Raw genomic sequence first — 107689 nt, forward strand, 5'->3', positions numbered from 1 at the left:
TCTTCCGTTTTCATTTGTGCATATTGTGTTTAAAGTTAAAAAATCGAATCCGTTATGACTCGATTTTAACTTACACACTTTATGAAACAGTGTCATAATTAATTTGTAGTGCCTCTTGATAAATTTCGTCATAGGATGTAAACCCATCGGCTCTTTTCTGTTTGAGATGTACGAAAGAATCTCTTAGTTTCTTTAACTTCCGTATGGTCATCGCCCGCGATGAGTGCAGTTCACAGAAATTTCGACCATCAATTTGTGGAATTATTTTGGAAAATTTATCTTCAAAAGAAACCCATCGTTCAACATCTTGCTTTGACATCTGTTTTCCTTTAAATGCTATTTTTTTATAATCCGGCAGCATTTGGTTCATGAAAGCTTCCAGCGCAAGACAGGAAAATACAACTCCAATAGAAGCCACTTTAAAAACATAGCTAAACGGTACCGCCAGATCATAGTCGTTATTTGTTCGCTTCTTTTGTAAAACTTCATTTAACTGATTTCGTGCAGTATCAATTTGTTTTACCAGATCGTATGCTATTGAAAAATAACAGGAGACAGGGTTGGGCTCTAATAAAATAAATTTCTTTTTATTGTATTTAAGTTTATTAACGCCGAAAACCTCATTATCCGTGACGTACATAAACTGAAACGTTGGGTCATCAAACGCTTCTTCAAAAGACGGTTCGGGATCAATTGGTGCAATTCCTCTTAAATTAATCCTATTATCACCATGAGGATTGTGTCCAACACTTTTATAGCTGATTTTTGTGCCCATATGGGAATATTTTATTCTTCGGATCTAAATAAATCAACGGCATTGACCTCTGTCTTCTTAAGAAACTCTTCTTTCTTTTGATAAATACGAATTAACATTTGATGGAGCTCTAATTGCTCTTCGGAAACCATGGTTGATAATGTTCTTATTAGTTCCTCTGCATAACGTTTGATTTTCCATATATAGTATGGCAGCAGAGTGTTGTTAAAATGAGCATTATGAACAATTAGATTCCTAAATCTATATATCATCGTAATATCTTCTTTGATGGTGTTTATTTGTGAACGAAGAGCTTCCAATCTATATTTGGCGTCGTGATAAAACGAATGAATCTCTTCAATTTGATTTTTGTAGAACTGATTAGGTTCATACTCTTGAATTTTTTTTACATTTTTTACGAATTTTTTTAGGTAAATCGGTTGACCTATAGAAACACATAGATCCGCCTCTTTAAGTAGAGCTGTTGGGATTCCCAGTCGATTAAATATTGGACTTTCGGGTTTGCCTAATATCCTGTAATGACTATGTAAATCCCAGCCATATTTATACAGAAAAACGAATATGTAGTTGGATGAAATAATTTCCTGAATTAGATTAACCTTGGGCATGTTTTTTTCCAAGATATCTTTTGTAACATCGATTTGAGTGTTAAATAAAGTTTCTAACGATATCCAGTAATTTAGAAGTTTGTCTTCATCTTTTGATGTGTTTTCTGCTTTGCTGAACCAGTGTATGGCATTTAGTATTTGAGATACTGCTTTATTAGCGAAACTTGATTTTTCAAAAAGAAATAGATATTTATTAAGCTCTGTAGTATGGCTTTTTATTTTTTCTAATTCTATGGAATGATAAATTTTTTCGTCATAATCGTCTTTTCTTCTTGCATGAGAGGTATACAAAAGTTCCCCATCTTTTTCTATTATAAACTTTGAACTATCAACTTCTATTGGTGTTTTTGTATTGTAAAAATATGTAAGTAAATCAATCTTGCTGTTTATTGCGGTTAATGCTAATTTCAATGAAGATTTTGGAAGAAGATATTGTGCTTCCGTCACGACCTGCAATAAATTAGGATATTTCGTTTGATCCTCATTATAACGATGAAGGTTTTCGTGAATCGCTTCTTCATCATCGATTATGAATCGCTTTTTATTTAATGAGTATAATGTTATGTCATCGAATTCCCATATCCCATTTCCTGTAATGCCGTGAATGGCAAAAATGTATCGAACTGTTTCCTTTTTTTTGTAGTAATAGTTAGAAAGATATTTAATTCTGCTTATAATACTAAGTTTATCGATTTCCTCTTTTATTGCTTTGGCGTATTTGTTCCAGTTTGTTTTTCCGTTTTTATAATTAAAGGATTTCTTATCCTGCGAGTGGGGAAACTTCGTATGTAAAAACGTGCTGTTCTCTTCATTTTCGTATTGATATGTGTCAAATAAATTGTTTGGGAATCTCTCTATATCCTTAAGGTCGTAGCCTTTTTTAATAAATTCAACAATTATGTTATTTGTAAGATTGCTTATCGAAGAAATAAAGCTTTTGTCAATTGGATCGGGGCTATCAAGAAGGGAAATCAGTTGTTTCAGCGCTGTATCGAAATATAATCCCTTTGAGAACTTTTCAAAAATAAGCTTTGATTGTTCTGATATGTAACTGATCCTATCTGTTGGCAGTATTGTAATCAAGATATTAAACTCAGTGGAAAAAGAATCCTTAATTACCTTGTCTTCTTTATAATACTCTCCAAGTTTGTTTCGGAAATACTTCTTGTTTTCGGATTTGTCAAATCCGTTGTCTTCTATTTCGATAATAATATCTTCTATTAGGCTATGTGGGCTGTATAGGGTTAGACCATAAGATTTATCCAGAAAGTTGCTAATTAAATCTTCCCAATGGTCAATCCAAAAGTTTACGCGTGGGCCAAAGTTGTTCCTCATATATTCTTACTTCAGTTTTGGGTATCTTTTGGCAAAATCAAGTTTCAATTGCTTCTGGCTTTCCGTATATATATTGTGACGATTTACTAAGTTGGCAACTGGGTGTAACATTTCATTTCTTCCCTGTCACCAGCATCTCACACACTTCCACCCCTAATACTTCCGCAATTTTAAACAGGGTTTCAACCGTTGGCTGGTTATCATTCGTGCACCATTTGGATACAGTAGTTCTACTTACGCCTAATTGTTCTGCCAGCCAAATATTTGACTTTTCATTTTCCAGCAAGACTATTTTAATCCGATTATAACGTTTCTTTTGTGTTACCATGGGCAGTATTTACATTACTAACAAAGTAGCCACCTACTTTTCCGTACTTACCAATAGCTCACGTACATCCACTTTCAATATTGCGGCAATATCAAACAAAGTTTCGAGCGTAGGCTGCTGATCATTCGTGCACCATTTAGAAATAGTACTTTTATTCTTACCTAATTGTTCGGCAAGCCATAAATTAGTTTTGTCCTTATCGGCCAGCACGCCTTTAATCCGATTGAGTATTCGCTTTTCTGCCATATTAGTAGTGGATTTCACCATTTAATTGGCAATATAGGAAACCTAAACCGATGGATTTTCATGCCAGGAAGCTGAAATAAGGAACTAAAAAATATTTTTACAGAAATAAATTTCTGTTTTTCGGAAATTTATCTTATCTTGGTATTGAAAATAAAAAATTGAATTATGATACACAATCTCATTTTTGACAGCAGATAATCGTTATCTCAAACATAAATTATAAAGCGCATTTGCTTTTATTCTCGTACTGAAAACTACGACCTTTCAAAAAATCCGGGATTAAGGTAAATCGCTCATGCTTCTCTTTATTGTATATTTAAAGATTAAAGCGTGGGCGTTCTTATTCGGATTTGGGGTGTCGTAGCCCTTCAGTACGGTAAGGACTAACCCACGCTTCTTTTTTGGGTGTGGCGGTCCGGCTTAAAAATTTTCCAGTTGCTAAAACCCATCGCTATGCACGCCGTTACTACACCAACGCAAAACACCAACCCCTTTAATGAAGAGCAATGGCTGCCCGTGCTCTTTTTACTGGCAGATACCCAAACCTGGCTGCAACAATTGCAGGGGGCGCATCTGCGCCAGCTACCCGTAAAAAACCAAAAAAAGCTGCTGCGCAAAAGCTGGTACCTCAGCGCAAAGGCCCTGGCCCATATATTAGAGCGCCATTACCACAAGGTAGCCCGCCACCCGCTCGCCGGCAAATTTACCATACCCATACCCGCCATCGTGTCCGCCATAAAAGATGCGGCGCAGCAAACGCCACAGCAGTCCCCGCCCGGCGGCCATTGCCAACGCGTATATGATACCGGGGCCACCATCGGGTATAACAGCCGAGGCCAGCCGGTTAGTACAATAACCGTAATAACGGATGCCGCGGGGGAGATCATTACCGCCTTCCCCGGCGCGCCAGACCTGTGAGGGCTGCACGCGGCTACAACAGCAAAGGCCGGCGTTGGCCCGCCGGGCCCCCTAAGAGCAGCCAGCTTGCGCTGGCGATAATAGTACTTCAGAGATTTCTCCTCCCGATCGTTCGGGACGCTGCGCTCCGGTCGAAATGACGAAAAACCTTCACCCCAAAACAAAAATTTATGAAAAACAAAAATGCTAAAGACCCGTTTGAAACCCTTGGCTGGAACCACATTATGGTTACAGATCCCTACCAGGTTTTTGCCATCAGCTTTGATTTTGCAGACATTGGCGCCTTTCGCAAAACCATACGGCAGGTGCTGCTATCTGCGGCCGGCAATAAAGTGCACAAAAAAAGCGAGCCGACCCATGTGCTTTGCATGTTCCGGGCCATACGCTCTGTAATGCTGGCGGCGCACCGGCTATACCGGCAGGGCAATACCTGTGTGCTGCAAATAGAGCCGGGGCAGTTTGCTCAAAAGCGGCTGTATGCCCGGCCGGATGGCCGCTGGGCAGCGTGGGCGTACCTGCCCAAAAACCTGTCCACAAAAGAGTACCGGGATCCTTACCGGGTATTTCGCCACTTTTTTAAATACCAAACCCTTGCACAGTGGCAGCAAAGCATGGCGCAAATGCTGGATTATGCGCTGGCCAGCAATACCGGCCATGAGGACCTTAACCTGCTAAAGCTGTATTTACACCTGACCCGGCTAATGGAAGCGGCCCACCTTATTGATGTGCGGGAGGTTACCCATGTGGGAGGCCTTTTAAAGCCTGCTGCGATTGCCCAGAGGCGCTGAAACACTGAGGGCTTTGGACTTCTTTTCTGAATTAAAAGCAGGGGCCATTGCTGTAGCATGATTCCAAACGTTCGGAACTGCGTTTCAGTGGCAATGACACAGAATTTCAGGGGTACAGGAAACATAGGGCACCACACATCGCCCCGCTAAAGATTTCATTATTGTTATAACCTTTAAAAATTAAAACCGATGCAAAAGATCAAAACTGCCGATCCTTTTCATACAGAAAGTTGGTGCCTGGAAGCCACCACCAATCCCTACCGGGCATTTTTTCTTTGTTTTGAACATGCCGGGGATATTGATGCCCTGCGCAAAATACTGCTGCATGTATTGCTCTTTATTGAGCAGTTTGAACCCCAAAAAGAAATACCCGTGTACCGCGTTTGCTGTGCTTTTATGGCCTTTCACTCTGTTATAGCGGCGGCCCATTACCTGTACCGGCAGGGCCAGCCGAAGCCGGCGGGCAAACAACACGCGCCGCAGCACCACAAGGCAGAGGAGGAGCGGCAACCCGGCCGGGAGGAGCCCACAAGTTTTGCCTCCTACTTTATATCTGCCAGGGAACGTGCTAATCCTTATGAAGTATTGAAAACATTTTTTGGGTATCAAACCCGGGAGGAGTGGACCATCGGGCTGCACCTGGCGCTGTATCATTGTTTAATGGACCGCGCCATTGGTTTGGAAATGGACCTGTTTTCCCATTGGTTTTACTTCAGCAAACTGCTGGAAGCCGCCTGGCTAATGGCGGAGCAACAGTGACGTTGCCCGTAATTTGCGTGCTCCATTTTTGTGTGATTGCAATGCCTGCTTATTGTAAATAGGGTCTGTTGTTTAACCCCGATGTCCAGGCTTTTTCTTCCACTTTTCTCCCGGTCAATCGCATGTGCGTCAGGTTAAGAACAGATCATGTTGCCATGAAATGTAGTACGGGTAAGCCTTTCGCGCCAAAACGATCGCATTTTTAATGGCAAACAGGCGCAGCGCGCCGTTGACCCTTATAACGATGAACCTCCAAAACCTCCCGTAGCCGCAGCGCGGCGGTAATTTCCTGTGCACTGCTTGTACAAACCGCAATGATTACCGGTGCGCTGCACCTTTATCGCTCGTATGGTCGTTTACTAACAGGATCAGCGCTGCGCTGCAGCTCCCGGGGCAAAAATTAACCTGACGCGCATGCGATCAATCGGGAATGAAAAGTGGAGCAACCGACCGAAGGGAGCTCATAAGGTCCATTAAAAAAATAATAGATCAGCGAATAAAAATCTTGTCCGCCCCAAGGCGAATTCCGCCCAACAGGAATTGAATAGGCCCAGGTATTTTCGGTTGGCGGAATCGATAAAACCGGCGTTGCAGGCTTAGTTATGATGGCCTTTCACACCACCTTGCATTGATGCTGATAGAAGCTACAAAAAAGTTTAGTGCAGGGATTTACCCATAACTATTATTGCCCCATCAGCCTTATACCCCCGCACACATACTCCAGCAGGTCAACGGGCCTTACATCAATGGCCAGTGCAATCAGGTACAGTTCATCGGCTCTTAAATGGCTTCGCTCATTCAATGTAAGCTCATTCATTCTTGCCTTTGAAAGACCGGTTTTGCGCGCCACTTCCGATTTGTTAACGGATTTCTGGGCTAAATAAAGTCCAAGTTTAGTCATTGATTATTAGGTTTTTCTATACACTTATGAAGACTAAGCGAAAAGAAAGATAAAAAAAATATACTTTTATTTGGAGAATTATAGGTTTGTTTGTACTTTAGTATTGATTTTCTATACAAGTGTTTATAAAAATTGATTCTTCCATGCGGTACAATAGCTCTTAATTAAGCGTTTCATTATCGTAATTAATAGTTAACCCCAAAAAACAAGACACATGAAAAACAAAAACAACAAAGACCCGTTTAAGACTACCTGCTGGTACGGCCAGCCCATTCATGATCCCTACCAGGTATTTGCTGGTTGTTTCAGCAATTCGTCTGTTTCTTTTTACCGGGATATGATCCGGGAGACACTGCTGCATGCAACAAAAGCAGCCATCTACAAAAGAACAGACCCGGCAGCGGTGTACCTGTGCTTTAAAACCATACGCTCTGTAATGCTGGCTGCCTACCGTATAAAAAACAGAACAGGAGTGCTGCTGGATGAAACCCTGATGCACGGCCCGCTATACTGTAATGAACCGGAAGATGAGGGGTATTGCTGGGCCAGCTTTCCCCGGGTCTTGTCGGAAGAAGCGTACAGGAATCCCTACCATGCCCTGCTCCATTTTTTTGAATTTCAATCGCCCCGGCAATGGAAGGCCAGCCTGCAAACCATACCGGGTCGTGCGTGTACCTTTTTTGTGGATCCAGCTGAACTGGATGTGCTGGATCTTTACCTGCACCTGGTACAGCTCATGGAGGCGGCACACCTGATCAATGTGCGGGAGGTAACCCATGTAGGCGGCCAGCTTAAGCCGGGTATGTATTTACAAAACGAGTTTTAAATCAATAAAAAATAAACTTATGAAAAACTATATCAACCAGCTGAACGGTAAAGAACAGAATGCGGTGCATTGTATTAAAAAACTGATTGCTACCCAACTGGATCCTCTTCTTATTTATTGTTTTGGTTATAAAACCTCGGTAAGTACCCGGCGAAGCGCTTTTGTGAAAAAGCAGTTTGCAGAAGAGCGGCATTTTACCTGCGATCTGCTCATCATTACACCCAGTGCTGTAACGGTGGATGAAGAAAGGCGCGCCGCCATACAGGAAATGGTGGCACATTTTGGAACGGTAAACATGGTTATTCATCCGCTGGGTTTTGTATTACGACAGCTTGATGAGGGCAATTTGTTTTTTAGCTGGGTACATAAAAACGGTATGCTGCTGTACGACCGTAACAACAGCCTGCAATTACTGCCGCCGCCTGTGGGCGCAGAGTATTTGTCGCAGGCAGCGGCGTTTTATACCGCTGATCCTGAAATGGCCGGCTATCTTGAGGTAAAACTACAGCGGCTGGTAAAACGGCCAGCCCAACAGGAGAAGCCTTCCTTTCCCCGGCCGGTAGAAATACGGCTTACATTGGATCCGCAGCAGGGCTGGCAACCTGCTGTAACAAAAGCCGCTGTTGCTAACCAACCCACGCCCAATAATTAGGGTCTGCTGAATAGCTCATGGTCAATCAAATTCGGCAGTGCTTGATAACAGAAAAGGGGAAAATCGATATGATCTTTTTTATTTATAGCAGTCCTGAATATAACTGGCAACGGCTGTAATGGCCGGGATGTACCGGCGTATCAACAAAAAAGGGGCCCTTATGCAGCCCCTTTTGTTTTATCAGTAACCGGCTCCTGGTTATTATTCAAGAACGCGGATCTCTGTTCTCCTGTTTTGCTGGTGTTGCTCTTCTGTGCAGGAAATACCGTCTGCACAATAGTTGACCAGCTTGGTTTCACCATAGCCCTTTGCCCGGAGGCGGTTGCCCTGGATGCCCTTGCTGACAAGGTATTTTACGGCAGCTTCCGCCCGTTTTTGCGAAAGCTTCAGGTTATAACTATCGCTGCCCCTGCTGTCGGTATGAGAAGAAAGCTCTATGCGGATGGTGGCGTTTTCTTTCAGCGCCTTTACCAGGTTGTCCAGCACCAAAGCGGCATCCGGCCGGATATCGGCCTTGTTAAAATCGTAAAAGATGTCCTTTAATACAATAGAGGCGCCTTGTTTGAACTCCATTACATCCAGCTCCAGGTCTACATACATTACTTTATTCCTGTTGAGCCCCTTTGTGGTGATCTTTTCCTTGTTGGAAAAATACCCTTTATGTTGTGCTGATATTGTATAGTCGGTATTGGGATCCAGCAGGTAAACAAAGGCTGCATTTGTATCGGATGTTTTTTGCTGCACGGAGGCCTTGTTTTCGTTGGTGAGCATTGTTTGTATAAAGGGCAGCAGGTTTTTTGTTTGCTTGTTGATGGTTTTCCCTTCCAGGGTAAACCGGGCATCATTGTGCTGCAGCTCTTTAATAATGGTGGTGTTCCTTGTTCTGAAATCGGCATCGGTAATAATGGCCTCTGTGGTGCTTACTCCGTTTTTTTCACCAATGACCCGGTACCGGCCGGCCCGTACATTAGCATAGGCGGGTATTAGGCCGTTGGCATCCGTAACCGCGGTAAATGCTTCGCGACTGCCTTCATTGATTATTTTTACCGCTACATCTTTAAGCGGTTGCCCGGTGGGCTGGTCGGTTACTTTTATAATGATGTTTTTGCGTACGATCACGGGCGGTGCCGGTACTACTGCCGGTGGGGGAAGTGTGGGCGCTGCTGTGGGTTGCGATCTGCCCAGCCATATTCTAACTCCCAGACTGGCACTGATAAAACGCAGTGGTTTTGGGCCGGTGATGTCTTTGCTATAGCTGGTTTTGTCGCTAAAGGCTACCGGCGTGGCATTGCCGTTCATAAGCACGGTGCCGGTAGCATTGCCATCAAAGGCCTGGACACTCTTTGTTGCGGGGGAGGGTATATGCCAGTAGTCGGCGCCTGCATTGATGGAAACCCTGGGCGATACAAAGTAGTTGATGCCCGCACCACCCCGGGCAATAAACTGCACGGTGGATTTTTCTTTTACCTTATCCGGGTCGTTGGCGCCGCTGGCGGTATAATCGTCATAAAAAGCCTTGCTCATGGCATATTGGGTGTAGTTGCCATCAATCGATACATTGGCCTTGCCCACAGTTACGGGTGGGTTAGTGGGCGTATTATAGTTGTAAGTAAAGGTATTGGCTGAGGCCCCGTTACCTTTTACATAGTAGTAGCCAAAACGCTGCAGGGCAGCCCCGGCCTGTGCGTACACATTTACCTGCAACCTTCTTTTTCCCAGCCATATATTGGGGCCCGTAAGGGCATAAAAGTTCCGGTAGTTTTTGCTGAGTGTAAGCGTTCTTGTAGTAGCCGGCATCTGGTAATACTGACCATCGGCTTCTCCGGCATCCAATGCATTTTTAAAAACGGCCTTATTGCTTAAGCCATTTAAAATGTCTGCGGCAGCCGGGTTAAATTCCATGGAGGCTTTATTGCGCTGTACATTGAGTGTGCCCAGGGCCAGCTCCCAGCTAAAGGCCTTTTGACGCCATCCGCCATTCAGTTCTGCAAAGTATCCGCTGTTGAAGTAGTAAAGCGGGTTTTCTGCAAGTGTTTGGTTTTTGAATATATAACCGCCGCGGGCGCCCAGGTACCAGGATGGCTGTGCATCAGGATAACGTTCGGTATTGTTTTGTTGCGCGTACGCATACTGCAGGCATTGCAATAGCAACAGCAGCAGTATAAGGTTTCTTTTTCTCATATATAGGGTATTGATTTATTGCGCGCAAAAATACAAAATGCAACAATACGAATGCCCCGGCGAACTCTGCGTTTAAAATCTAACCGCGAGGTGCGCAAGGAATCCGCAAAGCCCGCAATGGGGGCTTGATAGAATGTCCTGGCGTTCGTTGCGAAAAGCCTTCGCGAACTTTGCGTTTAAAATCTAACCGCGAGGTGCGCAAGGAATCCGCAAAGCCCGCAATGGGGGCTTGATAAATGTCCTGGCGTTTGTTGCGAAAAGCCTTCGCGAACTTTGCGTTTAAAATCTAACCGCGAGGTGCGTAAGGAATCTGCAAAGCCCGCAATGGGGGCTTTATAGAATATCCTGGCGTTTGTTGCGAAAAGCCTTCGCGAACTTTGCGTTTAAAACCTAACCGCGAGGTGCGCAAGGAATCTGCAAAGCCCGCAATGGGGGCTTGATAGAATGTCCTGGCGTTTGTTGCGAAAAGCCTTCGCGAACTTTGCGTTTAAAATCTAACCGCGAGGTGCGTAAGGAATCCGCAAAGCCCGCAATGGAGGCTTGATAGAATATCCTGGCGTTCGTTGCGAAAAGCCTTCGCGAACTTTGCGTTTAAAACCTAACCGCGAGGTGCGCAAGGAATCCGCAAAGCCCGCAATGGGGGCTTGATAGAATATCCTGGCGTTTGTTGCGAAAAGCCTTCGCGAACTTTGCGTTTAAAATCTAACCGCGAGGTGCGCAAGGAATCTGCAAAGCTCGCAATGGGGGCTTGATAGAATGTCCTGGCGTTCGTTGCGAAAAGCCTTCGCGAACTTTGCGTTTAAAATCTAACCGCGAGGTGCGCAAGGAATCCGCAAAGCCCGCAATGGGGGCTTGATAAATGTCCTGGCGTTCGTTATGTTTAAAGCCGGTTGCCTTATAAAAAAAAAGGGAGAGAACAAGAATGTTCCACTCCGTATTATACATGAGAAATGTCTGAGTTGAAAAGAGCGATATTAGATATCTCCTCTTTTGTACTTTGCTGTTTGCGTAACGCTTCCGTTATTATCAGCAGCTACGTTGTAAAGATTCCGGGCGTCACGTACCACAATATGATAATTGGTTCCTTCTGCACTGGTTACTTCTGTAACACCGTATATTTCTTTACCATCGTATTTCTTTTTTATCTTATACAGGATATTAGAAGGAAGGTTGTTTTCCTTATAGTACCTGATCGTGCGGATCAGTACCCCGTTATTGTCGATCACAGCGCGTGTGGATATGGATCCGGCACGGAAACTGGCCTCGTTGTAATCAGCAGTTGTATTCCATTGTACATTCTGTGCATTGGTAAAGATAGCATTAAATGTTTTTAATGCTTTCGCATTTACATTGGGATTTGCTGCAACAGCAGTCATCGCGTTTAAACCCAGGGACAGAGCGGCGGTCAGAATAAAGAGTTTCATTTTAAAAGGTTTTATGCCTTAGCGGCGGTTTTAAATTTTTTATTGGTTTGTTAAATCAAAAGTAGTATCGGGTTGCACTATCTGTCAAGTGGTTTGGGGTCAACTACCCAAGAAACGGGGTGAACGGTTGATTTCTCCGGGTAAAACTTCTCATTTTCACTGACAGTAACTCCTCCTTTAACTTTTTGATCCCTTACAGGATCATTGAAACGCGTTTGTATATATAAGTCGCACCAACTGCTTATATGTTACAGCCTTCACATGAAAAAAATGTTAAGCCTTTCATAATTAGGCTCATGGCTCATTTACGAACGTTCCGTAGTTTTGGTTGGGTGCACCGGATGGTTTCAGTGCCGGCAATACCTACCTTTGTGCCGCAAAACAGATGAATATGAAGCTGAACACAAAAATCATTCACGCAGGAGTGGCCCCCGATCCTTCAACAGGGGCAATAATGACGCCTATTTACCAGACATCCACCTTTGTACAATCAGGACCCAATCAGCACCAGGGTTATGATTATTCAAGGGCGGGGAATCCTACACGAACCGCCCTGGAACAGTCGCTGGCTGCATTGGAAAATGCCCGGCATGGCCTGGCATTCAGCAGTGGTGTGGCGGCTACAGAAACGGTGATCAAGTTATTAAAACCGGGTGATGAGGTTATTGCCGCCAATGATATGTATGGGGGCACTTACCGTTTGTTCTCAAAGATCTGGGAAGACTATGGGATCCGGTTTATTTATACAGATACCACCAATACGGACAATATTGCCCGTGCGGTAACGGATCACACAAAACTGATCTGGATCGAAACGCCCACCAATCCCCTGATGAATATCACCGATATTGCGGCAGTTGCAATTATTGCAAAAGAGGCCGGGGCGCTGCTTTGTGTAGACAATACCTTTGCATCGCCTTATTTACAAAACCCAATGGACCTTGGAGCCGATATCGTAATGCACTCTGCTACCAAATACCTGGGGGGGCATAGCGATGTGGTAATGGGGGCCCTCATGTTTAACAGTGATGAACTGCGCGAACGTCTGTTCTTTATTCAGAAGAGCAGCGGTGCAGTACCCGGCCCTATGGATTGCTTTTTGGTACTGCGCGGTATTAAAACCCTGCATGTACGCCTGCAGCGCCATTGCGAGAACGGCAGAAAGGTGGCGGAGTTCCTGGCAGCGAGTGAAAAAGTTAAGAAAGTATACTGGTGTGGTTTTGAAGATCAGCCGGGATACGCTGTTGCAAAAAAGCAAATGCGCGACTTTGGCGGAATGATGAGTTTTGAACTGAAGGACGACTCAACGGAGGCGGCTACTAAAGTGCTGACTGCTACAAAAATATTTGCACTGGCAGAAAGCCTGGGCGGAGTGGAGTCACTGATCAACCATCCGGCTTCGATGACACATGCTTCCATTCCGCGGGAAGAACGCATTAAGAACGGGTTAAGCGATTCGCTGATCCGGCTGAGTGTAGGTATTGAGGACGCAGACGACCTGGTAGAAGATCTGAAGCAGGCGATCGGTTAAACGATGCGTCTGTCTCATAAATGTAAAATATCAAATGAAGAATGTAAAATGAAAAAGGAGTATTCGCTTATGAAAAAAAACTTGTCGGTTTTAACGAGGCTCACTTCTGCATTTTTTATTGGGTGTTTGATATTTTACATTTTACCGGATCTTTATTAAAGAACGTTTTTTTATAACGATTGAATTCATCTTTTTATCGCCCCGATTTATTGGGGGGCAATAAAATGAACAGCCCCTGAATCCCGCTTATTAATTTTTTGATCACCGTTCAAAAAATGTGCATTCTCTCCTGTAAACCAACTATCTTGCAGGTAATTGGTCAATTAAAGGATCATTTTATGAACAGGGAATTACCGGAAGCAGAACAAACAGCACTATCGCAAACCATTCTCCAGATCAACAACGGCTACCTCGATTGGGAAAAAGTACAGCACATGACCCTGAAACCGGAAACACTTTCCAATGCGGTTATATGGGCGGCTGCCCGGCAGGCCCGCGGGCAGGGCTTTACACGAAACCTGGTCATTTTTGATCAATCATTTACCTGGTCTGTTTCCAATGATATGGAAGCGGCTTTACACGACCTGGATGTGCACCTGGCAGGAGGACAGAATATTGCCGCCGTACTGGATCAAAAAAATGACCACCGCTACCTGGTAAATGCTGCGCTTGATGAAGCGATGGCTTCTGCACAATTGGCCGGCTACCCGGCTACCCGTAAGATGGTCCGGGAGCTGCTGCTGAAAAAGAAAACGACCGCTAATGAAACCGAACAGGCGGTTGTTAATCTTTATAAATGCCTGCAAAAAGTAAAAGAGTGGGACCAGGAGCCTTTTTCAGAAGTCAGGCTGCTGGAGCTGCACCAGCTGCTGACAAAAGATACGATCAAATTAAAAGGGATCGGTCGCTACCGTACCAATAATAAGTACGATGCTTCGGGTATTGAGCCTGCAGCGTCCTACAGGGCCGTAGATGCAAAAGCCATCCGGCCCTGGATGCAGTGGCTGGAGACTTTTATCAACGAAGACAAAACCCCCTTCTTTATTCACCCGGTAGTAAAAGCCTGTATCATTGCTTACCTTGTTACCTATATCCGTCCGTTCAGGGATGGTAATGGACGCATGGCCCGGCTGCTGATGTATGGGTACCTGCTGCGTAAAGGTTACTGGGCTACAAAGTATACTGCGGTTTCTAACGTCATCATTAAATTAAAGGCGCAATATCAAAAATCGTTTTTACAGGTAACGGCTAATGCCGATGCCGGTTATTTTATTCATTTTATGATCCAGGCCCTGCGCATGGCCGATCGCTCATTAAAGGAAAGCCTGCAACGCACCAATAAAGAAAAGGAAAGCAACCCGTTTGTTGCAATCGAAGGGCTGAACCCGAGGCAGGCCGCTGCACTTCAATGGATAAAGGAAGAACCGGAAAAGATCATAACCATACGCGAGCTGCGGTCCGGCTTTGGCGTATCAAAGGAAACCGCGCGAACGGATCTTACCGCATTAACCGAGGATGGGTGGCTGAAATTTTATCATCTCAATAAGAAGACCTATGCCTTTGTAAAAGGCGATGGTTTTGACGGGTTGCTGCAGGAAAAATTAAAATAGTAACTTCGTAAAAATGCCAGCAGTATGGGAACGGTACAAATGCATCCGGAGGTTATTACAGATATCAGCCAGTTAGATCCTGATAAAAAGTATTCCTATGCTGATTATCTGAAGTGGCAGTTTGATGAATATGTGGAACTGATAAAAGGAAAGATCTTTCAAAAAATGTCACCCGCACCGGTTCGCGAGCATCAGCAGATTGTTATGTCGGTCAGCCGGGAAATTAGTTTGTTTCTAAAAAATAAGTCCTGCGATGTGTACCCGGCGCCCTTTGATGTGCGCTTACCATCCTCAGGTATAACAAAGGATGAAAAAACCTACACAGTGGTGCAGCCGGATATCAGCGTGATTTGTGATCCTTCAAAACTGGATGATCGTGGATGTGTGGGAGCCCCGGATCTGATTGTGGAAGTGGTATCCCGCGGTACTGCTATACGCGACTGGAACTTTAAGTACAATCTTTACCAGGAAACTGGTGTAAAGGAATATTGGATCATTGAACCTGTGGACCGATCCGTTACTATATTTATTTTAAATGAAGAAAATAAATATGTGCAAGTGGCTGTATATGCAGCGGAGGCCACCATTCCGGTATCGGTACTGCCCGGCTTTTCCATAAAATGGGACGATATCTTTATGCGGAGCAAAGACGAAGTATAACAACCAATGATTGAAAAATCACTAAGCACATTTCTTAATAAAAAAGTGGATGCTTACGAACGGCCGGATTTTATTGCCGATGACCCGATCTCTATCCCCCACCTTTTCTCCACTCCGCAGGATATCGAGATCGCAGGCTTCTTTGCTGCGATACTGGCCTGGGGCAACCGGAAGAGCATCATCAATTCCTGTAAGCGTTTGCTGCAGCTGATGGACCAGGCGCCTTATGATTTTGTGATGCATTTTGAGGAAGCTGACCTGAAGCCTTTTATGCATTTTGTGCACCGCACATTTAATGCAACGGACCTTTTTCATTTCCTCGATTTCCTGCAGCATCATTATAAGATCCAAAAACAGGGATCGCTGCAAACCGCGTTCAGCCGGCATTTACAGCCCGCAGATACCACGGTGGAGCCCGCGCTTATTGGTTTTCGCCGGTCTTTTTTTGATGCAAAGATCTTTCCGCATTACCCGGCACGCACACAAAAACATATTGCTACTCCCGAACGTAAATCGGCCTGCAAACGGCTGAACATGTACCTGCGCTGGATGGTACGCAGCAGCAAAAGAGGGGTGGATTTTGGTTTGTGGCAGGACATCCGGCCCTCGCAGCTGATCTGCCCGCTGGATTTGCATGTGGCCCGTGTAGCCCGGCATTTTAACCTGCTGCAACGACCCAACAATGACTGGCAGGCGGCCCTGGAGCTTTCAGAACACCTGCGGCAGCTGGATCCCCGGGATCCGGTAAAATATGATTTTGCCCTGTTTGGCCTCGGTGTTATTGAAAAGTTCTGATTGATCCGCATCAACATCCTTGTAAAAAGAACGTTAAAGAGAAAAAAGCGTTGTGTAACCGAAAAACATCCCACATCATTAAGGCAGTTATACTTCGTCCGGGATGAATTAATAAGTTTTTATCCCTTGCTCAGTATAAACAACCTTATTCATTGAATGATTCATTTAAAATTTAAACACATGAAATGACCATAAAAATTTTCGAGCAAGTTTATGATCGGAGCGATGAAAATTTTTATGCAAAATTCCATGTGACCATTAAAAACAACAAAAAAGAAACACATGAAAAAGTTATTCGCAATCGCATTATTATCATTGGTGGCTTCAGGAACCGTAAGCGCGCAGTCTGTTGACCTCAGGAGGAAGATCAATGTAAGCGGCACTGCAGAAACCGAGATCACGCCCGACATCATTTATGTAAGTATTTCGCTGAAGGAATATTTTGAGAACGGGAACAGCAAAAAACGTGTAGACATTTCCAAATTAGAAAACCAGTTGTTTGCCGCTGTGCAAAAAGCCGGTTTTACAAAAGAGCACTTAACCATCAGCAACCTGAACAGCTGGGCCAATACCACCGGAAAAAAGAAGAACCCGGACTTCCTGGCCAGCCGTCAGTATCTTTTAAAAGTAAGTGATCTGAACAAGCTGGATCAGATCCTGGGCGGTGTGGATTCCAAAGGGGTCCAAAGCACCGGCATCCAGAGTTATGATTACTCAAAAATGGAAGAGCTGAAAAAAGAGCTGAAGATAAAAGCGCTGAAAGCCGCAAAGGAGAAAGCCACCTATATGGTAGAGGCCCTGGGCGGCACACTGGGAAATGTACTGGAAATACAGGATGGTGGCGACAGCCCTATGCAACCTGTAATGTACCGTAATTATGCTATGAAGGCTGAAGCTGCTGATATGGCCGGCGGCGATGCTGACCTGGATTTTAAAAAGATCAAATTAAGCTTTACCGTAAATACCGTATTTGAAATTAAATAGGATTTATACTGCGTCCCTGCTCAATATAAAAACACGATAGATAAAGGGACTGTCTCAAAAGTCGCTTTACAGCATGATGTCGTTCTGAAGAATAGATCCCGGGCTTGACCCGGGATCTATTCTTGTTTCAGCATCTATTGACGAACAATCATCATTAGATGCCGAAACAATCCCGATCGCATGCGCGTCAGGTTAAGAACAGATCCTGTTGCCATGAAATGTAGTACGGGTAAGCCTTTCACGCCAAAAAGATCGCATCTTTTAATGGTAAACAGGCGCAGCGCGCCATTGACCCTTATAACGATGAGCGTCCAAAACCTCCCGTAGCCGCAGGGCGGCGGTAATTTCCTGTGCACGGCTTGTACAAACCGCAATGATTACCGGTGCGCTGCACCTTTATTACCTGTATTGTCGTTTACTAACAGGATCAGCGCTGCGCTGCAGCTCCCAGGGCAAAAATTAACTTCACGCGCATGCGATCGCCATCGGGACGGCATGACAAAACAGCGACTTTTGATACAGCCTTTTTATAGATTTAAAATAACCAATGTAGAATCAGCAGGCAGGCAGCTATCGAATGTAAAAGTAGTGAGTTCGTTGCGATATCCTGATCTTTCCTTAGTCAATAGGGAATCAATGCCGTTTCCTTTAGCACATCAACGTCTAATGAATATTGCTCACTCCCGATAGCGATCGCATGGGCGTCAGGTTAAGAAAGACGATTTTAATATAAAACGCCCCGGCAACCGGCAGTTTATATTATACCGGATTAAATAAAGAAATGGGTAAAGGCGCCGAGCGCCGATAGTATCTGTAGCTTGAAGCAACACAACGGATATTCCCAGCCGCAGCGCGGCGGTAATCTCGTGCGGGGGGTGTTATTACCGGTGCGCTGCACCTTTTACGCTGCTTATCCCCGTTTACTAATGGTGTCTGCGCTGCCCTGAAGCTTTCCTGTTAGCAAAATTAGCTTGACGCCCATGCGATAGCGATCGGGACTCAGATTCTCACAGATTGAAAGATATTAAAATATAAAACGGATCCACTAACAGTTGGCCCCAGCTATAACCTCTGTGCTTCAGTGCCTCAGTGGCCACAAAAAACGCTGGAACCGGGTTGTTAGATGGAATTTTCACAGAATAGCTGCAGACTCCAAAACTTCGGGGAGGCTTATCGCCAACTTTCCCAGTGACATACCTTAAGGAAACGGTATTGAATGGTCCATTGGATATAAAACAGGGTTCAACCTGCCGGCTGGCCTGGAACCTTAAGCCCGGCCGAACGGCATTCGGCCGGCCGGGCTTTAAACGTTGAACATTACCATAACGACCATCCGCCACCCACTTTCTTTTTGGCGCCGGCGGGGCGCAGGTTGTAGGTAAATGTGGCCAGGAAGTACTGCCCCAGGATATTGCTGTAGGTGGTACGTACGGTATTCTGGTAGGGAGTAATATCGGTATTGCGGGTCTGGTTCAGCAGGTCGTTACCATACAGCCGCAGTACCGCGCGTTCATCTTTAAAGAACGTAAAGTTGACCCCGGCATTCCACATAAACATTCTCCGGTATTGCGGATCGGCAAAAGCATTGTTGTTCAGGTAGCGCAGTTCGGTATCAAAAATCACATGTTTTATATACCGGAAAACAAGCTCGGTACCCAATGTCTGGTCAAAACTCCGGGCGGGCGTAAACCGGGGGTTGGTGTTTTTTACGCTCATATAAGAGAAGGAGTAGGCCGGTCTTACTTCCAGCTTATCGTCCCAGTTAAAACCCAGGTTGCTCCATACATTACTGTTCAGCCACTTTTGATTGCCGGGGGCTTCGTTGTAAAAGAATTTACTTTCCCGATACTCCGTCCAGGTGCCAACGTTCCAGGAAAAAGTAAAACTGTTCTTATATTTAATGTCCTGGTTAAGCCCGAAATTGGCGGCAACACGTTTGCTTCCGTCTGCATTTACAGGCTGTATGGTTTGGATGCCGCTTTCATCTACCGTTATACTTTGCACCACATCATTATTGGCAATATAGGCCTCGCCCCAGCTCCATACATTGAGGTTGTTTTTGGGATTGAAGGTATTCAGGTTGGCAGAAACCTGGTTCATGATCGCTGGCAGGAGCCCCGTATTTCCCAGGTTAATGACATAGGGGTTGGTATTATTGCGGACCGGGATCAGGTACCGGTACTCCGGCAGCTGCACATCCCGCGAGAAGTTGACGGTTAGTTTTTTATAAGTGATCTCCAGTTGCGGCAATACATTGCTTTGTTTCTGGATCAAGGGATCGGGGATATAGGATACCTTGTTTTCAAACTGCTGGTACTGGTAGCGGACGCCGGGGGTAATGGCAAGCCCTTTGTGTTTAAATTCGAGCCCTGTACTGGCCTGGTATTTATTACTGTTGCGTAAGAACAGGCTGCTTAGGTCATTATTCTGCTGATCATACCGGGCTCCGTCCTTGTCAAAGGTGGCCACATCATTTTTCAGGTTTTCATACTCATATCGTGTTCCTGCTCTCAGAAACCATTTTTTACCCAGGGGCTCCCGGTAGTTGATACCCGCATAAGCAAACCATGTCGGAATCTGTTCTGTCCGCAACTGGTTGGTAAGACTGTCAAACTCCCTGGGATACCTATAACGGATCAACGCATCTGTATAGCTATCCGTTTTTTTCCGGTTCCATACAATGCCCTGTGCAAAGGAGATGCGGCGGCCGGTCTTGTTTTTAGACAGCCGGGTCAGCGAAAAGTTCTCCCTCAGGATATTATTGCGGGTATCCCCGTTGATACCTACATTCCCATTGTTCAGGTCTCCTAAAATATTGCTGATGCCGCTTTGGTTGTTCTGGCTTCGGTTGTTTTCGCCGCCAATAATATAATTGGCTGTTGCGGTGATCGTGGTGAGGGTATCTGGTTTTAAGTTCATTCCAACACCAAACGTGTGTGTATTGCCCCGGAGGACCGTATTATAAAGCGACTTGTTGGTAATAACGGTATCTCCGTTAAAGATCCGGGTGTTGTTATCCGTTTCTACATCGGTATGTACCTGCCCAAAGTAGTATTGCGCAAAAAACGATTTTTTCTTATTGGGCGAATGGTTCAGGTTAAAGCCCAAACCATTACTGGTAGTAACTCCGCCCAGGCGCGACATGCCACCGAAATTGATCCCGTTAATGGAGATATTGGAGCCAAAATTACTGTTGTTGCTGCTGTTATTACCGCCGCCTGAAACGTTGCGGTTACGGCCTAAACCACCTGTTTGCATAAGGTCGCTCCATCCAAAACCCGGCCGGTTCAGGTTATTACTATATCCCAGCAAACTTACCTGTAAGGTATCGCGGAAGATATTGGCAATGGCCCCACCTTCAAACCGGCTCCCGTTCATACCACCGCCGCCACCTGCATAGGCTTTGCCAAACAGACCTTTTTTGACGCCTTTTTTAAAGGTAAGATTGATGACCTTTCCCACATTGTTCAGGTTGTCGTCCCCGTTTTCCAGCAACTCGTCCTTATCATCGGTTACCTGTATTTTATCAATTACATTGGAGGGCAGGTTGCGCGATGCCATTTTAGGATCACTGCCAAAAAAGTTCTTTCCGTCTACCAGGATCCGGTTTACCCGTTTCCCGTTTACCATAATATTCCCCTGCTTATCTACCTGTACCCCAGGCAGTTTCTTCAGCAGATCTTCTACCAGGGCATTGGGCAGGGTTTTAAAGGCATTGGCGTTAAATTCAACCGTATCTTTCCTTATTACCATGGGCGGGCGTTCAGCTACTACCAGTACTTCGTCCAGGTCCTTTGCATCGGGTGATAAGGTTATCGTTCCCAGGTTAAGAGCGGGCTCTGTGCCCGATAGCCGGAACTCTTTGCGGTACACGCCATAACCGGTAAAAGACACAATGACCCGGTAGGGTAATGCTGCCGCAAGCCCGGGAATGCGAAAGGCTCCGTCCTCTCCGCTTAGCCGGTAGGTAACCACTGTGGTATCGGATGCTTTGAATACAGTAACTGTTGCCATATACAGTGCCTTGCCTGTAGTGGAATCAACAAGCTTTCCTGTAATGACGCCCTGCGCATGTACACTCAGGGCACCAAAAAATAAAAGGATCAATAGAGCGGCCCGGCTGTAAAACGACAGTGGCCTGGAAATGGTTTGCATATCTACTACACGCAATACCCGGAAAAATGTTACAGAAAACCGCGGTGCATTTTTTAAAAATCATTGAAAGGCTGGCGGCTGATCGCTAACAGCTGTTCAGCATTTACCCAAACAACCGCTCCATACTTTGGGGAATGGTCTTACTATAATCCATCTGTATGGGCTTGTATTCGTTCTGCCATTTTTCAAATTGCTGTTCAAAGTCTTCCCCGATCCTGGAGAGCGTCATTACGCCCATTTCCTTTAAGGCTGCGGCATTGCAACATTGCTCATATTGCCCGCGGATGGGGATGGCCATTATTTTTTTGCCCAGGTGCAGGGCTTCTGAAGGCGTTTCAAAGCCTCCGCCGGTAATGATCTCCCGGCAATGGATCAGGCTGGTGTTAAACAGTTGCCGGTCTACCGGTATCAACCGGATATTGCCGGTATCCGTTACCGTACGGACCTGCCTGCTGAAGATCTCGAACCGGTGGTCCCTAAATTTTGAAAAGAGCTGCTTCAGTTCCTGGTCGCAGTAAGATGGAAGGTATACGGTGATGTGCCCCTGGTCCACCGGTGTTGTTTCCCGTATCTCTTTTTTGATAACGGGCGTAAGAATAAAATCGTCATAGGACTTAAAATGCAGGCCCAGGTAACGTTCGCCGCGGGCATAGTTCTTCAGCATCCATTCGCCCGATCGGCTTACCGCTTCCGGGCGGGGCACTTTATGGCTCTGGAAGCTGGCCTGGTGCCCAAAGTTTACAGATGGGATCTTCTTTGACCGGCAGGCGGCCGCGGTGATGTATTCATAGTCATTGATCACAAAATCATAGTCCGCTACCGGCAGCGCGCGGATCTCCTTCTTTAAAGCCAGTGGATTTACATGCCGGGCTATTTTCCAGTAATCGAGGCCTCCGTTACAGGTGTAATAGAGGCTCAGCCCCTTGCTCCGGTATTTAACAGGTGCATCCAGCCGGAGGTTGCTGTTATTGCCGCTCAGGAAAATATCAACACTGCCATATTGTTTTAAATAGGGCAGCAGCTCCATAGCGCGGCTGATATGCCCGTTACCGGTAGCCTGAACGGCGTAAAAAATTTTCATTATTATTGGTATCGGATAATGCGTGTAAATAAAAAGCGATTTCATTGGTAAGCACAGTGGCGCTGGTTTTTTGCTTTACCGCGCGTTCTGTTTTCATCTCCTTTTCATTGTAGGTATACAGGCTCCATTGATTGTCGTAGTATTCCAGTGCGGTCATGTGCTCCATCCAGTCGCCGGAATTCAGGTAATGTACTGATCCCTTGGGCGTGCACATTTCCTTTTGCTGCGGTTGGTGAATGTGACCGCAAATGACGGCATCAAATTTTTTCTCAATAGCCAATTCGGCTATTTTGGTTTCAAAGGCGTCGACGTTCACGATCCGTTTATTGAACTGCTCCATGATCTTCCGGGAGAGCGAAAGCTTTTCCTTCCCAAAAAGATGAGAAACGGCATTCATCCATTTGTTAAATACCAGCAGGGTGGCATAGCCATTGCTGCCCAGCTTACCCCAGAATTTTGCCTGCCGGGTGGTAGTATGATCAAATACATCCCCGTGAAAGATCCAAACTTTTTTCCCGTTAATTTCGATCACTACTTTATCCGTCAGCAGAAAGTTTCCCAGTTCCAGATCGGAATAGCGGCGCATACACTCGTCATGGTTACCGGTGATATAAATAACGCGGGTGCCCGTTGAAAGTTTATTGAATATTTCCTTGATGGCGGAGATATGGTCGGCGGGGAAGTACCGTTTACTGAATTGCCATCCGTCGATAATATCTCCGTTCAGGATCAATACCCGCGGATCAATACTTTTCAGATAAGCAGTGAACTCCCGTGCCCGGCTTGCATAAGTGCCCAGATGCAGATCTGATACAACAGCTATTTCAACGCGGCGTTGGGACATTATAATTTCTGTTTATCAAATTTCCGTAGCCTGTGTAACAGAACTATTACCTTAATGTTATAATAATATTATCTATGTAAGATTGGCTGTGCCACGAATGAACGAATAAGCGCAGCTGCCGTTGCGTTAAAAAAAGGGTTATAGAAAATGTTATGCACCATTCGTGCATTCGTGGCCAGACAGCGTTGGTCTTTTTTGTATTTTGCGGCCATGAAGTATAAACATCTGTTTTTTGACCTGGATCATACCTTATGGGATTTTGATGCCAATGCAAAGCTGACCTTGCAGGACCTGTATGACACATTGAAACTGGAGGAACGGGGCGTTGATGATTTCGGGCGTTTTTACAGGCAGTACCTTGAACATAATACAAAACTATGGGCCCGTTACCGGAATGGCTTTATTAAGCAGGCAGAGCTGCGGGTGAAGCGGATGCAGCTGGCGTTGCTCGATTTCAAAATAGGCGATGAACCGTTGGCACAGGAAATGAGCCGGCGCTTTTTAGAGATGCTGCCCACCCGGAATATCCTGTTCCCTTACGCTGCGGAGATTCTGGATTATCTTACTTCAAAAAATTACCGGCTGCACCTGATCACCAACGGGTTTGAAGAGGTACAGCATCATAAGATCAATAACTCCGGGATCAATCACTATTTTGATAAAGTGGTTACTTCTGAAGGTTCCAATAGTTTAAAGCCCAATAAGGAAATCTTTGATTTTGCGTTGGCGGCAACCGGTGCCCGGAAAGAAGAAAGCATTATGCTCGGCGATGATCTGGAGGCCGATATCATCGGCGCTGCCAATGCCGGCCTGGACCAGGTATACATCAATCATGTAAATAAATTGCCGGGTTTTAAACCCACCTATACGGTGTATTCATTAAAGGAGTTGGAGGCTATTTTTTAGTGCGTCCGGTATTTTATTCAATATTACCAATTGATCAGGCCCGGGCCAGTTCAAAAATGGTTATTTCGGGGCGCACATTAAATCGTACCTGCCAGGTAAAGCCCAATGCCCGGTTGATATAAAGTGTGCGTCCATCCTCAAAACCGATCTTCCCGGAAGTATACCGTGAATTGGCAACCGGCAATAAAGGTGGTGGCAGGAAGGGGGGCTTGCATTGCCCGCCATGCGTATGTCCGCTGATCACCCAGCCATCATAACCGTTCCAGACCGGCAGGTCCATTACGTCGGGGTTATGACATAAAACAACAGCTGCTTCCTCTGGGTTCCAATACTGCAAGGCTTTTTCCGGCTTAAAATTAGTGCCCCATTTATCGTCAATGCCTATAAAATTCAGGCCGGAGAATGGTTGCTGTTCATTTCTGAGCACCCGGATCTGCTGCCGGGTCAGGAGATCTGTAATATTGTTTGCGAGCACGCTATCCTTCCAGTGAGCGCCATAATCGTGGTTGCCCAGGATAGCTGTGGTTCCCAAACGGCCATGAGGTGCATACCGCATCAGCTCCTGCAGCTGATCCAGCTGGCGGGGTTCGCTATACGTAACAAAATCGCCGGTATAGGCAACAAAATCGGGCTGGTATGCGGCCGCTTTTATAAGGGAATCCTTGAGGTAGCTATCGCGGGAGCTGTTGCCGATATGGATGTCGCTGATCTGCATCAGTGTTTTACCCACCAGCGAAGACGGCAGGTTTTTAACGCGCATGGGCACCCGTGTAAATTCCAGCCAGAAGGGTTCTACCTGCCAGGCATATAATCCCGTCAGCAATGCTGCACCGCTCAGCATACCGCTGTATCTTAAAAACGATCTTCGTTTCATGTAGCACAAAATTAATTTCGGCCGGCTCAGAATTTGCCAACAGAATATTAAACTTTTTGATGAAACCGGGGTCAAATACCTGCTTATAAAATTTTAACAGGGACACAGCAGGTATTTTTCTAAAAACCCATCTAAGAAAAAATAAATGCGTTGGCAATTAAATATAAAGGCTGTTTTTTTTGCAGGGTCGTTGCTTTTGGCAGTGACAGGAGTTGCCCAGGAGATCCCTTCCCGGCCCAATGAGGGGGTACGGCGTACAGAAACAAGGCGGGAACAGTATGATGTATATCAAAAGCTAAAACTGACGGCCGACCAAAAAAACCAGCTGAAGATTTTGCAGAAGGAAGGAAAAGAAGGGTTTATCGCCATCCGGAATGACATGGCATTAACAGATGCCGCTAAAAAAGAAAAGCTGCAAGTACTTCAGCGGCAGCAAACGAAAAAAAGAAATGCGATCCTAACCCCGGAACAGCAGCAGATTTGGAAGGATGAAAGCCGGGGCCGCAGCAAGCAGGGGCCTGTTAAAACAGACCAGCGGCTCATGGCTGCTGATGGCCGTAGCGACCGCAATGCACTACCCGAAACCCTGGAGAAAAATGCTCCCAAAATAGCGCTTTCTGCAGCACAGGAGCAAAAGATGGATGCCCTGAGAACGACTTTTAAAGAGCAGGCCCGATCCATCCGGCGGAACCCGGCCTTATCTGCAGATGAAAAAAAAGCCCGTGTAGAAACGCTAAAAAAAGAGACCCGCAAAAAACAAAAAGCCCTGCTTACCACCGCACAGTGGCAGCAGTGGATAAAACAAGGCCAGAACCGGAACAGTATTTCCAAACAATAAATAAACGTCTGTTAAACTTAAAAAACAAAAAATGAAAAAAACAATCTTAATCGCAGCAATTGTAAGCCTGTTCAGCGTTTCCGCTGCTGTAGCGCAGGACGCTCCCAAAAAGGAAAAATCCGAAAGAAGTATGAACAACCGCCGTGGGGCTATGTGGGATGATCCCGATCTTAAGCTGACAAAAGATCAGAAGGACAAATTAAAGGCCCAGGATGAGGAGAACTGGAAACAAATGAAAGCGCTTCGGGATGACAGTGCTCTCAGTGACGATCAGAAAAAAGACAAGATGAAAGAAATGCGTACCAAGCAAAAAGAAGCCCGCGAAAAGATCCTTACAAAAGAGCAGGCTGAAAAACTGAACGCAAAAATGAAAGAACGCATGGAGCGCGGAAGAAACCGGCAGGCACAGCAGCAATAAGGAGTTGTCGTTTTTATACTGAGCAAAGGATCTTATCCGGGTCGAAGTATATTTTACCAGTAGGCCATCTTAATTTTTAGGATGGCCCTTTTTTTTACGATATTTGCAGCTTACTGTTGTAAAAATAGCAATTCATAAAATGAAAAAAATTGATCCCCGCTTTGCAAAGTTTGCAAATAAAAAAAGCAACGCCGCTATAAAAGAGGCGTTTAAACAGGAAAAGAGGCAATACAAAAAAGAACGTGCGGCTTTCTTTGAACAGAAAAAAGCTGAGGCGGCGGCAAAAGCCACCCAGGCTGCGGCAGCACCCAAAATTGAACGGAAAGCGGCTCCTGCCGAGCAAATGCCATTGAATAAGTACCTGGCCCATAGCGGCGTTTGTTCCCGCAGGGATGCCGTAGCTTTTATCAAGGATGGAAAAGTGAAGGTCAATACGGCAGTTGTCATAGAACCGGGTTATAAAGTGCAGCCGGCTGACGTGATTACACTGAACAATAAAAAAATAACCCCGGCCAAAAACCTGGTTTACATCCTGCTGAACAAGCCCAAGGATTATATTACCACCACCGATGATCCGCAAAAACGAAAAACGGTGTTGGATCTTATAAGAACGGCAACAACCGAACGCGTTTATCCCGTGGGCAGGTTAGACCGGAATACCTCCGGTGTACTGCTTATTACAAATGACGGAGAGCTGGCGCAGCAGCTGACACACCCCAGCAATGAGGTAAAAAAGATCTATGCCGCCACGTTAAACAAACCACTCGAGAAAAAGGACTTCGATAAAATATTAAAAGGGGTGGTACTGGAAGATGGGCCGGCTCCTGTGGATGTGCTGGCGTATTCTGATATGAAAGATAAAACCCAGGTGGGTATTGAAATACACAGTGGCCGGAACCGCATTGTACGCCGTATTTTTGAATCAGTAGGATATGATGTAAAACACCTGGACCGGGTGATGTTTGGCGGACTTACCAAAAAGAATGTTGAACGGGGAAAATTCCGTTTTTTGACAGAAAAGGAAGTGCGCAATCTTAAATTTTTTGGAAAGGGGAAAAAGTAGCCCTACTTGCTATTCACTATTTTCCATTGACTGTATGAAGCTAAAAGACCTGATCGTTTTTGAAAACGAAGATATTGTTGCACTGAACAAGCCTTCAGGGCTGCTTTCGATCCCCGACAGGGCGGGAAAGGATCCCTCGCTCAAAGAATGGCTGCAGCAGGAGTACCCGGCTGTTTTTACCATACACCGGCTGGATCGCGAAACCAGCGGACTGATCATTTTTGGCAAAAATGCAGTGGCGCACAAACATTTCAGTCAGCAGTTTGAGGCACGTAAAACAGTAAAGATCTATAACGGGCTGGTGATCGGTTCTGTTCAGGAAACTTCCGGAAGCATTGATGCCCCTATTGCGGAAAATATGGTCAAGCGGGGTACCATGCTCATTCACCGGCGCGGCAAACAGGCGCTTACTGATTTTACGGTGTTAAAAGATTTTAAGATCTACAGCTGGATGGAATTCCGGATCCATACGGGCCGGACGCACCAGATCCGGGTTCATGCCAAAGAAATAGGTCATCCGCTGGCCGGGGACATGCTTTACGGAGATGGCAAAGCCCTGTACCTGTCTTCGTTTAAATCAAAGTTTAACCTGTCGAAAGAGCATTTGGAAGAACGCCCGCTATTAAGCCGGCTGGCGCTGCATGCGCTCCGCTTAAAGATCCAGACCCCCGATGAACGCTGGCTGGAGTTGGAAGCGCCGCTGCACAAAGATCTGAAGGCGACCCTGCAGCAACTGGAAAAGCGGAAATAATAATTACTTCAGCAAAAACCGGTAGAGTTTTTCAGCCTCAGATGAATAATCGTAAAAGGGTAGGGCGTTAAACGCCTCCCGGAAAGGATCCGGCAATACAATACCCCCCAGAATAGCAATCAGGTCATCCATTGTTTCGTAATAAAGAGAAATAGTAGCAAGGTCTGTATTGATCTTATAGGCAGCGGGCAGCAACAATGGTTTTCGGTAACCATAGGCCAGGTGGTAGGCGCCGGATACGCGGGTTTTGCCATAAACGGTATCTTCCCTTCCTTTTACCAGGGGCAGGATATAATCTGCCTTCGCAATGTACCGGTGAAAGGTGTTATAGTCTACGTATCCCTTAAAATAGATGATCCGGGCCTCCTTTTTATTGATCCGGTGCACCAGCGTTTCTATTGCCGTTTCTGCGCTTTGAAGATTGCCCAGAAAGACCAGCTTCACGTTTGAGGGCAATCCTTTTTCATCGATTTGCTGCAGCAAGGGAATGAAGTCTTTTCTTTTTGCGCTTACGACCCCCGGCACAATAATCCAACGCTCGCCTGGCAATTTTTCATGGATGGGCACCGGGTCCGGCGGCGGAAAGTATACAGGAAAAAAAGGAAACAACCGGTTGTGCGGAAAGCGTTCCACCGCATTCAGAATAAAGTTTCCAAAAACAATGTATTTTTTTATCCGGAAGGGATATACATATTTAAAAGTGAGGCTTTTGCCCAATTTCTGTGCATCGTGAATAATACCGGTAATTTTGATCCCGGGAAGCCACACAAGCATCTTTCTTACGGCCCTGCTCTCTACCGTTCCAAAAATGATCTGATCTATTTGATGCTGTTTTACGATTTTCCTGATCCGGCCTGCCATTGAAAACCAGTTCCCTTTTAAATCGTCCGGGGCAAAAAAACAATGGCTGTAATAATGGGTGTCTTTCAATAAAGGTTTCAGCCCCTCATTGCACAGGAAAAACACCTCCGCATTTTTTTGTTTTAAAAAATGAACCAGCGTATATATATTCTCAAGATGAGACCCTCCCAGTTCAATAACTAAAACCTTCATAAAATACGTTACAGGATTTCTTTATATAGTTCTTTGTACTGCCGGGCAGTATCTGCCCAGTTAAACTGCCTGGCCCAATTGATCAGTTCCTGGCTTTTTCCATTCGTTTCGTTTACCTGCTGCAGGTATTTTGCTGCAACGGAGCTTATATAATCGGGGTCAAAACTATCAAGGTACAGCGCATGGGGTCCTCCTATTTCCGGCAATGACGTATGCTTGGAGAGCAGGACCTGTTTACCCATTTGCATCGCTTCCACTACTGGCAGGCCATATCCCTCGGCAACGGAGGGAAAGCAAAAAAGTACCGAATTTTTTATGAGCCAGTATTTTTCAGTTTCTGCTACGGGGCCAATGAGCCGTACCCGGTTGGCAACGCCCTGTTTGGCTGCATTTGAAAGGATCTCCCGCCGGTAATGTTCGTCCTGGTTTACACCTGCTATGATGAGGTGGTGGTCATTATTTTTGAGCAATGCTGTTAGTACATGAAAGTTTTTTTTGGAGGCGATGGTTCCCACGCTAAAGAAAAAAGGCGTACTGAAATCGCCTGGCGGCTTCTTCAATTCGCCCGGAATATTGGCGCCTCCATTGTAAATTACGGTCACGGGTTTTCCGCCCAGGTTCAGGTGCTGCTCCATTTCGGTTTTCACAAAATGGGAAATGGCTACCAGGCCATCTGCTTTATCAACCAGCTGCTGGGTTCTTGCCATGTATTTTTTCTTTTTGGCATTGGTTTTACGCTCGTGCAGGAAGTTAAGATCATGTATGGTGGCCAATAGTTTAAGCCCCCTTCTTTTTAATGGCAGGTAGCTGCTCCCCTGGTAAGTGCAGTGCCATAGCCTGCAATGGGAAAGCCGGGTTTTAAAAAACTTATCAGAGATTTTGTGCACCAGGTATTGGTATTCGGGCCCAAAGAACCCCTTGTATTTTTCGGGGGTATAAAAGGTAAGCATATCACCCCGCATTCCCTGGGATATCAATCCCTCACCAAGTTCCTTGCAGAAATGATGCAGCCCGGTGTACGGATATTTCATCCGTTCACAATCTAAAATAATCTTATCCATTCAACTTTCTGGTGTATTGCTCCATTACAAACTTATACAAATTAAATGGTCCTGATTTTAAATTTTCGTTTATTTCCTGCTTTAGTTTTGATTTGTCAATTTCCTTCATTCGCGCTTTTTGGATCAGCTGATAGGCTTTTTCGGTCAAAAGCCAGTTCCTCCGTTCTTTTTGCAGGGAGGCGAGGCTTTTTTCCTGAACGGCCTGGTACAAACGGTTGGCCCCGCTTCCTTCCGTTGCCACGGTTGACAATACGGGGATCAGCTCTTTTGTGCGGGCAAATGCGGGCGCCAGCATTTGCCGCAGGTTTTTTATAAAAAGGTCCGCACCGGGGCGGTCGCTTTTATTAACCACAAAAATATCGGCTATTTCCATTAACCCGGCCTTCATGGTTTGCACTTCATCCCCGGCCTCGGGTACGAGCACTACAACGGTCACATCTGCCAGTCCTGCAATTTCAATCTCGCTTTGCCCTACGCCAACTGTTTCCACAATGAGGAGGTCAAACGGCGCGGCTTTTAGCAGGTCGGTGATTTCGATGATCTTGGGATTGAGCCCGCCCATGGCACCCCGGCTGGCAAGCGACCGGATAAAAACCTGGTCGCTGAGGTACCACCGGTTCAAACGGATACGGTCGCCCAGGAGCGCTCCAAAATGAAAGGGTGATGACGGGTCTACACAAATAACGGCAACCCTTTTTCCCTGCTGCACGGCCCGGTCTACCAGGGCATCGGTCAGGGTGCTTTTTCCGGCACCGGGAGGGCCGGTAATACCCACCACCGGAATCGCCGGCTGGGGCAGCTGCTCCAGGAAATTGATATAGCCCTCCTGCTCGTTCTCCACAAGGCTGATGGCGCGTGCCAGCATTTTTATATCGCCTTGCGCAACTCCGGCTGATAGCGAATTCCACATATATGCTAAAATACGCAACATAAACTTTTTACCTTTGAGTATGACCAATTTTATTCCCATATTTCCGTTATCGGTGGTTGTGTTCCCGGAGGAACATTTGAACCTGCATATTTTTGAGCCGCGGTACACACAATTGATCCGGGAAATTGCGGCTACTCAAAAGCCATTCGGGATTCCGGTGGTGGTAGACAACCAGCTGCAGGAGTGGGGGGCACTGGTATACCTGGAGGAAATTGTACGGGTTGATGAAAGCGGCGCTATGGATATTCGCACAAGGGGTGGCGATTTGTTCCGCATCCTGGAAGTGATCCGCGAAATTCCGGAAAAACTGTACTCCGGGGCCATCGTCAATTACCCGGAAAACGACCGGAACGGAAACCCGGAAATAATGCAGCAGCTTGTAAAACAGATGCGCAGCCTGCACGACTACCTGGAAATTAAAAAAACGTTTAAAAAGGAGGATCATCTGCTAACGGCTTACGATATAGCCCATCATTCCGGCCTGACGATACAGGAGGAATATGAGCTTTTACAGCTGACACAGGAGCGGCAGCGCCAGGAATATTTAAGACGGCATTTTGAAAAAATAGTGCCGGTACTCGAGAAAATGGACCAGCTAAAACAAAAAATAAAGATGAATGGCCATTTCAGGCCCCTGAGCGGATTTGACATAAAATAACAGAAAAGGGGAAGGAGTTGCTGATTTTTTATTTATTTGCATGATATGTCTACCACACTTTGTTTCGATTTTGGGAATACCCGCAAAAAAGTTGCGGTATTCCAGGAAAAAGAGATTATCAAAACGCTTGTATTACAGGACGACACTACGGCAACCATCCGGTCCCTGGTGGAGACATATAAACCGGTAAAATCGATTTTATCCTCCGTTATCAGCCACAATGCGGAGATGGAAACGGTTTTAAAAGATACCACCCGTTTTCATTTGTTGAACCACCTGTCGCGCCTGCCCATCACTACGCCGGTTGGCAAGCCGGAGACCATCGGGGCCGACCGGCTGGCGATTGCCTCCGGAGGGGTGCATTTTTACCCCGGAAAGAACCTGCTTTTAATAGGATTAGGTACCTGTATTACGCTCAATTTTGTTAATAAATACCATGAACTGGTGGGCGGCTCCATTTCCCCCGGACTGGAAATGCGACTTAAATCAATGCAGTATTACACCGCAAAACTGCCCCTGGTGGCCCCCAAATCGGACGTGCCGCTCTTAGGCTATGATACTGAGACCAATATCCTTTCCGGTGTAATCCTGGGAATGGCCTACGAACTGGATGGTTTTATTGGCGCGTACGAGGAGAAATTTGACAACTTTAACGTGGTCTTAACCGGCGGAGATATGCAACATTTGGCATCACACCTGAAAAGCAGGATATTTGCCGACCCTGAATTAATATTTAAAGGCCTATATGCTATTAGTGAAGTTAACAACGCTTAGAAAATTGGATGCGTCTGTGATGAAACGTATTGTCGCTGCAATTTGTTTAACCAGTACCTGTTTTGTTACAAATGCCCAGGATAATTCGCCCTATTCGAGATATGGGCTGGGAGATGAAATTTCTTCTTCCAGCGCCACCAGCAGGGGGATGGGTGGCGTTTCTGCAGCATATAACAGCTATACTTCTGTCAACTATGCCAACCCGGCGTCCTACTCCTTCTTTTTATCCATTCCCGAGCCCGGCACGCGCAAGCAGCTGCAGGGACGTGCGATCCTTGATATTGGCATTGAAGGAACCGGGCGCACATTGATCGACCGGACCCTGCAATCCCGTTTTACATCCAGCAACCTTATTTTTAACAGGATCTCGGTGGGTGTCCCATTGCGTCGTAACTGGGGTATGGCCTTCGGGCTGCGACCGCTGAACAGGATCAGCTATAAGATGCAGCAAAGCGGCCGGCTGGCAGATGAAAATACCGGGGGGGATATCGATTCTTCCCTCACCACTTTTGAGGGATCGGGGGGAGCCTACCTTGCCTCCCTGGGAACGGGGGTGAAATTTGCCCTGGCCAAAAGCCATTACCTGAGCCTGGGTATTAACGGCGGCTACCTTTTTGGATCGAAAAATTATACCCGTCAACGGAGCTTTTTTAACGATACCACACTTTACCGCACCGGAACCTGGGATGCCAAAACATCTATGGGAGGCATTTATGCAGATGCCGGCGTACAATACCAGGGAAAGATGAGTGATAAGCTGTACCTGGGCGTTGGTGTATTTGGCAACTGGCAGCAGAAGATCAATACTCATACCTCATTAACTTCAAGTTCCATTGATAATTCTACAGGAGTACCGGACACTGCATATACCAGCGGAGACCTGGCGGGCAATATCAGTTACCCCAGCAATCTTACAGCCGGCTTTATTTTGCAGAAGGCCCAGTCTCAAACAGAGGCGGGATGGCTTTTAGGTGCAGATTTTACCACCACCAGCTGGCAAAACTACCGGGAAAACAACCTGCCGGATACGGCCGTAGCCAGCAACTGGAAGTTGAAAGTAGGTGCGGAGTTTAGCCCGGTAAACAAGAGAAACTACCTCAGCCAGATGTATTACCGGATCGGCTTTTTTACCGGACCTGACTATATCAAGCTTCGTGGAAAACAGTTGCCGCTCTATGGCATTACGGCCGGAGTGGGGCTGCCCCTGGCCAATTATAACCAGCAGGCAAGAGGTCAGGCAACGATCATCAACCTTGGACTGGAATATATGAAGCGGGGCAATAACGACAGTCCCCTGCAGGAAAATATGTACCGGGTCACCATAGGATTTTCCCTAACCGATATGTGGTTTGGCAAGCGAAGAAACGGAGACCGCTAACGCAGGCGCATCTTTTACATTATTTTTGCAATAAACCGATTTTTTTGAAGTTGCGCTCACGATACGTTTTATTTGCTGCAATGCTGCTGCTTGTGGCTTGTGAAAATACAGAGGAAGAAATCAATTCCCTGAATAAGAAGGTGTCGATGTCGGACAAGGCGATCAAAGTAGAAAGCTATCTATCGCAGGGCGGCAAGGTAAAAGCAAAACTGACGGCCCCCATAATGCTCCGGGTACAGGCGGATACGGTTTATACCGAGTTTCCCAAATCATTGCATGTGGATTTTTATAACGATAGCGCAAAGGTAGACAGTAAACTGGATAGCAGATACGGAAAGTATATGGAGTCCATCAATATGATCTATCTCCGCGACAGTGTAAGAATTACCACTGCAAATGGCGACACGCTTTATTGCCAGGATCTTTGGTGGGATCAGAACAAACAAATTTTTTACACGCATAAGCCCACCAGGTCGGTAAATAAGGCAGGGGAGCATCTATATGGAGATGGTTTAATTGCCACCCAGGATTTGAAGGAAAAGACCTTCATTAATCCACGCGGGCAGTTTTCTGCCGGCCAAACGGGTCTTCCGGGTCAGGCCGGAACTCCGGTTGCTACGGCAAATCCGGCTCCGGCAGATACCACCGGCCGGGCTCCTGTTCCGGCACCTGCTGCCCAACCGCCCGCTCAATAGAATCAATTACTCCGCTTCCGCCTTATCTTCTGCTTTTTCGGCGTTTTCTACGATATCTCCTTCCTTAAACAATACATTCTTTACAACCGTGCGCCATTCTTCCTTTTTGCGCAGCAGGAACTCCAGGTCCATAGCAAAATGGATGAATTCTTCCTGCTGGGCATGTTTCATGACTTTTTTGGCTTCCCGATCTTTTTCAACATGGATGCGCTGCTCATACCAGCCAATGGCTTCGGCTTCTTCGATCAGTGATTGAATCATGCGTGCAAAAGTGCGTACGGGTTGTGAGAGCTCTTCTGGCGGCTCGTGGTATTGATCAAATCCCATTGTGGTTGGTTTTACATGAAGAGAATGTACAACGCAAACCATGGTACAAATTCCAAGCCACCTTTGAGTGCGGGTTTAATAACAAACCCTTTATTATGGCGAAAATTTTTTAGACTCCCGATGGATCGCATTGGCGTCAAGTTGATTTTTGCTATGGGAGCTGCAGCGCAGCGCTGATCCTGTTAGTAAACGCGAATACGGGTAATAAAGGTGCAGCGCACCGATAATCATTGCGGTTTGTACAAGCGGTGCACAGGAAATTACCGCCGCGCTGCGGCTACGGGAGGTTTTGGGCGTTCATCGTTATAAGGGTCAACGGCGCGCTGCGCCTGTTTGCCATTAAAAGATGCGATCTTTTTGGCCTGAAAGGCTTACCCGTACTACATTTCATGGCAATATGATCTGTTCTTAACCTGACGCACATGCGATGGATCGGGAAACGGATTTTGCAACGGGATCATAACCCGTGTGTGATCTGTGGCAAAGCAGCGGGGAAACGGCGTGTGGATCACAAGCAGTACCACATAGCCAAACGCCCGCAAAAATATGTAGATACCTTGGATGGCCTGTTAACCACTTTATGCGAAAGCTGCCATAGTCGCGGACACTACCGGTAGGAGGCGCCAACGACACAAAATCAGATTATGACCTGGCAGTAGCGCATCAATTGAATCAAAAAATAAGAACATTGGGCCAGTTGACGAAATAACTTCGCCAATCCTGCTCAAGTCTGCTGCTGTAGAAATTGGTAAACCCGGATCTGCCTTAACCGGTGTAGGATCCGGAAACCGGATTCATACCTATGCAGCGCTTACATTTACGGCCACCATTCCCTTAGGGCCTTTCTGCATTTCAAATGTTACTTTTAATTGCTCCTTCAGCTGTACAGAGGCGGAGTTGATGTGTACGAAAACACTTTCTCCGCTAACGCTGTCTTTTATGAATCCGTAGCCTTTATTGCTATCATAAAAGGTAATGATGCCCGTTCGGGTTGGGTCAACGGCATTCAGTTCCCGGCTGTTGGCTACAACGGGGGGAATGTTGTCGGAGGTGATGGATCTTCTGTCGGGGGGGGTTGCTGAAAGATTGCCGTACTCATCTACATAAGCCAGCATATCGTCCAGGCTTTTGGTTTTCCCGGAGCTTTCCTTCCGCTCCTGTTTTTTTTCTTCTTTCTGTTTTTTTGCGTTCCTTTTTCTTTGTTCTCTTTCTCTTTTGTTCCAGGTTTCTCCCATTCGATCGTTTTAAATTAAATAATTATTTTAATGTGCTATTTTCTCGCAGAGCTGAGGCGGGTAAACCCCGATCCGTTAAATAAGCGGGAAAGGTTTACATCGCCGGTACGCTCCCATTGCGGCAGGTTTTTTGAACTGACCACTCTCCAAAAGTTTTTTGCTTTCAGTTCTTCATAATCCCTTGAGCTGATAAAGATGCCGGTTACAGTAGAGCGATCCTTAAAGTGAATGTTTACCGCCCCGGTATTCTTAGTGGCCGAGGCCAGAAATTTTTCTATTGCATGTACATCCATAGTTGCTGCTTTTTAAATATCGTTTAACACTAAGCCGGCAGACCTCGTTTTACCAACGGTTGGAGAAGCTGCTCTTTTCCTCTTTAGGGCGGGCTTCCATTACTTTAATTGGGCGACCATCCTGCATGGTACCATTCAGTTCTTTGATCGCTTTTGTTGCGGCAGCTTCATCCGGCATTTCAACAAAACCAAAGCCCCTGCTTTGTTTGGTAAATTTATCAGTAATCACGCGGGCAGTATCAATAGATCCATAAGTAGCAAATAATGCTGTAAGATCTTCTGTACTGAAGCTGTACCCAAGATTGGACACAAAAATGTTCATTGTTTTAATTTTAGAGATGTAATGAATGATTCGAGATAAGGCAAATATATAAAGCGGAAAAGCTGAAAAAGCAAGTGCTTACAATAGAGCAGTGACTCAAATTAACCGTGCAAAGGTAGGTATAATAGCCCATATCACCGGCTTTGTTTCCTATTTCGTTTAATAACAGCGGGTTAGAACGCGCTTTTGGAGCGCCGTTCTGCAAATCTGTCAACAAAGCGGGCTACCGCAGCGCTGTTATAAAGCCGTATTTTTATGACCGGATTTTTTATGCCGACTGTGAAATGAGTGCCCTTTCCATTGCTTGCGGTTGTGCTGCTGTTTTTGAGCCGGAACGGAAGGTATGGATGGCGCTGCAACGGGTTGCCCTGGTGCCGCCTCAAAGGGATGGTCCCTCACAACCGGGATCGTTTTGTTGATCAGTTTTTGAATATCTTTTAAGTATGGCTGTTCTTCTGCATCGCAAAAGGAAATGGCAATACCGCTGGCGCCTGCCCGCCCGGTGCGGCCAATACGGTGCACATAGGTTTCGGGTATATTGGGCAGCTCGTAATTGATCACACAGCCCATGCCGTCAATATCAATGCCTCTTGCAGCAATGTCGGTAGCCACGAGTACATTTATTTTACCGGTTTTAAAATTACCAAGCGCCGTTTGCCGGGCGTTCTGGGATTTATTGCCATGTATGGCTGCGGCATTGATCCCGGATTTGTTCAGGCTTTTGGCAATCTTGTCGGCGCCATATTTGGTCCTTGCAAAAACCAGGGTAGATGTTGATGCAAAGTCTTTCAATACATGCAGCAGCAGGGCGGGTTTGCTGGGTTTATCCGTGTGATATATGGATTGCTGTATTTTATCTACGGTTGTAGCGGGTGGTGTTATTTCAATTTTTACCGGCTGTTTCAACAGGGAATCAGAAAGCTTCTGCACTTCCGGTGGCATGGTTGCAGAAAAAAAGATGGTCTGGCGTTGCAATGGCAAACGGGAGAGGATCTTTTTTACGTCATGGATAAAACCCATGTCCAGCATGCGGTCGGCCTCATCCAGCACCAGGTATTGAATTTCTTTTACCAGGGGATAGCCCTGGCTGATGAGGTCCAGCAGGCGGCCGGGGGTGGCAATGAGCACATCTACCGGTTGTTGCAGCGCTCTTACCTGGTTGTGCTGGGATACGCCGCCAAAGATGACTACCTGTTTCAAAGGCAGGTATTTGCCATAAGCGGCAAAACTTTCAGACACCTGCAGGGCCAGTTCCCGGGTAGGTACCAGCACCAAAACTTTTGGCTGCCGGGAAGGCGGCTGTTTCTGACTGTATAATAGCTGCAGTAATGGCAGCGCAAAAGAAGCCGTTTTTCCGGTACCTGTTTGTGCACAGGCCAGCAGGTCTCTTTTTTGCAGCACCACCGGTATAGACTTTTCCTGTACGGGAGTAGGAGTTGTATAGCCCTCATTGCTTAATGCTTTGAGGAGGGGATCAATAAGTTGTAGATTATGAAACGACAATTGAATTAAATTTAAAGTGAATGAATCCAGCAGTGCCTGTAATAAAAGTTACGCACATGATACCGGTTCTACGCTATGGCTCTACGCTGTTTGAATGGAGGAGAAGGAAACAAATCCAGTGCAGGAATAACGTAAAAGGCCGCAAAGATAGGAGGTTTTTTTTGTGTTCCGGGTTCAAAAATTAGAATAAATTGCCGTTAAAATATTTTTGATGATACGTCAGTGGTTAGCAATAGCAACGCTCGTCCTGCTTTCCGGGTTTCCCTGCGGCGCACAGTCCCGGCCGGTGCAGATCCGGAAGGGGCGGCCCAATATACTTTTTATATTAACGGACGATCAGCGCCGGGGTGGTACGTTCCTGGCTCCGGAGCTGTTGAAGACGCCGGTACTGGACAGCCTTGCCGGCAGCGGTGTTCGGTTCCTGAATTCCTATATTATGGGGGGCACCAGCGGTGCCGTATGTGCGCCCAGCAGGGGCAGCATGCTAACGGGGCGCAGTGTTTTTGAAATGGGCGGCAACTATGGACAGAAAATTCCGGATTCATTGATAACATTACCGCAATACCTGAAGGATAATGGTTACTATACCTGGATGACGGGCAAATGGCACAATGAATATGCCTCTTTTGTAAGGAGCTTTAGCGGCGGAGCCGCGCTCTTCTTTAACGGCATGGGACCGCAGTATGATTTTAGCGTAAATGATTTTAGGGAAGACGGCGCTTACAGCCCTCAAAACAGCCGCATGGTGAAGGGGATACATGCTACCGACCTGTTTGCCGATGAAGCCATCCGTTTCCTGGAACAGTACCAGGATGAGCGCCCCTTCTTTGCCTATGTTGCGTTTAAAACACCACACGATCCCCGTACGGTAGCGCCTCCTTATCAGCGGTTATACCGCGATGCACCGTTGCCTCCGAATTTTTTAAGGGAGCATCCCTTTGATAATGGCGACCTGAAGATCCGGGATGAAAAGCTGGCCGCCTTTCCCCGCGACAGTACGGAGATCCGGCAGCATATTGCCGACTATTATGCCATGATCACCCATATTGATCAGCGTATCGGCGATATCCTGAATACCCTCAAAAAACAGGGGCTTCAAAACAATACCCTGGTCGTTTTTGCGGCGGATAACGGGCTGGCAGTAGGGCAGCACGGGCTTATGGGCAAGCAAAACCTGTACGAGCACAGTGTAGGCGTGCCGCTGCTGTTCTCCGGTCCGGGGATTAAACCGGCGCAAACAAGCAAAGCGCTTACGTATCTTACCGATATCTTTCCCACCCTTTGTGACTATCTGCACCTCCCCGTACCTGGCCGGCAGCAGATGCTGGGACAAAGCCTGATGCCGGCACTTAAAGGAGCAACCTATAAAGGACGGCAATCGGAGTATTATATCTACGCCAACTACCAGCGCGGCTTACGGATGGGGTCTTATAAATTGATCGAGTACCTGGTAAAAGGCCAGCGGCACACCCAGCTGTTTAACCTGGATGCAGATCCCTGGGAGCAGCGGAACCTGGCTGGCGAAAAAAATATGCAAAAACGGGTGCAGGCGATGCGTACAGAGATGAAACGATGGCATGGGAAGGCAAAGGACCCGATGCCGGTATTTTATTGAATTTTTGGTAACTTAGGATCGTTGCTAAAAACAGCCTGGTAAATTTTCCGCTATGAGAAAGATAATGCTTGCCTTTTTTTTATTACTGTGCCGCGGTGTACACGCCCAGGAGTTTATATTGAACGGCACTATAACCGACCGTGACACAGGAACTGTTTAATAATGTTTTATAACCGGTTCCCTCAAACATTGCAAAAGAGTGCGCTGGGAACCTATCTTTTTAACTATATACGAAAGAGGTTAAAGGATACATTGAAAACGGATATTGCTGTTACGGCCTTTGACAGGATCCGGACAGGGCCGCCTGCTCCTGATTTCAGCATTGTATATTCAAAAGACAGTGTGCATGGCCTTCATCCGAAATTGCTGGAATATATCCAATGCCTCGCTTGGCAAATGGGTGCATGTTTATAATGATATAGCCGGTGATGCGCCGATACCCGGAGGTGCATTTAACGGGTACCAGGTGAATACCATTCCCGCAACAATACTGGTAGACGGCAACGGGATCGTGCGTTATAAAAGTACTGGTTTTGATCCGGCACAGCTTGCGAAGCTTAAACAGGAACTGAAACAATTGGTGGGCCGGCAATAATAAAACAGGAGCCGGTATCTTTAAACGACCAATGCATTTTGCATCTGTTACATAATAACCACCTGCGGAGCGGCAGCCATGTTGCTGGGCAAAGCGCTGAATGATGAGGGTATTGAGGTAACAACTGGGCACCATTGCGCACAGCCCAATCCTGCGGCGGATGGGGGTAGAAACCACAGTACGCCCCTTATTGGCCTTTTACAACACCTGCGAAGAAGTAGACCGCTTCATTGATGTGTTTTGGAAGCTGCGGAAGAACATTGAAATTTCGTACCTTTGCACTCATTTTTTACCTACTATGAGTGTGAAATATAGAGAATATTCGGGGTTAAACCTGCCCTCGATAGAACGGGAAATACTGGCAAAATGGAATGAGCAGCAGGCATTTGAAAAAAGTGTGTCGCTGCGGGATGGTGCTGAATCCTTCGTTTTTTACGAGGGTCCTCCCAGCGCCAATGGTATGCCCGGTATTCATCACGTTATTTCACGCACGCTTAAAGACCTGGTTTGCCGGTATAAGACCATGCAGGGCTTCCAGGTAAAACGCAAAGGCGGCTGGGATACCCATGGCCTGCCCGTAGAACTGGGGGTTGAAAAAGAACTGGGCATTACCAAAGAAGATATCGGAAAGAAAATTTCTGTAGAAGAATACAACCAGAAATGCCGGGAAGCGGTCCTTCGCTTTAAAGACAAATGGGATGACCTTACCCGGAAAATGGGGTATTGGGTAGATCTGAACGATCCCTATATCACGTTTAAGAACGAATATATTGAAACCCTCTGGTGGCTGCTTCAACAGCTATACAACAAGGGGTTGTTGTATAAAAGCGTAAGCATTCAGCCGTATTCGCCTGCGGCGGGTACCGGATTAAGCTCGCACGAGCTCAACCAGCCGGGTACGTATAAGGACGTAAAAGACACGAGTGCCACGGTGTTGTTCAAAGCGGTACACAATGAAAAAAGTGCATTCCTTTTCGAGGCCCTTTCAAAGGCAGCCGAGACTGAGCCAGTCAAGACTGAGCCTGCCGAGACTGAGCCCGCCAAGACTGAACCCGCCAAGACTGAGCCAGTCAAGACTGAGCCTGTCAAGACTGAGCCTGCCGAAGTCTCATTTATGGCCTGGACCACCACCCCCTGGACCCTGCCCTCCAACCTGGGGCTGACCGTGGGTGGCAATATCGATTATACACTGATACAGACCTTCAACCCGTACACCCACCTTCCTGTAAATGTGGTGATCGCCAAAGCACTGATATCCAAATATTTTAAGACGGAAGGCGAAAACGGCGATTTTGAAAATTATACGGCTGAAACCAAACTGCTGCCCTGGAAGATCCTCGGGGAATTCAAAGGCCGCCAGCTGGATGGCCTGAAATACGAACAATTATTGCCGTTTGAGTCCAACTCACCCGAAAAAATTCAGGAAACTACACCGGGCGCCACCCCTTTTAAGGTAATGGTAGGCGATTTTGTGACCACAGAAGATGGTACGGGTATCGTGCATACCGCACCAGCCTTTGGTGCAGACGACTATAAGGTGGGACAAAAAAACAATATCGGCATCCTGACTCTTGTAGACCGCAGGGGCCGGTTTTTGCACGGCGTAAAGGATGATGTATTCCTGTACGGTGATGAGTATGTAAAAGAAGCCTACCTGAATGACGAGGAAAAAGAGGTTGAATTTAAAAAGCAGAAAGAGATTCTTGAGGCCAATGGCAAGGTAAAAGACCTGAAAAAGTATGTAAGTGTTGATGACCGTATCGTACTAAAGCTCCAGGAAGAAGGAAAACTCTTCAAAAAGGAAAAATATGATCACAACTACCCGCACTGCTGGCGTACAGATAAACCCATCCTGTATTACCCGCTGGATGCCTGGTTTATAAAAACAACGGCGCTGCGCGACCGGATGGTGGAACTGAACAAAACCATACACTGGAAACCCAAATCAACCGGAGAAGGCCGTTTTGGCAACTGGCTGGAGAACATGGTAGACTGGAACCTGAGCCGCAGCCGTTTCTGGGGCACCCCGCTGCCCATCTGGTCAACAACTGATGATGCCGAACAAATCTGCATCGGGAGCCTGTCTGATCTAAATGAACAAATATCAAAGACCGATGAATGGCTGCGCAGCGAAGAAAGAGTAAAAAACTTTGACCCCGCAACAGAAGCGTTTTTAGGCGTAAAAGCATTTCAACATCAGTTAAAAAATAATAAGGATGTGGAATATGCGATGTGCCGCCCCGATATTGAAAACGGGTTTATCCATTTTCTTTGGGGAAAAGAAGGGAATGCAGAGAAGAGTTTTGAAGGCGGCTATGGCACTTCAAAAATTATTGCCAAACGAAATTGGGAGGCTGCCAATGTTCCCGGGTTTAACGGACAAACAGTTGATGAAGTTTTTAAGGGTGTGGCTGACTGTATCGCCTTTGGAGAAAAAACAAGGGAATATGGGCCGGCAAATGCAAAGCGCATAGAACTTCAAACAGAAGACTATATTGTTATTATTTCAGAGTTCTTAAATTGGGAAGAATACAGTTGGCTGGTAACAGGGTTTAAAAAGAAAAAGGAAACTGGTGTGGCCGGTAGCGATTCCGAACTTTCCGGAACTACGCAGATCATCCCTACGCTTAACCGTGATGATCTGGGAGCAGTTTCTGAACCAAAGGTACCTTATTTTTCCTTAAATCCCATACTCAGATTTAAAACGGACGATCTTCACAAACCTTATGTAGATGATATCTTCTTTATATCTCCTAAAGGGAAGATCATGCAGAGGGTCGCAGACCTGATTGATGTATGGTTCGACAGCGGGGCCATGCCCTATGCGCAATGGGGACTGAACTATGAAAAATTAAAGGCGGGTGATCCGCAGCCGTTTAACCAGCCCTTTGATACCAACTTCCCCGCCAGCTTTATTTGCGAAGGGGTTGACCAAACCCGCGGATGGTTTTATACCCTGCATGCTATCGCTTCCCTTTTATTTGACAGTGTGGCCTTTAAAACCGTTGTAAGCAATGGACTGGTGCTGGATAAGAACGGGAACAAAATGAGCAAGCGCCTGGGCAACGTGGTAGATCCCTTTGCGACCATTGAGACCTTTGGGGCTGACGCAACACGCTGGTACTTAATTACCAACGCATCGCCCTGGGATAATCTCAAATTTGATATTGATGGCATCAAAGAAGTGCAGCGAAAATTCTTTGGAACCTTATACAATACCTACCAGTTTTTTGCCCTTTATGCCAATGTGGATGGCTTTACCTATGGTGAAGAAAAGATCCCGGTGCAGGAGCGACCTGAAATTGACCGCTGGATCATCTCCTCTTTGAACACGCTGGTAAAAGAAGTGATCGCGGCTATGAACGATTATGAGCCCACCCAGGCCGGACGGCTGATCGAAGACTTTGTAGATGAACATCTAAGCAACTGGTATGTAAGGCTTTGTCGCCGCCGTTTTTGGAAAGGTGAGTATGAAGCGGATAAAATTGCCGCTTACCAAACCTTATTTGAGTGCCTGGAAACCGTGGTGCGCCTGATGGCGCCCGTGGCTCCCTTCTTTAGTGATGCCGTTTTCCGCAACCTGAATGAGGTTGCCCACCGCTACGATCTGCAATCGGTGCATCATGCCCGGTTTCCCCAGCCGGATGAAACGCTTATTGATCAAAAACTGGAGGAGCGGATGCAGCTGGCACAGGATATTTCCTCGCTCATCCTCTCCCTGCGCAAGAAAGTGAACATTAAAGTGCGTCAACCGTTACATAAGGTATTGATCCCCGTTTTAAACCCGGCAATGAAAGAGCAGCTGGAAAAAGTGGAGGAACTGATTAAATCGGAGGTAAATATCAAGGAAATAGAATATTTGATTGATACTGAAGGGTTTATTAAGAAAAAAATCAAGCCGAATTTCGTTGCCCTCGGTAAAAAACTGGGTGCCAGGATGAAGGCCGTTTCCGGCGTCCTGGCAGCATTTACCCAGGAAGATATCAGCAGCCTGGAACGGAATGGTGCGGTGGAATTGGATATGGACGGCGAAAAAGTATCCATCCAGCTTCAGGAAGTGGATATCAGCAGTGAAGATATCCCCGGCTGGACGGTAGCCAGCAAGGGACCGCTGACCGTGGCGCTGGATATTACCATCACCGATGCGCTTAAACAGGAGGGGGATGCCCGTGAATTTGTAAACAGAATCCAGAAGTTAAGGAAGGACAGCGATTTTGATGTAACGGACCGGATCACCGTACAAATTGACACAAATCCTACATTAAAAGATTCGTTAACCACGTATAAAGACTATATTTGCGCAGAAATTTTGGCAGATGAGCTGGAATTTAGTCCAATTTCAGCCGGCGGAACCGAAATTGAAGTGAACGAACATAAGTTAGATACGATTGTAACAAAAAAAGGGTAACAACAATGGCTACAAAGAAGAAAACCGCAGCAAAATCTGCCCGTGCTACCGGCAGCAAAGCTGTTTCTGCAAAAACACCTGTAAAGGTGGCTGGCGGAAAGACGGCTAAAGCCCCGGCAAAATCCGCAAGCGCAGCAAGCGGGAAAGCCAGCAAACCTAAAACGCCGGTAAAAGCGGCCGCCAAACCCACGGTTAGCAGTAAAACATTACCGAAAGCGGCCACCGCACGTGGTGGAGCAGCCCCAAAAGCAGCAAAGCCAGTAAGCACCGCCAATAAGAAAACCACAAAAGTTGCCGCAAAAAAAGTGGTAAAGGCCGTGCCTAAACCGGTGAGCAAAGCGGCCCCGGCAAACGAAAAGAAAACTGCGGCAAAGAAAGCGGCAGTTAAAGAATTGGTACCAGTAATAGAAAAAAGCGTGGCAAAAAAAGAAATAAAAGAAGACAAGAAAGCAGCAAAAGCTCCCAAAAAAGTAGTGGTTCCCAAATTGTCTACAAAAAGTTCGGTAAAATACCAGCCGGATTTTACCAAGAGCGTGCTGGATACTCCGGCCATCGAAAAAGCGACCTCTGTTGTGCGCTATTCCGACAGTGACCTGGCCGAATTTAAAGAGATCATCTTACGGAAGCTGGATGCAGCAAAAAAAGAACTTGCTTACCTGCAGGGGCTGATCACCCGCAGGGATGAAGGCGGCGATATGGATGAAGGACGTTATATGACCATGGAGGATGGCAGCGTTAGCATGGAACGCGAGCAATTGAGCCAGCTGGCCAGTCGCCAGATCACATTTATTGATCACCTGGAAAAAGCGTTGATGCGCGTAGAAAACAAAACCTACGGTATTTGCCGGGTAACCGGCCACCTGATCGACAAAGCCCGCCTGCGGGCCGTGCCGCATGCTACCCTAAGCATTGAGGCAAAATCGATGATGAACCGTTAATTTTTACAGGAACAAAATAGATTAAAAGCGAACCTGCTCCCATAGGTTCGCTTTTTCGGTTTAAAACTTACCTTTAGCCCCGGGTACAAATCATACACGATGACGATACATTTTGATTATAATAAAAAACAGGTGATCCAGGCATTGCGCTATCATTTTATTTCAAAAAAGGAGATCCGGATCATGATCATCCTGGTGAATGTATTTGCCCTGCTTTCCCTGGTTTTGTATGCGTTGCATAAGATTACACCGGTAGCATTTCTGATCAACTCCTTTTTATGGATCCTGCTGATGATCAGTCTCTGGTTTATCCTGCCCGGAGTCGTATACCGGCGGGCCGAAACCTTCCGGCATCATTTTACCATGTACTTCAGCGAGGTCGATTTTACCCTGGAACATGCCAAGGGAAAAAGAAGCTGGCCTTACACCACGCTGCATTCGTACAAGGAAAGCCCCCATTTCTTTCACCTGTATTTTGACGAACGATCGTTTTTGCTGGTGCCTAAATCGGCGTTTGCAAACAGCGATGAAGTGTCTGCCTTCCGGCACCTGCTGATGAACAAGATACAGAAGTAGGGGCTCAGATATATTTTTTCATTACGATATGGGGAATGGTAAGGTTGGTGAATTCATTACTGGACTCCTCGTATCCCATTTTTTCGTAAAAACCGGCTGCGTTTTTACGGGCATGCATGGAAATTTCGCGGTATCCCATATCCCGGGCAATATTTTCGGCAAACTGCATGAGCGCCCGGCCGATTCCCTTACCCTGCAGATCGAAAATTACCGCCATCTGCCGGAGCAGTACCATCTGCCCCGACTGTTTTACCAGCATACAGCATCCCAGCATTTTTTCATCTTCGAACGCTCCGATCAGGATATGATTTTTGTCCGCATCCAGATCTTCCTCTGTTAGCAATAAACCTAAAGGTTTTCGTAAGATCTCGTTACGGAGATCAACCATCTGCCGGTATTCTTTTGAACCATGATCTATAATTTTTAATGCCATAAAATGGTTTAATATTTGAGAAAGATCATAGGCGGCTAAAGCTGGAATTTGTATCGTAAATTAAGGATTTTTAGGTGTTCCCGAGCATTTTTAGTTTTTTTTTTCTTTCCGATGCAATTTTGGTCAAAAACTTTATTTTTGCACCAATAACTAAATTAATAAGATATGTCAGACATTGCATCAAGAGTTAAAAAAATCATCGTTGACAAATTGGGAGTTGACGAAGCAGAAGTAACTAATGAAGCTTCTTTTACAAATGATCTCGGTGCCGATTCATTGGATACCGTAGAACTGATCATGGAATTTGAAAAGGAATTCAACATTTCTATTCCGGATGAGCAAGCCGAAACAATTACTACTGTAGGTCAGGCTGTATCTTATTTGGAAGAGCACGCCAAGTAGTTTTTTGGCAGCCAACTTGGCTTTGGTAAAGTAAAACATCAAATACACCGCCTTTGACTGTGGTCCTCCATATACAAAGGCGGTTTTATCATAAAAAATAAGGACAACCGTTTATGGAATTTAAAAGGATCGTTGTAACCGGGATGGGCGCATTAACACCGTTAGGCAATACGGTTGATGACTATTGGAACGGGTTGATTAATGGCGTTTCAGGAGCAGCACCGATCACCTTATTTGATGCCAGTAAATTCAGAACACGGTTTGCCTGCGAAGTAAAGAATTTTGACCCTACCCGGTTTCTTGATAAAAAAGAAGCGCGTAAGGTAGACCGGTTTACCCAGTTTGCGTTAGTAGTCAGCGATCAGGCTGTTTCGGATGCCGGTCTTACAAAAGAAAATATTAACCCGGACCGTATTGGTGTGGTACTGGGAAGTGGTATCGGAGGGCTGATCACCTTTCAGAATGAAGTAATGGATTTTGCAAAGGGAGACGGAACGCCGCGTTTTAACCCCTTCTTTATTCCAAAAATGATCCTGGATATTGCTGCCGGCCAAATCAGCATGCGCCATAATTTCCGTGGCCCCAATTACGCTGTGGTAAGCGCCTGCGCCAGCAGCACCAACGCGATGATTGATGCCATGAACCTCATCCGCCTGGGCAAAGCCGATATTATTGTAACCGGTGGAAGTGAAGCCGTGATCAGTGAAGCGGGTGTGGGCGGCTTTAATGCCATGAAGGCTATGAGCGAACGCAATGATGACCCTGCCACCGCAAGCCGTCCTTATGATAAGGACCGCGATGGTTTTGTAATGGGCGAAGGGTCGGGCATCCTGATCTTTGAAGAGCTGGAACACGCAAAAAAGCGTGGCGCCCGGATCTATTGCGAAGTGATCGGGGGCGGTGCCACGGCCGATGCTCACCATATTACGGCCCCGCATCCGGAAGGCCTGGGCGCCAAAAACGTGATGATCGAAGCGCTGAAAGATGCCAATATTCAAGCTTCGGATGTAGACTATATTAACACACACGGTACATCCACGCCGCTGGGCGATATTGCTGAAACCAAGGCGATCCTTGAAGTATTTGGTCAGCATGCCTACGAGCTCAACATCAGCTCTACAAAAAGCATGACTGGCCACTGCCTGGGCGCCGCCGGGGTTATAGAGGCCATTGCATGTATCAAAAGTGTGATACATGATAAAGTACCCCCAACCATTAACCATTTTACCGATGACCCTGAACTGGATCAACGGTTGAATTTTACGTTTAACAAAGCGCAGGACCGCACGGTAAATATTGCCTTGAGCAATACCTTCGGATTTGGCGGTCATAATGCCTGTGTGATCGTAAAAAAATATTCATAGTGATCTGTGAATTTTATAAGAGAAATTTTTAAAGAAAAAAACGATGCGGCTTTAAAAAAGCAGTTACGAAACATATTGGGATTTGCTCCCGATAATATTTCCCTATATAAAACCGCCCTTACCCACCGCTCCCTGCGGGAAAATGTTGATGAAAATAATGAGCGGCTCGAATACCTTGGGGATGCCATCCTGAGTGCCCTGGTAGCCGACTATCTTTTTAAACGCTACCCTTACCAGGGCGAAGGTTTTTTAACCGAAATGCGCAGCAAGATGGTGAACCGGCAGCAGCTCAATGAAGTAGCCCTGAAAATGGATCTGAAAAAGATTGCACATTTCAACAAGCAGGATCATACCCTCCGGGGCAGCCATATCTTTGGCAACACATTGGAAGCACTGGTGGGTGCTATTTACCTGGACCTGGGCTATAAAAAAACCAGCAAATGGGTATATAACTACATCATTGCCCCGCATATGTTTATGGATGAGCTGGAATCCCGGGAAATCAACCATAAAAACAAATTGTATGGCTGGGCTAACAAGCAGGGGAAAACACTGGAATTTGCCACCATTGAAGAAAAACTGGAAAATGGCCGGCGCCTGTTTACAATTGGTGCAGTTGTTGATGGAACAATAATAGCGCAGGGAAAGGCCTTCAACAAAAAAGACGCATCGCAGATAGCGGCAAGCCTTGCGGTAGCCACACTCGGGATCAATAATAGTGAAGAAGGCGCATAAGGCGGTGTTGGTCAAAAAGCGTACTATTGTTTCCTCAAAAAGGCTTAAACACTAAATAAAAAAATCATGCGAATAAAATCTCTATTTATAGCTGCAGCAATTTTAGCCGGTTTTATTACGGGCCTTACAGCCTGCGGCGATGGCGGTAAAAAAGAAATTACCCGGGCAGAAGACTATGACCAGTATATAACTTCCCGTATTACCCAAATGCAGCAAACATTATTTGCAGTACAGAAGGTGACGGGGAGTGAGGCGGCGGAATTGGGCGACCTGGACAGGTTTGGAGCCCAGATCGATTCAGTTGCAACAAATCTAAAAGAGCTTCCGGATTATAAAGGAAACGGCAGCTACCGGGATGCTGCGGTACGGTTGGCGGATTTTTATAAAAGATCTGTAAACGGATCTTACGCCGAAATAGCCCGGATTTATAAGGAAGTGAAGGATACCGCCATGGCCGATAATAAGGTTAATGAACTGATCATTAAGCTCCAGGAAGAGGAAACACTGGCAGATGATGCATTTGTCAAAGAACGGGAGGCTTTTGCTGCCAGCAACAAGATCCCGCTGGAGGGCGCGCCTGTCAAATAATTTTTGATGGATGCTCCGGTTACCGATATATCTTGATCATTGTGCCACTACAGCCTGCGATGAGCGGGTGGTAGTGGAAATGCTCCCTTATTTTACCCAATACTATGGTAATGCATCCAGTCGCAATCATGCTTTTGGCTGGAAGGCCCAGGCCGCTGTAGAAGAAGCACAGCAACGGGTAGCCAGCCTGGTTGGCGCCGCTCCGGGAGAAATTATTTTTACCTCCGGTGCTACGGAAAGCTGCAACCTGGCATTAAGAGGCATCAGCACATTGTACGCCGGAACAGGAAACCATATCATTACTGCAAAAACGGAACATAAAGCCGTTTTAGACACCTGCAGGGATCTTGAAAGAAAGGGTATGGAAATTACCTGGCTGGATGTGGACCTCAACGGGCAGATCGATTTGCAGGCACTTCGGGCAGCAATCAAACCCACTACGATCCTTATTGCCATTATGTGGGCCAATAACGAAACCGGTGTGATCATGCCTGCAGCGGAAATTGGCCGTATTGCCGGGGAGCATCAGGTGCTGTTTTTTTCCGATGCCACACAGGCCGCCGGCAAGATTCCCATTGATGTAAAGGCAGCGGGGTTAGGCGTAATGGCATTCAGCAGTCATAAATTATACGGCCCCAAAGGTGTGGGTGCCCTGTACATCAGCCACAGGCATCCGCGTGTAAAACTGGCTGCCCAGATTACAGGCGGAGGGCAACAACAAAATATCCGGAGCGGCACACTGAATGTGCCCGGTATTGTAGGTTTTGGAAGGGCGGCTGCCATTTGCAGGGAGACCATGGCCGGAGAGGCAACGCGGCTTCAGCTGCTCCGGAACAAGCTGGAAGATGCATTGCTGCAGGTTCCGGATGTGTATATCAACGGCCGCAGCTCAGAACGGCTGCCGCATGTGTGCAATGCCTCATTTGGCTACCTCAACAGCAATGAAATACTGGCCGGCCTTAATAAAGATATTGCCCTTTCCTCCGGATCGGCCTGTACCTCCGGATCGCTGGATCCTTCCTATGTTTTAAAAGCCATGCAGCTGCCGGATCCCCTGGCAAAGGCGGCCCTCCGTTTTAGTTTGGGACGGCAAACCACCGAAGAAGAAGTGGCGTATGTTATCCGGCATGTAACGCAAACTATCGAGTCCCTCCGAAAGAGCAGCCCCGCATGGCAGCTTCGTGACTGATTTTTTAGTAATTTAGAAAACTTGTTTAATGATCATGCATGGCCCGGTTGCGTTTCATTTACATGGCTTTTTGCCTGTGCTGCTTTTTTTACCCGAAGGCGCAGGAAGAGTTTATTGACCCGCCCAGCAAACACCTGGTCACCATTCCTTTTGTGCAATTCACTGGTGGGGTAATCGTGTTCAAAGCCCTGCTGGACGATTTTAAAGACTCGCTCAACTTTATACTGGATACGGGCAGCGGGGGTATTTCACTGGACTCCACAACGGTGGAAAGCCTGAAGCTAAGGCCGGGTGCGCCGGAGCGGATCATTCGGGGAATTGGCGGCGTTCGAAAAGTAGGCTTTTTGAAGCACCGGCGGCTGAAGCTGGGAAACTATGAAATGGATAGCCTGGATTTTCATATCATCGATTACAATGTGTTAACATCTCTTTATGGGCAGAAAATTGACGGAATTGTCGGTTACTCCGTTTTGAGCCGCTACATCCTGAAGATCAACTATGAAAAGCAGGAGATCGGTTTTTATACAAAGGGAACAATCAAATATCCGAAAGGGGGCTACCTGATGCATCCTTATATCCGGATGCTGCCTTATTCGCGGTCATCAGTAACTGATAACCGCAAAAGGACGTTCAATTATTTGTTTGACCTGGGGGCCGGTCTTACCGTATTGTTTTCGGATGATTATATGAGCGATAGTTCCTTTTTAAAATCCAGAAGAAAACAATACCTGAAACAGGGCGAAGGGCTGGGCGGAAGGGTAGACATGTACCTCACAGTAATGAAATCATTGCGTATAGGCCCCTACAAATTCCGGAACGTACCTGTGAATATTTTTGATGATGATTATAATGTGACCTCCTACCCATCGCTGGGCGGCCTCATTGGGAATGAGATTTTCAGGAGGTTCAATGTGATCCTGAATTATGACAAACAGCAGATCCATCTTACTCCCAACCGGTTTTTCAATGCGCCATTTGATTATGCTTATTCAGGCATTGAGCTTTACCTGGTAGACGGTGCTGCCGTTATAGGAAAGATTCCGACCGGTTCCCCCGCGGAAAAGGCCGGTCTGAAAGAAGGAGACGCGATTTTGGCGATCAACAACAAATTCGGAATGCAGCTGGATGATCTGAAGCAGGCGCTTCAATCCAACTACGGAAAGGTAAAGATCATCTATAGCCGCAACGGGGAGCTGCGGACCACAGAAATGCATGTAATCAATATTCTAAGGAAATAGAATGGTTAGATATCTATTTTTAAAAGATAGCCCCCGGTAATTTTTTCAAAGGTGCTGGCGCGGTCCTTTACCTTTACACCGCTGATCTCATACTGCCCGGCGTTGTTCAGCTTTGATGTATAAGATACCTCCAGCAGCAGGGTGTTCCTGATCTTCAGAAAAAAACGGGACCGGTCCGGCATGGGAAAAATAATAGCGCCCTGCGGATCGTTTAATGAAACAGAAATATTGGAGGAACTTATGGTTTGACTGAAGGCGTTCCGGATCTCTATGTCCGTTGATGCTATATTATTGGCCGTTATATAGTTGCTACCTGTGGTTTTATCCGAAAGCAAAATATGAAAACGAACAGAGCCACAGTTGGCACAGTACGAGTCGCTGGCAAATGCATTGGACGCATCCGTGTCCGCGGCCTTTTTGCATTGAACCAGTAATAAAACCACAAAAACCAGATAAAAAAAGGATCGCATACTGCTTTTTTACTAAAGACGGGCAAAATACAAAAAATGAAACAGTGGCGCTTCCATTTTTATTTAAACAGGCTCTTTAATATCTTTGGATCAGAATGAGCAACCCCAATTTAAACAAAGAAAAGCAGGGCATGAGCGCTACGGAGAGCGATTTTGAGAACACGATCCGGCCGGGGCAGATCCGGGAGTTTGCCGGCCAGCCGCAATTGATTGAGAACCTGGTTATTTTTATACGGGCCGCCAAAATGAGGGGCGAGGCGCTGGATCATATCCTTTTTCATGGTCCCCCCGGTTTGGGAAAGACCACCCTGTCGCGGATTGTTGCCAACGAACTGGGTGTCAATATAAAAGAAACCAGCGGACCCGTAATTGAAAAGCCGGGCGACCTTGCGGGGCTGCTGACTTCGCTGGAGCCGAATGATGTGCTGTTTATTGATGAAATTCACCGGTTGAGTACGGTGGTGGAAGAATATTTATATGCGGCCATGGAAGACTACCGGCTGGACATCCTGCTGGACAGCGGCCCCAATGCGCGCAGCATCCAGCTCTCGCTGAATCCGTTTACGCTGGTAGGCGCTACCACCCGGAGCGGTTTGCTTACGGCCCCGCTGCTATCGCGTTTTGCTATAAAATCCCGCCTGGAGTATTATGACGCCGCCACCCTGCAAAAAATCATTTTACGCTCGGCAGAGATTCTTGGGGTAAAAATTTTCAAGGATGCCGCTGCGGAAATTGCCGGCAGGAGCCGGGCAACGCCGCGGATCGCCAACGGGCTTTTAAGGAGGGTAAGGGATTTTGCTCAGGTGCTGAATGATGGGGTGATTGATACCGGCATCACCAAACATGCATTAAAAGCGCTCAATGTGGATGAATATGGGCTGGATGAAATGGATAACCGCATCTTACTGGCCATCATCGAAAAATTTAAAGGGGGGCCGGTGGGTATTACTACAATTGCGACCGCTGTAGGAGAGGAGCCTGGTACCATTGAGGAAGTATACGAGCCATTCCTGATACAGGAAGGTTTTTTGCAACGCACGCCTCGGGGGCGGGAGGTAACGCATAAGGCTTATGAACATTTGGGTAAGAAACCGGGGAACCGCGGAGCAAACCTGGAGCTGGGGCTTTAAATAAACCATTAAGTTAAGGATAATTAAGGCTTAATGACTCTTAATCTTAATGGTTACAACCGGCACGGTTGCTCTACCGGGATGGGAATGCTTCCACTTTTACGATCCCCTGAAAGGGCGTAATCCACCGGTACAAGGTGCGCTCCTGGTCCCAAATATACCGCGCATCATCATTCAGCATAAAAAAGCGCTTAAGCCTGATGGCCTAAACGCTTCTATAATTAAAATTATTGGTAGCTTAATCCTGCACCACCAGCCGGAACCCGTTCCCGTGGATGTTCGCGATCCCGATCTTTTCATCATCTTTCAGGTACTTGCGCAGTTTGGCAATGTACACGTCCATGCTCCTGCGGACAGCAGGTGAAAAGCTGTGCCCCCATGCTTTTGCTGCTTTATCAAGAGTTTCCCGGCTGCGCTAACCTGAGAAAATGCCGGTTTGTCTTAAGGCCATGCAGACGGCACTTTCTTTTTTTAATGAAATAAATTTTGGGGAAATAGCATCAATATTTTTTGCAACTTTACGGAACTATGGCTAAAATCAATGTAAAAAACACAGAAATCACTATTATCTCGGTTGAGGAAAGAGATTATATATCACTTACGGATATGGCAAACGCCAAAGAAAGTGAAAGTCGCGCGGCCGATATAATAAAAAACTGGATACGAAACCGTTACACGCTGGAATTTTTGGGTACCTGGGAACAAATAAATAACCCTGATTTTAAAGTGGTCGAATTTGACCACTTTAAATCTCAGGCAGGTTTGCCAAGTTTTGTATTGAGTGTTTCAGAATGGATAGAAAAAACGAGGGCTATAGGAATTATCGTACGCAAAGGCAAGTACGGAGGTACATTCGCACATAAAGACATAGCTTTTGAGTTTGGTTCGGCAGTCAGTGTTCCTTTTAAACTATACCTGATCACCGAGTTTCAACGGCTTAAAGAAGAAGAGCAAAAACAATTGGGCTGGACGGCCAAACGGGAATTAGCGAAACTCAACTATCATATTCACACTGATGCAATAAAACATAATCTCATTCCGAAGGAGTTGTCGTCTGCGCAAACATCGATCATTTATGCCAACGAAGCTGACGTGTTAAATGTCGCATTGTTTGGAATTACAGCCAGGCAATGGCGGGAGGCAAACCCTGACCTGAAAGGGAATCTTCGGGATTATGCAACAATCAACGAATTGATTTGCCTTTCAAACATGGAGAACCTCAATGCCGTTTTCGTCAATGAAAAGATAGCGCAAAAAGAGCGGCTGATAAAACTGAACAAAATAGCTATTCAGCAAATGAGCATATTACAAGAAGTGGAAAAACGGAAACTGTTGAAATAGGAAACGCCTCTTACCATTGCTCCATTTCTTTAAGCAACTCTTCCATAGTGGTGTACTTGCCCGTATCTATCTCGGCATCCGCCTGTTCAAGCTCTTTATTGTATTCTTCTAAAGTTTGCGGAGCGTCTGATGTTTTAAATCGAACCCCAGGGAACTTTAAAGTTTCCAAAAGAAATTTTTTCTTTGAGGCATCGTTGATTTTATCAAAGTCTATTATCAGTTCCATTGTTTTTCAAATTTGTTTGTAGTGGTTATTTTATACATCGGCTTTTATTTTCTTAAAAAAAGCATCTATGCTTTTATAAGTATTTATCTCGCCCTTTTCTATCTCCTTCAGAGATATATCGATAGCGTTTTTGCGTTCAGCCTTTTTGAAAATTCCGAGGGAAAGAATGAAATTTAACGTTTTTTTTGCCAGGGCATTTTTGGGATCATATATTAAAGTTACCTCAGCCAAAATACGAAATATGTAAAGTACAAATTTACGATTTTCTATATAACAAAAAGCGCTTAAGCCTGATGGCCTAAACGCTTCTATAATTAAAATTATTGGTAGCTTAATCCTGCACCACCAGCCGGAACCCGTTCCCGTGGATGTTCACGATCTCGATCTTTTCATCGTCTTTCAGGTACTTGCGCAGTTTGGCAATGTACACGTCCATGCTTCTGCCATTAAAATAGGTATCGCTGCCCCAGATCTTTTTGAGCGCCTGCTCGCGGGGCAGCAGGTCGTTGAGATGTTCGGCCAGCATTTTCAGCAATTCGTTTTCCTTGGGCGAAAGCGTTTGCGTATTGTCGTTGTGGATCAGCTGGCGCAATTTGGGATTAAAATGATAACTGGCCAGTTGGTATTCTTTATTTTCTGTTTCCTTGTTCAGCTCCTCATTTCTTTTAAGGATGGCTTTGATTTTTAAAAGCAATACCTCGCTGTCAAAAGGTTTGGTAATATAGTCATCGGCGCCCAGTTTATATCCCTGGATAATGTCCTCCTTCATGGTTTTGGCACTCAGGAAAAACAGGGGAATATCGGGGTCCACATTGCGTACCTCTTCTGCCAGGGTAAAACCATCCATGTGCGGCATCATTACATCCAGCAGGCAAAGATCAAACTTTTCCCGCTGAAAAGCGGCCAAACCCAGGCGGCCGTCCCGCTCCAGGGTAACATCATAGTCATTCAGTTCCAGGTAGTTCTTCAATACATTCCCAAGATTGGGATCATCTTCACACAATAATATCCTTGGTTTTTTTGTTTCCATGTTGTTGAGTTTGAGTTATTAGATGGCAAATAAAGTTAATGCTTTTTAATACACTAACAAATGGAGCCGAATTTTTTGTTAAAAAGTCTGATATACAGGTCGTTGACGAAGCGCCCGGGGCAAAGTGGAATGGGCAAGCCTGCCTGCATAAAAAAGCAGCCCAGGTATAATCATTCCCGGGGCCGCTTTTTTGTGAACCACCTGGGGTTCTGTAGATAGCCGGTCCTAAAAAATTTCGTTTGTCATGTTGTGCTTTTAACCAACGAACACAAATTCAACGCAAGTACAGCGGCTGCTTCCGCAACGAATCAGCCAAATAACAGCGCTGCTGACAGCAGTAGTAAAAGGATAGAAATTGCAAGTTTCATAGCAAGGGATTTGGGTTTATAAAAGTATTTCAGGCCGAAGCTTTCAGGGGCTTCCGGCTGTTGTATACCCATACTTCGTTCCAGTTAATAATATCCTGGTCTTTGTTTCGGAATACATGACTGAGCGTCCGTTTCATCATCGTTTCAATTTTTACCTTGTTTTTTGCGAGGTAGTGATCGAACAGGGTGCCATCAAAATGGTGAACATTCCCAATCGACAGCCGGGGATCAAAACCATAGGCAAAAGGTGTGATGGTTCCGGTTTCATCAACAACAATATTATCAATCACCTGGGCCAGCCGGCTTTTATCATTACAGGTTCTTGCAAAACCGTTTACAACCTGGGGAAAGGATTGAAGATAATCCCGGTGCAAGAGGTCGGCCTGGATCACCATCCTGTCCTGATATTTGCTGCTAAGGTAATTGGCCAGGATATAAGTGCGATGCAGGTGAAGGTCATCATTGACCCAATGGGCAAGTTCCTGCCGGGCGCGGCCAAACAGCTCCAGCGGGTGCAGCTGCAATAGTTTGGCACCGGCATCAAAGCCAAAAGAGCCCAGCCAGATCAGCTCTTTCCAGCTTTCGGGCGTTACGGTATGAATCAGTCCAAAGGGTTTGTTTAGTTCCCGCAGAGTCTGCAATCCCTGCTGCATTTTTTCAAAAGCCCCCTGCTGACCGCGGATATAATCATGAAGGCCCGGAGGCCCGTCAATGCTTACTGCAACCAGGTCGAGGTATTGCAGCAGCGCCTGGTTACGGGCCGAACCCAGCAGCATCCCGTTGGTGGCCATGGTATTGTTGTAGCCCAGTTTCTTTGTGAATTGCAGCAGTGCTTCGAGATCTTTGTATAGTAGCGGTTCACCCCCCGAAAGGGAAATATTGTTGAACCCCTGGTCGTAAGCGTATTTAAGAAAGGCTTTTAGTGCGTTCAGATCAAGGCTTTCTTTTAACAAAGGCGAGGAGCTGGAATAGCAATGCTTACAACAAAGGTTGCACCGCCGGGTAGGGTGTAACTGGATGGTTCTAAAGGGAGCTGCACATGCAGTACTCCCGTTTGTTGAATGGGCATTCATCATCTTTCAATTTCAGCGTTGAACTTGAATCCCTGGTGGGCAATGATCCCGTAAGGAAATACTTCAAACCGGGAGAAAATGCCGCCAACGTTGTTAAACTTGCCCCAGAATTCAGGATCCACAATACCATTGATGATATAGCGGTCCAGCCGGGGTACGCCTTTTACATAAACCTGGTCAATCTGCAACCCGCTTTTTTTCAGGTTTACGATCTCTTTTGAAATATTGCGGATAACAAGCTTATCCGTGTCTTTGGCTTCCAGCCTTTTCATTAAGCCGGCTTCAAATTCTTTAATGTTCTCCATGATAAAATTTTTGTTTATTACGCTTACTCTTGTCGTTTTTCAGCATACACGTCTTACTCTGTTGGGGATTTTCGGAATACTCCGCTCTATAATTTTTTGAGAATAGCCGGCTTTTAAAGCGATGGTTTATGTTTAACCAAAGTTAAAATAGCAACGAACCGAAGGCAATACCTGAATATGGGGAACCTTATTTTTTGAAAATGCGAAATGTTCCGCTACCGCTTACGTTAGCGCCACTGCCCCAGGTGCCGTCCATGGTGGCAAAACCGGCATCCACAATGGCCTGTGTTGAATAAGAAATGGAAGGCGGGTAGGTATAGGTGGTCTTCACCGTGTTGCCGCTTACGATATATGTGCCTTCTGCTTTTCCTGCAGATGCTGTGTCGCTGTTATCGGCATAAACCCTTACGGTGCCATTGGAACGGAACAGGAAGAAGTACGAAGATCCCGGCACGGAGCTTCCGTTTCCATACTTCCCTTCCCAAAAACCGACAACGCTGGGGGGAGGGGTGGCATCTTCCTTTTTCTTTTTACAGGCAGTGAGGATGCTGAGGGCAACAAGAACAATTAATAATTTCGATTTCATGTTATTTGTTTTTTAATTTTAAAATTCAATAGCCCAAAATTACCCCGGCCCCGGGGCCGGAACCAGCGGGAGTTTTCGGTTTTTTTATCGTATTTATACGTGTTTTGACGTGGGTAAATGCCGCATATACTTTGCAAAGGATGAGGTAGCGATTTTTTACAACCGATCCATTTACTTTTTATCCCTTCCGGTTTTTTATTCTTTTTATCAAAAAACTTAAGGAATATTGCAATAACAAATTTTAGATCATGGCAGACACAATGCAATTTTTACAGGCCATAAAAGAAGGCTATACCTTTAAAGGCGAAAGCTATAAGATAGGCAGGGGCATTTTAAATGGGGAAGTGGTGGCGGATGCCGATGTAAGCATTCCATTTAAAACCCTGAACCGGCATGGCCTCATAGCCGGCGCCACCGGAACGGGTAAAACAAAAACGCTGCAGGTCCTGGCCGAGGGGTTTAGCGATGCCAGTATTCCTGTGCTGCTGATGGATATAAAAGGAGACCTGAGCGGCATTGGCGCTGCCGGAGTAACCAATGACAAAATTGCGGAACGTTGTCAAAAGCTGGCCATCGGGTTTAAACCCGAAGCCTACCCCATCGAGTTCCTGACCCTGAGCCAGGAAAAAGGCACGCGATTAAGGGCTACGGTAACAGAATTTGGACCGGTGCTGTTTTCCAAGATCCTGGACCTGAACGATACGCAGGGGGGCTTTGTGTCGCTCATCTTCAAATACTGCGATGATCACCAGTTGCCCCTGGTAGATCTGAAAGATTTTATCAAGGTATTGCAATATGTGAGCGATGAAGGAAAAGCGGAGCTTGAAAAAACATACGGCAAGATATCGACCACGTCCACCGGAACAATCCTGCGGAAGGTGATCGAACTGCAGCAGCAGGGCGCCGACCTGTTTTTTGGCGAGCGCAGTTTTGATGTGGATGACCTGATGCGCATCAGCAGCGATGGACGCGGCATGGTTTCCATTGTAAGGGTTACCGATCTGCAGGATCGTCCCAAGCTGTTTTCGACCTTTATGCTGCAACTGCTGGCGGAGCTCTATGCCTCCCTCCCCGAGGAGGGCGACCTCGACAAGCCCAAACTGGTACTGTTCATTGATGAGGCGCACCTTATTTTTAACGAAGCCAGCACGGCTTTGCTAAACCAGCTGGAAACGATTGTGAAGCTGATCCGTTCCAAGGGCGTGGGTATATTTTTCTGCACCCAAAACCCGATGGATGTGCCTGCCTCCATATTGTCGCAGCTGGGATTAAAAGTACAGCATGCATTGCGGGCATTTACGGCGGCGGATCGCAAGGTGATCAAACAAACTGCTGAGAACTATCCCCTGAGCGATTTTTATAAAACGGACGAACTGCTTACACAGGTGGGGATTGGTGAGGCCCTGATTACCATGCTGAATGAAAAGGGTATCCCCACACCGCTGGTGCATTGCATGCTGCGGGCGCCCCAAAGCCGGATGGATGTACTTACAGATGCGGAGATTGATGCGATCATTTCCGGATCAAAGATCGCTTACCACTACAATGAGGTAATCGATAGCGAGAGCGCCTGCGAACTGCTGACTAAAAAGCTAAATGATGCGGCTGCAAAAGCAGCACAGGAGCAAGAAGAAAAACCCGCAAAACGTGTAGCCGAAGAGAAAGGATTTTTTGATAACCCTATTGTCAAAAGTGTAGCGCGTACCGCGGGCAATACCATTGTGCGCTCACTGCTGGGCGCCATAGGGCTGGGGGGAAGACGAAAAAAAGGCTTTTTCTAAATTTAGAATCCGAATGAAAATGTAAAATATTGAATGAAGAATATAAAACCCGTACCGGATCGGGCGGGTGAAAAAGGGTACCCGTTTTAGAAAACGAAGATTTTTGGGTTTAACCGGAGCGGCTTCTGTATTTTAGATTGGATATTTTACATTCGTCCGGGGCTATTTTACCGTAAATGTTGCTTCTGAAAAAACAGGCCTTCCCTTGCTGGAAATACCCTGTAACACGACCTTATATGTACCTTTATAATCGGAGGTGAAACAATCCAGATTCAAAGGCCGGTTTCCGGTAAGCTGTATATCCGGTTGCCAGAGCAGGGTGGTGCGGTTATCGGGAACCCTCAGATCTCCCTTGTCTCCGTTGGCATAAACGGGTGCATAAAATACCCGCTGCAGCTGCAGTCCCTCATAGTCGATCGCGACAGCAGAAGGATCCAGCTCAAATCCGTCAAACCTGGATTCATAGGTCTGGAAGCTGACAACCCCCGAATACAGCGATGGGCCGATCACGTACCTGCGGGGAACCACATCCAGTCGTTTTACTTTGTACGGGTTATAGTTAAAGATGCTGTTATAGTCGGCCAGGGGTACACCATCCAGCAGCACGAGCACAGCATACCGGTACACGTTTTGGTATTTTTCATCATAAATCGTCATGTGGAGTTTGCGGTCGCGCATTACTACGTTGATCGACTGCACATATTCCCGCAATACTTCTTCCATTGTGGAAAACCGTTTATAGTCATCCAGGAGATAGCTGATCTCCGGCTTTCCATAGAAGGGAAGTGTATCCGTTAACCCCGGAGATGCATAGGTGTTGATCTTGTCTTTATAATAAATGTTGACTGTTTGCATCGCAATACTGCGCTTTAGCAGGGATGCACTGTCGGCAGGGTCCGGAAAATAGGGTGGTTGGGTAAAAGACCGGTTGGCGCTGTCGATAAATGGTGAAATGATGGCGGTTGTATAGTTGTTGGCAGCACTGGCAGAGGGGTTTGGCTTTATAAAGATATCCCCCGGTCCGTAGTATTTTTTTATATTGAAGCGGACAATGCCCAGGGAGTCACTGGTACCATTGTAAAGACCAAAAGGAATGGAGGGCGCCGTAAGCAGGCAGGGGACCCCCGGGGCCGGTTGATGGTTCCAGCTGCTGAAAACCCTTGCAGCAACAATATGTCCGTCATATTCCGGCAGGTATTTCAAAGCCGGGTCAAAAAGAGGCGTAGGATTATCAAAACGCCGCCACCCGTTCACAAGCATCAGGTTCTCTATGTAGTTTCCATGGGCAGCTTCGGGAGTGAAGTAGAACTCCGGGGATTCAATTGTACCTGAAAGACTGGCTGTAAGCTGCAGATATGCGCGGATATCCGGTGCTGCTGTACTGTTGTCCATCGCATAAACGGAAAGGGAACCCTGTACGGTTTCAAGACTGTCTCCGCTAAATGCAGGCGCCAGCTCTATGGAGATGCCGTCCCTGGCCGTTGGTTCCTGTTTGCCGGTACTGATGGTTACGGTCTTTGAAGGCTGTTTGCCGGGAATAAATACCAGGCGTTCATTTACGGGCTGACGATGCTGATCAAACAGCGTGAAGCAGATTACACCAGTTCCAAGTTTGGATTTGCTGACGGGGATCTCGGCAGTGTTGCGGGTTTGGAGATCGATGGTCGTTGCAAATTTATTCTTTTGCTCACTGTGTGCGACCAGCGTCATTTTTTGCGGGGGGGTGTTTTGGAGTATTACGTTAACCAGGTAGGTGTCGTTCCCATTGTCGGTTATACGTAAAAGGGAGCCGCCGGATTGGGGCGCAGGCAGCTCTTTTTTTATAATGCCTTTTCCCGGCACTATTACTGCCGCCGTATATTTTTTGCCCGGTAACGGTGTATAGGTAAACTGACCCAGCCCGAATTTCAGCAGTTCAAAACGGGTAATGGTGTCTGTACCGTTTTCAATAATGTACCCGGTACCCGGTAATCCCTTTATGGTATGCGGGTCCAGCACCTGTACCCCCGTTTTTGAGGAACTGCCTTCAATAGGCGCCCCGCCTTCAGGAAAAAAACGGATGGTGGGCTCCGGCTGCGCAGTGCGGGCAGGAGGGTTTGCCGCGGCAATGGTATTGGAAATGAGGACCCGTTTTTTAAAGAGCGCTCTTTCATTGCCCGGCTTCATCTGGTTGGTGTAGGCAATAAGTGTGTAGGCCCCGGTGGCTACATTAACCGGCAGGTAAAAACTGCCTTTTCCTGTGCCCCCGAGGGTCTGGATCTTGGATTGGATCACCGGCTTTCCCTTATCACTGATCAATTCAATATAAAGAATGCTGTTGTACCCGGCCGGTATATGTGTACCCGCATTTAGCAGGTATACTTTAAACCAGAGCAGCTCACCGGCAAGGTAGGCATCCTTATCGCTGTGCACAAAAATGATTTCCTGTGCAGTGTCCATTTCCGCGTCCTGTTTCGCTATCTGCTGTTGCCCCGAGGCTGCCCAATGAATATACAGGCCGGCAATAAGCATCAAAAACCGGCAACAACGAAGTAAAGGATTAAATATCGTATGCATTTTGCTCAAAGTTATCAGGGCCAGTATGATGGTTTTTGAACCTTTCCGCCCCTTGTGGTACAATCTACGCAGGTGGCCATTGCCGCGGAATAACCCTCGGTGAAGAAGTCCCTTGTGGTATTGCTGATGGGTATCGTGGCTCCTGCCGAGAATGCTTCGAAGGTGCTGTCCTTGTTCTGGAGCACAAATTGTATTTCGCAAAGCTGCCCGAACTTCCATCCGGCGGGACGGTTGATGAATACGCGCTTTTGGGTGGGCACGGTTGCCGAAATATACCCGATAACAATCTCCCCTGGATTGGTGGTACAATGAATATTTCCTCTTAATTCGGAAGGCAGGGGGCCAAAAATGTCGCCGATGGATTCGGTATTTTTTTTCATCAGGTCGTAAAACTCGTAGGCGGCTTTATCCATAGCATATTGCCGCAGCAGGATGCTGTATTTTACCGACAGGCGGTCGTCACCTGCGGCTATCAGGTTAAGCGGCTGCTGAAAAATGACATCGGATGTAAGTTTTGCTGAGTTTCCTATGTAGATACCGCTGGACCGGCCGTATTTCCAGCAAGCAAAAACATCTTCCCTGGGAAAAATCCGGTTTCTTACCCCGGCCTCATCGGCATCAGGCGATTTCGGATCATAAATCAGCATCGACTGGTAGTAGCTGTTGATTTCCCAGGTTTCATCAAAATCCCACCGGTAGTAGATGGTACTGTTGGCAGGGTCGTGTGTATTAACATATAGCTGCACTCCTTTTTCGCTTTCTTTAAAACCAATGCTATCTATTGCGGGCGTTATTTTTACGGGTACAAAATCGGAGAGGTACTCTTTTCCATCGGTAGTGTTGATGCGGATGCGGTAACGATTGCCGGCGGATAATTGCAGGGTGTTTTCATAATTGCCCGGAGTACTCATGGGCAGCTGTAATACCGAGTTGTCGCTGCCTTCTACGGCAATACGGGCATTCAATACGGGACTCCGGCCCCTGCTGCCGTTCACTGCGGTGGTCCTGGACAGCAGCAGGCTGGTTGCGGCATTGCCGGCATTCAGGGTTCCTTCCACCACAAGATAGCCGGTTTCCGGGCCGTTGATCTCCGGGTAATACCGGTCCTTACATGAAATGCAAAGAGCGATGATGATCAGTATCTGAATATAGTATCCCCGTTTCATTTTAAAAGCGAATGTTATAATTGATAAATGGTATGGCGCTTCCGAAAATGGATAACTTGTACCCGTTCACAGCACCGTTTTCAGAGATAAAATAGACCGAATAAGGGTTTCTTCTTCCCAAAAGATTGTATACGCCAATGGTCCATGAGTTATGGATCTTCTGGTGAACCTTGTGGTTGCCATCGATATTCATGGAAAAATCCGTCCGGTAATAATCGGGTATCCGGTATTGGTTCCGGTCGGAATACAGCATTCTTTCGGATCCCTGGTAATAAAAGCGACCAACGGGATAGGTGATGGGCCGCCCGGTGCTGTAAGTAGAATTCAGCGACAGGCTGAAGCGGTGATTGACCCTGAAATTGCCAACGATCGTAATATCATGGGGCTTGTCGTAGTTGGCCGGGTAATCGGCTCCGTTATTGACCAATGAGCCCAAACTTTGACCGGTAGACCGCAGCAGGATACGGGAATAAGTGTATCCGATCCAGCCATTCAGCTTGCCCACCGGCTTTTTGATCAGGAACTCAAGACCATAAGCCTTGCCCCTGGTGCTGATCACATCTGTTTCTATATGATGATTTAACAGCAGGGTGGCGCCCGGCTTATAATCCAGGTAGTTCTTTATGTTTTTATAATAGAGTTCAACGGATGTTTCAATGGTGTTTGATTTCAGGTTCTTATAGAACCCGATGGAAACCTGGTCGCCTGTTTGTGGTTGGATATTGGGGTCGCTTAGTTTCCAGATATCAGTGGGGGAAATAACCGTGGTATTGGACAATAAGTGAATGTATTGCCTTAATGTATTATACCCCGCCTTTATAGAGAACGTAGGGGTAAATGCGTAACGCATAGAAAACCGGATTTCGGGCCCCTGGTAATTATTAATAAATTTTCCCTTATCATAGTGGGTAATGCCGGTACGGGTGTCATCCGTAAGGGGATGGCCCTGCCGGTAATAGCTCACATCCTGCGGACCCAAATAGGAGTAAAAGGAATAACGGATACCGGTGCTGAAAGAAAGCTGTCCTGTGGCATTGAACCGGTGCGTGATATACGCGGCGTTTTCCAGCGCGCGTTCTGCACTTACGGTATCGGGCTTTACCAGTGACTGATGGCCGGCAGGATCAAAAGTACCCGGGTTCAGCAGGTACGACAATGAACTGAGTCCAAAATCAAAGGAATGCTTTTGATTCATGAAATAAACGAAATTTAGCTTGCCGTAAAGCTGCCGGATGTCAAAGAAGAGTTTAAACCCGTTAACCACATTGGAATCGGCATTGATCTTATACCGGTAATAATCATAGCCGCCTGTAAGCTCGCCCTGCAAACGGCGTGTAAAATTCTTTTTCCATTTTAGCGAAAGGTTCCGGTTTGTATAGCCGTAAGTGGTATCATTATTCAGGTTAAAGCGGTCGTTACTGTAATAGGCGTTCATGTAAATATCGCTGGTAGAATCGATCCGGTGGCTGATGCCGAGGTTCAGGTCCTGGAACGAAGCCCGGCTTTGGTCATACTCCTTTGGCAAAAGATTGATGAGCCAGTTGGCATAGGTGGTGCGCCCCCCAAAAATAAAAGAGGTTTTGTCTTTTACAATGGGCCCCTCCAGCTGAAGACGGCTGGTGATCAGCCCGATCCCGGCTGAGCCGGTCAGTTGTTTCTTATTTCCTTCCCGGCTGTTTACATCCAGTACTGACGCCAGGCGGCCTCCGTATTTTGCAGGTATCGAGCTTTTATAGAGTTCCACATCCTTTACGATCTCCGGGTTAAACGCCGCAAACATGCCAAAAAAGTGTGCAGGGTTGTAAATGGTGGCATCATTGAAAAGGATCAGGTTCTGATCGGTAGAACCACCTCTTACATTAAAGCCGGTACTGGCCTCGCCCACCGTTTTTACACCGGGTAAGGTGGTTATGGCCCTCAGGATATCGGCTTCCCCGAAAACAGTCGGGATCCGTTTTATTTCCTGGATGCTCAGGCGCGCTACGCCCATCTGCACGCTTCGGACGTTCCGTGTTTGGGTAGACGATACGATCACTTCTTTTAATGTAGGTACCTGTTCCTGTACGGAAACATCCATGCGCCCGTCTGTATATACCATAAGGTTCAGGTTCATTTCGCGGATCCCCAACCCTGCAATGTTGAGTTGATGCCTCCCGGGCGGAATGCTAAGCGAATAGTTGCCATAAGCGTCAGAATTGGCAAAATAGGCGTTGTCGATGGCTATGGAGGCGTTGGGAAACGGCTCCCCTGTGCGCGCGCTTTTTATGGTTCCGGTAAGCAATGCCTGGGGATGATGCAACCCGTTCCGGTTGCCGATTTCATAGATCTTGTCTTCCGAAGTAATGGTCTTCCGGTCTTTATTGTTCAATCCGTAATCGACAAATGGAACCGCCTTTAATGCGGGTGCTGCCGTGCCGGGATGATAATAGATTCCGGCAGGTAATGAAAGCCGGATCTTTAAATTGCCTGTGATGTATACTTTTTTTTCCTGGTGGTCAACAGTATAGGTCAGCATTGTTTTATTCAGCGCGCTCTGCAACTGTTCAGACAAGGATCCGCTGGCAGGGGGGGCGGGGATTTTTATGGAGTCGATCTGTGCCGTGTTATAGTAAAAAAAATAGCCTGATTGTTGCTCCAGCTGCGAGAAATAAGCTTTTACAAAAATACTGTCCGGTGCCGCCGATACAGCAGTTTGTGCCGCCATGGTGGTGCACAGGCTGGAAAAAAAGATGAATATAAAAAGCCGTTTTAACATTAATCCTGGTTATATAGTTGAGCAGCTGTCCGGATCGCCGTTTCCGGGTCTTTCCGGAAACGGATTTGCTTTCTTTTTAAAGCCTTATGGATAGCCGCTTTCTTTTCTTTTGTTAGTGCATACAGGTTCTTTTTGGAAGTTACCGGGTAAAACAGGTTGTTTTGATAAATATAAAAGCGGTTATTCCAAATAAATTCCCGCTCTACCACCGATTGACCAGTGGTCTCTTTAATGATCTTTTTGCGTAATGCCAATACAGTTAGCCTGCCTTCGTCCAGTATTTCATAAAAGCCGGCCGGCAGTACCTTGCTGTTTCCCGGACCCAGCTTTATGAACCGTTCCTGCCCCAGGGTAAATGCATACAGCGGGTTAGCGGGAAGGATGACAGGCATTTTACCAGGGGTTTCGATCACCAGCTCGCCGGCTACCACATCATATTTTAACCGGGTATTTTTGTACCAGGTGCTATCAAAAAATACCGTGCCTTCTGTCCATTGGTCCGCATCCATAAACGGCGTTCCGGCGATGGTAGGCAGGTATCCCTGGTACAGCCTTCCGTTGTAAATGGGCAGGTCATTGCTAAATGTAGTATAGAACCGCTCAGGCAGGTAAACAGGATCTTTAAAAAGCGAAGAACCGCTCCGTTGGGCATGGAGACCGGCAGCGGCAAGCAGTATAAAAAAAAGCGTTAGAGCTGTTTCTTTTTTCATGGGCGGTCAGCAATGGTCGTTGCTGTATTAATAAAAATAAGGCAAATAGAATTCTGAGGCAAATCTTTTCAATGGATATTTTGACAAAGGTGCGGCTCATGGTAACCGGGCCGGTTCAACCGATTGAACAAAACGTGCTTTTGTATGGCTTTTTTCAACAACTTTGCGGAGTGCCACAGAATCTTGCGGCACAGCTAAACTCTTTCATATGAACGAAAATTTTACAAAGCGTATCGGAGCTGAGGTGGAAGAAATAAAAACTTCCGGTCTGTATAAAACAGAGCGCATCATCGAAAGCCCACAGGGCGCCGAGATCCTGGTGAATGGCAAAACCGTTATTAACTTTTGTGCAAATAATTACCTGGGCTTATCCTCCCATCCGGATGTGATCAAAGCGGCGCATGCTGCCATTGATTTTCGCGGTTATGGTATGAGCAGTGTACGCTTTATCTGCGGCACACAGGATATTCACAAGGAGTTGGAACAAAAAATATCGGAATTCCTGGGCACGGAGGATACCATTTTATATGCGGCGGCTTTTGATGCCAACGGTGGGGTGTTTGAACCATTGTTTGGCGACCAGGATGCGATTATTTCCGATGCACTGAATCATGCGAGCATTATTGACGGAGTCCGTCTTTGCAAAGCGCAACGTTACCGGTATGAGCACAATAATATGGACGACCTGGAAGCCAAACTGAAAGAAGCGGCCGGCGCGCGCAGCCGGATTATTGTTACGGATGGTTCTTTTAGCATGGATGGTACCATTGCCCAACTGGATAAGATTGTAGCCCTGGCAGAGCAGTATGATGCAGTGATCATGATTGACGAATGCCACTCTTCGGGGTTCCTGGGCAAAACCGGTCGCGGTACACATGAGTACCGGGGGGTAATGGGGAAGATCGATATCATTACCGGCACCCTGGGTAAGGCGCTGGGCGGCGCTTCCGGCGGATTTACTTCCGGAAGAAAAGAGATCATTGATATGTTGCGTCAGAAATCAAGACCCTACCTGTTTAGCAATACCCTGGCGCCTTCTATTGTTGGGGGTTCCATTGCCGTGCTGGATATGCTTTCTGCTTCAACTGCCCTCAGGGATAAACTGGAATACAACACAAAATACTTCCGTGAAAAGATGACGGCAGCGGGTTTTGATATTAAGCCCGGCGATCACCCGATTGTGCCCATCATGCTGTATGACGCGGTGCTGGCGGCCGATTTTGCGGCAAAACTGCTGGATGAAGGCATTTATGTGATCGGCTTCTTCTTCCCCGTAGTGCCCAAAGGGCAGGCGCGGATACGCGTACAGCTGAGCGCGGGACATGAGCAGGAACACCTCGATAAAGCGATTGCGGCCTTTGCAAAAGTGGGCAAAGAGCTGGGGGTGCTGAAGTAAGAAGAACCGGCGCTTGATATTATCAAACGGATAAACCATTAAGAAGTTAAGACTATTGAGAAATGACTTAATGACGCTTAACTTCTTAATGGTAAAAATGGCTTTATGTGGATGGATACGATTGATCCATCCTTTGTAATAAAAAATGATCATGAATAAGCTTATTTTCTGCTGCTGTACGGCCATCCTTTGTTTTACAGGTGCCGGTGCACAAACATCAAAATCCAAAACAGAACCTGTTAAACAGGAGCCTCCGGTAACGGAAAAAAAGAACCCTTCACCCGACCTGAGTTTTAACCCGGATGCCGCGGTGACCACCAATCATACGGTGACTATTAAAGGCCAGAAGGTGGCCTATAAAGCGATTGCCGGAACCCTTCCTGTTTGGGATGAGGATGGCAAAGCCATTGCAGGGTTATTTTACACTTATTACGAGCGCACTGATGTAGCTAAGGCCGGGCGGCCCCTGGTGATTTCATTTAACGGCGGACCGGGCTCCGCTTCTGTGTGGATGCATATTGGCTATACCGGCCCGGTGCTGCTGAATATTGACGATGAGGGATATCCTGTACAGCCCTATGGATATAAAGAAAACCCGAATTCAATATTGGATGAGGCGGATATCGTATATGTGGATCCGGTAAATACCGGTTACTCGCGGATCGTGGGCAAAGAGGTGCCCAAGACAAAATTTTTTGGCGTTAATGCCGACATCAAATACCTGGGCGATTGGATCAATAGCTTTGTAACCCGTTACGACCGGTGGGGGTCTCCAAAATACCTGATCGGCGAAAGCTATGGCACCACGAGGGTTTCGGGCCTGGCGCTGGAACTGCAGCAGGCACACTGGATGTACCTGAATGGGGTAGTGCTGGTGTCGCCCACTACTTTGGGCATTGAGCGGGGGACGGCAACCGATGCGGCCCTGCGTCTGCCCTACTTTGCGGCAACCGCCTGGTATCATAAAAAACTGGCGGCAAATTTTCAGCAAAAAGAACTGGAGGCTTTTCTACCGGAGGTAGAAGACTTTACTATGAACCAATTACTGCCGGCTTTAAACAAGGGTAGCCTGCTGGATGCGGCCATCAAAAAAACCATTGCAGAAAAGATGGCGGCTTATTCCGGTCTATCGCAGCAGGTGATCCTGCAGAACAACCTGGATGTTTCGCCCAACCTGTTCTGGAAGGAGCTGCTGCGCAATGAGGGATTTACCATTGGCCGCCTGGATTCCCGCTACAAAGGCATTGATAAACGGGATGGCGGCGAACGGCCCGATTTTAATGCGGAGCTTACCGCCTGGCTGCATGCCTTCACACCGCCCATCAATATGTACCTGCGCAATGAACTGAACTATAAAACGGATTACCCTTACAATGTGTTTGGACCGGTTTATCCCTGGGATAATGAAAATGACCGTACCGGCGAAAACCTGCGGAGCGCTATGTCTGCGAATCCTTACCTGCATCTGCTGGTACAATCCGGTTATTATGACGGGGCCTGCGATTATTTTAATGCCAAATACAACCTGTGGCAGATGGACCCCTCGGGCCGGTTAAAAGACCGGATCCAATGGGCGGGGTTCCGCAGCGGGCACATGATGTACCTGCGCAAGGAAGACCTGAAAACAAGCACCGAACAGATCCGGGCATTTATCAAAGCATCTATTCCGGGAAAGGCGGCGAAGTATTAAGCAGATCACTATCGCCACAAAGGCGCCAAGGCACTGAGAATACACAAAGCGGCACAAAGGTCTGTATAACCTCGCATAGCGAGGCTGTAGCCCGCGGTTTGTTGGAAGGAGTGGTCTGCATATAGCTTTACCGGTTGTTTTTTACTGTTTCCAATGTGATGTTGCCGGAGGCATTGCCAAAATTGCTGCGGATATAATTGGTAAGCACCCGGATCTCTTCGTCTTTCAGAAATGTAAAAGCGGGCATCGAAGCTTCGTAGGAAATGCCATCGGATGCTTTTCCGTTTGCTCCGTGCAGCAGCACCTGTAGTAATTTGTTTTCATCCCCGTTTACCATCCGGGAGCCGGCAAGGGATGGAAATGTATTCAGCAGGCCTTTACCATCTGTTTTATGACAGGAGGCACAGTAGGATTCATATAGGGCTTTGCCAGACCGTTCCTGCAGGGCCGGGGGCTTTTGGGGCCGCAATACAGGGGCCGTAGTATCGGTTGTTTTTTGGAGGCAATAAATGCCATCGTCGTAGGGTTTTGGAAATCCCTTCTGCGGATTCCAGTCGCGGTTGCTGGTACAGAAATAAACGGTGCCATCGGGCAATACCAGTACGGAACGTATGCGCCCCAGGTAATTGGCAAAAAGAATGGCTTCATCCGTGATTTGTTGTCCGTTTGCAGAGAGGTGAAGGATTCTTAAGGATTGACTTTTTAATGTGGTCAGCAATAAACTGTTCTTCCACTCGGGGATGGCATCTGAGCCATACCAGGCCAGTCCGGCGGGTGCAATAACCGGTGTCCAGGACCGCACTGGTTCTGTGCGGGGCGATCTTTTTGCAATCGCGATTTCTTTTTCGGTATCGTGCTTTCCTTCAATCTGCGGCCAGCCGTAGTTCTGCAGCGGGTGAATCACGTTGATCTCGTCTTCAATGGCGTCTCCGTGTTCAGAGGTATAGATGGCGCCGCTTTCCGACTGGGTAAGCCCCTGCATATTGCGGAACCCCCAGGCGTATACATAACTGTTGGGGATCGGGTTGTTTGCGGGAATGCTGCCATCCAGGTTTAAGCGCAGGATCTTTCCGTTCAGTGCGGTGCTGTCCTGTGCAAAGGTATCGCTGGCGGCATCGCCGGTGGCCCAGTATACTTTTTGATCCTTTGCTACCAGCACGCGGGAGCCGTTATGCCCGGTACTGCCCGGGATACGCAGCAAACGCAGGGGGGCTTCCAGTTTTCCGTTATTGTACGTGTAGCGTAATAAGTTTGAATAAATGCTGTCGCCCGTTTTGCTGGTATAGGAAAGAAACAGGTAGTCCGGCCCTTGTTCCGGTTGGTACAGGGCCATACCCAGCAGGCCCGTAGTGCGCTGATGATATACCTCGCTTATCCGCGCCACCGGGGAAACCCGGTTGGTGCCCAGGTCCAGCCGTTTGATAACACCGGCGATCTCGGAGAACAGGATGGCATGTGCTTTCCGGTCGTACTCCAGGTCCCAGGGAACCTCCAGGTGGTTTGCTACCCGGGTAAGGGATACGGCTGTTTGCCCAAGCTGAATGGTATTTAGTACCGGCGGTTCTTTTTTCTTTTCGATATGGCAGGAGGCCAAAAGAGCTGCCACAGATAATAAAACAGGTAATGTTGCAAGCCGCATAGTGTGGAATTTTAAGCGTTGTTTTATGATTCCCGAACCAAATCTAATTATTTAATTTTATATACAAAAATTTGTGTATTTTGTATACATATTTTGATGATATTTTCTTGTGGTTAATTTGTATTTGTTGTAATGCATTAATTTACAATTCTTTGCAGTAATTTTTGTTGCCTCCAAATCATCCTGCAAAAGTTTTAAAAAAAGTAAAATAAATTTTGTTTGTTTACAAAAAGATATTAATATTGTATACAGTATTAACGAGTACTTGATTGCGATTTTTCTTGTTATTGTTTTTCTGAAACTTGTATTTCAACAGCCGTATGATGGCTGATGCTAAGGGATGAAAACCCAAAATTAATTTGTTTGGAAAATTATTTTTAACACGATTATTCATGAACCCAAACTCACGCAGCATCAGGAACATGCTTTTAGGAACCTACGTTTTATTGGCCTTGCCCCTTGTTCCTTTAGCGGGCAACGCTTCTTCCGGTTTACCGGCATTTTCAACGGCTGTAAGGGGCCGTGCAGAAGGACCGCAGGCAGCTGTCCGGATGCATGTTTACCGGAGCCCGGCCGCGGAACAGGTAAGCGGCAGGATAACCGATGGTAATAACGAACCGCTGGCGGGTGTGGAAGTAACCAATCTTTCGAGCAGGGAAACGGTCGTTTCTGGTAAGAACGGGGAATACCGCATTAGTGCGGCCCCGGATGATCAGCTGCAATTCCGCCTGCTGGGATTTAAAACCGTAACGGTGGCGGCAAGTGCTGCCGGCAGTATTACGCTGGAGCCACAATCCAGCGAGATGAATGAAGTAGTGGTAGTGGGCTACGGTACGCAAAAAAAGGTAAACCTTACCGGTGCGGTATCGGTGGTTAAGTTTAACGAATCCCTGGCCAGCCGGCCCAATCTGAACCTGGCATCCGCATTGGTTGGCGCTGCTTCGGGGCTCAATATTGCACAAACCTCTGCCGCTCCCGGAGCCGAAGGATTTAATCTGCTGGTACGCGGTAAGGGAACGATGAATGATGCCGCTCCATTGGTGATCATTGATGGGGTGCCCGGAGCCTTAAATGATGTGAATCCAAACGATGTGGAAAGCGTGTCGGTACTTAAAGATGCTGCATCTTCAGCCATATATGGTTCGCGGGCGGCCAACGGCGTGTTGCTGGTTACAACGAAGCGGGGCCGGGGGGATAAGTTTACTTTTAATTATAACGGGTATACGGGCATGCAGGATGTGGCCAAGCGCATTGATTTCATAACAGATATGGCTACGCATATGGAGCTGGTGAATGAATCAGAAGGGCGTGAGAAATACGCGAAAACGCTGATTGATAAGTGGAGAACGGAGTCTGCCGCCGGAAATCCGCTGTACCCCAATACCGATTGGTATAACGAGATGTTGAAGAAAGGTTTACTTACCGAGCATAACCTGTCCGTGCGCGGCGGCGGTGAAAAAGGAAACATCGCCCTGTCATTAGGCTATTTAAAAAACCAGGGTATTATCGACCATTCCGACTATACCAAATATAGTTTCCGGATCAATGCAGACATGAAAATAAAGAAGATACTGACCATCGGAGGCAATGTGTTCGGGTACTGGGCAAAAAGAGACCCCCTGGATGTAGCCAGCTTTTTTTCAACGATACGGAACACCACACCAGGCGTTATACCAAAGTATGAAGACGGACGCTATGGCGGTGAAATGTTCAATGGTTTGCCGGCAGGTGCCAATCCGAGGGCCTATGTGGATAATATCCGGGGACAATATGAACGGCAGCGGCTGGGCATGAAATTTTATGGCATTGTAAACCTGCTGAAGAACCTGGAATGGGAAAGCAGCTTTGGCTTCAATTATAATAACGACCGGAATTGGGAATATGCAAGGCCATACTCGCTTTGGAACCTGCAGACAAATTTCGAGTATCCCAAAAAACCAAGTATCAACAGCCTGTTTAATGGAAGCAGAAGAGATTATACGACCGTGCTAAATACACAACTGCGCTTCCGGGAATCTATCAATGAAGTCCATCATTTTACGGCATTGCTGGGTTTCGATCAGCAGTACAATCGCATGGATAAATTCGATGCAAAAAAGAACGATATCCTGGGGGACGATGCCATTTACATTCTGGATGCCGGAACCAATATGGAGGCCATAAACGGATCCGGGACCGATGATGCGCTTCAGTCTTACTTCGGACGGCTGAATTACGATTATAAAAGCAAATACCTGTTTGAAGCCAATGCACGGTATGACGGATCATCGCGGTTTGCCCGTGATAACCGGTGGGGATTCTTTCCTTCGTTTTCAGCAGGATGGAGAGTACTGGAGGAATCCTTTGCACAGCCGTTAAAAACTGTATTTGATGATATAAAAATCCGGGGCTCCTGGGGGCGGCTGGGTAATAACCGGATCGGAGATTATACCTACCAGGTAGTATACGGTTCCTACCTCTATCCGTTTGGCGGGCAGATGCAGCAAGGAGTGGCACCAAAAGAGATCGCTAACAGCCGCATCAAATGGGAAACCACAACGGCTACAAACATCGGCCTGGATATTACCATGCTGAAAAACCGGTTGATGCTGACCGCCGAATACTTCGACAAAACCACAACGGATATCCTGACCAAGATTCCTATTCCATTGGTGATGGGGAACTTCCTTCCGCCCTGGCAGAATATTGCAGCCATGAAGAACCGGGGAATGGAATTCCAATTAACCTACCGGAATGCCCTGGGAAAAGACTGGTCCTACCAGGTAAATGCAAACCTGTCTACCGTAACCAACAGCGTGAGCCGGTTTAACGGAGATACTTCGATTGATGGTACAACGATCACCCTCGAAGGAAAACCCTTTACCAGTTTTTATGTACTGGAGTTTGACCGGATCATCCAGGACCAGTCCGAAATTGACCGCCTGGTTGCCGATGGCTATACCTTTGGTACCTACATAGGCGGTACTCCAAAGCCGGGCGATATGCTTTATAAAGATGCCAATGGCGATAAAGTATTTAATGAAAAGGATCGTGTGGTTAAAAATTATTCATCGCTGCCCAAATACACGTATGGACTGAATGTCAGCGTAGCTTACAAAGGCATCGACCTTAATATAGTGGGGCAGGGTGTTGGAGGCGTAAAACAATATTGGGGTAATGACGGATTTAATACCTTTAACCTGAACGAAGGCTTTCTGCAGCGAACGGAGATCCTGAATCGCTGGACCCCGGAAAATAAATCGACGGTTTATCCGCGGCTGCTTACTTCAGGCTCGGCGCTGAATACGGCTTACAGCGACTACTGGCTCCACAATACTTCCTACTTCCGGGTAAAATCGTTGCAGCTGGGATATGCGCTTCCCCGCCAGGTAATTAACAGGCTTAAAATAGACCGGATAAGGGTATATGCCGACCTGGAAAACTATTTTACATTCACCGATTTTAAAGGATACAACCCGGAAAATGCCGGGATCTCCTATCCGTTGATGAAACAATGGATCATTGGTTTAAACATTGCATTTTAAAGAAGAAGCCATGATAAAAAAAATAATGATCGCAGCACTCTCCGTACTTGTACTGGGGTCTTGCAATAAATTCCTTGATAGAAATTCGCTGGTTGGATTATCGGAAGGCGATTTTTGGAAATCCGAGCAGGATGCGGTAACGGGCATCAATGCTATTTATAACGCCAACCGCGAATTTACCAACAGCATCGTCATCTATGGTATGATGGACGACTTTACCGATATTTCTTACCAGTCGTTCGCAACCGGGCTCACAACGGGGGTATTCCCTGCCAATGCGTCGTTTTACTCAACCTCCTGGGGGATTTTCTATAAAGGCATCTACAGGGCGAATACCGCGCTGAAGAAAGTGCCGGAGATTCAAATGAACGAAACCGTCAAGAACCGTACCCTGGGGGAAGCCAGGTTTTTCAGGGGGTATTTCTATTTTAAACTCTGGGATTATTTTGGCGGGGTACCGCTTTATGATTACCCCATGAATGTGGATGAGTCGTTTAAGCCGCGGAATACAGAAAAAGAAGTATATGATTTTATTGTGAAGGATATGACGGAGGCCTATGCATTGCTGCCGGGTAGTTATGACCCGGCGAATAAGGGCCGTGTTACCAAATGGGCGGCGCTGGCCATGCGGGGAAAGGCGCATCTCTGGGCTAAGGAATATGAAAAGGCGGCTGCAGATTTTAAAGAACTGATGGAGAAAAGCGACCGGACCTTGGTGGGCGATTATCACACCTTGTTTCGCGTAGCCGGCAATAATAACAGTGAGGTTGTTTTTGATGTGCAGTATGTGGCACAGCAGGGAAACGGGTTGGCTGCCGACCGTAATTATGGCAATGCCAGGGGGGCCACAACAGGATCCCAGCGTACCCGTCCCACACCCAAGCTGGTAAATGAATACGAGATGAAGGACGGAACGCGGTTCGATTTTGCAAACTTCAAGAACGCACAGGGCGCGGTTTTTAATCCGGATAATGTGGCCGATTGGAGAGATGAGGCTTCGGTACGGAAGCTGTTTGAGAACCGCGATCCCCGTTTGCAAAAAGGAATTGTAGTACCCTGGTCTACCTTCAACGGGAAAGGCGGCATTGATTATTTGTACCGGTTCCCGGTAGTGACCTCCGATCCGGCGGCCTATGTACCGGTATGGACCAACGGAAGTTATGCCTGGCGAAAGTTTGTAGAAACCGGATCCGTGTATACCTTGCAGGACAATATGCCGCAGAATTTCCCCCTTATCCGGCTGGCGGATGTAATGTTAATGTATGCAGAGGCGAAGAATGAGGCTGCAGGCGTGCCGGATCAAACTGTATACGATGCCGTAGATGCCGTGCGCACCCGTGCGGGGATGCCGGATCTTCCTGACGGATTGAATAAAGAACAGATGCGTGAACGGATACGGCATGAGCGGATGGTGGAGCTATGCGGGGAGGGACAACGTTATTCAGATATCCGGAGATGGCGGATTGCCAGGGACGTAGTGGATAAGGTATGGATGACGGAGTTTACAGGGGTGAAAATCCGGCAAAGAGGTTTCCCCGATAACTATTACCTGTGGCCGATACCGCAGTCGGAAAGAGATGTGAATCCCAACCTTACCCAAAACCCGGGTTGGTAACAGGATCATTTTTATAACGGAAAAAATAAGCATCCTTAAGATGCTGATACAGGAAGATGTTTAAAAAGTTCGTTGGAATCATCCCCTTTGTTTTTTATGGGTTGCTTGCCATAGGGCAGCATCCTTCTGAGATTTTTCTGCAACAGGGGAAGATCAATAAAAATGCTGTCGTACTGCACAAAACCATGGGAGGCGGGCTTGTGAAGCAAGGCCTGACGCTGAAGGAATCGGTTGCTGATGGATATCCGGATCGCAGGGCAGATGTGGAACTGGAGCTTGAAGTACCGGAAACGGGTTGGTACGTGCTGGAAGCGGAAACCATGCCCCGGAATTCGGAACAACTGAAACAAGAAGATACCACAGGAGTATTAACACGGATTGCCCATTTTCAGCTGGGTGTTGAGCGGATCACAAAACGCATCGTTTATGATAGCTATAAAGGCGGAAAACAGGAGCTGGGTAAGTTTGAATTTGGGAAGAAAAAAGAAAAGCTGAAGATCTGGCTGCCCCGGAACCTGGTTTTTTATACCATCTCCGTGAAGCCGTATATACCTCCGGCACCCCCTAAAGAAGCGGAAGCCTATGTTCCCAGGATATTACCACCGGCCGCTCACCCACGCCTTTGGGTAAACACAGAAACCCTGCCGGTGATCCGTCAACGCCTGCAGGATACGGCCCACCAGGGCGCCTGGCTCAAAGTAAAACAGGCGGCATTGCAAACATTTGCTTTTGCGTATGACCCGCAGCAAGAGATCCGTTACAACGAAAAGCTGGAGCAGGCGGTAGAAAGCAAGGCCTTTTATTATTTGTTGGAAAAAGACCGGGCTGCGGGGAATGAGGCGGTGAAGCTGATGACGCAATACCTCTCCGTGCTGGAATTTGGAAACATTACCTATGGCGATATTTCCCGGGAAATGGGCCGTGCTATTTATACGGCGGCACTGGTATACGACTGGTGTTATGAACTGTTGAGCACAGCGGAGAAAACGCTATTGCGCAGGAATATGCAGCGGCTGGCCCGGGATATGGAAATCGGCTGGCCACCGTTCTTTGGAGTGGAAAGTATTATTAACGGACATGGTAATGAAGCGCAGATCTGCCGCGATCTGCTGGCCATGAGTATTGCGGTTTATGACGAAGACCCCCTGCCCTATAAGTACACGGCCTATACCGTACTGGAGCAGCTGGTGCCGATGCGGAAATTTGAATACCAGTCGCCCCGGCACAACCAGGGCATTGACTATGGCGGTTACCGCTTTGGCTGGGAAATGCACGCTGCATTGCTGTTTTACCGCATGACGGGCTTTCCTGTATTTGATGATAATATAAAAAACCTGCCATATTACTGGCTGTATATGCGTACCCCGGATGGAAAGATGCTGCGGGACGGCGATATGTTTAGTGTTAAGTATGCACAAAGCGATAGCTTTTACTGGAAGAATCCGCAGACCATGTTACTGTGTTACGCGTACTCCGGTAACGCCTTGTTTAAAGGACAGTTCCTCCGGCAGGGAGGCCTGCCCGATAACCCGGTGTTGTTTTTACTGCTGGATGACCCTGCATTAAAACCGGATTTTGACCTGAACCGCCTGCCGCGCACGATCGACTTTGGACCGGTACTGGGCTCCATGGTAGCACGCACCGGTTGGGAGGAACAAAAAGAAAGCGGGAATGTGGTAGCCGAGATCAAAGGGGGCGGTTTTCATTTTGGCAATCACCAGCACGCGGATGCCGGTGCCATACAGATTTACCATCACGGCATGCAGGTGGGTGACCTGGGCTTGTACCTGTCCTATGGTTCGCCCTATGATTTTAATTTCAACAAGCGGTCGGTGGCGCACAGTATGTTGCTGGTGCGGGATCCGGCGGAGCCGCTGTTGTTCCGTACAAAGACCAATGACGGCGGTACCCGTTTCAGCCAGCGTTTTCCCCGAACCGTAGCAGAAGTGCTGAACGACTCCTGGTTCCATACGGGCTTTGTGCGTTCCTGCGATTATGGGCCCAACCCGGTGGCGCCTGCTTACAGCTATTTCAATGCCGATCTTACCGCGGCCTATACTTCCAAGCTGGAACAATACTCCCGGAGCTTTTTATTCCTGGATATGAAACGGCCCGATGTTCCGGCGGTGATCATTCTTTTGGATGAAGTGACCAGCGCAGACCCTGCTTTTAAAAAAACCTGGCAGATCAATACCCTGAGCCGGCCGCAGGTTTCGGTCAACCGGTTTATACTCAACAGTAGTCTGAAAGGAAAAACAGGAACTACTTATGTGAATATGCTGGTGCCGGCCGCCCGCAACCGTAAGTACGAGGTGCTCAGTGGCGATTCATCGGCCTTTGTAGCGGGCGATCTGTATTCCGCGCGGTCTGCATGGCCGGAAGCAAAGGGTTCCCGCATCCTGGTGTCGCCTTTAAAGGACGCAAAAAAAACGGCCTTTGTTACGGTATTTCAGATGGCAGAGGAAACACAGGCCGAACTGCCCCTGCAGTTCAATGAAAAGAAGGGCTACTACCTGTTTCAGGTAGGGAATAAGCTGGTGGCATTGGCCCGGCCGGGAAGTTTGCTGCAGGAAGCATTTACCCTGGAAGTACCGGGTGACCAGGAATACGAGGTAATTGTGGCGGGCTTGCAGGAAGGCTTCTGGAATCTTTCCGGTGTAGATGGAAAACTGGATTTTAATGCCACGGTATTGAAAAACAAGCACACGCTTTCGGTAAAAATGAAAGGAGGCCGCCTGGTCTTAAAGCCGCAAAGAGTATATAAAGCACCCGAAGGTGTACTGAAAAATAGTGCCGGCCTTTCGGACGGTTTAGGGCAGAAATAATTAAATTGTGCAACTTAAAAGCGCCATCGCTTTTAAAAACTGAATGGGAATGAAAGAAGATTCGTTAGCTTATAAAGTCTACCTGGAAGTTCGCAAAAAGATATTGTCAAACCAGCTGGTAGGCGGCGTGCGGCTGGTAGAAAGCAACTGGGCAAAGAAGATCAATGCCAGCAGGGTGGCAGTTCGCGAGGCATTCATGCGCCTGGCTGGTGAAAACCTGGTGGAGTTTGGTGAAAAAGGCGGGTGCTTTGTAAAACGGATGACCCTGGAGGATGTGAAAGATATCCGTGAGCTGCGCGAACTGCTGGAAGTGGGGGCATTGAAGATCCTTTTTTCAAAAAAGAATAAGGCGCTGATCAAAGAACTGGAATTGATCTGTGATGATTTTAACGCAATGGTCAGCAAGGAATATTACGGGGGGGCCTGTGAAGCGGATATTAAATTTCATGAAAAGATCATTGAAGGCACCGGTAATTCCCGCCTGATTACGATGTACAACAACAGCAATATTCCGCTCTTTCATATGAAGCTGGGTACCATGATCCGGCAAATGGAAGATTACCAGGATACGGGTAAAGAGCACCGGGAAATTGTAAATGCATTAAAGAAGGACGATTGGCAGAAAGCTTATGACACCCTGGTAAAACACCTGGACCGGGGTGAACATGAAGCCCTGGAAATGGTTTAAAGTAACCTGCCGGATACCTGAAAATAGTTTTGATACCGGTTCATGACTACAGCAGCCCCTTTGCTGCCATATCCAATTGCAACAGGCATCCTTTTTCCGCTACTGTAATGGTCAATCCCTGGTTGCCCCGGGCATCCAGGGCACAATTGGTGGGATTTGTTCCCGGTAAACGGATGGCTTCTGTTTCGCGTCCATCCGGGCTTATTTTTTGGACGCCCCCTGCACCATATATGGCTACATAAATATTGTCGGCTTCATCCAAGGCCATACCATCCGGCCCCACGGCATCGCCTGTGCTGTTTCGAATCACAAAACCACAGCAGGTTGTTGGCGTCAATGGCAATGCCGTTGGGTGCCCCGCCTACAAAATACCGGTACCACTGGTTGTCTTTATAGCAGATCAGGTTGCCGGCTTCTTTTTCAACCAACCAGATGGTGCCCTCCCGGTCAAAAGCCGGTCCTTCCGGAAATGCAATGTTGTTGATGAGTGCGCGCATAATTTTTTTATAAAAAAACTAGGAGATTATCATAAATGTATACATTTTTGCATTAAATTAGTATACATAAAATTACTTAAAACGTAGACCTAATTGATATGATTGCTTAATATGTTCATAACCATTAATATATATTTTAACATTCAGATTGCCTGCTTAAAAGCATTACAATTTAATCATTAGTTTTTTATGCAAGAAAATGTCAACTCCGCTCAGATCCTGACGGAAAATCAAAAATGGATACCGGGAGGTATCGTTTCGTTAAACCGGAAGTCGGACCCGAATATCTGTTTTGTAAAAGGTAAAGGCAGCCGGGTACAGGATGCTGACGGAAATGAATACATCGATTACCAGGCGGGGTTTGCCGCTTCGTTCCTTGGGCACAATGATACAGATGTAAACCAGGCGGTGGCTAAAACCCTCGCAGAGGAGCAGGTGCTAATGGGTGCGGGTCCTACCTTGCTGGAAGGCGCCTTTGCAAAGCTGTTTTGTGAAAGCGTACCCACGGTAGAAAGCATCCAGATCACTACTACCGGATCGGAGGCTACCTATCATGCGATCCGGATCGCCCGGGCCGCTACAAAACGTGATCATGTGATCGTAATGCAGGGGGGCTATAACGGGTGGCACAACGATGTGGCCTGCAACGTGATTAGTTCAAAAGAAGCCGTGGGACCATTTCAAAGTCCGGGTGAATATCCTTTTGATGGATTGAGTGCCGGGATACCTGGGGCACACAAGGCCCTGGTGCATGTGGTGAACTTTAATGACCTGGCAAGCGTGGAGCAGATGGCACGTCAGTATCCGGTTGCCTGCATACTGCTGGAGCCTATCCTGCAGAACATTGGCATTGTAAAGCCACAGGAAGGATACCTCGAAGGGCTTCGTGCGCTTGCGGATGAACATGGGTTCCTGCTGATCTTTGATGAAGTAAAAACCGGTTTCCGCCATGCGCTGGGTGGTTACCAGTCCATCTGCAATATTGTCCCTGATCTGTCTACATTTGGAAAGGCCGTTGCAAACGGGTATCCCTTGGGGGTGATCGCCGGCAAAAAGCAATACATGGATTATTTTGTACACCCGGATAAAGAAGACCGGGTCATGATTGCCGGTACCTTTAATGCATTCCCATTGACCACCGCCGCTGCCATCGCCACACTGGAAAAGCTGGCGGATCCTGCGTTTGGCGTTTACGCACATGTAGAGCAACTGGGTGCGCTGCTGGAAAAAGGATATAATGAAATTTTCCCTAAATTGGGTGTACCGTTTTATGTAGCGCGGCAGGGGTCTGCTTTTTGTACCTATTTTATGGATCATGCGCCGGTGCATTATCATGATATCCTGGCGCATCACAACTTTGAGCTGGATACCCGCTACCGGAAACGGTTAATTGAAAACGGCATTTTCAATTTTCCTGCTGCAATCAAACAGGGCAGCATTTCTTATGCGCACACTGTTGCGGATATTGAGCAAACATTGGAAGCAACCGAAAAAGCAGTGAAAGATTTATAACAGCGATTATGAAGATAACAGCAATTGAAACCTTGGTATGCCATGCACGCATGCGTAACTGGATTTTTGTGAAAGTGGTCACTGATCAGCCCGGCCTCTGGGGTTGGGGCGAAGCCACGCTGGAATGGCATACACAGGGAGTGGTGGGCGCCATCAAAGATCTGAGCGAACTTCTGGTTGGCGAAGATCCGCGGCGGATCGAATACCTCTGGCAAATGATGTACCGCCAGCATTTCTGGCATGGCAACGGGGTAGTGCGGGGTACGGCCATCAGTGGCATCGATATCGCCCTCTGGGATATTGCGGGCAAGATTCACAGTGTGCCCTGTCATGAACTTTGGGGCGGTCGCGTACGGGATTATATCCGGCTGTATTGTCACCTCGGTGGCGGACGCATGGAAGATTTTTATGAAACGGCCCCGGACGATGCCAGGCGTTTTGGCGAGCTGGCGCAGAAAGCCGTGGAAGAAGGATTCACCGCTTTTAAATCGATGGCGGTACCGGAAACCATGCCGCTGGAAGGCCTGCGGCCGGTGAAGTACGCGGAAGCCTGTGTAAAAGCCATGCGGGAAGCCGTGGGAGATGATATCGATATTATGGTGGATTGCCATGCCCGGCCCAGCCCCCGCATGGGCATGCAGTTTGCCAAAGCACTGGAGCCTTACGGCCTGTATTTTTTTGAAGAACCCTGCTGGCCCGAAACGATGGAAGATATTGCGCTGATTCAGCGGGCGGTTACCACACCCGTTGCAACCGGTGAACGGCTGATCGGGGTGCATGCGTTTCGTGAACTGCTGGAAAAGCGCGCGGTAAGTGTAATCCAGCCGGATATCACGCATTGCGGCGGGCTCTCAGAAGTACGCAAGATTGCCGCCCTGGCAGAAGCTTACCGGGTGTCGATGGCGCCGCATAATCCCCAGGGGCCGGTAAGCACGGCGGCTTCTATTGAGTTTGGGTTTGCCACGCCATCGTATATCATCTGCGAGAGCGTGCATAAGGATGTGGAATGGCGCAACGATGTGGTATCGGAAGGGTTTACAGTACAGGAAAAAGGAAGGACCGTGCTCCCCAATAAAAAACCGGGACTGGGTATTGAGATTGATGAAGCGGTAGTAAAAAAATATCCGTTCCAGCAGGAGTTGCTGCAACGCACCTTTTACAGGGATGGCAGTGTAGGCGACTGGTAAATTTAAAAACATGCAGCAGTTAAAAGAAAAAGTGGTCCTCATCAGCGGGGCACTGGGCGATATCGGGATGGCCATTGCAACAGCATACCTGCGGACCGGGCATGCCGTTTCTTTTTGTGATATAGAGCCGGAAGAAAAAGCGCTGCAACGATTACACAAATTGCAAGGAACGTTTGAATATCACAAAGTGGATGTTTCTGATGCAACGGCGGTAGCCAACTGGATCGCAGCGGTACTGGAGCGTTTTGGCAGGATCGATGATTGTATTGTAAATGCGGCAAAGGTAACCCTGAAAGATTACCGGAATATAACGCCGGAAGCATGGAAAAGGGAACTGGAGGTAAACCTCAATGGCGCATTTTACCTGGCTAACGCTGCAGCGCGCTATTTTAGCAAGGCACAGGTGGCCGGCAATATCGTTTTCCTGGGAAGTTGGGCGGCACATGCCGTACATAAAAACCTGCCTGCTTACAGCGTATCCAAAGCCGGACTGCGGATGCTTTGCCAGTCGATGGCCCTTGAATATGCCCCGTATGGCATCCGGGTGAATGAGCTGGCCCCGGGCTATGTAAATGCCGGGCTGAGTAAGGAGGTATGGAGCACGGCTCCTGATCTGCAGGAAGCGGCGCGCAACCAGGTGCCGTTAAAAAGGATCATCGAAGCCCGTGAGGTTGCCGACCAGGTGCTGTGGATAACAGCCCCGGAAAACCGGCATCTGACCGGAGCCACTATTTTACTGGATGGCGGACTTTCATTAATCAGGCCATAAACAGTTATGAATACAACAAAAGAACGGACCGATCATACGGCACGCCTGCGCGCAAAATTCGGAATAGCACAGGCCGATATTACGCCACCGCCGGGCATTTATGCGCGCAACTGGGGTGCCGCCACCTTCGACAATGCAAGCGGCGTACACCGGCCATTTTGGATGCAATGTCTGGCCATTGAAGCGATCTCTGGGCAAAAGGCCCTGCTGCTTACGGCAGACCTGGGCTGGTGGAAAAACCAGGAAGACGAACGCCGCTTGCGGCATACATTGCTACAGCATTTTGATCTGCAGGAAGAACAGTTGCTTATTTGTTTATCGCATACACATGCCGGGCCCAGCATCTGTTCCAATGACGTGCAGCAGCCGGGAGGCGCTTATATATTGCCGTACCTGTATGCGCTGCAGGTTACGGCAATAGCCTGTATCAATGAGGCCCTTGCCGGCATGGAGGAAAATATATTGGTATGGAACACCGGTTGCTGTAACCTGGCCACAAAGCGGGATCTGAAAGTGGACGATGATTTCCTGATCGGTTATAACCCGGAAGCAAAAGCAGATCAAACCTTGCTGGTAGGTCAGTTAAAAAGGCCAGATGGCAGCTTAAGAGCTGTGTTGGCGAATTATGCCTGTCATCCTACCACCTTTGCACATGAGAACCGGCTGCTTTCCCCCGATTTTGTTGGTGCCCTGCGGGAGTTGGTTACCACACATACATCAGCGCCCTGTATGTTTTTACAAGGCGCTTCGGGCGACCTGGCACCAAAAAAACAATATGTAAGCGATCCGGAGATTGTAGATGCGAACGGAAGACAACTGGGCTATGCCGTATTATCGGCATTGCAAACAGATCCGGGCACCGATACCACCTGGACCTTTGACCGCGCTTTGGTATCGGGCGCGCCGCTGGCGATCTGGAAAGAAAAACCGGTTGTGGTACCGGAATGCCTCCGGCTGCGAAAGTTGATCCTGCGGGTTCCCTACAAACAATTGCCGGATGCGGAATTGATTGAGCAGGAGTACCAACAATGTGAGGACAGGGTTTTAAAGGACCGGCTATGGCGAAAGCTCAATACCCGGATCGCGATCGGAAACCATAGCCATGCAGCGCTTCCCGTATGGATCTGGCGCATGGGAGCTGCCGTGTTGGTTGCACAACCGAATGAAGCTTATTCGGAATTCCAGGAAAAGCTGCGGGCTTTTTTTCCGGAAATAGCTGTTATCTGTATCAATATTGCCAATGGTTATGTAGGGTACCTGCCGCCACAGCATTTGTATGATAAAGACATTTACGCCGTATGGCAAACACCCTATGCACCCGGTGCACTGGAGCTGCTGATAGATCAAACGCGGAAGGAAATTGAAAAAATACTGACAGATGAAACTGCAATGGATTGACCTGCTCATTTTTGGGATTTATATTATTGGCGTAGTGGCATTGGGATTGTATGCTACGCGAAGAACTGCCCGTACCAAACGGGATTATTTCCTGGCAGGCGATAAGCTGCCCTGGTGGATGATCGGCGGAAGTATCATTGCGGCAAATATCAGCAGTCATCACCTGGTAGGCGCCATGGGAACGGCCTACAGCCGGGGCTTTGTGGCCATTACACTGGAATGGGGCGCCATCCTTATTGGCTTTAATGCGTTGCTGTGGATCTTTTTGCCTTTTTACCTGCGCAATGGTTTTTATACAACGCCGGAGTACCTGGAAAAGCGTTTTGGTACCAAAACACGGGTACTGTACGCCCTGCTGATCTTATTTACCTATGTTTTTGTGGAGATTGGTGCTGTATTGTACCTGGGCGGTCTTACACTGCATGCTTTATTTGGTATTCCCATCCTGTACAGTATTTTGGGAATGGCGTTGTTAACAGGATTGTACACCGTACTGGGCGGCCTGAGGGCGGTGATCTGGACCGAAATGGTGCAGCTGGTGGTGCTGGTGCTGGGAGGAATCATTTTAACGTTCAGCACCATTCATGCGGCCGGTGGTTTCAGCGCCATTGCCGAATCTTCAAAAAACTGGAAGATGTTTTACCCGGCTTCGGACCCGGATTTTCCCTGGACGATGTACCTGGGTGGGTTATTATGTATCAGTGTTTTTTACTGCGCCACCAACCAGTTCATTGTGCAGCGGGTGCTTGCTGCAAAGAATGAATGGCACGGGCGCATGGGCGTGATTTTTGGCGATTACCTCAAATTCCTGGTGCCGCTGATTATTACCGTTCCGGCATTGATCGCCCCAAAATTCCTGCCGAAGCTGGAACAGCCGGACCTGCTGTTTGCTACGCTGGTGGAAACACTGTTGCCCAAGGGGCTGGTTGGATTGGTAATGGCCGGATTGATCTCCGCGATCATGTCGCATATATCGGGGGCGATCAATTCCTGTACGACCATTTTAACGGTAGACGTATACACGCAGTTCATTAATAAAAAAGCGAGCGATGAACAAGCGGTCCGTTTTGGCAAACGCTCGGGTGTGGCCATTATCCTGCTGGGCATCCTTAGCGCGATCCTTTTGATCAGCTATTCCGATAAGCCGGTATTCCTGTACCTGATGAATCTTTACGGCTTGTTTACGCCGGGTATTGCCACCATGTTCCTGATGGGCATTTTCTGGAAGCGGACTACGGCCGCCGGTGCACTGGCCGCCGGTTTGCTGACGATTCCGCTTTCGCTGCTGATGGAATTTTGTTTTCCGCAAATGCCCTTTTTCAATCGTACCGGTATTGTTTTCTGGGCCTGTATGGTCCTGTGTTTGGTGGTAAGCCTGTTTACCGCAGCATCAAAATCCACGGAGTTAAACAACCTGGTATGGACAAAAGAAAGCCTGCGGATACCGGAGCCCGAGAAACAATATTATCGCGGTCTCCGCAATCCTGCCATCTGGTGGTTCCTGATCACGGTAATGGTGCTGTATTTTTTTGTACGGTATTTTTAATCGCCGCCCCCGGGTGCCCGGAAGCAGGCACATAAAAAAAGCGGTTCGTTCAGAACCGCCTCTCCCTCGCCCCGGTCAATGTCTTCACCGACCAGGAACAGCATTTATGCTTGTTTCACTATTTCTGCATTGATGTGTAATTTTACCTCATCGGCTACTACAATGCCGCCGGCTTCTGTAACAGCGCTCCAGTTCAGACCAAAGTCTTTACGGTTTATTTTGCCATTCAGCTCAAAACCGGCAACGGTTTGTCCGTAAGCATTGGGCCCGATACCGCCCAGCTCCACGTTCAGGGTCACGGTTTTCTTTGTTCCGCGGATAGTCAGGTCACCCGTCATTGTAAACTCATCGCCTCCCTTGGGGGTGATGGCCGTTGATTCAAATGTTAATTTAGGGTGGTTGGCCGCATCAAAAAAGTCGGCGGATTTTAAATGTTCGTCACGCTGTGCGGGGCCGGTAGAGATGCTGTCGATATCTGCACTAAAACTTACTTTTGCATCGCTGAAATCTTCATTGTCTGCAATAACAGTGCCTTCAAAGCTGGTGAATTTTCCGGAAACATTTGAAATTACCAGGTGTCTTACTTTAAAACCTATTTCCGAATGCATCGGATCCATTGTCCATGTAGCCATAGTTGTATTGTTTTTTTGTGATTTGATAGCACAAAATTAATGTTGCAACACGGATTGGAAAATAATGTAGATTAAGAAGTTGCGTTAAGATTTTGTAAAGAGATGGTTATACTTTGCCCCGGCAAACCCTATCGTGTGGATGCATTTCTTAAAGATGATCAAACAACCTGGAGTTTCATAAAGGGCAAATTTACAACAACTGAATATCGAATGCTTATCAAAATAGAGAAGGTGTGGCCCAAAGGGTCCAATATGCATAGCCCCTGGCTGCGCCAGGGGTAACAGATGCGTAGCAGGCACGGCCCCAACGGGGTCGTAGGTTTAATGTTTCGGGTCATATAAGACAGTGCTTACAATAAATATTTTTCGTCAAATTTGACACCATTCTCAATTAGCAACCGCTTATACTCATCGTAAAATGGATCATTTTTATGATGCACCTTTTGGTTTTTGACATAATTGATGATGATTTCATAGGTTATAAAATATTGTTCTGTCCGCTCTGATTTACGTTTGATTTTCGAAAATCCAATCGGTGTTCATCACATTCGACCCCTCCGGGGCCGCATCGGCTACGCTTTTCTTCTCCCGCTTTAGCCGGGGGCTTTGCATATAGCACCCTGCGGGCACAGTTATAGAATGATCGCCCGGTACAACCCCAAAAAATGTGTCCACACGATAGGGCAAACCGGGCAAAGTATAAATGTAAAACCCGCCCGACCCGGTACGGGCGGGTACCAAATGTAGCATGTAAAATAAAAAAGGAGTATTCGTTTAGGAAGAGGAACTTGTCGCTTTTGACAGGATTCACTTTTGTATTTTACATTTCCTGCAGAAAGTTTTCCCAGAGAGCGCCCCGGTCGTTGCGCAGCGCTGGCTGTTTGTAATCGCCAATGACGGCATTGCGGATACCGTTGTCATAAAAATAGGGACTTTCATGGATCATATTCTTTAAATATCGCCAGTTTTATGGATTATATTCCTTAAAAAGGATAAATCCGGACACCTTACCTTAGCTATTAAAATGTTCAGGATCAGGGGAAGATGACCGCCAGTTTATTTTCCAGGTCAATCCCTCTCAAACCCTCTGCAATAATTTTTCCCTGCGGATCAATCAGCACATTAAAAGGGATGCCGTTAAATTTATATAGGGCGACCACGGGGGATTGCCATTTTTTAAGATCACTTACCTGGGTCCAGGCAAGTTTGTCGTTCTGGATGGCATTCTTCCAGGAATTGGCGTCATCATCCAGGGAAACACCCAAAACCGCAAAGCCTTTGCTTTTATATTTATTAAAAACGGCTACCACATTGGGGTTTTCGGCACGACAGGGGCGGCACCAGCCGGCCCAGAAATCGACCAGCACGTACTGGCCTTTAAAAGAGCCCAGGGATACCGGTTTCCCCGAAACATCCGGCAGGGTAAAGTCAGGTGCCTGTTTTCCGATCCAGGTGCGGTCTTCCGCGGCTTTTATTTCCTGCTGCAGGTTAAGTTTCAGTCCGGCTACGGATACATGATTGGGGAATTTTTTGGTGATGTCATCGATAAGGGCAAAAACTTGTTTATTATCAAATGGTTCTAATCCCAGGGCCTGCCCGTTTGCGGTTGACTGGTAATATCCCAGTTCAAACATAGACAGGGCGGGGTTCACGCCCTTTTTGATTTCGGTTAGTGCGTAGTCCTTCAGTGCAGCGCCCTCCTGCCGGATATTTTGCATAAGGGGCGCAAGTGAGCTGTCTGCCATTTTAGTGCTGCGCAGGCTGTCCGCTTTGTGCACATTATTCATCAGCCGGATCATTTTTTCATTGAATGCCAGCATAAATGCTTTCATTGCCTGGCTTGCCGGGGAATTTTTTACTTCAAATTTTTCCGGCATCAGGGGGGTTTCAGTGCTCATAACGATGTTAAGGTCCACTTCCGGTGCATCATTGATTACGGATGCCACCGGAAAATCGAGCTGATCCAGCCGGATATTGTAGATGGCGTCTTCCAGCGCTTCGGTTTTTAAGGAGAATTTTCCACCCCGGATCTCTGCAGAATCTACAATCACGGGCTGCATAGAGGCTACGGGCACTTCCTCTAAATAGGCTTTTTTTGCCTGGGTATTGGTAACGGTCCCGTTTACGGTAAAGCTTTTTTTATTGTCTTGTTTGCATCCTGCAAAAACGAATGTCAGGAGCATGATAGCGATGAGTTGTTTCATTCTTTCAATTTTTCGGGATTAGGTCCAGACCTAACAGGTTGATTTGATCCTATTGTAATTTTTTTAACAATATCTCGTTGGTCTTTTTGGGGTCGGCCTTGCCTTTTGTTTGCTTCATTACCTCACCCACAAAAAGCGCCAGTAACCCTTTCTTTCCTTTTTTGTATTCGGCAACTTTGGGCGCCAGTTTTTCCAGCACGGCATCGATCACCGGCTCCAGGTCGGCGGCGTCCGATTGCTGGATGAGGTTATTTTCTTCTGCCAGTGCCAGGGGCCGGGCTTCGGGGTGTTGCAGCAGGAGCAGAAACAGGCGTGTAGAGGCGATGGAAAAGCTTACTTTTCCCGAATCTACGCACTGGATCAGGGCGGCAACCTGCTCCGGCTTTAGCGGAAAGGCTTCAATGGACCGGCTGTTTTCATTCAGCCAGGTCTTTACCGGTCCCAGCATCCAGTTGGCGGCGGCTTTATAATTTTTTGTATGTTGCAGAATGGCTTCAAAATAATCGGCGGTATCCCGTTCTTCGGTAATCACATGCGCATCATATTCCGGTAGTTGAAAAACCTCCATATACTTGCGGATGCGTTCCCCGGGCAATGCCGGCAGGGATGCCCGCATTTCTTCCACAAAGGCATCCTGCAGATCGAAGGGCGGGAGGTCCGGATCGGCAAAATACCGGTAATCTTCCGCATCTTCCTTGTCGCGTATGGCAAAAGTAGTACCATTGCCTGCGTCAAAACTCCGGGTTTGCTGGCGGATGATTTCCCCTGCTTCCAGCAGGCCCATCAAACGTTCCGCTTCAAAATCAATAGCCCGCTTTACATTGCGGATGGAGTTCAGATTCTTTACTTCAACCTTGGTTCCCAGTTTTTCAGTGCCTTTCAGCCGTACAGAGATATTGGCATCGCATCGCATGCTGCCTTCTTCCATATTGCCATCGCAAACATCCAGGTACCGCACCAGTTTACGTAGCTCTGTTACATAAGCAAAGGCTTCCTCACTGCTACGCAGATCCGGCTCCGTCACAATTTCCACCAGGGGGGTTCCGGCGCGGTTATAGTCTACCGCCGTGTTATAGGGGTCCACATCATGAATGCTTTTTCCCGCATCTTCTTCCATATGGATCCGGTTCAGCCGGATATTTTTGGTGCCGGCGGAGGTTTTAACGGTAACATACCCATTTTTACAAATAGGAGTGGTATGCTGCGATATCTGGTACCCCTTGGGAAGATCCGGGTAAAAATAATTTTTACGGGCGAAGTAGTTCTTTTGTTCAATTTCACAATGGCAGGCCAATCCCAGCTTCACCGCAAAGTCGATGGCTTTCCGGTTCATTTTGGGAAGACTGCCGGGATGGGCCAGGGTAATGGGACTTACATGACTATTGGGGACTGCGCCAAAAGCAATACTGTCGCCGCAAAAGAGCTTGCTTTCTGTCAGTAACTGGGCATGCACTTCCAGGCCGATCACGATTTCATATTTTTCACTCCATTCCATCATTTTTCGATCAATTATTCAGGTTCGCGAAGATACGCAAGCGGATCGGTAATTAAAAAGCCGCCCCGATTGAATCGCGGCGGCTTTAACCCTAAATCACGAAAACTTAAAAACTATCAGCACATAAAAGCGTGCTACTTCTATAACGCTTCGTGGAAAAAAAGGTTGAGAAAATCAGAGGTCGGCAGTTTTTATCCTTGCAGACTGGGTAACCGTAAGGGTTTGGCTTTTCCCGTTCCGGCTGATCCTGAATTCCAGCGAAGCTTTCCGGCTACCGCGGATGGCGCGGGAAGCCTGGTCGGTATTATTTACCTCCTGGCTATTGATTCCGGTAATGATGTCGCCATTCTTCAGCCCTGCTTTATCAGCATCAGAGCCTTTATCTATATCAATAATTTTAACGCCATTGCCTTTTTCCAGGTCCTGGATGCGGATGCCGATTTTAGGGCTGGCTGATTCCATGGAAGGGGCGCCATAAAACCGGAAATTGCGGTTCCCGTTGCCCTGGTTGGGCAGCTGCCGCATCAGGTCATTAAAATCAATACCAGGCCCGGAAAAAGAATTGCCGCCGCCTCCATTGAATCCCATTGAATCAGGCGCCTTCCATTTGGTAAGGATTGCCTGGGAGGTATAGCTTTTGCCATCTCTTTTGTATGCAATAGAGACCTTATCTCCGGGGTTTTTGTCTTTGATAGCGGCCGAAAGCTCATCCGGCGCATCAATTTTTTTGCCATCAACAGCGGTGATAATATCTCCCTCCTTTAAACCGGCTTTGTCGGCCGCACTTTCTTCGGATACGTTCACAACGGCTACGCCATCATCGGTCTTTTGAGTTACCACTCCCAGCATGGCTTTGTTGGGCGCCGGCATCGCCTGAATGTTATTGCCTCCAAATGCATTGAAATTGCGGCCCGGTCCAAATGAGCCTTCCTCGTTATACCTGTCCAGATCCTTGATCTTCTTTCTTTTTACCGTAATATTATCAGTGTCTGCCGGCTTGCCATTTACGGTAACTCTATCGCCATCCACTACGATGGTCATCTTATCATCCGATTTACCTTTTTTAGTAATAATGATTTGTTCGGCTTCCTTGTTTTGATTGCGGTCCTGTGCAAAACCCATGGCGGGCAGCAGCAATGCCAATAGTATGTAATATGATTTCATTTTTAAATGATTTAAACCCCGTTTTGAAATACGTTTTTTTTCGTAGATCAAAGTTAGGTGATTTGAAAAATACGAAAGTATTCGGAAATGTTAAAATCGGGTCAGGAGGGCAATTTTTCACCGCAGTTGCTGCAATAAACAGCCCCGGGTATATGGCCGCCTGTATGACAATGCGGGCACCGTTTGCCCCGGTTTCTTTTTTCCTCCTGGATTACCGAGGCCGACATGATGCCGGTGGGTACGGCAATGATGGAATACCCGAGGATCATAATAAAGGAGGCGATGACTTTTCCGATGGCTGTTACCGGGGCTACATCGCCATATCCAACCGTGGTAATGGTAACCACGGCCCAGTAAATGCTTTGAGGAATGCTGTTGAATCCTGAATTATGTTCGTACTCTACCACGTACATCAGGGAGCCGAGAAAAATGGCCATCAGTACTACGAAAAAAAGGAACACCACAATTTTCCGGAACCCCCGTATCAGCGCAAACATCAATATCCGGCTTTCATCCAGGAACTTCACCATCCGGAAGATGCGAAAGATCCGGAGCAGCCGGAAGCTGCGTACAATCATAAATACATGCCATTGGGGATAGAAGAATTCCAGATAGGAGGGCAGAATGGCGAGTAGATCGATGATGCCGTAGAAGCTGGTGGCATAGCGCTTTGCGGAGCGTACGCAATAGAGGCGCAGGAGGTATTCGATGCTGAACAGCACCAGGAAAATAATATCGAGCGCCTGAAAAACTGCCGCATATTTTACCTGGAGCGATTCCACGCTTTCCAGCATTAACAGAACTATATTGGAAAGGATGAGGATAAAGAGCCCCACATCAAAGATCTTGCCGGCCACGGTGGTAGCCTGGAAGATGGTAATATAGAGCCAGTCCCGGAAGGTTCCTTTTTTATTGGGCCGGTTTTGGTCCTGTACCACATCGGGTCTGTCTGGGATGAGCCGGAATAAAGACATGCTTGCCTGGGTTTATTATTTGATATCTGGCAATGGCGGGTTGTACACTATATATTTTTAAATAAATTATAGAAATCCACAGGTTCTGTAACTTTGCCTCTAAAACCACGACTTACGACTGTTTCCATTTTGGAAACAGTCGTGTTTTCGTGTAGTTCTCCTTCCTCAAAAATATTCTTGAGATGTTTACTAATGGCAGGTACTTGTACACCAAAAAGCTCCGCCATAGCTTTTTGGGTAAGCCAAATGGTTTCATCTTTTATAACCACGGTTATTTTGTCGTTGAATTGCGGTGTAGTATAAATTAAAAATTGCAATTCCTTATTCATCTTTTATTTCTTTTTCAATATAAAAACTGTTCGGATTACAAATGGTTTTTGCAGTGGAAAAGCGACTTTTTGACGGCGTCTGTCTGGGATGAGCCGGAATAAAGACATGATTTGTTTGAGGTTTATAGTCTTACGTCTGAGGTCGGATCCAACTTTAAACTTCAAACAAATTTAAACTAATAAACTTTTCACCGCATGGATCACCTGATCCAGGTTGCCGGCTTCCTGTCCACCCGCAGTGGCCAGCGTTTTTTGTCCGCCGCCGCCGCCTTTAATGATGGGGGCCACCTGCTGTTTAATGATCTGTCCCGCATCCAGGCCTTTGGCCGCCACTACCGTGTCGGCAATGGCAACGGCTACCGAAGCCTTACCGCCGATATTGGCACAGAGCACCACTACAAAATCCCGTAAGTGGTTTTTCAGATCGCCGCATAGTTTTTTTAATGCATCGGGATTGCCCACTTCTACAATATCACCGATGAAATTTACATTGTTAATGATTTCGTCCTGCTGCAGCAGGCTGTTGCGGATGCCGACCAGCTCTTTTGCTTCCAGTCGCTCCACTTTCTTTTCAAGAGCCGCTTTATCGGTAATTAATTTTTCAATCGCTTTTAAGGGATTGGCTGCTTTTAATAACTCGCCTACCTGTTTGTATTCGGCTACTTTTTCGCTCAGGAAACGGAATGCTGCTGGTCCGGTCAGTGCTTCGATCCGGCGTACACCGGCTGCCACGGCAGATTCGGAAGTGATGAGGAACATACCGATCATGCCGGTTTGCGGCACATGCGTACCGCCACAAAGCTCCACGGAGAACCGGGGATCGATAGTGACTACGCGTACGGTATCCCCGTATTTTTCGCCAAAAAGCGCCATAGCGCCCAGTTTGAGGGCTTCATCTTTAGGCATTTCTTTGATCACTACAGGAATATTTTCCCGGATTTTTTCATTCACGATCATCTCTACCCGGCGAATCTCTTCATCCGTGATCTTGGCAAAATGCGATACATCAAAGCGCAGTACATCGGGCGAAACAAGTGACCCTTTCTGGTTCACATGGGCGCCCAGCACCTGTTTTAATGCGGCATGCAGCAGGTGTGTGGCCGTATGATTATACGTGGTATTTAAACGTTTTTCAAAATCAACCACAGCGGTAACTTCCTCGTCAATAAAATCAGGGAGCCGGTCTACCAGGTGAACAATTAAGTCGTTCTCTTTTTTTGTGTCCAGTATTTTCACTCCCTCTCCATTGGAGCGGGCCGGGGTGAGGCTGCCGGTATCGCCCACCTGTCCGCCGCTTTCGGCATAGAAGGGTGTGGTTTCCAGCACAAGCTGGTATTGTTCTTTCCCTTTTGCTTTTACTTTCCGGTATTTTGTAACCTTCGTTGGAACATTCAGGTCATGGTAGCCCACAAAGGTTACCGGCACTTCTGCATGCACGGGTTGCCAGTCTTCAGTATCAACAGCGGTGGCGGCGCGGCTGCGGTTTTTCTGCTGCTGCATTTCGGTTTCAAAACCGGCTTCATCAATGGCAATATTATTTTCTGAAGCGATCAGGCGTGTGAGGTCAATCGGGAAGCCGTAGGTATCATAGAGTTCAAAGGCGTCTTTACCTGCGATTGTTGCCGCAGATTTTTCGCGAATGGGGGCCATCAGCTCATCCATTCGCTTCAGCCCTTTCTCCAGGGTGCGGAGGAAGGAATCCTCTTCTTCTTTTACCACTTTAGTTACAAATGCCTCCTGTTGTTTTAATTCAGGAAACACGTGCTCGAACTGGTTGGCAATGACGCCTACCAGCTGGTTCAGCAGCGGTTGTTTATAGTCCAGATAAGAATAATAATAACGTACGGCACGGCGCAGGATCCGGCGGATCACATAACCGGCGCCGGTGCTGGCGGGTAACTGTCCATCGGCAATGGTAAAGCTGATGGCCCGGATATGATCCGAAAGCACGCGGAAAGCAACCTCACCCCGGCCCTCTCCTTCAGGAGAGGGAGTATATTTCTTCCCAACGATTTTTTCAATTGCGTTAATTGTTCCGGTAAACACATCCGTGTCATAATTGGAGGTCTTGTTTTGCAGCACGCGCACCAGGCGCTCAAAGCCCATACCGGTGTCTACATGTTTGGCGGGCAGGGGCTGCAGGTTTCCGTCCTTCAGGCGGTTGAACTGGATGAACACGTTGTTCCAGATCTCGATCACCTGGGGATGGTCTGCATTGACCAGGGTCTTTCCGTCCACCTGCTGCCGTTCTTCATCCGGCCGGCAGTCTACATGAATCTCAGAACAGGGTCCGCAGGGGCCGGTATCGCCCATTTCCCAGAAATTGTCTTTTTTATTTCCCCGGATGATGCGGTCTTCGGCAATATGTTGTTTCCATTCGCCGGCAGCTTCCTCATCATAAGGAAGGCCCTCTTTTTCATCGCCTTCAAAAACGGAAACATATAAACGGTCCTTTGGTATCCTGAAGACTTCGGTCAGCAGTTCCCAGCTCCAGGCAATGGCTTCTTTTTTAAAGTAATCTCCAAAGCTCCAGTTGCCCAGCATTTCAAACATGGTATGATGGTAGGTATCTACCCCTACTTCCTCCAGGTCGTTGTGTTTACCACTTACGCGCAGGCATTTTTGGGTATCCGCCACCCGTGAAAAGGGGCTTTGTTTGTTCCCCAGGAAATAATCCTTAAACTGGTTCATCCCCGCGTTGGTGAACATCAGGGTAGGGTCATTCTTTACCACAATGGGAGCAGAAGACACGATTTCATGCCCTTTGCTTTTAAAAAAGTCTAAAAAAGCCTGTCGGATTTCAGTACTGGTCATCATATAAAGGCACCGTAATTAAGGCGGTGGGGTGCAAATTTAGTTGAAATCGGCTGATTTGCTGTAAAGACGAGGGCCACTGAGGCACAGAAACACTGATTTTTTTATTCTTATTTCCCGGTATCCATAGTAACGGGAATAAGGACCAGAAGCCTAAAGTTATCAGCACTTCAGAGGCAAACATGGGAGGCACAGAAACACAGGATTGTATTTACAAACAAACCGAACGGGGGTATTAAAGCCTGCATCAATCGTAAATTGTCGCTCAAATCTTCCCGCAGCCTAAGCAAATAATTCAGTGTTTCTGTGCCTCAGTGGCTTTTCCCCCAACAGGCAACCAAATGGATTCAGTGCTTCTGTGCCTCAGTGGCTTTTTTCTTATTTCCGCTTTCCCTCAAACGGATAAAACGATAATCCAAGGGACAACAGGAACTTCCGGGAGCGCAAATCCCTGTTCTCGTACACCGTGGGCGGCGCGTCTTCATTGGATTTGGAGGAGAGGGGATTGGTGGCAAAATGCATACCTACGTCAAACTTCATCCAGGAAATATTTGGAAACCCGGCCTGGAAAAGCATACTGGGTTCAAAAAACACTTTGTTTTTGCCGGGCAGGGTATTGTATCCTACGCGGGCCTGCTCATCTTCCGTATAATTAGTGCTGATATTGCTGGTCGTCATCAATGAAAACTGCGGCGCAACCGACATACGGGCATTGTCAGAAAAAAAGAAATTAAAGGAAGGGCTGAGGTGGTATTTCACAAAATGGTAGTCGTAGTAACGCTTACGCTCCGTGGGCATACCCCTGTCAGTGGATTTGGAGGAACCGAAGCCCGCGCCAAAGATCCCGTTAAAATAAACTTTATTCGATGCTCCCATAGCGGTATAAAAACCGGCGCCCACATCCACCATTGATCGGGTATAGTTTATTTTGCTGGACTCGTTGGCATCTAAGAGATCATCATCATTGAAGCGGTCCTTCTCAAACCGGCGCATACCGGCTACCTGGATCATAAAATGATTGGTAACGGCAACCGCAGCCTGTACATCAAAGCCAAGGTTTTTATCCGTTTTATCCCCGCTGCTGCTGTCGAGGTCTATATTGCTGAAGAGGTTATCGGGGTTTGCTGCAAAGGCGCCGCTCAGTTTAAAGTCGCCCTGCTGGCGAAAGAATGATGCATTATAGACGGCGGGGTTATGAATATAACGGGGATTGGTGGTGCTGCAGGAAGCCAGAAAAAAGAGTACAAGGATGGCTGCAACCGGGTAAATGGGTACGCGCATGGTTTACATTTTATGGCTAAATTATGAGTTTTTAAGCAATCGGAGTTTGGAAGGTGCAAAATGGGAGGTTTGTCTATCTTTAGATTCTTAAAATATGATAATGGAACGGATTCTGGGGCCCAGGAAGAGGATTGCGCTGGTGGCGCATGATCATAAAAAAGAGGAATTGCTGCATTGGACGATGACCAATAAAGACAAGCTGGTGCCGCATACCCTGTTTGCTACCGGAACAACAGGTACGATCTTAGAGCAGGCCCTGCAATTGCCCATTCAAAAATTGTTAAGCGGCCCTCTGGGCGGCGATCAGCAAATAGGAGCCATGATCGCCGAAGACAAGCTGGATATCCTGATCTTTTTTTGGGATCCCATGGAAGCCCAGCCGCACGACCCGGATGTAAAAGCCCTGCTGCGCTTGTCAGCTACCTATAATTTGCCCGTAGCCTGCAACGCCGCCACCGCTGATTTTATGTTTGCGGCGCCTTTTATGACACAGGAATATACGGCCGTACAGACGGATTATTCCACATATTTAAAGCGGCATTTATTATCTACCTGAATAAAACCGAAGCACGGGGTCCCCGGTTTAAAGACCGGAACCAACAATAAACGATAAATAAAAAACAATAAATTCTCTCAATGCCTTTCAATTTACATATTCCATTTCCTCCCGCCGGTGATCAGCCGGAGGCCATCCGTCAGCTGACAGAAGGACTGAATGCGGGGGAGCGGTACCAGACCCTGCTGGGTGTTACCGGTAGCGGTAAAACCTATACCATGGCCAATGTGATCCAGAATGTACAGCGGCCCACGCTTATCATCACCCATAATAAAACCCTGGTAGCCCAGTTGTATGGCGAGTTTCGCCAGTTTTTCCCGGATAACGCAGTGGAATATTTTGTATCTTATTATGATTATTACCAGCCGGAGGCATATATGCCGGTAAGCGATACCTATATCGAAAAGGATCTGGCCATTAACGAGGAACTGGATAAGCTGCGGCTGCGGGCCACCACCAGCCTGCTTAGCGGCCGCAGGGATATTATTGTGGTAGCATCTGTAAGCTGTATCTACGGTATGGGAAACCCCACGGACTATGAGAACGGGATCATCCGGATCGATAAGGGGCAGACCCTCTCCCGGCAGGGATTTTTGCATGCGCTCGTGAACTCCCTGTACACCCGCACCACACTGGAATTTACAAGGGGAAGTTTTCGGGTAAAAGGGGATACGGTAGACATCAACCTGCCTTACCTCGACTTTGGTTACCGGGTAACCTTCTTTGGCGATGAGATTGAACAGATCGAAAGCATTGATGTCAATACCGGTAAACGGATCAGCAAGATGGAAAATGCCGCCATATTCCCCGCCAACCTCTATGTGGCGCCAAAGGACATGATCAACCAGGTGCTGTTTGAGATCCAGGATGAAATGAATGCCCAGGTGGAATATTTTAAACAGCAGAATAAGCTGATTGAAGCGCAGCGCCTGAAAGAGCGCGTGGAGTATGATGTGGAGATGATCCGGGAACTGGGCTATTGCAATGGGGTAGAGAACTACTCCCGTTTTTTTGACCGGCGCAATCCCGGCACCCGGCCCTTCTGCCTGCTGGATTATTTTCCGAAAGATTATATGACCATTATTGATGAGAGCCACCAGACCATGCCGCAGATCAGCGGGATGTATGGCGGCGACCGAAGCCGCAAGCTGATCCTGGTAGACTATGGATTCCGGTTGCCTTCTGCGATGGATAACCGCCCCCTGAACTTTCATGAATTTGAGAACCTGCAAAACCAGATGGTTTTTGTTTCGGCTACACCGGATAAATATGAACTTGAAAAGACCGGTGGTGTAATTGTAGAACAGGTAGTACGCCCCACGGGACTGCTGGACCCGCCCATTGAAGTGCGTCCCAGCATCAACCAGATCGATGATCTGCTGGATGAAATTGACAAAACGGTAACGAAAGGCGATCGCGTATTGGTAACCACCCTTACCAAGCGCATGGCAGAGGAGATGGATAAATACCTGCATCGCATCAATATAAAATCCAAGTATATCCACAGTGAGGTGGATACCCTGGACCGGGTGGAGATCCTGCGCCAGCTGCGCCTGGGAGAGATTGATGTACTGGTGGGGGTAAACCTTTTAAGGGAAGGACTGGATCTCCCCGAGGTAAGCCTGGTGGCGATCCTGGATGCGGATAAGGAAGGGTTTTTGAGAAATGAAAAATCGCTGACCCAAACCGCGGGCCGCGCCGCGCGCAATGTGGATGGCCGGGTAATATTTTACGCCGATGTAATGACCGGCAGTATGCAGCGCACCATTGATGAAACGGATCGCCGGAGAGAAAAACAGATCGCGTATAATATCGAACATGATATTACACCCCGCACTGTAAAAAAATCAAAGGAACAGGTATTCAAACAAACCTCGGTACTGGATATTAAAGGGTTTGACGAAAAAGACAAGTATGCCATTAGTTTTGACGAGGACATGATCACCGTAGCGGCCGAAGACCCGGCGGAGTATAAGACCATTCCGCAGATGGAAAAAGCGGTTGCTAAGGTGAAGAAGGAAATGGAAAAAGCCGCCAAAGACCTCGACTTTATGGAAGCGGCGCGATTACGGGATGAGATGTTCAAAATGCAGAAGGAGCTGGAAGAGATGAAACGGTAGAAAGCCTTTTATAGCGATTGCCTCCGTTGCCTTCAACAAACAAATAAGGCTGTACCAAAAGTCGCTGTTTTGTCATGCCGTCCCGATGGCGATCGCATGCGCGTCAGGTTAAGGGGATGTAAGCATGCCGGCAAATCTGCGCTATTAAAGGCTTTGAGGGGGATAGCCCCGGATAGATTTAGAACGTCGTGCTTCAGCGCGATGTTAGCAGCGAAAAGGCAGGCCTGCCTGTTGCAATATGGAGTATGGCAACCGACTTTGCAACAAATCGGTTGCAAAGTCGGTTGTTGCAAAATATCCTGCAACAAAAACTTTTGTAACAAAATCAATAGCCGGCCCCAGGCCTGTTGGCTTACCGTTGAAGGTGTTGACCGGTATCTGTGTGCTACCGGGCAAGGCCGGCGCCGTGCGGGCCGTCTTGCAATGCCCCGCCGGTGAAGAAGCGCTGCGTTACTCCAGCACTTTTATCTCCGTGCGCCGGTTTAGCTGGTGCTGCTCCTCACTGCAGGGTGTATCGTTGCCGCAATTGTTCAGCAACCGGCTTTCGCCATAACCCATTGCCTTTAGCCGGCTTGCAGCAATACCCTTGCTTACCAGGTATTGCACCGCGGATTCTGCGCGCCTGCGCGAAAGGGTCATATTAAAAGCATCGCCGCCCCGGCTGTCGGTATGTGAGGAAAGTTCAATTTTAACGGAAGGGTTCTCCTCCAGCGTTTTTATCAGGTTGTCCAGCACCAGCGCTGCATCCGGGCGAATATCCCATTTATTGTAGTTGTAATAAATATCTTTTAATACAATGGAGGCGTCTTTTTTTAATTCCATTACTTTCAGCGCCAGGTTCACATAGATCACCTCGCTGCGGTTAAGCCCCTTAGTGGTCACTTTTTCACGGTTGGAGAAATAACCCTTGTTTTGTGCGATGACGTTATAGTCGCTGTTCTGGTCCAGCTGGTAGTTGAACCGGCCGGAGGAGTCGGAGGTCCTCTGTTCAGCGCTTCCCCGGGTCACATTGGTTAAAGAGGTTTGAATAAACGGAAGTGAGTCCATACTGGCCTTATTGATGGTTTTGCCTGCCAGGGTAAACCGGATATCATTGTGGATGAGCTCGCGGAAGATGGTGGCAGCCGGTGCCGAAAAATCGGCAATAGCTACAGCGGCCCCGGTTGTTTTGATCCCGTTTTTGATCCCGGTAATCCTGTAGTTGCCCCTGGCCAGTGCCCTTTGCAGGGGAATGCTGCCGTCCTCCATGGTCATGGTTTCAATAATAGATTCGTCCCCCTCTTTTTCAATCCTGATATTCACGCCATCCAGGGGTTTTCCTGTGGGTTTGTCGATTACTTTTACCGCCAGGTTTTTATCCGCCGGGGGCAATGCCCGGGGAATAACCGGGGGCGCAATAACCGGTGCTGCCCGTTTTTTGCCCATCCAGATCTTTAAGCCCAGGCTGACGCTTAAAAGTCCCAGGTTCTTTTTTTCCGTATAAGACCGGCTCAGGTCGTATTTATCCCGGTAGCTGGCGTCCCGCTCGACAGCCGGATCCGGCTTAAAGAGGCTGATGCTGCCGCTTGCAATACCATTGGCCGTAGCCTGCCCCTTCATGTCGGGCGATGGAATATACCAAAAGTCGGCTCCCAGCGACAGGGAGGCTTTAGGCGAAAAGAAAAATTCCAAGCTGGCGCCTCCGCGTCCAAGGAATTGCATTTTGTTTTTTTCTTTCAGGGCTGCCGGACTTTCCGCACCACTTGCTTTATACGCGTCAAAGAAAGCATTGGTCATACCGTATTTTTCATAATCTCCGGAGATGTTGACGGTAGCGGTACCAATGGTTGGGTTCTCCGGCGCCGCAGCAGCAGCCGGGGCGCTTAAAACAAGTGTATTGTTTACACTATAGGTATACGTATCGGGCGAAGCGCCCTTGCCCTTAAGGTAGTAGTAGCCAAACCGGGTCATTGCAACGCCCCCTTGTACATAAACAGAACCCTGCAGCTTTTGGCGGCCAAACCAGATCCGTGGGCCGGTAAGGGCATAAAAGCTTTTAAGATCCTTGCTAACTGCTGCCTGCTGTGTACTTTCGGGAAACGTAAAATAATCGCTTTTTGCCTGTCCGGAGTCGATTGCGTTCCGGAACTGCGCGGAGTTTCCCATGCTTCTGAGCACATCCTGCGCCGATGCAATAAAGCGGCGTGTATCCGGATGGTCCCTTTTGATATTGAGCATGCCAAGGGCCAGTTCCCAGCCAAAGGCATTTTTTCTCCAGCCGCCGTTTACTTCGGCAAAAAGACCGCTGTTGAGGCGGTAAAGCGGGTTTTCGTACAGGGATTTGTTTTTTAAAAGATAACCACCGCGCAGGCCGGCATAAAATCCTGTTTGGTACAAGGGGTATCCGGGGCCGTCCGTACTGGCAGTGCTGGTAACAATATCATCCTGAGCAAAAGCAAATTGAAAGGCTGCGAAAAGGCAAATAAAGGAAAGCAGTAATGATCTTTTTTTCATAGTAGTTTAAATGTATCGTGGTTATTGTGGCTGGATTTGCGGTAAATATAGCTGAAAATTTGAAAATGTGGAGATGGTCAATAGTCAATGGTTAATGGTTTATGGTGGCATTCAGCATTCAGCGTTCGGCATTCAATATCATTTTCTTAAGAAGGGGACCCGAAAATCTCCACCTAAATGTCCCGCTTTGCAGGATCTGTAAAAATCTGGGGAATCTGTGAGTCTATATTGGGCGTCCGCGTGCTAAGGAAACGACATTGAATAGGCAATCATAAACAACCTTCATTATAAATTCTATACATTACCTTAGCAGCATGGAGAAAAAGTTATTTCTGTTAGATGCGTATGCGCTGGTTTTTCGCGCCTATTATGCGCTCATTCGCAGCCCCAGGATCACCAGTAAAAATAAAAACACCAATGCCCAGTTTGGGTTTACCAATACCCTGGTGGAGCTCATAAACAAACAGAAACCTTCCCATATAGCTGTTTGTTTTGATACCCACGCTCTTACAGAACGTCATACGGATTATGCGGATTATAAGGCCAACCGTCAGGAAACGCCCGAAGATATTTTAATAGCGGTACCCGATATCAAACGGATCATAAAAGGATTTAATATACCGGTGATTGAATCGGATGGATATGAAGCGGATGATATTATTGGTACCCTTAGCAAACAGGCAGCCGCACAGGGATACGATGTGTTTATGGTAACTCCTGATAAGGATTATGGTCAGCTGGTAAGCGATAAAATAAAGATTTATAAACCCGGTTACCAGGGTGGAGATGTGGAGATCATGGGTCCTGAAGAGGTTTGTGCCAAGTGGAATATAAAAAATGTATCGCAGGTGATTGATGTGCTGGGGCTCATGGGCGATGCCGTGGATAATATACCCGGGATTGCCGGTGTGGGAGAAAAAACCGCGGCCAAGCTGCTGGCAGAATATGAAACGCTGGAGAATGTGGTGGCCAATGCGGAAAATATAAAAGGTGCTCTTGGCCGGAAAGTGCAGGAGGGCAAAGAGATGGCCATCCTGTCGAAAAAGCTGGCTACCATCATCACTACAGTGCCGGTTGATTTTCATGAAGAAGATTTCCTGGTGAAGGATTGGAACAACGAAGCGCTGAAAGAGATCTTCGGTGAGCTCGAATTTCGCACCCTGGCCAAACGCCTGCTGGGTGAAGAGCCCGGAGATGGTGCGGCAGCAACAGCTGCTAAAACACAGGCCGGAAAAGGGGTGCAGATCGATCTGTTTGGAAATGTGATCGGGGGCGCCGATATTACCGAAGCGGAGGATGAAGCGCCGGCCGCTATACCCTCCCAGTTAAAGACCATCAGCGATGCGCAGCCGGATTATAAGGCCCTTGAAGACGAAGACGCTATTAAAGAACTGGTGCATGAACTGCTGCCGGTAGCGGAGGTGTGCTTTGATACGGAAACTACGAATATTGATGCCAATCTTGCCGAGCTGGTGGGCATGAGCTTTTCCATTAAAGCAGGTACCGGCTATTATATTCCCTGCCCGGCCGACAGGGAGGCAACAAAAAAAATACTGGATTTGCTGGCGCCCTTATTTGAGGATGAAAAGAAATTGTGGATCGGCCAGAACTTAAAATACGACCTGCTGGTGTTAAAATGGTATGGTGTGGAACCCAGGGGAAAAATCTTTGATACCATGCTGGCCCACTACGTGATTGAGCCGGATGGCAAGCGGAGCATGGACCAGCTGAGCGCCAAATACCTGGGCTATGAACCCATTCATATAGAAGAACTGATTGGGAAAAAAGGAAAGACGCAAGGCACGATGCGCGATGTGGAGATTGATAAAATAAAGGATTATGCAGCGGAGGATGCGGATATCACCTTCCAGCTAAAAGCCGTATTTGAGCCCATGCTGGAAAAACGGCAGGTGCAGAAAGTGTTTGAAGAAGTAGAAAATCCGCTGGTACGGGTGCTCACCAATATGGAGTTTGAAGGAATCCGTATTGACGAGGAGTTTTTAAAAAACTATTCAAAAGAACTGGAAAAAGACGCTGCTGAAGCGGAAAAGAACGTATTTGAAATTGCTGGCGTAAGATTCAACCTGGCCTCTCCAAAACAATTGGGAGAAGTATTGTTTGAGCGGCTCAAACTGGATGGCTCCGCAAGAAAAACAAAAACCGGCCAGTACCAGACAGGAGAAGATGTTTTATTAAAGCTGGCGGCAAAGGGACATGCGATCGCCGACCAGATTATTGCCTTCCGGGAGCTGACCAAACTGCGCTCCACTTATGTGGATGCCCTTCCGCAACTGATCAATCCCAAAACCGGCAGGGTGCATACTACCTACGGACAGGCGGTGGCGGTTACCGGCCGGCTGGCCAGTAATAACCCCAACCTGCAGAATATACCGGTACGTACGGAGCGGGGCAAAGAAATCCGTAAGGCGTTTATCCCACGCGATGAAAGGCATACATTATTGTCTGCCGACTATTCACAGATCGAACTGCGGATCGTAGCTGCCATGAGCGGTGATGTAAATATGGTTAATGCCTTTAAACAAGGTACCGATATTCATACGGCAACCGCCTCTAAAGTATTTAATGTGGAGATGGATGCGGTTACCAGGGAAATGCGTTACAAATCAAAGAGCGTTAACTTCGGCATTATCTATGGGCAGGGCGCTTTTGGGCTGGCGGATAATCTGGGTATTTCCCGTACGGAAGCCAAAGGTATCATTGACAGTTATAAAAAAGAATTTTCCGGCATTCAGCGGTATATGGATGATACCATCAATTTTGCCCGCGAGCATGGATATGTGCAAACCCTGATGGGGCGTAAGCGTTGGCTGAAGGATATCAATTCCTCCAATTTTACGGTGAGAGGCTTTGCAGAGCGCAATGCCATCAATTCGCCCATCCAGGGCACTGCGGCCGATATGATCAAACTGGCCATGCAAAAAGTAGCTGCCGCCATGAAAAAGGCAGGGCTCAAAAGCCGGATGATATTGCAGGTACATGATGAGCTGATCTTTGACGCATTAAAAGAAGAAGTACAGGAGCTTAAACCCCTGATCATTGAAAACATGCAGGCAGCACTACCCCTCCCTTTTGAAGTGCCGGTGATTGCTGAATGCGGCGAGGGAAGCAACTGGCTGGAAGCGCATTAATGAATAATGTGAAAATGTGGAGATGTGAAAATGTGGGAATTTCTGATTTCTGATTTCTGATTTCTGATTTCTGATTTCTGATTTCTGATTTCTGATTTCTGATTTCTGATTTCTGATTTCTGATTTCTGATTT

91 protein-coding genes and 1 pseudogene are annotated in these 107689 nt (G+C 47.3%); 47 read left to right on the plus strand and 45 right to left on the minus strand.

The window, feature by feature from the left end:
- Nucleotides 1–79: 79 nt before the first annotated feature.
- The 4 genes from GGU45_RS19145 to GGU45_RS19160 form a co-directional block, all read right to left on the minus strand.
- A complete protein-coding gene (locus GGU45_RS19145; protein WP_435227506.1) occupies nt 80–775 on the minus strand; it encodes a hypothetical protein in 696 nt (231 codons plus the stop codon).
- Between the two features lie 11 nt (nt 776–786).
- Nucleotides 787–2718: a hypothetical protein gene (locus GGU45_RS19150; RefSeq protein WP_435227507.1), complete on the minus strand. Its 1932-nt coding sequence runs from the start codon at nt 2716–2718 to the stop codon at nt 787–789.
- Between the two features lie 112 nt (nt 2719–2830).
- Nucleotides 2831–3046, minus strand: coding sequence for a helix-turn-helix transcriptional regulator (locus tag GGU45_RS19155; RefSeq protein ID WP_435227509.1), 216 nt, complete (start codon nt 3044–3046; stop codon nt 2831–2833).
- Nucleotides 3047–3079: 33 nt separating this feature from the next.
- Nucleotides 3080–3292 carry a helix-turn-helix transcriptional regulator gene (locus GGU45_RS19160; protein ID WP_435227510.1) on the minus strand — a complete coding sequence of 71 codons (213 nt, stop codon included), beginning with the start codon at nt 3290–3292 and terminating at the stop codon, nt 3080–3082.
- A 435-nt stretch (nt 3293–3727) separates the two neighbouring features.
- Between GGU45_RS19160 and GGU45_RS19165 the strand changes: the two genes are divergently transcribed.
- From GGU45_RS19165 to GGU45_RS19175, 3 genes are all read left to right on the plus strand, one after another.
- Nucleotides 3728–4210 (plus strand): hypothetical protein, encoded by a 483-nt coding sequence (locus tag GGU45_RS19165; RefSeq protein ID WP_435227512.1) that lies wholly within the window; start codon nt 3728–3730, stop codon nt 4208–4210.
- A 170-nt stretch (nt 4211–4380) separates the two neighbouring features.
- On the plus strand, nt 4381–4998 hold the full coding sequence (locus GGU45_RS19170) for a hypothetical protein (protein ID WP_435227514.1): 618 nt from the start codon (nt 4381–4383) through the stop codon (nt 4996–4998).
- A gap of 189 nt (nt 4999–5187) precedes the next feature.
- A complete protein-coding gene (locus GGU45_RS19175) occupies nt 5188–5757 on the plus strand; it encodes a hypothetical protein (RefSeq protein ID WP_435227516.1) in 570 nt (189 codons plus the stop codon).
- Between the two features lie 682 nt (nt 5758–6439).
- Here the strand turns inward: GGU45_RS19175 and GGU45_RS19180 are convergent.
- Complete coding sequence (locus tag GGU45_RS19180; protein ID WP_435227517.1) at nt 6440–6658, minus strand: helix-turn-helix domain-containing protein; 219 nt, start codon at nt 6656–6658, stop codon at nt 6440–6442.
- 214 nt (nt 6659–6872) lie between these two features.
- On the opposite strand from GGU45_RS19180, the gene GGU45_RS19185 reads away from it, so the two are divergent.
- Together GGU45_RS19185 and GGU45_RS19190 are read left to right on the plus strand one after the other, a co-directional pair.
- A complete protein-coding gene (locus GGU45_RS19185; protein ID WP_435227518.1) occupies nt 6873–7484 on the plus strand; it encodes a hypothetical protein in 612 nt (203 codons plus the stop codon).
- A 19-nt stretch (nt 7485–7503) separates the two neighbouring features.
- Nucleotides 7504–8136: a hypothetical protein gene (locus GGU45_RS19190; protein ID WP_435227520.1), complete on the plus strand. Its 633-nt coding sequence runs from the start codon at nt 7504–7506 to the stop codon at nt 8134–8136.
- A 201-nt stretch (nt 8137–8337) separates the two neighbouring features.
- Here GGU45_RS19190 and GGU45_RS19195 read toward each other — a convergent pair whose 3' ends face one another.
- Nucleotides 8338–10317, minus strand: coding sequence for an OmpA family protein (locus GGU45_RS19195; protein WP_435227521.1), 1980 nt, complete (start codon nt 10315–10317; stop codon nt 8338–8340).
- 974 nt (nt 10318–11291) lie between these two features.
- The gene (locus GGU45_RS19200; RefSeq protein ID WP_435227523.1) at nt 11292–11741 is read right to left on the minus strand and encodes a hypothetical protein; all 450 of its coding nucleotides are present in this window, start codon (nt 11739–11741) and stop codon (nt 11292–11294) included.
- A 391-nt stretch (nt 11742–12132) separates the two neighbouring features.
- Between GGU45_RS19200 and GGU45_RS19205 the strand changes: the two genes are divergently transcribed.
- From GGU45_RS19205 to GGU45_RS19225, 5 genes are all read left to right on the plus strand, one after another.
- Entirely contained in the window at nt 12133–13272 is a 1140-nt protein-coding gene (locus GGU45_RS19205; RefSeq protein ID WP_435227525.1) for a cystathionine gamma-synthase, read from the plus strand.
- Between the two features lie 338 nt (nt 13273–13610).
- Entirely contained in the window at nt 13611–14882 is a 1272-nt protein-coding gene (locus GGU45_RS19210; protein ID WP_435227526.1) for a Fic family protein, read from the plus strand.
- Nucleotides 14883–14906: 24 nt separating this feature from the next.
- The gene (locus tag GGU45_RS19215) at nt 14907–15542 is read left to right on the plus strand and encodes a Uma2 family endonuclease (RefSeq protein WP_435227527.1); all 636 of its coding nucleotides are present in this window, start codon (nt 14907–14909) and stop codon (nt 15540–15542) included.
- 6 nt (nt 15543–15548) lie between these two features.
- Nucleotides 15549–16337 carry a TIGR02757 family protein gene (locus GGU45_RS19220; RefSeq protein ID WP_435227528.1) on the plus strand — a complete coding sequence of 263 codons (789 nt, stop codon included), beginning with the start codon at nt 15549–15551 and terminating at the stop codon, nt 16335–16337.
- 282 nt (nt 16338–16619) lie between these two features.
- Nucleotides 16620–17321, plus strand: a complete 702-nt coding sequence (locus tag GGU45_RS19225) for an SIMPL domain-containing protein (protein ID WP_435227530.1) — start codon at nt 16620–16622, stop codon at nt 17319–17321.
- Nucleotides 17322–18638: 1317 nt separating this feature from the next.
- Here the strand turns inward: GGU45_RS19225 and GGU45_RS19230 are convergent.
- From GGU45_RS19230 to GGU45_RS19240, 3 genes are all read right to left on the minus strand, one after another.
- Nucleotides 18639–21491, minus strand: coding sequence for an outer membrane beta-barrel protein (locus GGU45_RS19230; protein WP_435227531.1), 2853 nt, complete (start codon nt 21489–21491; stop codon nt 18639–18641).
- 88 nt (nt 21492–21579) lie between these two features.
- Nucleotides 21580–22557 carry a glycosyltransferase family protein gene (locus tag GGU45_RS19235; RefSeq protein ID WP_435227533.1) on the minus strand — a complete coding sequence of 326 codons (978 nt, stop codon included), beginning with the start codon at nt 22555–22557 and terminating at the stop codon, nt 21580–21582.
- Nucleotides 22523–23401 carry a UDP-2,3-diacylglucosamine diphosphatase gene (locus tag GGU45_RS19240; protein ID WP_435227535.1) on the minus strand — a complete coding sequence of 293 codons (879 nt, stop codon included), beginning with the start codon at nt 23399–23401 and terminating at the stop codon, nt 22523–22525. Before GGU45_RS19240 ends, GGU45_RS19235 begins: the two co-directional genes overlap by 35 nt.
- Before the next feature lie 210 nt (nt 23402–23611).
- Here GGU45_RS19240 and GGU45_RS19245 point away from each other — a divergent pair, with 210 nt between their 5' ends.
- Entirely contained in the window at nt 23612–24307 is a 696-nt protein-coding gene (locus GGU45_RS19245; protein ID WP_435227536.1) for a YjjG family noncanonical pyrimidine nucleotidase, read from the plus strand.
- Nucleotides 24308–24341: 34 nt separating this feature from the next.
- Here the strand turns inward: GGU45_RS19245 and GGU45_RS19250 are convergent, their stop codons facing one another.
- Nucleotides 24342–25181 carry a metallophosphoesterase gene (locus GGU45_RS19250; RefSeq protein ID WP_435227538.1) on the minus strand — a complete coding sequence of 280 codons (840 nt, stop codon included), beginning with the start codon at nt 25179–25181 and terminating at the stop codon, nt 24342–24344.
- A 145-nt stretch (nt 25182–25326) separates the two neighbouring features.
- Between GGU45_RS19250 and GGU45_RS19255 the strand changes: the two genes are divergently transcribed.
- From GGU45_RS19255 to GGU45_RS19270, 4 genes are all read left to right on the plus strand, one after another.
- Nucleotides 25327–26019: a hypothetical protein gene (locus GGU45_RS19255; RefSeq protein ID WP_435227540.1), complete on the plus strand. Its 693-nt coding sequence runs from the start codon at nt 25327–25329 to the stop codon at nt 26017–26019.
- 31 nt (nt 26020–26050) lie between these two features.
- On the plus strand, nt 26051–26437 hold the full coding sequence (locus GGU45_RS19260) for a hypothetical protein (RefSeq protein WP_435227541.1): 387 nt from the start codon (nt 26051–26053) through the stop codon (nt 26435–26437).
- A gap of 139 nt (nt 26438–26576) precedes the next feature.
- Nucleotides 26577–27500 (plus strand): pseudouridine synthase, encoded by a 924-nt coding sequence (locus tag GGU45_RS19265; RefSeq protein ID WP_435227543.1) that lies wholly within the window; start codon nt 26577–26579, stop codon nt 27498–27500.
- A 34-nt stretch (nt 27501–27534) separates the two neighbouring features.
- Entirely contained in the window at nt 27535–28251 is a 717-nt protein-coding gene (locus tag GGU45_RS19270) for an RluA family pseudouridine synthase (protein WP_435227545.1), read from the plus strand.
- Between the two features lie 3 nt (nt 28252–28254).
- Here the strand turns inward: GGU45_RS19270 and GGU45_RS19275 are convergent, their stop codons facing one another.
- The 3 genes from GGU45_RS19275 to meaB are packed head-to-tail and all read right to left on the minus strand — an operon-like array spanning nt 28255 to nt 31296.
- The gene (locus GGU45_RS19275; RefSeq protein WP_435227546.1) at nt 28255–29304 is read right to left on the minus strand and encodes a glycosyltransferase family protein; all 1050 of its coding nucleotides are present in this window, start codon (nt 29302–29304) and stop codon (nt 28255–28257) included.
- 8 nt (nt 29305–29312) lie between these two features.
- Entirely contained in the window at nt 29313–30335 is a 1023-nt protein-coding gene (locus GGU45_RS19280; protein ID WP_435227548.1) for a glycosyltransferase family 4 protein, read from the minus strand.
- 22 nt (nt 30336–30357) lie between these two features.
- Nucleotides 30358–31296, minus strand: coding sequence for a methylmalonyl Co-A mutase-associated GTPase MeaB (gene meaB / locus GGU45_RS19285; protein ID WP_435227550.1), 939 nt, complete (start codon nt 31294–31296; stop codon nt 30358–30360).
- A 19-nt stretch (nt 31297–31315) separates the two neighbouring features.
- On the opposite strand from meaB, the gene GGU45_RS19290 reads away from it, so the two are divergent.
- The 4 genes from GGU45_RS19290 to lptC are packed head-to-tail and all read left to right on the plus strand — an operon-like array spanning nt 31316 to nt 34801.
- Nucleotides 31316–31954 (plus strand): LON peptidase substrate-binding domain-containing protein, encoded by a 639-nt coding sequence (locus GGU45_RS19290; RefSeq protein WP_435227552.1) that lies wholly within the window; start codon nt 31316–31318, stop codon nt 31952–31954.
- A gap of 45 nt (nt 31955–31999) precedes the next feature.
- The gene (locus GGU45_RS19295; protein ID WP_435227554.1) at nt 32000–32728 is read left to right on the plus strand and encodes a type III pantothenate kinase; all 729 of its coding nucleotides are present in this window, start codon (nt 32000–32002) and stop codon (nt 32726–32728) included.
- A gap of 19 nt (nt 32729–32747) precedes the next feature.
- The gene (locus GGU45_RS19300) at nt 32748–34106 is read left to right on the plus strand and encodes a hypothetical protein (RefSeq protein ID WP_435227556.1); all 1359 of its coding nucleotides are present in this window, start codon (nt 32748–32750) and stop codon (nt 34104–34106) included.
- Between the two features lie 44 nt (nt 34107–34150).
- Nucleotides 34151–34801 (plus strand): LPS export ABC transporter periplasmic protein LptC, encoded by a 651-nt coding sequence (lptC, locus tag GGU45_RS19305; protein ID WP_435227558.1) that lies wholly within the window; start codon nt 34151–34153, stop codon nt 34799–34801.
- Nucleotides 34802–34807: 6 nt separating this feature from the next.
- On the opposite strand, the gene GGU45_RS19310 is transcribed toward lptC, so the two are convergent.
- From GGU45_RS19310 to GGU45_RS19330, 5 genes are all read right to left on the minus strand, one after another.
- Entirely contained in the window at nt 34808–35128 is a 321-nt protein-coding gene (locus GGU45_RS19310; RefSeq protein ID WP_435227560.1) for a ferritin family protein, read from the minus strand.
- An 800-nt stretch (nt 35129–35928) separates the two neighbouring features.
- Nucleotides 35929–36363, minus strand: a complete 435-nt coding sequence (locus GGU45_RS19315) for a cold-shock protein (RefSeq protein ID WP_435227561.1) — start codon at nt 36361–36363, stop codon at nt 35929–35931.
- A 35-nt stretch (nt 36364–36398) separates the two neighbouring features.
- Entirely contained in the window at nt 36399–36656 is a 258-nt protein-coding gene (locus GGU45_RS19320; protein ID WP_435227563.1) for a short-chain dehydrogenase, read from the minus strand.
- A 49-nt stretch (nt 36657–36705) separates the two neighbouring features.
- Entirely contained in the window at nt 36706–36978 is a 273-nt protein-coding gene (rbp, locus tag GGU45_RS19325) for an RNA-binding regulator (protein WP_435227564.1), read from the minus strand.
- 237 nt (nt 36979–37215) lie between these two features.
- Entirely contained in the window at nt 37216–38481 is a 1266-nt protein-coding gene (locus tag GGU45_RS19330) for a DEAD/DEAH box helicase (protein WP_435227566.1), read from the minus strand.
- 211 nt (nt 38482–38692) lie between these two features.
- Here GGU45_RS19330 and GGU45_RS19335 point away from each other — a divergent pair, with 211 nt between their 5' ends.
- From GGU45_RS19335 to GGU45_RS19355, 5 genes are all read left to right on the plus strand, one after another.
- Nucleotides 38693–40096: a sulfatase family protein gene (locus GGU45_RS19335; protein WP_435227568.1), complete on the plus strand. Its 1404-nt coding sequence runs from the start codon at nt 38693–38695 to the stop codon at nt 40094–40096.
- Nucleotides 40097–40442: 346 nt separating this feature from the next.
- Nucleotides 40443–40691 (plus strand): TlpA family protein disulfide reductase, encoded by a 249-nt coding sequence (locus tag GGU45_RS19340; RefSeq protein ID WP_435227569.1) that lies wholly within the window; start codon nt 40443–40445, stop codon nt 40689–40691.
- 298 nt (nt 40692–40989) lie between these two features.
- Nucleotides 40990–45099 carry a class I tRNA ligase family protein gene (locus GGU45_RS19345; protein WP_435227654.1) on the plus strand — a complete coding sequence of 1370 codons (4110 nt, stop codon included), beginning with the start codon at nt 40990–40992 and terminating at the stop codon, nt 45097–45099.
- A gap of 5 nt (nt 45100–45104) precedes the next feature.
- Nucleotides 45105–46037: a TraR/DksA family transcriptional regulator gene (locus tag GGU45_RS19350; RefSeq protein WP_435227570.1), complete on the plus strand. Its 933-nt coding sequence runs from the start codon at nt 45105–45107 to the stop codon at nt 46035–46037.
- A 99-nt stretch (nt 46038–46136) separates the two neighbouring features.
- On the plus strand, nt 46137–46613 hold the full coding sequence (locus tag GGU45_RS19355; RefSeq protein ID WP_435227572.1) for a YcxB family protein: 477 nt from the start codon (nt 46137–46139) through the stop codon (nt 46611–46613).
- A 4-nt stretch (nt 46614–46617) separates the two neighbouring features.
- Here GGU45_RS19355 and GGU45_RS19360 read toward each other — a convergent pair whose 3' ends face one another.
- Complete coding sequence (locus tag GGU45_RS19360) at nt 46618–47046, minus strand: GNAT family N-acetyltransferase (RefSeq protein WP_435227574.1); 429 nt, start codon at nt 47044–47046, stop codon at nt 46618–46620.
- Between the two features lie 165 nt (nt 47047–47211).
- Here GGU45_RS19360 and GGU45_RS19365 point away from each other — a divergent pair, with 165 nt between their 5' ends.
- The 6 genes from GGU45_RS19365 (at nt 47212) to GGU45_RS19390 (ending at nt 52562) form a co-directional block, all read left to right on the plus strand.
- Nucleotides 47212–47448, plus strand: coding sequence for an acyl carrier protein (locus GGU45_RS19365; protein WP_008587437.1), 237 nt, complete (start codon nt 47212–47214; stop codon nt 47446–47448).
- A 113-nt stretch (nt 47449–47561) separates the two neighbouring features.
- Complete coding sequence (gene fabF, locus GGU45_RS19370; protein WP_435227575.1) at nt 47562–48812, plus strand: beta-ketoacyl-ACP synthase II; 1251 nt, start codon at nt 47562–47564, stop codon at nt 48810–48812.
- A 6-nt stretch (nt 48813–48818) separates the two neighbouring features.
- The gene (gene rnc, locus GGU45_RS19375; RefSeq protein ID WP_435227576.1) at nt 48819–49547 is read left to right on the plus strand and encodes a ribonuclease III; all 729 of its coding nucleotides are present in this window, start codon (nt 48819–48821) and stop codon (nt 49545–49547) included.
- Nucleotides 49548–49613: 66 nt separating this feature from the next.
- Complete coding sequence (locus GGU45_RS19380) at nt 49614–50135, plus strand: LIC11966 family surface protein (RefSeq protein WP_435227578.1); 522 nt, start codon at nt 49614–49616, stop codon at nt 50133–50135.
- Between the two features lie 10 nt (nt 50136–50145).
- The gene (locus GGU45_RS19385) at nt 50146–51324 is read left to right on the plus strand and encodes a cysteine desulfurase family protein (RefSeq protein WP_435227580.1); all 1179 of its coding nucleotides are present in this window, start codon (nt 50146–50148) and stop codon (nt 51322–51324) included.
- Nucleotides 51325–51362: 38 nt separating this feature from the next.
- Nucleotides 51363–52562: a retropepsin-like aspartic protease gene (locus GGU45_RS19390; protein ID WP_435227582.1), complete on the plus strand. Its 1200-nt coding sequence runs from the start codon at nt 51363–51365 to the stop codon at nt 52560–52562.
- Between the two features lie 5 nt (nt 52563–52567).
- Here the strand turns inward: GGU45_RS19390 and GGU45_RS19395 are convergent, their stop codons facing one another.
- Nucleotides 52568–53032 carry a hypothetical protein gene (locus GGU45_RS19395; protein WP_435227584.1) on the minus strand — a complete coding sequence of 155 codons (465 nt, stop codon included), beginning with the start codon at nt 53030–53032 and terminating at the stop codon, nt 52568–52570.
- A 95-nt stretch (nt 53033–53127) separates the two neighbouring features.
- On the opposite strand from GGU45_RS19395, the gene ruvB reads away from it, so the two are divergent.
- Nucleotides 53128–54162 carry a Holliday junction branch migration DNA helicase RuvB gene (gene ruvB / locus GGU45_RS19400; protein ID WP_435227585.1) on the plus strand — a complete coding sequence of 345 codons (1035 nt, stop codon included), beginning with the start codon at nt 53128–53130 and terminating at the stop codon, nt 54160–54162.
- Between the two features lie 238 nt (nt 54163–54400).
- On the opposite strand, the pseudogene GGU45_RS19405 reads toward ruvB, so the two are convergent.
- Nucleotides 54401–54538: pseudogene (locus GGU45_RS19405) on the minus strand (hypothetical protein); the annotation flags it as partial.
- Between the two features lie 152 nt (nt 54539–54690).
- Between GGU45_RS19405 and GGU45_RS19410 the strand changes: the two are divergent.
- Nucleotides 54691–55503, plus strand: a complete 813-nt coding sequence (locus GGU45_RS19410) for a KilA-N domain-containing protein (RefSeq protein WP_435227587.1) — start codon at nt 54691–54693, stop codon at nt 55501–55503.
- A gap of 10 nt (nt 55504–55513) precedes the next feature.
- Here the strand turns inward: GGU45_RS19410 and GGU45_RS19415 are convergent, their stop codons facing one another.
- The 6 genes from GGU45_RS19415 to GGU45_RS19440 all read right to left on the minus strand — a co-directional run bounded on the left by GGU45_RS19415 (nt 55514) and on the right by GGU45_RS19440 (nt 59091).
- Complete coding sequence (locus GGU45_RS19415) at nt 55514–55729, minus strand: hypothetical protein (protein WP_435227589.1); 216 nt, start codon at nt 55727–55729, stop codon at nt 55514–55516.
- 30 nt (nt 55730–55759) lie between these two features.
- Nucleotides 55760–55960, minus strand: a complete 201-nt coding sequence (locus GGU45_RS19420) for a hypothetical protein (RefSeq protein WP_435227590.1) — start codon at nt 55958–55960, stop codon at nt 55760–55762.
- A 100-nt stretch (nt 55961–56060) separates the two neighbouring features.
- Nucleotides 56061–56759 carry a response regulator transcription factor gene (locus GGU45_RS19425; RefSeq protein ID WP_090389716.1) on the minus strand — a complete coding sequence of 233 codons (699 nt, stop codon included), beginning with the start codon at nt 56757–56759 and terminating at the stop codon, nt 56061–56063.
- Between the two features lie 397 nt (nt 56760–57156).
- Entirely contained in the window at nt 57157–58203 is a 1047-nt protein-coding gene (locus GGU45_RS19430; RefSeq protein ID WP_435227592.1) for a radical SAM protein, read from the minus strand.
- Nucleotides 58200–58505: a hypothetical protein gene (locus GGU45_RS19435; RefSeq protein WP_435227593.1), complete on the minus strand. Its 306-nt coding sequence runs from the start codon at nt 58503–58505 to the stop codon at nt 58200–58202. Before GGU45_RS19435 ends, GGU45_RS19430 begins: the two co-directional genes overlap by 4 nt.
- A gap of 187 nt (nt 58506–58692) precedes the next feature.
- A complete protein-coding gene (locus tag GGU45_RS19440; RefSeq protein WP_435227594.1) occupies nt 58693–59091 on the minus strand; it encodes a hypothetical protein in 399 nt (132 codons plus the stop codon).
- Between the two features lie 248 nt (nt 59092–59339).
- On the opposite strand from GGU45_RS19440, the gene GGU45_RS19445 reads away from it, so the two are divergent.
- Nucleotides 59340–60872, plus strand: a complete 1533-nt coding sequence (locus tag GGU45_RS19445) for a helicase HerA-like domain-containing protein (RefSeq protein ID WP_435227595.1) — start codon at nt 59340–59342, stop codon at nt 60870–60872.
- Between the two features lie 162 nt (nt 60873–61034).
- Here GGU45_RS19445 and GGU45_RS19450 read toward each other — a convergent pair whose 3' ends face one another.
- From GGU45_RS19450 to GGU45_RS19465, 4 genes are read right to left on the minus strand one after another with little or no spacing between them, the layout of a single operon-like run.
- Nucleotides 61035–63428 carry a hypothetical protein gene (locus GGU45_RS19450; RefSeq protein ID WP_435227597.1) on the minus strand — a complete coding sequence of 798 codons (2394 nt, stop codon included), beginning with the start codon at nt 63426–63428 and terminating at the stop codon, nt 61035–61037.
- A 14-nt stretch (nt 63429–63442) separates the two neighbouring features.
- Nucleotides 63443–64594, minus strand: a complete 1152-nt coding sequence (locus GGU45_RS19455) for a DUF4249 domain-containing protein (protein ID WP_435227599.1) — start codon at nt 64592–64594, stop codon at nt 63443–63445.
- A 1-nt stretch (nt 64595) separates the two neighbouring features.
- Complete coding sequence (locus tag GGU45_RS19460; RefSeq protein ID WP_435227601.1) at nt 64596–67349, minus strand: TonB-dependent receptor; 2754 nt, start codon at nt 67347–67349, stop codon at nt 64596–64598.
- Nucleotides 67349–68059, minus strand: coding sequence for a hypothetical protein (locus GGU45_RS19465; RefSeq protein WP_435227602.1), 711 nt, complete (start codon nt 68057–68059; stop codon nt 67349–67351). Before GGU45_RS19465 ends, GGU45_RS19460 begins: the two co-directional genes overlap by 1 nt.
- Nucleotides 68060–68267: 208 nt before the next feature.
- Between GGU45_RS19465 and kbl the strand changes: the two genes are divergently transcribed.
- Both kbl and GGU45_RS19475 read left to right on the plus strand, forming a co-directional pair.
- A complete protein-coding gene (kbl, locus tag GGU45_RS19470; protein WP_435227603.1) occupies nt 68268–69455 on the plus strand; it encodes a glycine C-acetyltransferase in 1188 nt (395 codons plus the stop codon).
- Nucleotides 69456–69606: 151 nt separating this feature from the next.
- On the plus strand, nt 69607–71145 hold the full coding sequence (locus GGU45_RS19475) for a S10 family peptidase (protein ID WP_435227605.1): 1539 nt from the start codon (nt 69607–69609) through the stop codon (nt 71143–71145).
- Nucleotides 71146–71272: 127 nt separating this feature from the next.
- On the opposite strand, the gene GGU45_RS19480 is transcribed toward GGU45_RS19475, so the two are convergent.
- The gene (locus GGU45_RS19480) at nt 71273–72784 is read right to left on the minus strand and encodes a PQQ-dependent sugar dehydrogenase (RefSeq protein WP_435227607.1); all 1512 of its coding nucleotides are present in this window, start codon (nt 72782–72784) and stop codon (nt 71273–71275) included.
- 392 nt (nt 72785–73176) lie between these two features.
- On the opposite strand from GGU45_RS19480, the gene GGU45_RS19485 reads away from it, so the two are divergent.
- Genes GGU45_RS19485 through GGU45_RS19500 form a run of 4 tightly spaced genes read left to right on the plus strand, consistent with a single transcriptional unit; the run spans nt 73177 to nt 81436 of the window.
- Nucleotides 73177–76308, plus strand: a complete 3132-nt coding sequence (locus tag GGU45_RS19485; protein ID WP_435227609.1) for a SusC/RagA family TonB-linked outer membrane protein — start codon at nt 73177–73179, stop codon at nt 76306–76308.
- Between the two features lie 10 nt (nt 76309–76318).
- Nucleotides 76319–77923: a RagB/SusD family nutrient uptake outer membrane protein gene (locus GGU45_RS19490; RefSeq protein WP_435227611.1), complete on the plus strand. Its 1605-nt coding sequence runs from the start codon at nt 76319–76321 to the stop codon at nt 77921–77923.
- Between the two features lie 56 nt (nt 77924–77979).
- Nucleotides 77980–80748, plus strand: coding sequence for a DUF4962 domain-containing protein (locus GGU45_RS19495; protein ID WP_435227613.1), 2769 nt, complete (start codon nt 77980–77982; stop codon nt 80746–80748).
- A 49-nt stretch (nt 80749–80797) separates the two neighbouring features.
- Nucleotides 80798–81436 carry a GntR family transcriptional regulator gene (locus GGU45_RS19500; protein WP_435227615.1) on the plus strand — a complete coding sequence of 213 codons (639 nt, stop codon included), beginning with the start codon at nt 80798–80800 and terminating at the stop codon, nt 81434–81436.
- Between the two features lie 46 nt (nt 81437–81482).
- On the opposite strand, the gene GGU45_RS19505 is transcribed toward GGU45_RS19500, so the two are convergent.
- Nucleotides 81483–81746 carry an SMP-30/gluconolactonase/LRE family protein gene (locus GGU45_RS19505; protein ID WP_435227616.1) on the minus strand — a complete coding sequence of 88 codons (264 nt, stop codon included), beginning with the start codon at nt 81744–81746 and terminating at the stop codon, nt 81483–81485.
- Nucleotides 81691–81933, minus strand: coding sequence for an NHL repeat-containing protein (locus GGU45_RS19510; protein ID WP_435227618.1), 243 nt, complete (start codon nt 81931–81933; stop codon nt 81691–81693). The genes GGU45_RS19505 and GGU45_RS19510 overlap by 56 nt, the downstream gene beginning before the upstream one ends.
- Before the next feature lie 189 nt (nt 81934–82122).
- Here GGU45_RS19510 and GGU45_RS19515 point away from each other — a divergent pair, with 189 nt between their 5' ends.
- Genes GGU45_RS19515 through GGU45_RS19535 form a run of 5 tightly spaced genes read left to right on the plus strand, consistent with a single transcriptional unit; the run spans nt 82123 to nt 88345 of the window.
- The gene (locus GGU45_RS19515; protein ID WP_435227620.1) at nt 82123–83445 is read left to right on the plus strand and encodes an aspartate aminotransferase family protein; all 1323 of its coding nucleotides are present in this window, start codon (nt 82123–82125) and stop codon (nt 83443–83445) included.
- An 8-nt stretch (nt 83446–83453) separates the two neighbouring features.
- Nucleotides 83454–84632 (plus strand): galactonate dehydratase, encoded by a 1179-nt coding sequence (gene dgoD, locus GGU45_RS19520; protein ID WP_435227622.1) that lies wholly within the window; start codon nt 83454–83456, stop codon nt 84630–84632.
- 10 nt (nt 84633–84642) lie between these two features.
- Nucleotides 84643–85401 carry an SDR family NAD(P)-dependent oxidoreductase gene (locus GGU45_RS19525; RefSeq protein WP_435227624.1) on the plus strand — a complete coding sequence of 253 codons (759 nt, stop codon included), beginning with the start codon at nt 84643–84645 and terminating at the stop codon, nt 85399–85401.
- Between the two features lie 6 nt (nt 85402–85407).
- On the plus strand, nt 85408–86799 hold the full coding sequence (locus tag GGU45_RS19530) for a hypothetical protein (protein ID WP_435227625.1): 1392 nt from the start codon (nt 85408–85410) through the stop codon (nt 86797–86799).
- Entirely contained in the window at nt 86780–88345 is a 1566-nt protein-coding gene (locus tag GGU45_RS19535; RefSeq protein ID WP_435227627.1) for an SLC5 family protein, read from the plus strand. Before GGU45_RS19530 ends, GGU45_RS19535 begins: the two co-directional genes overlap by 20 nt.
- A 104-nt stretch (nt 88346–88449) precedes the next feature.
- On the opposite strand, the gene GGU45_RS19540 is transcribed toward GGU45_RS19535, so the two are convergent.
- The 9 genes from GGU45_RS19540 to GGU45_RS19580 form a co-directional block, all read right to left on the minus strand.
- The gene (locus tag GGU45_RS19540; RefSeq protein ID WP_435227629.1) at nt 88450–88977 is read right to left on the minus strand and encodes a YceI family protein; all 528 of its coding nucleotides are present in this window, start codon (nt 88975–88977) and stop codon (nt 88450–88452) included.
- A gap of 820 nt (nt 88978–89797) precedes the next feature.
- Nucleotides 89798–89923, minus strand: coding sequence for a hypothetical protein (locus GGU45_RS19545; protein ID WP_435227631.1), 126 nt, complete (start codon nt 89921–89923; stop codon nt 89798–89800).
- Between the two features lie 88 nt (nt 89924–90011).
- The gene (locus GGU45_RS19550; RefSeq protein ID WP_435227633.1) at nt 90012–91181 is read right to left on the minus strand and encodes a redoxin domain-containing protein; all 1170 of its coding nucleotides are present in this window, start codon (nt 91179–91181) and stop codon (nt 90012–90014) included.
- Between the two features lie 49 nt (nt 91182–91230).
- On the minus strand, nt 91231–92679 hold the full coding sequence (gatB, locus tag GGU45_RS19555; RefSeq protein WP_435227635.1) for an Asp-tRNA(Asn)/Glu-tRNA(Gln) amidotransferase subunit GatB: 1449 nt from the start codon (nt 92677–92679) through the stop codon (nt 91231–91233).
- A 171-nt stretch (nt 92680–92850) separates the two neighbouring features.
- The gene (locus GGU45_RS19560; protein ID WP_435227637.1) at nt 92851–93840 is read right to left on the minus strand and encodes a PDZ domain-containing protein; all 990 of its coding nucleotides are present in this window, start codon (nt 93838–93840) and stop codon (nt 92851–92853) included.
- Nucleotides 93841–93941: 101 nt separating this feature from the next.
- Complete coding sequence (locus GGU45_RS19565) at nt 93942–94814, minus strand: ion transporter (protein WP_435227639.1); 873 nt, start codon at nt 94812–94814, stop codon at nt 93942–93944.
- A gap of 47 nt (nt 94815–94861) precedes the next feature.
- Nucleotides 94862–95143, minus strand: coding sequence for a virulence RhuM family protein (locus GGU45_RS19570; RefSeq protein WP_435227641.1), 282 nt, complete (start codon nt 95141–95143; stop codon nt 94862–94864).
- 171 nt (nt 95144–95314) lie between these two features.
- The gene (gene alaS / locus GGU45_RS19575) at nt 95315–97960 is read right to left on the minus strand and encodes an alanine--tRNA ligase (RefSeq protein WP_435227643.1); all 2646 of its coding nucleotides are present in this window, start codon (nt 97958–97960) and stop codon (nt 95315–95317) included.
- A 375-nt stretch (nt 97961–98335) separates the two neighbouring features.
- A complete protein-coding gene (locus GGU45_RS19580; protein ID WP_435227644.1) occupies nt 98336–99238 on the minus strand; it encodes a hypothetical protein in 903 nt (300 codons plus the stop codon).
- Between the two features lie 100 nt (nt 99239–99338).
- Here GGU45_RS19580 and GGU45_RS19585 point away from each other — a divergent pair, with 100 nt between their 5' ends.
- Nucleotides 99339–99794 (plus strand): methylglyoxal synthase, encoded by a 456-nt coding sequence (locus GGU45_RS19585; RefSeq protein ID WP_435227646.1) that lies wholly within the window; start codon nt 99339–99341, stop codon nt 99792–99794.
- Nucleotides 99795–99874: 80 nt separating this feature from the next.
- Nucleotides 99875–101914: an excinuclease ABC subunit UvrB gene (gene uvrB / locus GGU45_RS19590; protein ID WP_435227648.1), complete on the plus strand. Its 2040-nt coding sequence runs from the start codon at nt 99875–99877 to the stop codon at nt 101912–101914.
- 450 nt (nt 101915–102364) lie between these two features.
- On the opposite strand, the gene GGU45_RS19595 is transcribed toward uvrB, so the two are convergent.
- On the minus strand, nt 102365–104407 hold the full coding sequence (locus GGU45_RS19595) for an OmpA family protein (RefSeq protein ID WP_435227650.1): 2043 nt from the start codon (nt 104405–104407) through the stop codon (nt 102365–102367).
- 314 nt (nt 104408–104721) lie between these two features.
- On the opposite strand from GGU45_RS19595, the gene polA reads away from it, so the two are divergent.
- On the plus strand, nt 104722–107556 hold the full coding sequence (gene polA, locus GGU45_RS19600; protein ID WP_435227652.1) for a DNA polymerase I: 2835 nt from the start codon (nt 104722–104724) through the stop codon (nt 107554–107556).
- Nucleotides 107557–107689: the final 133 nt, after the last annotated feature.

This window comes from Niabella hirudinis (genome assembly GCF_051201075.1).
GTDB lineage: Bacteria > Bacteroidota > Bacteroidia > Chitinophagales > Chitinophagaceae > Niabella > Niabella hirudinis.

What these genes read in the sequence shown, in the direction of transcription:
- GGU45_RS19145 (WP_435227506.1), bottom strand. Translation starts at nt 775, where the DNA reads ATGGGCACAAAAATCAGCTATAAAAGTGTTGGACACAATCCTCATGGT.
- GGU45_RS19150 (WP_435227507.1), bottom strand. Translation starts at nt 2,718, where the DNA reads ATGAGGAACAACTTTGGCCCACGCGTAAACTTTTGGATTGACCATTGG.
- GGU45_RS19155 (WP_435227509.1), bottom strand. Translation starts at nt 3,046, where the DNA reads ATGGTAACACAAAAGAAACGTTATAATCGGATTAAAATAGTCTTGCTG.
- GGU45_RS19160 (WP_435227510.1), bottom strand. Translation starts at nt 3,292, where the DNA reads ATGGCAGAAAAGCGAATACTCAATCGGATTAAAGGCGTGCTGGCCGAT.
- GGU45_RS19170 (WP_435227514.1), top strand. Translation starts at nt 4,381, where the DNA reads ATGAAAAACAAAAATGCTAAAGACCCGTTTGAAACCCTTGGCTGGAAC.
- GGU45_RS19175 (WP_435227516.1), top strand. Translation starts at nt 5,188, where the DNA reads ATGCAAAAGATCAAAACTGCCGATCCTTTTCATACAGAAAGTTGGTGC.
- GGU45_RS19180 (WP_435227517.1), bottom strand. Translation starts at nt 6,658, where the DNA reads ATGACTAAACTTGGACTTTATTTAGCCCAGAAATCCGTTAACAAATCG.
- GGU45_RS19185 (WP_435227518.1), top strand. Translation starts at nt 6,873, where the DNA reads ATGAAAAACAAAAACAACAAAGACCCGTTTAAGACTACCTGCTGGTAC.
- GGU45_RS19190 (WP_435227520.1), top strand. Translation starts at nt 7,504, where the DNA reads ATGAAAAACTATATCAACCAGCTGAACGGTAAAGAACAGAATGCGGTG.
- GGU45_RS19195 (WP_435227521.1), bottom strand. Translation starts at nt 10,317, where the DNA reads ATGAGAAAAAGAAACCTTATACTGCTGCTGTTGCTATTGCAATGCCTG.
- GGU45_RS19200 (WP_435227523.1), bottom strand. Translation starts at nt 11,741, where the DNA reads ATGAAACTCTTTATTCTGACCGCCGCTCTGTCCCTGGGTTTAAACGCG.
- GGU45_RS19205 (WP_435227525.1), top strand. Translation starts at nt 12,133, where the DNA reads ATGAAGCTGAACACAAAAATCATTCACGCAGGAGTGGCCCCCGATCCT.
- GGU45_RS19210 (WP_435227526.1), top strand. Translation starts at nt 13,611, where the DNA reads ATGAACAGGGAATTACCGGAAGCAGAACAAACAGCACTATCGCAAACC.
- GGU45_RS19215 (WP_435227527.1), top strand. Translation starts at nt 14,907, where the DNA reads ATGGGAACGGTACAAATGCATCCGGAGGTTATTACAGATATCAGCCAG.
- GGU45_RS19220 (WP_435227528.1), top strand. Translation starts at nt 15,549, where the DNA reads ATGATTGAAAAATCACTAAGCACATTTCTTAATAAAAAAGTGGATGCT.
- GGU45_RS19225 (WP_435227530.1), top strand. Translation starts at nt 16,620, where the DNA reads ATGAAAAAGTTATTCGCAATCGCATTATTATCATTGGTGGCTTCAGGA.
- GGU45_RS19235 (WP_435227533.1), bottom strand. Translation starts at nt 22,557, where the DNA reads ATGAAAATTTTTTACGCCGTTCAGGCTACCGGTAACGGGCATATCAGC.
- GGU45_RS19240 (WP_435227535.1), bottom strand. Translation starts at nt 23,401, where the DNA reads ATGTCCCAACGCCGCGTTGAAATAGCTGTTGTATCAGATCTGCATCTG.
- GGU45_RS19245 (WP_435227536.1), top strand. Translation starts at nt 23,612, where the DNA reads ATGAAGTATAAACATCTGTTTTTTGACCTGGATCATACCTTATGGGAT.
- GGU45_RS19250 (WP_435227538.1), bottom strand. Translation starts at nt 25,181, where the DNA reads ATGAAACGAAGATCGTTTTTAAGATACAGCGGTATGCTGAGCGGTGCA.
- GGU45_RS19255 (WP_435227540.1), top strand. Translation starts at nt 25,327, where the DNA reads ATGCGTTGGCAATTAAATATAAAGGCTGTTTTTTTTGCAGGGTCGTTG.
- GGU45_RS19260 (WP_435227541.1), top strand. Translation starts at nt 26,051, where the DNA reads ATGAAAAAAACAATCTTAATCGCAGCAATTGTAAGCCTGTTCAGCGTT.
- GGU45_RS19265 (WP_435227543.1), top strand. Translation starts at nt 26,577, where the DNA reads ATGAAAAAAATTGATCCCCGCTTTGCAAAGTTTGCAAATAAAAAAAGC.
- GGU45_RS19270 (WP_435227545.1), top strand. Translation starts at nt 27,535, where the DNA reads ATGAAGCTAAAAGACCTGATCGTTTTTGAAAACGAAGATATTGTTGCA.
- GGU45_RS19275 (WP_435227546.1), bottom strand. Translation starts at nt 29,304, where the DNA reads ATGAAGGTTTTAGTTATTGAACTGGGAGGGTCTCATCTTGAGAATATA.
- GGU45_RS19280 (WP_435227548.1), bottom strand. Translation starts at nt 30,335, where the DNA reads ATGAAATATCCGTACACCGGGCTGCATCATTTCTGCAAGGAACTTGGT.
- meaB (WP_435227550.1), bottom strand. Translation starts at nt 31,296, where the DNA reads ATGTTGCGTATTTTAGCATATATGTGGAATTCGCTATCAGCCGGAGTT.
- GGU45_RS19290 (WP_435227552.1), top strand. Translation starts at nt 31,316, where the DNA reads ATGACCAATTTTATTCCCATATTTCCGTTATCGGTGGTTGTGTTCCCG.
- GGU45_RS19295 (WP_435227554.1), top strand. Translation starts at nt 32,000, where the DNA reads ATGTCTACCACACTTTGTTTCGATTTTGGGAATACCCGCAAAAAAGTT.
- GGU45_RS19300 (WP_435227556.1), top strand. Translation starts at nt 32,748, where the DNA reads ATGAAACGTATTGTCGCTGCAATTTGTTTAACCAGTACCTGTTTTGTT.
- GGU45_RS19310 (WP_435227560.1), bottom strand. Translation starts at nt 35,128, where the DNA reads ATGGGATTTGATCAATACCACGAGCCGCCAGAAGAGCTCTCACAACCC.
- GGU45_RS19315 (WP_435227561.1), bottom strand. Translation starts at nt 36,363, where the DNA reads ATGGGAGAAACCTGGAACAAAAGAGAAAGAGAACAAAGAAAAAGGAAC.
- GGU45_RS19320 (WP_435227563.1), bottom strand. Translation starts at nt 36,656, where the DNA reads ATGGATGTACATGCAATAGAAAAATTTCTGGCCTCGGCCACTAAGAAT.
- rbp (WP_435227564.1), bottom strand. Translation starts at nt 36,978, where the DNA reads ATGAACATTTTTGTGTCCAATCTTGGGTACAGCTTCAGTACAGAAGAT.
- GGU45_RS19335 (WP_435227568.1), top strand. Translation starts at nt 38,693, where the DNA reads ATGATACGTCAGTGGTTAGCAATAGCAACGCTCGTCCTGCTTTCCGGG.
- GGU45_RS19340 (WP_435227569.1), top strand. Translation starts at nt 40,443, where the DNA reads ATGGCCTTCATCCGAAATTGCTGGAATATATCCAATGCCTCGCTTGGC.
- GGU45_RS19345 (WP_435227654.1), top strand. Translation starts at nt 40,990, where the DNA reads ATGAGTGTGAAATATAGAGAATATTCGGGGTTAAACCTGCCCTCGATA.
- GGU45_RS19350 (WP_435227570.1), top strand. Translation starts at nt 45,105, where the DNA reads ATGGCTACAAAGAAGAAAACCGCAGCAAAATCTGCCCGTGCTACCGGC.
- GGU45_RS19355 (WP_435227572.1), top strand. Translation starts at nt 46,137, where the DNA reads ATGACGATACATTTTGATTATAATAAAAAACAGGTGATCCAGGCATTG.
- GGU45_RS19360 (WP_435227574.1), bottom strand. Translation starts at nt 47,046, where the DNA reads ATGGCATTAAAAATTATAGATCATGGTTCAAAAGAATACCGGCAGATG.
- GGU45_RS19365 (WP_008587437.1), top strand. Translation starts at nt 47,212, where the DNA reads ATGTCAGACATTGCATCAAGAGTTAAAAAAATCATCGTTGACAAATTG.
- fabF (WP_435227575.1), top strand. Translation starts at nt 47,562, where the DNA reads ATGGAATTTAAAAGGATCGTTGTAACCGGGATGGGCGCATTAACACCG.
- GGU45_RS19380 (WP_435227578.1), top strand. Translation starts at nt 49,614, where the DNA reads ATGCGAATAAAATCTCTATTTATAGCTGCAGCAATTTTAGCCGGTTTT.
- GGU45_RS19385 (WP_435227580.1), top strand. Translation starts at nt 50,146, where the DNA reads ATGCTCCGGTTACCGATATATCTTGATCATTGTGCCACTACAGCCTGC.
- GGU45_RS19390 (WP_435227582.1), top strand. Translation starts at nt 51,363, where the DNA reads ATGGCCCGGTTGCGTTTCATTTACATGGCTTTTTGCCTGTGCTGCTTT.
- GGU45_RS19395 (WP_435227584.1), bottom strand. Translation starts at nt 53,032, where the DNA reads ATGCGATCCTTTTTTTATCTGGTTTTTGTGGTTTTATTACTGGTTCAA.
- ruvB (WP_435227585.1), top strand. Translation starts at nt 53,128, where the DNA reads ATGAGCAACCCCAATTTAAACAAAGAAAAGCAGGGCATGAGCGCTACG.
- GGU45_RS19410 (WP_435227587.1), top strand. Translation starts at nt 54,691, where the DNA reads ATGGCTAAAATCAATGTAAAAAACACAGAAATCACTATTATCTCGGTT.
- GGU45_RS19415 (WP_435227589.1), bottom strand. Translation starts at nt 55,729, where the DNA reads ATGGAACTGATAATAGACTTTGATAAAATCAACGATGCCTCAAAGAAA.
- GGU45_RS19425 (WP_090389716.1), bottom strand. Translation starts at nt 56,759, where the DNA reads ATGGAAACAAAAAAACCAAGGATATTATTGTGTGAAGATGATCCCAAT.
- GGU45_RS19430 (WP_435227592.1), bottom strand. Translation starts at nt 58,203, where the DNA reads ATGATGAATGCCCATTCAACAAACGGGAGTACTGCATGTGCAGCTCCC.
- GGU45_RS19435 (WP_435227593.1), bottom strand. Translation starts at nt 58,505, where the DNA reads ATGGAGAACATTAAAGAATTTGAAGCCGGCTTAATGAAAAGGCTGGAA.
- GGU45_RS19440 (WP_435227594.1), bottom strand. Translation starts at nt 59,091, where the DNA reads ATGAAATCGAAATTATTAATTGTTCTTGTTGCCCTCAGCATCCTCACT.
- GGU45_RS19445 (WP_435227595.1), top strand. Translation starts at nt 59,340, where the DNA reads ATGGCAGACACAATGCAATTTTTACAGGCCATAAAAGAAGGCTATACC.
- GGU45_RS19450 (WP_435227597.1), bottom strand. Translation starts at nt 63,428, where the DNA reads ATGCATACGATATTTAATCCTTTACTTCGTTGTTGCCGGTTTTTGATG.
- GGU45_RS19455 (WP_435227599.1), bottom strand. Translation starts at nt 64,594, where the DNA reads ATGAAACGGGGATACTATATTCAGATACTGATCATCATCGCTCTTTGC.
- GGU45_RS19460 (WP_435227601.1), bottom strand. Translation starts at nt 67,349, where the DNA reads ATGTTAAAACGGCTTTTTATATTCATCTTTTTTTCCAGCCTGTGCACC.
- GGU45_RS19465 (WP_435227602.1), bottom strand. Translation starts at nt 68,059, where the DNA reads ATGAAAAAAGAAACAGCTCTAACGCTTTTTTTTATACTGCTTGCCGCT.
- kbl (WP_435227603.1), top strand. Translation starts at nt 68,268, where the DNA reads ATGAACGAAAATTTTACAAAGCGTATCGGAGCTGAGGTGGAAGAAATA.
- GGU45_RS19475 (WP_435227605.1), top strand. Translation starts at nt 69,607, where the DNA reads ATGAATAAGCTTATTTTCTGCTGCTGTACGGCCATCCTTTGTTTTACA.
- GGU45_RS19480 (WP_435227607.1), bottom strand. Translation starts at nt 72,784, where the DNA reads ATGCGGCTTGCAACATTACCTGTTTTATTATCTGTGGCAGCTCTTTTG.
- GGU45_RS19485 (WP_435227609.1), top strand. Translation starts at nt 73,177, where the DNA reads ATGAACCCAAACTCACGCAGCATCAGGAACATGCTTTTAGGAACCTAC.
- GGU45_RS19490 (WP_435227611.1), top strand. Translation starts at nt 76,319, where the DNA reads ATGATAAAAAAAATAATGATCGCAGCACTCTCCGTACTTGTACTGGGG.
- GGU45_RS19495 (WP_435227613.1), top strand. Translation starts at nt 77,980, where the DNA reads ATGTTTAAAAAGTTCGTTGGAATCATCCCCTTTGTTTTTTATGGGTTG.
- GGU45_RS19500 (WP_435227615.1), top strand. Translation starts at nt 80,798, where the DNA reads ATGAAAGAAGATTCGTTAGCTTATAAAGTCTACCTGGAAGTTCGCAAA.
- GGU45_RS19510 (WP_435227618.1), bottom strand. Translation starts at nt 81,933, where the DNA reads ATGCGCGCACTCATCAACAACATTGCATTTCCGGAAGGACCGGCTTTT.
- GGU45_RS19515 (WP_435227620.1), top strand. Translation starts at nt 82,123, where the DNA reads ATGCAAGAAAATGTCAACTCCGCTCAGATCCTGACGGAAAATCAAAAA.
- dgoD (WP_435227622.1), top strand. Translation starts at nt 83,454, where the DNA reads ATGAAGATAACAGCAATTGAAACCTTGGTATGCCATGCACGCATGCGT.
- GGU45_RS19525 (WP_435227624.1), top strand. Translation starts at nt 84,643, where the DNA reads ATGCAGCAGTTAAAAGAAAAAGTGGTCCTCATCAGCGGGGCACTGGGC.
- GGU45_RS19530 (WP_435227625.1), top strand. Translation starts at nt 85,408, where the DNA reads ATGAATACAACAAAAGAACGGACCGATCATACGGCACGCCTGCGCGCA.
- GGU45_RS19535 (WP_435227627.1), top strand. Translation starts at nt 86,780, where the DNA reads ATGAAACTGCAATGGATTGACCTGCTCATTTTTGGGATTTATATTATT.
- GGU45_RS19540 (WP_435227629.1), bottom strand. Translation starts at nt 88,977, where the DNA reads ATGGCTACATGGACAATGGATCCGATGCATTCGGAAATAGGTTTTAAA.
- GGU45_RS19545 (WP_435227631.1), bottom strand. Translation starts at nt 89,923, where the DNA reads ATGATCCATGAAAGTCCCTATTTTTATGACAACGGTATCCGCAATGCC.
- GGU45_RS19550 (WP_435227633.1), bottom strand. Translation starts at nt 91,181, where the DNA reads ATGAAACAACTCATCGCTATCATGCTCCTGACATTCGTTTTTGCAGGA.
- gatB (WP_435227635.1), bottom strand. Translation starts at nt 92,679, where the DNA reads ATGATGGAATGGAGTGAAAAATATGAAATCGTGATCGGCCTGGAAGTG.
- GGU45_RS19560 (WP_435227637.1), bottom strand. Translation starts at nt 93,840, where the DNA reads ATGAAATCATATTACATACTATTGGCATTGCTGCTGCCCGCCATGGGT.
- GGU45_RS19565 (WP_435227639.1), bottom strand. Translation starts at nt 94,814, where the DNA reads ATGTCTTTATTCCGGCTCATCCCAGACAGACCCGATGTGGTACAGGAC.
- GGU45_RS19570 (WP_435227641.1), bottom strand. Translation starts at nt 95,143, where the DNA reads ATGAATAAGGAATTGCAATTTTTAATTTATACTACACCGCAATTCAAC.
- alaS (WP_435227643.1), bottom strand. Translation starts at nt 97,960, where the DNA reads ATGATGACCAGTACTGAAATCCGACAGGCTTTTTTAGACTTTTTTAAA.
- GGU45_RS19580 (WP_435227644.1), bottom strand. Translation starts at nt 99,238, where the DNA reads ATGCGCGTACCCATTTACCCGGTTGCAGCCATCCTTGTACTCTTTTTT.
- GGU45_RS19585 (WP_435227646.1), top strand. Translation starts at nt 99,339, where the DNA reads ATGGAACGGATTCTGGGGCCCAGGAAGAGGATTGCGCTGGTGGCGCAT.
- uvrB (WP_435227648.1), top strand. Translation starts at nt 99,875, where the DNA reads ATGCCTTTCAATTTACATATTCCATTTCCTCCCGCCGGTGATCAGCCG.
- GGU45_RS19595 (WP_435227650.1), bottom strand. Translation starts at nt 104,407, where the DNA reads ATGAAAAAAAGATCATTACTGCTTTCCTTTATTTGCCTTTTCGCAGCC.
- polA (WP_435227652.1), top strand. Translation starts at nt 104,722, where the DNA reads ATGGAGAAAAAGTTATTTCTGTTAGATGCGTATGCGCTGGTTTTTCGC.